The sequence below is a fragment of the Flavobacterium sp. CS20 genome, from assembly GCF_018080005.1.
Lineage (GTDB): Bacteria > Bacteroidota > Bacteroidia > Flavobacteriales > Flavobacteriaceae > Psychroflexus.
Genome location: NZ_CP073015.1, coordinates 1,903,160 through 2,010,000 on the forward strand (window position 1 = coordinate 1,903,160; position 106,841 = coordinate 2,010,000).

A 106,841-nucleotide genomic window follows, 5' to 3' on the forward strand; every position below is an offset into this window, starting at 1 on the left:
TCAACAATCATTTAAAATCAATTCGTGTTTTGTTGCTGGTAATGTTAGGCGAGCAATTAATGGACCAAAAGGCGACTATATTCCTATATTTTTAAGTGAGATAGATCAATTGTTTAGACGAAATATTCTACCGCTTGATGTTGCCTTTATTCATGTATCTCCGCCTGATAAACATGGCTATTGTTCATTAGGCACTTCTATTGATGTGACAATTGCCGCTATGGAAACGGCAAAAATAGTTGTAGCACAAATCAACCCACAAGTGCCGCGTTCACACGGTGATGGTATCATTCATATCAGTCAAATTGATGCTGCGGTGCAAGTTGATGAGCCTATTTTTGGGCATGATGCTGTTACACCAAACGAAATTGATGCCAGTATTGGTAAAAATATCGCCGAATTGGTTGAAGATGGTGCCACATTACAAATGGGAATTGGTGCTATTCCAAATGCAGTTTTAAATAATTTGACTCATCATAAACAGTTGGGTATTCATACTGAAATGTTTTCAGATGGCATTTTGCCCTTAGTTGAAAAAGGCATTATCACAGGCGAAAACAAACATATAAAACCAGGTAAAATTGTCACTTGTTTTGCAATGGGCTCTCAAAAACTTTACGACTTTATAGACGATAATCCCTTTGTGCATTTTAAAGAAGCCAGTTATACCAACGATACGGCTATAATTCGGTTAAATCCAAAAGTAACAGCCATTAATTCAGCTATTGAAATTGACATTACAGGTCAGGTTTGTGCTGATACTATTGGGCAATTTCAATTTTCTGGCGTAGGTGGTCAAATGGATTTTATTCGTGGTGTCGCTTTATCTGATGGTGGCAAAGCTATTATTGCTATGCCATCAGTAACCAAGAAAGGCGTTTCTAAGATTGTCCCTTTTCTTAATCAAGGTGCTGGTGTAACCACAACACGTGCCCACGTGCATTACGTTGCGACGGAATACGGCGTAGTTGATTTATTTGGAAAAAATATGAAACAACGTGCTCAAGCCTTAACTTCAATTGCACATCCCAATCATAGAGAAGCACTTGAAAAAGCGACTTATGAACGTTTTGGAGAGTTTTAAGATTAGATAATAACATTAAACTTTTAGAAATTATTTTAAAGGTGAAAGATAAGTAGCTTTTTCTTATCTATATCATGAAAATTATCTGTTTATTTCTCATAAATTTGATGTTTTTAAACTATATGATTTTTGACTTATTCTCGGTTGATTTGGTTTCACTATATTTATCATTATCCTTGTAGCCAAAACTTCTGAAAATTGAAAATAGCATTAAATAGGATTTCCTTAGAAAGTCAGAATTTAAAGTTATAGATTTCGGATTTGTTATAAATAGAATGGCTACAATCCAACCATTTAAAACCCTTGAAACGCTTAGGATTGTGCATTGGCTTTTCCATAGTTTGCAAATATTCGATTGTGAATGGATTTATCCATTTTCTATTATTTCAATTTCTTCCCTGTAAGTTCTAAGTTTTCCTGCCATACGGTCTCGTAGCACAGTGTAAAAACACGACACTAACTTTTCAATTTTAGCCGTTATGTTTTTTGAAATCTATTTTGAGTTCTTTTTCAAGACAGGTTTTTACATAAGGTTTTAATCCCTTGAAACTGAATAGTAGATTTTTAAACCCAAACTCACATAATATATCCTAAAACCTTTAGTTTTACCATTATGCAAAAGTATCTTGTGGTTTTAAGCTTATGGTTCAGTGCGTCACTTGTGGCACAAAACCAGCCTATAACTAAGGTGCTTCAAGTCTCGGATAGTATTCAAATTGATACCACAAGCATCAGTCCTTTTGACTTTAAAGCGGTTTCGCTCGACAATAAAACGATTGATAGCAGTTGGTATGATGTAAGTTTTAGAAAAGCAATGTTGTATCCCAAAGACTCGCTTAAAAATACTTTTGAAAAAATTAAAATCAACTATTATCCATTACCTGAATTTCTAACCCAAAACTACAGCCTTTACGATCCTAAAATCATTATCACCGCCCGTCAAAATAAAGACAGCTATTTTGACTTAATAAAAGAGAGAGACAAAGAGTTTATATCGCCATTTCAAGGTTTAAATACAAGCGGTAATATTTCAAGAGCGGTTGTGATTGGCAATAATCAAAATGCCGTTACGCAATCTGAATTGGACTTGCAAATTTCAGGACAAATTTCACCCAATGTAAGTTTACGAGCCTCTATTCAAGATGCTAATGTGCCAACTCAAGACAATGGATTTTCGCAACGTTTAGACGAATTTGACCAAATATTTATTGAATTGCAAGGCTCGAGTTGGGGTATTCGTGCAGGTGATATCGACTTGATAGAAGACCAATCGTTTTTTGCCAGTTTCACCAAACGTGTGCAAGGTCTAAAGGTTGATGCCGAATTTGGTGAAGATCAACAAACCCAAGCCGGTATTGCAGGTGCTTTAGTCAGAGGTGTTTTTGCGAGAACGCAATTGACGGCTCAAGAAGGCAATCAAGGTCCATATAAAATCAGAGGACCAAATGGAGAACTTTTTGTTTTAATAGTATCTGGTAGCGAAGCTGTTTTCGTGAACGGAAGACGACTGCAACGTGGCGAAAATTACGATTATATCATCAACTACAACGCAGGTGAAATCATATTTAATTCTACATTTCCGATTACTTCTGAAATGCGGATTATAGTCGAATACCAATTTACCGAGCAAAATTTCACACGGGTTGTCGCTCAAGCCAAAACCAGTCATCAAAGCGAAAACTGGGGCATCAATGGGATGTATTTCACAGAAAGTGACCTAAAAAATCAACCTCTGCAACAAAGTCTAAACGAGTTTCAAGTTCAAGCGTTAGCCGAAGCTGGTGATGACCAAGCTCAAATGTTTGTGCCAAGTGCCCAAGAAACAGAGTTTTCTGAAAACAGAATTTTATATAAAAAAGAAATTATCAATGGCATAGAAGCTTTTGTGTTTTCTAATGACCCTGAAGACACTTTGTTTAGCGTAACCTTTACAGAAGTCGGACAAAATCAAGGCAACTATATTTTAAGCAACACCACAACAGTTACAAGTATATATGAGTTTGTGCCACCAGAAAATGGTGTACCACAAGGAAATTTTGAACCTATTCAACAGCTTATTGCTCCACAAAATCTACAAGTGGCTATGGTGAATGGATACTATAATATTTCTAAAAAAACCGCTATTGATTATGAAATAGCTTTAAGCGACAACGATAAAAACTTATTTTCTGACCTTGATGACGACAACAACACAGGACTTGCAGCAAGGATGAATATCACGCAAAATTTAATACAAACCCAAGACAGCCTTAAGCTTGATGTAGGTTTAGATGTTAATTTTATTGAAGATAATTTTACATCCATTCAACGCCTGTTTAATGTAGAATTTACAAGAGACTGGAATATTGAAAATCCTTTGGGAAATCAACTGTTAACTGATGCTTACACAAGATTGAACTGGAAAGATCAAATTTTTTCAACTTATAGATTTAATCATTTAGAGTTTTCAGAAAATTTCAAAGGCGATAAACATCAACTGCAAACGCTAATGGATTGGAATCCTGTTCAACTTCAACTGAATGCCAGTGTTTTAAACTCAGATTCCAACCAGTTTGAATCTGAATTTATTCGGCTCAATGCTCAATCGACTTATAGTTTTGATAAATATTGGGTTGGAGCGAGCATCGATTTAGAAGACAATCAAGAATTAAATAAACAAACCGACAGCCTAACCGCCAAATCGCAACGTTTTACAGATTACGAAAGTTTTGTTGGCATAGGCGACAGCACAGCGGTTTTTGCTCAGTTGGGCTATCGGTATCGACAAACCGATAGTATAGCTCAAGGCATTTTAGCCAAAGCTTCTATCTCAAATGATATTTATTTGAAATCTACTTTAGTTCAAAATGAATCGACACAGTTGCGTTTTTTTGGAAATTACAGAAAAATTAAATTCAACAGGCCCAACGCTCAAGACAAAGAAAATGTGAATGTGCGTTTGCAATACAACCAGTTTTTATTTGATAGAAAACTGAATTTACGCACCACTTATGAAACCAATAGCGGAAGTATAGCCCGTCAAGATTTCACTTTTGTTCAAGTTGACCCAGGTCAAGGTCAATACACGTGGATTGATTTTAATGAAAATGGTGTTCAAGAACTCAATGAGTTTGAACTCGCCCAATTTCAAGATCAAGGCGAATACGTAAGAATTTTGTTGCCCAATCAAACCTTTGTTGGGGTGAATCAAAATCGATTTTCTGAACAATTAACCTTAAATTTAAGAGCTTGGGAAAGTGAAGAAGGATTGAAAAAAGTTTTATCTCACTTTTTTAACCAAAGTGCCTTTAACATTGACAGAAAACTGGCACGAGACGGTAATGCTATACAAATTAATCCTTTTAGCTCTGATGGAGCTGAAGAATTAGCTTTGGTCTCTAATTTTAGAAACACCTTGTTTTTTAATCGAGGCAGACAGCACTTTACCAATTCTTACACTTTTATTTCTAATACTAATAAAAACTTATTAAGCATTGGTTTACAGGAAAATAAACTAACAAATCACCAATGGGATGTTTTGCATAAATTTGGAGAATCGTGGCTCTTAAATACCAATTTGAGTTATGCTGAAAACGAAAGCATTTCTGAAAACTTTACCAATCGCAATTTCAAACTTCAAGCAGAAGAAGCCCAACTCAAGATATCATATTTATTTTCTGACCAAAAACGCTTTGATGCTTTTTATGAATTTAAGAATCAAGAAAATGTTTCAGGAAATGAAACCTTAACGCAACAAGCTTTAGGCACATCCTTTACTTTTATCAAAGGCAACAAGTATAATATTAACGGTGAATTCAAATACATCAAAAACGACTTTGAAGGCAACAGCTTTTCGCCAGTGGCTTTTCAAATGTTAGAAGGTTTACAACCTGATGATAATTTTACGTGGACACTTTTTGCACAGCGTAAAATCACGTCGTTTTTAGATTTAAATTTAAATTATTCAGGTCGAAAATCTTCAGACTCTAAAACAATTCACACTGGGAGTGTTCAGCTAAGAGCTTATTTTTAAATTTCCCCCATCAAATTTAGTTTTGCTTAAGATGCCGCTTTAAGCTTTTTTAGTGTAGATTTTTGCAAAGCATTTTCGACATAATTTTTAGTTACTTTTAGAGTTTTATCATCACCGTCAGGCATGTCAAACATAGCATCGGTAAGGACGGCTTCGCACAATGAACGCAGACCTCTTGCTCCGAGTTTATATTCAAGGGCTTTTTCTACAATCAAATCTAATGCACCATCTGTAAAAATGAGCTCGATATCGTCCATAGAAAATAGTCTTTCGTATTGCTTAACAATAGCATTTTTGGGCTCTGTCAAGATTCGTCTGAGCGTTTCTTTATCTAAAGGATTCATATAGCTTAAAACTGGTAAACGCCCAATAATTTCTGGTATTAGACCGTAATCTTTAAGATCTTTTGGAATGATGTATTGAAGTATGTTTTCTTTGTCAATGCCAGCACCGATTTTTGACGCACCGTAACCCACGGCTTGCATATTGAGGCGTTTAGAAATATGACGGTCAATGCCATCGAAAGCACCGCCTGCGATAAACAAAATGTTTTCGGTATCGATTTCAATAAAATTTTGGTCGGGATGTTTTCGACCGCCTTTTGGTGGTACGTTGACTGTAGTGCCTTCGAGGAGTTTCAGCAAGGCTTGTTGCACGCCTTCACCACTCACATCTCTTGTGATTGACGGGTTATCAGATTTGCGGGCAATTTTATCAATTTCGTCAATAAATACAATTCCATTTTGAGCTTTTTCAACATTGTAATCGGTCACCGCGAGAAGTTTAGTAAGTATGGTTTCAACGTCTTCGCCAACATAACCTGCTTCGGTAAGCACTGTTGCATCTACAATAGCAAGAGGTACATTGAGCATTCTGGCAATGGTTTTAGCGACTAAAGTTTTGCCAGTCCCAGTTTGTCCTACCATAACGATATTACTTTTTTGGATTTCAATATCGTCTTTTTTATTTTTAGGTTGAAGTAGTCTTTTGTAATGGTTGTAAACCGCTACGGACATCACTTTTTTGGTATAGTCTTGACCTATGACGTATTCATCCAAAAACGCTTTGATGGCTTTGGGTTTTTGAAGTTTGAAATCTTTATCAATATCGCTTTTATGGTGTGTGGTGATTTCTTCTAAAACAATGCCATGAGCTTGTTCAATACACTTGTCACAAATATGAGCATCCAATCCTGCAATCAGCAAGTTGGTTTCAGATTTTTTACGTCCACAAAATGAGCATTCAAGATTTTCTTTAGCCATTTATTCTCTTTTTAAAATTTCATCAATCATCTTATATTCTAAGGCTTCATCTGCATTCATCCAAAAATCTCTATCGCCATCTTCATAAACTTGATTGTAATCTTTACCCGTATGTTTTGAGATAATTTGATAGAGTTCTTCTTTGAGTTTTATAATTTGTTGAGCTGTAATTTGAATATCATCCGCTTGACCTTGAGCACCGCCCATAGGTTGGTGTATCATCACACGAGAATGTGGCAAACCAGAGCGTTTGTTTTCTGCACCAGCACAAAGCAAAACAGCTCCCATTGATGCCGCAATACCTGTGTTGATTGTGGCTACATCTGGCTTGATAAACTGCATTGTATCATAAATGCCAAGACCAGCATAGACGCTTCCACCTGGCGAGTTGATATAGATTTGAATATCTTTTGAGGCATCTGTAGATTCTAAAAATAAAAGTTGTGCTTGAATAATGTTAGCCACTTGATCATTGATTGGTGTGCCAAGAAAAATAATACGATCCATCATCAGTCTTGAAAACACATCCATTGCTACAGCATTCATCTGTCGTTCTTCAATGATGTTGGGCGTCATTCCCGTAGGAATCATACTCGTAATAATCTTGGAATAATAATTAGAGTTGATGCCTTGGTCTTTGGTGGCAAACTTTTCAAATTCTTTGTTTATATTCATATTGTCTTTTGTAACAGTCTATTTGTAAACTTCGTCAATAAATTTTTCATAAGTTACTTTTTTAACTTTTAGGTTAACATTTTCCTTGTAGAAATTAAGCAACTTTTGGTTTATCACTTGGTCTGAAATCTTTTTAGCTTCCTCATCTTTTTGAAGAATATTTTGTGCAATGCTGTCGAGTTGTTCTTCTGGCATATTGTCTTGGCTAAATTGTGCCAACTGCATTTTGATACGATCTTTGGTCGCATCTTTTATTTCATCAGAGGTTACTTGAAGGTCGTTGTCTTTAATAATTTTGCCTTCAATCAACTGAAATCTTAGACCTTTTTCACTTTTTTCAAATTCTTCTTTAGCTTCATCTACCGTCAATTCTTTTTCGCCAGACATCCTTAACCATTTTTGAAGAAATTCTGATGGCAAATCAAAACTTGTGTTGTCAATTAAATATTCTGAAACATCATTGAGCAATTGTTGGTCGCTTTGTTGTTCGAGTTGCTTTTCGGCATCAGATTTGATTTTTTTTCTAAGGTCTTCTTCTGTTTTAATCTCTTCGCCAGGATATATTTTTTCAAAGAATTCTTCATTGAGTTCAGCGAGGATTTCCTCATTGATTTCGCTGATATTAAAAGTTACCTCAACATTCAAGTCTTTAGCTTTTTCTTCCTCAATTCCTAAATGTTTAGCTAAGTCTGAAGTTTCTTTAAACAAACCCTTAGTTTTAAAACTTACGCTGTCATTGACTTTTGCTCCAACTAATAATTTTTGGTCTTTTTTGCTTTTAAGGTCTTCAACTTTCAAAGTGGTTTCGTGGTCAATTTCTTCGTCATCATTGACAAAAGTTCCTTGAACTAAAAATCCAGGTTGAACTTCGTTTTGAGAGACCAGCTTACCGTATTGTTTGCGAATAGATTTGATCTGATTGTCAATCATTTCTTTATCGGCTTCAATTTTAAAATGTCTTACCCCTTTTTTAGGTTTTAAGTCTATCTCAAAATCAGGTACTAAACCCAATTCAAACTCAAATTGGTAATTTTCCTTGTTCCAATCAAAATCATCTTGTTGTTTTGGAATAGGATTACCGAGAATATCAAGTTTTTCTTCAGTAATGTATTTGTTGAGTGCTTCTTGAAGCAATTTGTTAACTTCATCAACCAAAACGGCTTGACCATATTGCTTTTTGATAAGCCCTAAAGGCACGTGACCTTTTCTAAAACCAGGTATATTGGCTGATTTTTTATAGTCTTTTAAAATTTTATCGACTTTAGGTTGATAGTCATCTTTTTGAATATCAACTTTTACAACAGCGTTGAGTGAGTCTTTATTTTCGTGCTTAACATCCATAGGTTTTCTATTGAATTTTGAGTTTGCAAAAGTACAATTATTTTATGGCTTAGACAAAATCTGTTAAAGCTTTACTTTTTCTTAGATAATGCAAAAAGAAATGACTGAAAGATAGATAATAAAATACTAAAAAGCAATGCCGACCAAAACCCACTGACTTCAAAGCCACTCACCAATGCGTCGCATATCAGAATAATTAAAGCATTGATAACCAACAAGAAAAGACCAAATGTCACGATTGTGACTGGCAAAGTAAATATAACCAATATAGGTTTAACAAATAAATTAAGCAGGATTAACAGTGCAGCAACAACTGTTGCAATCAAAAAACTGGAAACATTAATCCCTGGTAGAATATTGGCTAAAACCACAACAGCAATAGCACTGAGCAGAATTTCAACAAGTGTGTTTAAAGACCTAGAGTTTCTCATAATGTGTGTAAAAATAAAAAAAACTGCTAAAGTATTGAATTTCTTTAGCAGTTTATAAAATATTTAATACGTTAAAATATGTTACAAATCAGTATTATCGCTAGTGGCAATAGTTCTGAAATCGCCTATATTAACAGTAGGAAGCGTTGAACCATAGGTTTGGTTGATGGCTTCAATACTTTTGTTAGCCACTAAAGCATAACCACGTGGCGTAAGGTGAACACCGTCAAGTGAAAACGCACCACCAGTTACAAATGTTGACGATAAAGTACCACCGTCATAAGGAATGCCAACTTCAGCTTCTTGCAACAAAGCATTGACATCCACAAAGGCTAAACCATTGGCTTGAGTCGCACTTTGAATGGTAGCGTTGTAAGCATTACGAGCGTTATTAATCATCATTTGCTCATCAACAGTTAAAACACTTTCATCGCCTAATGGAACTGTTACACCAGTAATTAAAGTGCCTTGTTCATCTAAAACATTTCCAATATTGCCAGAAGCAGTTAATGGTATCAAATCTTCGTTAGTAGCTTGACGCAATTGAGCAAGAAGGCCAGCCGTTTGAGGATCTAAATTAAAAGGCGGTGCTAACAAAAACTGACTGATATCGGTTAAACTTTCGTCGGTTAAGGTTACAAAATTTTGACCCGCTTGAAAATTGATTTGTCGTTGAGTCGCTTCTTCGGCTGAAATCAAACTAAACTGAACTAAACCAGGTAAGATTTGCTGATTATAAGTCGCAAATTGTTGGTTTAAAACATCAGCGGTTTGAGCATCAAGTGGAACTGCATTTCTGGGAACGGTAGTAAAAAAAGGAATAGAAGTAACATCAGGAATATTGTAAAGAACACCTCCAGAAGCATTAGCACTTAAGGCATTAACATAACCTGTATAAATTTGAGCAAAAACATTAGGATCGGTAATGTCAGTTGAGCCGTAAGTCGCTGGGTCAAGGTTTCCTGTTTGATCAACACCAACACCTCCAGAAGAAGCAAAGCCTAAGATATCGTTATTACCAATCCATAAGCTAAAAAAACTCGGGTTTTGAGCTACAGCATCTTCTATGACAGTAGCACTTGGCGATGAAGCAAATCTCACGAAATATGGATTAGCTATTGTGCCAACATTGCTAATGTCTCCATAGCCTGAAAGTCCAAGATGAAAGCTTTTTGCACCTGGCACGCCCATATTGTTAAAAGGCCCTTGTTGAACATTAGCAATATCTGTTTGCGGAGTCCCTGAAATATTGTCGGGAAGTGGTTGTCCAGACAGAGTAGATAAAACCAAACGCGTATCAAAACCTGGAATGGGGTTGCCATTTAGCAACAATCCACCTAAGTTATCAGCCATAAGCGGTTGATTAAATTCTCCACCACCAACTAAAGCAAATTGTTTTGCTAAAATGTTAGGAAAAGAATTCATTTGACCTTCGCGATACAGTGCGTTATCAGCAAAACCTGCTGTTAAAGAATTTCCAACGCTAACAAAATTAGAAAAGTCAGCTTCTCCAGTGTCATAAACTTCGTTGTCTTCAATAGCATTATCAAATTCAGCTTCACAGCTTATAAAAAAAACTGCTGAAAAAAGTAGTAGGTATAATTTAAATATTTTCATCATAATAATTTTAGAGTTTGTAAGAAATGCCTAATCCTGGAATAAACGTAGTACTTTTATATGTTCCACTAAATGGAACTGTTATTCCATCTTCAATATAACCATTATAAGATGCATCGACTTCGCTAAATCTTAAATATAAGAAAGATGCGTCTATAGAAAGTTTATCATTAACATCATAAGTGAATCCTGCAGTATATCCTTGAGAATCGTTTCTTGGGGTCTCAGGTGAAAAAAAGTCAGATTGGACGGGAGTTTCATCATAATAAAAACCACCTCTTAAAGTTAATTGATCCATCGCTTCGTATTGAACTCCAAATCTGTATGTACTTGCATTTTCATAATTTCTTGGATTAAATGAAGGTGAGATGTTTGGGTCATTAAAGTAAATGTCTAATGAATCGTAAGCTTCCCACATGGCTCTATTATAATCAAAAGCAAAGAGCAGTTTATCATTGAACTCGTAGGACAAACCTACGGTAAGTTCGGCAGGCATAGGCAAAGATGCATTAAAAGTAGTTTGACCGTTAGAAACTGGAACAAGCGAGGAATTAGGTATATTAGTAAAGGTAGCATCCGCGTCTTCAGCTTTAAATTCTATTTTTGATTTATAATTAAAACCGATTCTCAATTTTTCAGTTGGTGTAAACAGAAAGCTGGCATTCCATCCCCATTCGTCAACTCCACTAGCGTCAATCTCTACACTTGAACGCTCTCCATTTTCATCTGTCAAGGTTCTATTTATATTTCTTTTAAAATTAACATTGCCAATGGCATATATCGGACCTCCACCAATGCTAAAATGTTTGGATAACTTAATAGATAATATGGGTTGTATAAAAAATGCTTCTAAGTTTATGTCATTAATTAAGTGAGAACCTGGCCAATCTTTTTGCCATTCTACACGACTTCCAAAAGGTGTAGTTACAGACAGTCCAGCAGTTAGCCATTCATTGATTTTGTAACTTCCATAGAGGTAAAACGGTGTACTTACATTGTCTTCAAGTTCAGCAAATTGACCTGTATTTGTATTTTGCCATTTAGTTGAATTAAATACACCAAAACCACCAGCTGAAATGTTGAGTTTGTTCTCTAAATAAACTAATCCAGCAGGATTAAAAAAAGCAGATTCGGCGTTGTTAACTACAGCAACACCAGTATGTCCCATAGCCAAAGATCGATTGCCTTGTAAACTTACTCTATATCCACCAGCAAAAGCTTGGACAAAAGCAAAAGTTGCAAGCATAGAAATAAATAGTGATTTTTTCATAAATTGATTTTTAAGAGATAAAAATTGTATTAATCTTAATTTAACACTCCAAATTTAACATTAATTTAGAATTAACAAAGCTTTTTTTTAATTTATTATGCTTGCATAATAAAATTTATGATATAAATTTCAATGTTTCACTAAGAAAAGACTTAGGATTTTCGGCATGCACCCAATGACCAGTATTGCTTATGGTTTGGATTTTAAAGTTTCTAAAGTGCTTGTTGATCAAGTCTTTATCACCTTCTGAAATGTAATCTGAATGTTCTCCTTTTATAAATAATGTTTCCCCTTCATAGATAAAATGTTGTGGTAGAGCCTGACCGATATTTTCTTTGTTATTTATAAAGACGTCAATATTAGGTTTAAGATTTAATGTGTTGTCTTTTTCTCTTTTTAAATTTTTTAATAAAAACATCCTAACGCCATTATCATTGATTTTTTCTTTTAAAATTGCGTCGGCTTCTTTTCTCGAGGTAAGCTTGGTTTGTTGTAGGGTTTTTAAACGCTCTAAAATATCGTCGTGATGGGGTTTGTAATACCTTGGCGAAATATCTACAACAATCAAATGAGTCAGTAATTCTGGGTGTTGACATGCAAAATACATCGCCACTTTTCCTCCCATAGAATGCCCGATTAAAACTGCTTTTTTTATACCTTTATCTTTAAAATACTCATTGACATCTTTAGCCATAATTTCATAATTAAAATCTTGGCTGTGTGGACTTTTACCATGATTTCTCAAATCTAGTAAATGAACTTCAAAACCAGCTTTTGCATAAGCTTTAGATAAGGTTTTCCAGTTGTCTCCCATACCTAAAAATCCGTGAAGAATCACCATTGGCTGTCCTTTTCCTGAGATTTGTGAGTGTAGTTTCATTGTAATTTTTTTAAATAAGATTGGATAACGTTTTCTAATCCTTGGTATAAAGCTTCGCATATCAGAGCGTGACCTATTGACACTTCTTTTAAGTTTGGTATTTCTTGTGCAAAATAAGCGATGTTTTCTAAATTTAGGTCGTGTCCTGCATTAAGGTCAATATCCAATTCATTTGCTAATAGAGAAACTTGTACATAATCTTTGATAGCAGTAGCTTTGTTGTTTTTGAAATTTTTAGCATAAGCTTCTGTGTATAGCTCAACTCTATCAGTGTTTGTGGTTTTGGCATACTTTAGCATTTCTATGTCAGGGTCAACAAAAATAGACGTGCGAATGCCTGCATCTTTAAAGGTTTTAATAATATCTTTAAGGTAGTCTTGATGTTTTTTGGTATTCCAACCCGCATTTGAAGTGATAGCATCTACAGCATCTGGCACTAAGGTAACTTGAGCTGGTTTTGTTTCTAAAACCAAGTCGATAAACTTTAAGTTGGGGTTGCCTTCAATATTAAATTCAGTTTTGACTACTTTTGATAAGGCTCTGACATCTTCATAGCGAATATGTCTTTCATCAGGTCGCGGATGAACAGTGATTCCTTGAGCTCCAAAAGCCTCAATATCAATTGCTGACTGAATTACATCGGGCATATTGCCACCTCGTGCATTTCTTAAGGTTGCGATTTTATTAATATTTACGCTTAATCTTGTCATATCATAAAATTTTCTTAGCAATTACAAAAATACATTCTTATATGTTGCTATACTTATTATTTTAATTATTTTGCATTTAGTTATGAAGTTAAAAAATCACATACAAGCCACACCAACTTTAGAATTGAAAGATTCTATTCAAGACGCAAAACATTTGTTTGAACAAACAAAACGCACTTCTGTTGCTGTTTTAGACGATAAGCAATATAAAGGATTACTTTTTGATGATGATTTGGTTGATTATAAAAATGAATCACTTTTAAATCACATTAAAACTAAGCTTAAAGACATTTACCTCTTAGAAGATTTTACAATTTTTGATTGGCTAAACACAATGTCTTTATATCAAATTCAAGACATTCCTTTAATCAATTTGAATAATGAATATTTGGGAAGTTTGAATATTAATGATATCATTCTTAAATTTTCAAACACAGGTTTAAATGTAGATAAATCTAGTGTTCTTATTTTGTCTAAACCTTCAGATGAATTTAAATACAGTGAAGTTTTTCAAATTTTGGAAGCTAATGATGCAAAAGTATATGGCAGTTATATCAACCATACTGATAAAAATCAAACTGAAATAGTTGTAAACATACATCATCAAGGTCTTAACGAATTGCTTCAAAGTTTTAGACGTTACGGCTACAATATTATAAGCTTTCACCGAGAAGATCAGCATAGAGAAACATTAAAAAATAATTCTGAATATCTTTCAAAATATTTAACCGTTTAAACCTTATGAAAGTTGCAATTTTCGGTCAAGCTTTTTATCCAGATTCTGCCAAATATCTCAAACAGATCATCGCTGTTTTTCAAAAGAGAAAAATCAATTTTTTGTTTGAAAAACAGTATTTAAAACTCATTTTAAAAAACCATTATTTAGATGAAGCAAATGGGTTTAAAACTTTTGAAACCCTTGATTCTTCTTTTGATTTATTTTTCTCACTTGGTGGCGACGGCACAATTTTATCATCGGTAAAATTTGTAAAAGACATCGATATTCCTATAGTTGGCATTAATACAGGAAGACTTGGTTTTCTCGCCACAATACACAAAGATGAAGTCAGCTCGAGCATTAATGATATTTTAGATGGCGATTATAGCGTGTCTGAACGCTCACTGCTTAAAATAAAAAGCACTAACGCCCAATTTAATGCTCAAAAATTTAATTTCGCATTAAACGAAGTTACCGTCAGCAGAAAAGATACCACTTCAATGATAAGCATAGATACTTGGATAGACGACGAACACATAGGTGCTTATTGGTCTGATGGGCTTATCATAGCTACACCAACGGGGTCAACAGGATATTCACTCAGTTGCGGTGGTCCTATCATTAGCCCGCAAACCAAATCTTTTGTTCTATCGCCAATTGCACCTCACAATTTAAGTGCTCGCCCATTGGTTGTTCCAGACAAAACAAAAGTGAGACTAAAAATTGCAGGTCGAGAAGATAATTTTTTGTTATCTATGGACTCAAGGATAAATGTTCTACCACAAGATGATGAAATTATAATCAAAAAAGCTGACTTCAACATTAAATTGGTTTCCCACAAAGACAATAGCTTCTTAAAAACTTTAAGAACAAAACTGTTTTGGGGTAAAGATCATCGAAATTAAAGCAATATTTCTACTAATTATTAGTTGTATTCTACAAATTTAATTTTATGTATTCTTTGGATAACATAATTACTATATTTGCCCACTTTTTGAAAAGCCAACTAAAATATCTATAAATGAAGTTTTTAAGCTTCTTACTTTTTTTAATATTCGTATCTCATAATATAGTAGCTCAAACCTATGAAATTGGACCGATGTTGGGTAGCACAACATTTGTTGGAGATGTAGGGTCAACGCAAGTTTTAGGCTTTGATGAATATGCAAAAAAAGACAAAATATCATATGGCTTATTGTTTAGATGGAACAGAAGCAACAGGCATTCTTTTAGGTTTTCAGCTATGAGAATTCAAACATTTGGAATAGATAACGATTCAAACATCCCTGAAAGACAAGCAAGAAATTTAAGCTTTTTTACAGATATTAATGAAATATCAGTAGGTCTAGAATACACGTTTTGGGAGTGGGATTTGCACGCCCTCAAAAGACCTCAGCTTGTCCCATATTTATCAACAGGAATAGCTTATTTTTTTACAGATCAATTTGCTAGAGCTGGAGATGAATTGATCAAAGTCGATAACCTTAATAATTTTGCTCTACCGCTAACAATAGGAGTTAAAACAACATTAGGAAGAAAATTTGTGCTATCCGCTGAATTTTCAGCTCGATATACATTTTCAGACAACATAGACGGCAGTGCACCATCAGAATTAAACAACGAAAATGCTTTCCCTGCTTTTGGTAATTCTAATTCAAACGATTGGTATATATTTGCAGGGTTTTCAATAACCCGTACCTTTGGCAGAAAACCGTGTTACAATTGCAAATTTTAATATGACTGAACTCAAACTTGACAAATCCAAAATACCAAAACACGTTGCCATTATTATGGACGGCAATGGTCGATGGGCAAAAAACAAAGGATTTAAAAGAGTAATTGGTCATGAAAAAGGCACGACTACCGTCAATAAAATTGTAGAAGCTTGTGTAGAATTAGGAGTTGAATATCTTACACTATTTGCCTTTTCAACTGAAAATTGGCAAAGACCAAAATACGAAATCAATAGCTTGATGAAACTCTTATTATCGTCTTTAAGAAAAGAGCTCAATAATATGCATGACAAAAAAATTAAGCTATCAGCTATCGGCAACACAGCAAAACTTCCTGAAAAAGTCAAAAAACAACTCGAAGAAGTAAAAGATGCTACAAAAAACTATGATAAGCTAAAGTTAACCCTAGCTTTAAGCTATGGTTCAAGAGAAGAAATCATCAATGCCGTAAAAAAAATAAGTCAAAAAGTTAAAAATAATTTAATTGACATCAACACTATAGATGATTCAACCATAAATACACATCTTTACACCCATAATTTGCCAGATGTAGATTTGCTAATAAGAACAAGCGGAGAACAACGAATTAGCAATTTTATGTTATGGCAAATTGCATATGCAGAACTATATTTTTGTAAAGAGCTTTACTATGATTTCACAAAAGAACATCTTTTTGAAGCCATTAATAATTTTCAGAAAAGAGAAAGAAGATTTGGAAAAACAAGTGAACAACTTAAATAACAGCCTCAAAATATTTTTATTTTTTGCTTGTGTTGTTTTATTTACAACGCATTCAATGGCTCAAGACGTATCCCTGTCTGGTGGTAAAAAATACACCATCGGAAGCATAACTGTAACTGGAGCCAATTCCTACAATGAAAAAACAGTGATTGCTTTTACTGGATTAAAAAAAGGAGATGAAATATACATTCCAGGCAAAAAGCTAAGTGAAGTTTTAGAAAAACTATGGGATTTAGTACTGTTTAGCGATATTAATTTTTACTTGACCAAAGTAGAAGACAACGTCGCTCATTTAGAGTTAGAAATAAAAGAAGTTCCTAAGCTTGTAGATGTTAAAGTACGTGGTATAAAAAAGAAAAAAAGGAAAAAAATAATCACTGACAATCAACTGACCAAAGGGAAAAAAGTTACTGAAAATCTTATAGCCAACACAAAAAACAACATTGCAAAAAACCTCAGAAAAAAAGGCTTTCTCAATGCAGAAGCAAAAATAAATACAACTGAAGTTAAAGATTCATTAGATCAAACAATCGGTGTAAATATGAACATCAATGTTCTCAAAGGAGACAAAGTAAAAATTAAAAACATTAATATAAAAGGTAACGAAAAACTTTCTGATGGAAAAATCAGAAAATTTATGAAAAATACTAAGCAGAAATTTTTGCCTAGGTTTTGGAAACGCTCTAAACTGATTCCTGAAGATTTTGAAGCCGATAAAGATAATATCATAAAACAATACAACGAAAGAGGATATCGAGATGCCAGAATTGTTTATGATTCGGTAGTTAAAAAAAATGATAAAGAAATTGAAATCACTTTAAAAATTAACGAAGGAGACAGATACTACTTTGGAGATATCAGTTTTGTTGGAAATTCGGCCTATTCAGACGAAGAGCTATCTAGACTTATTGGTATCAAAAAAGGAGACCCTTATAATGGTGTGTTGTTTCAAGAAAAAATAGCAGATGGCTCAAAACCCGACGCTCAAGATTTAACCAATCTCTATCAAAACGATGGCTATCTTTTTTCTCGCATTGTACCAGTTGAAACTAAAATTTATAACGATACTATTGATTATGAAATCCGAATAAGAGAAGGAAAAATTGCTTACTTTGACGAAGTCTTGATTACAGGAAATGACAGAACCAACGACAATGTGATTTATAGAAATTTGCTAACTCGACCTGGTCAGCGATACAGCAGACAAGCCATTATGTCAACCATTAGAGAGTTGGGTCAATTAGGTTTTTTTGACGCTGAAAAGCTTCAGCCTAAGATTAAAAATCCAAACCCCAAAGAAGGAACCCTTGATATTGAATTTCCAGTTATAGAAACAGGTAGCGACCAAATAGAACTTCAAGGTGGTTATGGTGGTGGTGGTTTTATAGGAACTTTAGGTTTAAGATTTAACAATTTTTCTATCAAAAATATTTTTAATGGAGAAGCTTATAAGCCTGTACCAATGGGTGATGGACAATCTATATCTATTCGTGCTCAGACCAGTCAATCCTATAGGGTATATAGCTTATCATTTGTTGAACCCTGGTTAGGCGGCAGAAAACCTGTTCAGTTTTCAGTCTCACTTTCACAGACTACACAATTTTTATTCAATCCTTTTACTAGAAATGCTGATAAAGATAGAAAGTTTTCAATTACAGGAGTAAGCGTCGGCTTTGCTAAACGCCTTCAAGTCCCTGACCGATATTTTACATTTTCTTCAGCCGTTAGTTTTCAACACTTTAACTTAGATAATTTTAATGTGGGGTTATTTCGATTTCCTAATGGAAGTTCAAACAACTTAGCTTTCACATTAGGTCTAACTAGAGATAACACATTTTCAAACCCGATTTATCCCAAAGGTGGATCAAGATTTGGTGTTACTGCAAAATTCACCCTTCCATACTCAGCATTTGATGGAAGAGACTATGGAAAAATTCAAGAAGAGCGTGAAGTTGCCTTAGAAAATAATGATGAAGCCGAACTTGCAAGAATTGATCAATTACGCTTTGATTGGTTAGAATTTTACAAAATTAAATTCAATGCAGAATGGTTTAATAAACTCTATGACGATTTAGTGCTGAGAACCAATGTAGAATTTGGCTTTTTAGGAGCATACAACAATGACAGAGGCATTCCACCATTTGAAAGATTTTTTGTAGGTGGTGATGGCTTAGCTGGCGTTACACTTGATGGACGAGAAGTTATACGTTTAAGGGGTTATCCTAATCAATCTATCATACCAAAATCAAGGACTAACATCAGTGAAGAATCATTTAATGATGGTGCAACAATTTATAATAAATTTACGTTAGAGTTAAGGTATCCTATAACCTTAAACCCTAGTGCATCAATATATGGACTTACATTTTTAGAAGGTGGTGCGACATTCGATAATTTTAAAGACTTTTCACCTTTTGAGTTAAGTCGCTCTGCTGGCTTAGGATTGCGTATATTTATGCCTGCATTTGGACTTTTAGGCATTGATTTTGGATACGGATTTGACCCAATACCAGGAACTAACACAGGTCCAAATGGTTGGGAAACACATTTTATAATAGGACAACAATTCTAGACTTATGTTGATATTTGGATCTAATACTAAAACAATTTTAATAGCAATTTTTACAATTGTCGTTGCCCATTCTACCGTCAATGCTCAAAGAGGACTCAGGATAGGCTATGTAGATATGACATATATTCTTGATAATATTCCCGAATATCGCCAAGCCTCGCAAATGCTTGATCAAAAAATTCAAGAGTGGAAAAGTGAAATAGCACTAAAGCAGACTAAAATAGATAATCTTAAAGAACAACTCGAAAATGAAAGACCACTTCTCACTCCAGAGCTTATTGAAGAAAAAGAAGATGAAATAAATTTTTTGCAACAGCAACTTTTAGATTATCAAGAAACAAAATTTGGTGCGTCTGGTGAGTTTATCGTTCAAAAAAGACAACTCATACAACCTATTGAAGATCAGGTTTTTAATGCCGTTCAGGAAATCGGAAACATACGTGAGTATGACTTCATTTTTGAAAATTCTGCAGAAGCTTTATTGCTCTTTTCAGCAGAACGGCACGATATTAGCGACAGAGTATTGAAAATGATAAATAGAAGTGCTCGTGATAGTCGCAGAGAAAATAAACTCGACGAAAAAAAGAAGAACAAGAAAAAAACCCGCTTCAAGAAATTGCTAATGAACCCTATAAATCTGTAAAAGACGCCAAAGCAGATGAAGAAAAAGAAAAAGAAAGACAAAAGCAAATATCCGAACGCGAAAGACTTAGAGATTCTATTAGAGAAGCTAGAGAAAAAGTAAGAGACTCCATAAGAAATGCAAGACAAGAAGCATTTGAAAAAAGAAGACAAGAGGCACAACACAGAAGAGACTCCATAAGAAAAGCTAGAGAAAATAATAAATAATAATCTAAAATAAATTCTAACAATAAAGTAAACCATTAATTATGAAATCAATTAACACTATTTTTTTGACTTTAGCCATAGTTTTAGGACTAGTAGGCAATGTGAATGCGCAATCTAAAATTGCTCACATAAATACACAAGATTTTATTGAATCTATGCCAGCATACCAAGATGCGATGAAACAAATTAAGCAAGTAGAAGAAACTTATTCTGCCGAAATTGATGAACTCTTAAAAGAAGCTCAGAAGAAAAACGAACGCTATAAAGCTGAGGCTCCTACCAAGACAGACGAACAAAATCAGGCAAGGATGCAAGAGCTTCAAGAGATGCAAAACTCTATCAGGGAATACAACCAAACCGCTACTAGAGAAGTGCAAAAAAAGAGAGAAGAATTAATGAGACCAGTACTTGAAAAAGCGAGAAACATCATTCAAAAAGTTGCTCGTGACAAAGGCTTTGATTATGTTTTAGATTCATCTATAGGTTCAGGTGTACTTCTAGCTGATGGATACGATTTATTAGATGATGCAAAAGCAGAACTTTCAAAATAATAAACCGATAGATATTTGTTATTTTAAGCCTCAGTTAATTTGAGGCTTTTTTTTATTATGTCAAACCTAAATTCACCCATTGGAATATTCGATTCTGGACTAGGCGGTCTGTCTATTTTAAGTGAAATTCACAAGCAACTGCCCAATGAAAAATTAATTTATTTTGCTGATAGTGCTAATGCTCCTTATGGAGAAAAAACAGAACAGGAGATTGTAAACTTATCCATCAAAAACACCCAGTTTTTAATTAATAACTCCTGCAAGATAATTGTTATAGCCTGTAACACCGCAACGACTAACGCCATACATGTATTAAGAGAAAAATTTGATATCCCATTTGTAGGTATAGAGCCAGCTATTAAACCAGCGACTTTTCAAAGCTTATCCAAAAAAATTGGTGTTTTAGCGACCAAAGGTACACTATCGAGCAAGTTATTTTATAAAAATGCTTCATTGCTTAAACAAGAGACAGAAATTATTGAAGTTGTTGGACGAGGAATTGTTGAAGCTATAGAAAACAACTGCACCAACACAAAAGATTTTAATAATCTCTTAAAAAAACAACTAGAAATTTTTATAAAAAATGAGATTGATTATCTAGTCTTAGGATGTTCTCACTACTCTTTTATTACCAAAAATATTGAAAAAATTATGGGTGAAAACGTTAAGATAATAGACTCTGGTTTTGCCGTAGCTAAACAAACCAACAAAATTTTAGACCTCACTAATTTAAGAAAAAAAACAAACCATAATCTAAAAATTGATATCTACACCAACAAAACATCAATAGATGCTTTAAAAAATGTATTGCACTACCTTAACCTAAATATCAACGATATTAATGTCTATTAATAATTTACAGCTGGGCAATTACATTTATACTTTTCACTTCTCTTACCAAAATTATAGCCAAGTGTAAGTTGATGAAAACCAGAATTTGTCAAGACAATGTCATTAGTTTGATAAGTATATGTATAAGCTATCACAAATCTATTATTAAAAGTGAAACCTAAAAAAGGTGAAATATTACTTAATTTTTGACTGTCAACAGATGTACCATCTGAACTATATTCTGCACCATCAAAGCTTCCTCGATAAGACAAGCCACCCCAAACTCGATTATTGTTTTCTAACTCATAGAATACTTTTGCGTTGATATCGATATTGGCTTCTTCTGTAAATTCTTTATATTGGAACATAAAAGAAGGCTGTAAAGACCATTTTGGATTTCTTAAATAAAAATTATAACCTGATGAAATAAGGTATTGTCGCTGATTATCGTTTTCAAATCTCTCACTGAATATCTGTCTATCTTGATTAATTATGTTCTTGACTGTAGTATGGATGAAAAAATCTTGATAATTATAAGAAACTCCTATATCAACATTAAAAAAAGTTTCAGATTGTTCTACTCCATAAATTATAGGATCAGGATTATTAACAATATCTATATCTGTTTCATCTAAAGATTCTTCTATAACTCCAATGCTAGCACCAAATGATAATTGATTTAATACTGAATTTCTACCCGTTAACTGAAGATGATAAGCAAAAGTAAGATATCCTCCAACTTGAGAAAATCGACCGTTTGCATCATTAAAAAATATACCACCTAATCCAACATTTTCCCCAGCTCTAAAGTTTGCACTAATCGTTTGTAAATTAGGAGCATCATCAACATCAAACCATGCTTGACGCCCTGTTACTCTTATTTTATCGTAGTTTGAAGCTCCTGCCATAGACGGATGTATTAAATACCAATTATCGGTTAAATAATCCTTGTAAATTGGTAACCCTCTTTCTTGAGCATTAGATAAACTATAAAACCCTAATGCTATTAAAACTATAATTATTTTTTTCAATTTCATATTTTTTTTCTCTCTTATCGCTTCAACGTAAAATGTGATTTAAAAGTGCTTGGACTACCTGTTGTAGGTTCTATAAACTCTACTCTAAACCAATAATCCTGTGATGGCATGGCTTTGCCGTTAAATGTTCCGTCCCAACCTATTCCGCCAGGACTGAGTTGTTTGAGCAATTTGCCATAGCGGTCAAATATATAAATTTTTGCGTTAGGTTGATTAGATAATCCTGTGATATTCCATGTTTCGTTAAAACCATCTTGATTGGGTGTGAAAAATGGTGGGAAATCTATCGTTGCAAAACTCACTTGTTGCTCTCCACAACCGCCTTCTTCTCTGCCTCTTATTATATGTGTACCTGGGGTTACAGCGTTAAATACCAAGGTGGTTTGTCCTGGCTCTAAACTGATCCATTCTCCATCATCTAACTGGAATTCAAAATTGCCATTACCAACTATATTACTGACCTCTACCACATAACTTTGACTAAATGATGCCGATAACACTGTGACTTCAAAACTCGGTGGATTGCTCTCTATGATTTCTGCACTGCTTGTGCCTACACAACCTGTGGCGTTGTTGGTTACAGTCACGGTGTAAACGCCTGGCTGATCTGCTTCTATACTCGGTGTGGTATCTGGCAATGCTGTGCCTTCAAAAGTCCATTCAAAACTGAAGTTTGCACTGTCTAATCCTGTATCGATTATTGGTGGTGAGTCTGCATTCTCTATCAATTCACCGTCTTGTCCTATACAAACTATCGCACCATCAAATCCACTGATATCTACATTGGGTAAGGCATTAACTATGATATCAAAACTTAAAAAACGACTCGACTCACACAAGGTTTGCGTATTGACCACTTCGGCTATGATTGTCTGTGGCGTTTGACTGGTTTGATAATTCGTTGGGTCGTCTATTGGTGTGGCATTATTAAAGTTCATCATGCCTTCATAATACACTACCATTGTATTGGCTGGTGAACTTGGATTAACCGCTACATCTTGTTGGGTTAAATCTATCGTGGCTACACCAGATGCACCTACGGCATCGGCACAAACCACAATGTCATCTGGGTTAGTATTGGCTATAGCTGGTCTTGGCTGGATTTGCATTTCTACTTGACCGATTCCTGCCGTATTAAAACAGTCTGTTGTGGTGTTTTCTACTCGTATAAATAATATTTCTCCATCGCTAGCTTGATAGCCTGCTGATATTTCATTCACTCCATCTTCGGCATCTTGCTCCGTTAAGTGATAGCTCACTGTAAAATCTTCTATGCTTTGACCTGGCGTGATATTGGGGTCTAAAAGTGGGATGATGACATCACTGTCGCCATTCGTTAAATCCCAAAGGTTGTCCGTGATGTCCTGAGTCGAAAATATGGTTGCTACACCTGGATTGGTATCGTCGTCCTCACACAAAGTGTAAGCAAAAGGATTGCCATTTGGATTGAGCACTGGAGCACGATGCACCACAATCTCAAAGGGAACAATCACAAAACAGAAGTTACCCGCAACGGCATTGTCCACCCTCGCATAAATGATTTGTGTATTGGTCGGATTGCCATTGGCATCGGTTTCGTTTAAACTGGGATCATTCACGTAAGCATCGGGTGTGGTGATTAGGTCTCTTGCATCTTCATTTTCTGCACCACTTTCGTTGAGATAATAACTGATACTGACATTTTCTGATCCAGCTATCAGGTTTCCGCTTTGGGTTAAATCAAATGGTTCTGCGGCTACACCATCATTGTTATCATCGCAGGCTTCTAATCTCAGAGCATCGGGGTCGGTCTCACTTGGACTTGGCAATGGCAACACGCTGATGGTCATAATTACCGTATCAAAGCATTGATTTTCTGTAGCTGTATCAACGACTTTGATGAAAATACTTTGCGGTTGACTCGTGTTGGTATAGTCCGTCGGATCAGTTATCGGGTTGTCATTGTCTAAATCGGCTTGACTTTCATAATAGGTGAATTGTAAGTTGGCTGGAACTACCGGTTGTCCGACTATCTCTGCCTCTTTGACCGTTAAATCAAAACTAATCTGTGGAAATGGATTTTGATTAGCATCATCATCACAAACTTCTAACACACTTGGTGCGGTAATGGCTGGTAATGGTTCTACCGTTAGTGTAAAACTATTATTGGTATCATCTGTAAAGTCAAATAAGTCAACACAGCCTGTTGCCGTATTTTCTATACGCACATATATAATCTGTGGGTTGGTGATATTGGTGTAATTACTCGGTACGGCTATGGCATTGATGCCATCCTCGGCGTCTTGTTGGGTCTCGTGATAGGTGATTTGTATGTTTGTCGGGTCTTGATTGCCGAGAGCTTCTGGAGTGTTTTGGGTTAAATCAAAACTCGCAAAGCCATTTGCAGTCTCATCATCACAGCGTGTTAAGTCTTCTAAGTTTTGTATTTCTGGACTGGGGATTACTATTAAATCTAATGGACGTGTATCATAACAACCTGTACCATCATCGCCGTTTGGCCCTGTGTTTTCTGCTCTGACATAAAGGGTTTGTTGGTTGGGGTTGTTTGTTCCAAAAGGCTGTGTGGTATCAATAGGATTGACGCCTAAGTCGGCATCGGCTTGGGTCAGGTGAAAGGTGATAGTCACCTCGGGTTCATTATTGAGTATGTCTATAATCGCGACTTCTAAATCAAATTCTGCAAAGCCGTCATTGTCTGGATCACAAACCTCTAAAGGCTCTAGCGTTGGTGCCAAACTTGGAATAGGATCCACCACTAAAGTTAAACTGCTAAAGGATTCACAGCCCGTCGTCTGGCTGGTAACCCTCACCTCTATCGTTTGGGGGTTGGTCGTGTTGACATAGCTGTCTATTGGTGTTATCGGATTGTTATTCGCTAAATCTGTTGGGGTCTCAAAAAACTCGACATTGAGTTCGTTATTCCCTTGGGTGATTTCATCGATCTTATCATTTAAGTCAAAGGTCGCGATCTCATCGCTTAAATTCCCGCCGGTCTCATCATCACATACCGCTAGTGGTTCTGCATCTACAATAGCTGGCAATGGCAAAACCTCGATATCAAAAGATTCGATATTAAAGCAATTCTGGGCATTGCTCGTATCGGTGACTCGTATCCAGATCGTTTGAGGACTGCTCGTGTTTTGATAGTTCGTCGGTTGGGCTATCTCATTTTGATCAGTCTCGGCATCAGTTTCATTCAAGTGGTATGTGATATCTAAATTTGTGGGGGCTAAACTGCCTAAGACTTCTGGCTCGACTTGGGTTAAATCGAAAAATAAAAAGCCGTCTGTATTGTCGTCACATACCGATAGAGGATCTTCTATTGGTGTCAGTATTGGGCTATCGACTACTTGCAACTCAAAACTGCTGACCAAGCTACAACTGTTGTTGATGTCTTCGGTTCTAAAATAGATTGTTTGAACACTTTCTACCACATTAGAATAAGGCGAACTCAAGGCTCCAACGTTATTTTCGGCATCTGATTGGGTTAAGTGATAACTGACTAGTACATCTGGATTGCCAAGGCTAATAGTATCGTCTTGGTCGCTTAAATCAAAGTTGTTGAAAAACCCATCGTTGTCATCGTCGCATTCTACAATATTTGGTGGGTTTAAGTCCACTGGAGCCGAATCTGTGACCGATAGCTCAAAACTGGCCAGCTCAAAACAGGTCGGATCGGCTATGTTTTGGACTCTGACCCAGATTGGTTGTGGGTTGCTCGTGTTCTGGTAAGCCGTCGGGTCTGGTATGGGGTTTACGCCGCCGTTGGCGTCGGGTTGGGATTCGTGGTAACTCACCGAATGGGTTGATGGGTCTTGGTTGGAGCCTAATACCACAAAATTGTTTTCAGTGAGGTTGAAAGTGGCTGTACCTGTGCCACTACCGTCGTCGCATAAACCTAAATCGTCGGGTTGTAATATCTCGACTCTAAAAAATTCTACTGTAAAACTTGTTATGCTAAAGCATTCTGAATCGTCAGTGTTTTCTGCTCTTATAAAAATATTTATTTGTTCGTTAAGTGGCTGATAGTTAGCAGGATCTGGTATAGGATTATCTCCTGTATCAGCTTCGGCTTGGGTGTTGTGGTAAGTGAGTTGGGTCTCTGTGGGATTTAAAATACCTAAACTTACAATATCATTTTGGGTTAAATCAAATATTGGTGGTGTTGCAAAATCAAAACATTCTGACAAATCTTCTGGTGCATTGACAAATTCGGGTTGTTCGTTTACAATTAATTCAAAACTTGTTAACTCAAAACACTCCACAGGGTTGTCGTTGTTTTGAACTCTGACCCAGATGGTTTGAGGATTACTTGTATTGGTATAATTGTCTGGATTAGGAATAGGACTACTGCCACCATCAGCATCAGCTTGGCTAATATAATAGCTGATACTGTGTGTTGTAGCGTCTTGATTAGGACCAAAAGTTTCAGCATTTTGCTCCGTTAAATCAAATTCGGCTTGTCCTGTGCTTCCTGTCATCTCACATTTTTCCATATCAGGGACTGGATTGGCTTCTACATCTAATATTTCTATAGTAAAACTATCGGTTGAAAAACAGGTTGTATCGTTTATATTTTCTGCACGGATGAATATCTCTTGCATTTCTACGCCTGGCTCATAAGCTGTCGGGTTGCTTATAGGGTTATCTCCTGAATCTGCATCGCCTTGACTGGTGTGGTAGGTCAATTGTGTGTCTGCTGGGTTTGATATGCCTAAACTACTCACATTGTTTTCGGTTAAATCAAAAGTTTGGGTTAGGGTGAAATCGCCACATTCTGTTAAGTCTTCGGGTGGAATGGTGATTTCGGGGATTTGAAAAACTTCTATTTGGAAAGAACCGATATCAAAACAAGCTACACTTTCAAGATTGTCCTGCAAAGCCCATATAGTTTGAGGGTTAGATAAGTTTTGGTAAGCAGATGGATCAGGAATAGGATTAATCCCGTCAATAGCATCTTGCTGAGACTCATAATAAGAAACTTCAAAATTATTAGGGTCTTCTCCATTGAGCACATTAGTGTCGTTTTGTGTTAAATCAAATGTGGCAATATCTGTTCCTGGAACATCACTACATTGATCTAAATCTTCTAAAGTACCAACATTAGAAGTTGTTACATCTAACTCAAAAGTTCCTGTATCTAAACAATCTGATATAATAGCACTATTAACCGAATAATGAACTGTAAAAGGAATGCTTGGTGGCGTATAACTTTGTGGATTTGGTATAGCATTCGTTCCATCGATTGCATCTTGAGCCGTTTCGTAAAAGGTTACATTATAAGGCTCTGAATTAGGATTGACTATTGCATAATCAGGGAATTCATCAAAGAAAGTCTGCCTGATGTTTTCTAAAATTGGTTCTAAATTAACATTGAGATTATACTCAGGAATACCGTTAAACGGTAAACATAATATTAAATCTAAATTTTGAGTTATGTCTTCATTTTCATCAAATCTTGGTATAAACTCTATATTTGCACAATCTTCAGCACCTCCACAATCTTCAAGGGAATACGTGGGAATCACACAATACTACTTTGTTTCTGTAACATTGAGAGTTGCTCCTGTTTCTCCAGGTATAGGCACGCCATCTTGTGTCCATTGAAAAGTGAAGCCCGTTGGAGGTTGACCATTAAAAACTTCTAGTGTAACCACATCATCTTCACAAGCGACAGTATTGTCTAATACAAGTCTATCATCACCAACATTCGCCCCTAACTCAAAGCTACCTCCTTCTAAAAAAACTGCTGAATTCAAAATTGAGTCCGAAAAATCTGATATGGCTAATTTAATATGGTAAACCTGCCCAGGAATAACATCAGCTTGTGCAGTGAGCACTCTCATTTGACCATCATATTTGTGATAATTTGGTGGTACATTTGCACCATCAAAAAACTGAGGAAAAGCAAATTCTCCAAGAGAACCCGCACCACAACTATCATTAGTATGAACATTTACGGCACTAACAGGTACATTAGTTTCAGGAACTAAAGCGATATTTAATCCTCCTAAATCAAGCGTTAAATCTGGTGTAGAAGGATTGGCGTCGTGATCATAATCATTAGTATTTGAAATACCTGGACCACTTAAAATGAATGCGAATGTATCTGCGTAGGTACATACAAAGCTTAAACTAGGAAAGTTATATTCATCAGATGCAAACAAATAATTAAAAGATATTTGATCCACAAATGGTGTAAAATCAAATTCTATGACCGTAGCATCATTGGTAACACCACCACCAAGCGCACTTAAATCAGGATCACCTGGTCCAAAAGGATTTTCGGAAGGGATACCAGTAGGTATACCACTGACCCCTTCCGAAGCTAAAACTATTCCATCTTCAAAAGGAAAGTTAGAACAGCCTCTATTAAAATATCCGTAGCTGTCAAATCCCGCACTGGATGCTTCTGCACTTAAAGGGGAAATTATATTTTCAACAATAGAACAAGCGCCTTCAATTAAAACACCATTGACAAGCTGGTCTAAAGTAAACTGTGTGTCATCAACTAAAATTAAGTTCTCACCAACAGTTATTGTAAAGGTTAAAGTCTCAAAACAACCAAAACTATCCGTTACTGTTAACTCAATATCAACATCACCAGAGTTTGTGAAAATTTGATCTACGCTCTGACCAGTTAAAACAGCACCTTGAAAATTCCATTCATAAGTTAAGTCGTCAGTAATTCCACTTGAAGTAGTGGCATCTCCTACAAAAGTTATGGGTTGATTGATATTAACAAACTCTTGACCACTATTATCAGTAGAACAAATTGGGCTAATATTGGCGACTTCAGGCGTAATGGTTTGACAAGGTGGACGACAAGAAATGGCCGCTTCCCAACCTGGTGCATTGAAAAATGTGTTAGACGTAAAAACAACCGTTAAACATCCACTTGGGTTAGCATTGGTTGCGACAATTAAATTTAGTTCTGGATTTCCTGCTAGTGTACCAGAAAAAGTTCCTAAAACAGCATTAGGATCTGCAGTATCAGCGTCGTATATAGTCATTTCGTCTACGCCGTCATTGGCTAAGGTAAATGCTGTAAACTCTAAAATGGTTTGCAGGTTTGGACCATCAGGGCAAATGGTGTAAACAAAATTTTCACCTGCTGTATAATTCCCATCTTGCCCACCACTATCAAAGAAATTTCCACTACAGGTGTTTACTACTGGTCCATCACTAATCAAAAAACGCTCTTTACAGGAAATATAGGCACTCCAACCTAAATCAGTGGTAGTGCCGTCTGATATAAACTCAACTGTCAAACAACCCGAAGGACTGCTCTCATTAGCAATGATGGATTGAAGTTCAGGGTTGTTTGCTAAATCGCCTGTAAAAGTTCCGATTTCAAAAGCGGGATCATTAGTATCGGAATCATAAATAATCATCGTATCAACCCCGTCTTGAAGCTGAAACTCTTCAAACTCTAAAACTGAAATATAATCAGGATCATCGGAACAAATGGTATAAACCAAGTTTTCATTGTTAGTATATTCAGCATTTGCACCACCGCTATCGGTAAATAGTCCATCGCAGGTATTCACGGTGTTGTTGCTTATAGGAAATGTGTTTTCTTGGCAATTAATTTCGGCTACCCAACCTAAATCAGTTGTTGAACCATCTGAAATAAATTCAATGGTCAGACATCGCGTGGGATTATTTGCGGTTGCTGCAATCAGTTGAAGTTCAGGATTGTCAGCTAAATTTCCAGTAAACGTTCCAATTTCTGCAAGAGGGTCATTGGTATCAGAGTCGTAAATTATCATTGTATCAGTACCGTTTTGAAGTTGAAACTCCTGAAATTCCAAAATGGTAAATAAATTAGAGGCATCAGGACAAATAGTGTAAATCTGATTTTCGTCATTAGAATAGTTCCCATCTTGCCCACCACTATCAAAGAAATTTCCACTACAGGTGTTTACTACTGGTCCATCACTAATCAAAAAACGCTCTTTACAAGAAATGTAAGCACTCCAACCTATATCTGTAACGCTACCATCTGATATAAATTCAATGGTCAAACAACCCGAAGGACTGTCTTCTGTTGCAATAATGGATTGAAGTTGTGGGTTGTTTGCTAAATCACCCGTAAACGTTCCAATTTCAAAAGCAGGGTCATTGGTATCAGAATCGTAGATAATCATTGTATCAACTCCATCTTGAAGTTGAAACTCTTGAAATTCTAAAACAGAAATAAAATCAGGATCATCAGAGCAAATGGTATAAACAAAGTTTTCGTTGTTGGCATATTCATCATTTGCACCACCAGTATCGGTAAAAAGACCTTCGCAAGTATTGACAGTGCCATTACTTATAGGAAACATATTTTCTTGACACTTAATTTCAGCTACCCAACCCAGGTCGGTTATTGAACCATCTGAGATAAATTCAAAGGTTAGACATCGAGTTGGGTTATTTTCGGATCTTGCAATAAGCTGGAGTTCAGGGTTATCGGCTAAATTACCTGTAAACGTTCCAATTTCAGCAGAGGGTCATTGGTATCAGAATCATAAACAATCAGGGTGTCAAAGCCGTCTTGAAGTTGAAACTCCTTAAATTCTAAAATGGTAAATAAATTAGAGACATCAGGACAAATGGTATAAATAAAATTTTCATTATCAGCGTAAGATCCATTTGTGCCACCAGAATCTGTAAATAAACCTACACATGTATTATCTGTTGTTCCATCTTCAATTGTAAATACATCTCCTTCTCGACAGGATATGCTCGTCGCCCAACCTGTACTGACCGTAGAAGCATTTGAAATAAATTCAATAGTCAAACATCCAATAAAAACATCATTATTTGCGGTGATATATTGCGACTCAGGGTTATCTGCCAAGCCTCCAGTAAAGGTTCCTATCTCTGCAGAGGGTCATTGGTGTCTGAATTATAAATAATCATTGTATCTCCATCGTCTCCAATATCAAATTCAGAAAACTCTAAAACAGAAAATCCAAACTCCTCAGGGCAAATCGTAAATACAAAACTCTCATTATTGTCATAGTCACCATTCAGTCCGCCCGTATCAAAAAAGTTGCCGCTACAAATATCAAACGAAGCATTTTGGATATTGAAATTTTGAGCGTAAGAACTAAAATAACTTAAACAAATGATAAATATGGTGTATATGTATTTCATTCAATTAATTTTGGTTCGTAAATATATATAATTCGTTAATTTTGTGTTATCAAATTCAAAGAAAATTTAAAATATCATGTCCAACCAAATAAAAACTGTTAAAACTTCTGATGAAAGTATCTTAAAATTTGAAGCTAACGACTTCTTAGTTAAGCATAATAGCTTTGAATTCCACAATATAGAAGAAGCTAAAGACTCTGTTTTAGCCCAACAACTCTTTCATTTACCTTTTGTTAAAACGGTTTATATCGCTCAAAATTTTGTTGCGATTCAAAAATACAATATTATAGAATGGGAAGATGTGCAACAAGAGCTCGCTGAACAAATTCAAAATTTTATCAACTCTGATCAAAATATTGTTGTAGAAAAGTCAGAACAACCCAAAAAAATTCCCGTTACAGTTTATGCAGAGAGCACACCAAACCCACATGTAATGAAATTTGTGGCTAACAAAAAATTGGTTTTAAAACCTTTAGAGTTTAAAAGTATTGATGATACTTCAGAAGTGGAACTAGCCCAAAAATTATTTCACTTTCCCTTTGTGAAAGAAGTTTATATGGATGAAAATTTCATTTCTGTTCAAAAATACGATATGGCAGAATGGGATGATATTACCATGAAGTTAAGAGAATTTATTAGATCTTATTTAGAAAAAAATGCAGAGATAGTAAAATCTATTAAATCTAAAAACGTTCAACCTAATGAAAATATTTCAACTCAAACCAATACAACGACAAAAAATCTCCAAGGGATTTCTAAGCAAATTTCAGAAATTTTAGAAGAATATGTCAAACCTGCTGTAGCGAGTGATGGCGGCAATATTGTGTTTCAATCTTATGACGAAGACACCCAAGCCGTCCATGTTATTTTACAAGGTGCTTGTAGTGGTTGCCCTTCTTCAACTATGACTTTGAAAAATGGCATTGAAACCTTGCTTAAAGACATCTTGCCACAACAAGTGAATGAAGTGGTGGCAATAAATGGATAAAGCTGAGCATATTCATTTGCATGCCTTTACAATCTACAAGGGTTTGGTTGTATTGAGTGTTATCAGGTTTAGCACCACTCATCAAAGACAAGTGCCTGCCAAGCAGATAATCAAACACTTATGTTTAACTCAAGTCTTTTGGTGAATGCAAGAATAAACATTCACATCTCAATAAAGTTTATCCTGAAGTATTAAAAGACTCGATGTTTAAACACATAAGACATCATATCTAATGAAATTGGAAATTATATCAAAGAGAAGAAATTTGCTTACGTGTTAAACTTAGTGATTTTAGTTTAAGAAAAAGAAATTGGTTTTTTTAATAAATCAAAGTATTTTTAAGCTTCCTTAACTTCAAATTAAACAAAAGAATATTTAATTTTACCCCAATAATTATCAAACTTAAGCGTTAAATCATAAAACACTCTCATTTTGAACAAACAATATTTGATCATTTCTATTTGCTTTTTAATTACTAATTTTATTAATGCCCAAGACCAAAACATAAATTTTACCAATTCAAAACTTGATAAGGTCGTTTTAAAAGAAATGCAAATCGATACTTTGGTCTGGTATTTTGAAGATTTTAAAGAAAGTATTGTCATTGACTCCTCGTGGCAAAAATTACTATCAAATCAACAATTATTCAAACATCAACAAGACCTTTATGCAAATGAAAACTATATAGAAACTGTTGACTATGAGTTATCAACCGATACTTTGAAGCATCGCTTAAGCTTATTAAATGCCAAAACGCCTTTAGATATTTCTTACAGTAAAGATTTAGAAAGTGTCATTCAATATTATCTCAAACGAGAAAAAGAAAAGACTGAAAAACTGATGCGTTTAAGTCAGTATTATTTTCCGATGTTTGAAAGTGTTTTTGATAAATATAATATTCCTTTAGAAATCAAACACTTAGCTTTAGTAGAATCGGCTTTAAACCCGAGAGCAAAATCTTGGGTAGGTGCAACTGGTTTGTGGCAATTTATGTATTCTACTGGAAAAATGTATAACTTAGAAGTAAGCAGTTATGTTGATGAACGTATGGATCCTGTTAGGTCAACTGAAGCCGCGGCAAAATATCTCAATCACTTATACAATATTTTTGAAGATTGGGATTTGGTACTAGCCGCTTATAATTCTGGTCCTGGCAATGTCAATAAAGCCATTAGACGCAGTGGAGGACAAAAAGATTATTGGTCAATCAGACCTTATTTGCCCAGAGAAACAGCTGGTTATGTGCCTTCTTTTCTGGCGATGCTATATATTTTTGAATATGCTGATGCTCATGACTTTCAGCCTCAATCTTCGCCTATGCCATATTTGGCAACGGATACCATTCAAACTAAAAATTTAATTAAACTCGAACAAGTTGCTGAAATCACCAACACCGATATTGAATTTTTAAAGTTCCTCAACCCAAGTTATAAGTTGGGGATTATACCTTATGAACCTGAGAAAAATTACACCTTAAGATTACCCTATAAAGTCGCTGGCTTGTTTGTCGCCAATGAAGATAAATTTTACGATTATGCTCAAAAAGATATTGCTGCATCAGAAGAAACTTTACCTCAATATTATAAAGTCAGTGACAAAATTAGATACCGTGTCAAACGCGGAGATTATCTCGGCAAAATCGCCAGTCGATATGGTGTGCGAGTAAGCGAAATTAGACGATGGAATGGTATGCGAAACAACAGAATAAATATTGGTGATAGACTCACCATTTATCCTCGAAAGGCTAACTATACACAATCACCTAAACGTAAAATAAAAAACGATAAAAAAGACCATCAATTATCGAAAAATCAAAAAATTTATGTGGTCAAACCAGGAGATTCTTTGTGGAGTATCTCCAAAAAATTTGAAGGTTTGAGTGTTGAAGATCTCAAAAAAATAAATAATATCAATAATACAACTTTAAAACCTGGAATGACTTTAAAGCTGAAGTCTTAGTTCTAACTAAAAATGGTTTTTTGCCACAAATGAACTGATAATTTCAACACACATTTGTACTTCTGCTACCTAAAAAACGAAAGCAACTACAAATCATTCAAATTTTAAAAAATTCCTTTCAATTCTTCTAATACAATTTCCCCATTAGAAATATTAAGTCCTTTTTTTAGACGTGAATCTTTTTCAATTGCCTTTTCCCACCCCAAATCGGCTATAGATTTCACATATGGAAAAGTGACGTTTGTTAATGCCAAAGTAGAAGTATAAGGTACAGCACCAGGCATATTGGTCACACAATAATGCAAAACTTCATCGACGATATAAGTAGGGTTTTCATGGGTTGTAGGTTTTGTCGTTTCAAAACAACCTCCTTGGTCAACAGCCACATCTACCATAACTGTTCCGTGTTGCATGTCTTTAAGCATATCCCTTTTAATGAGTTTTGGGGCTTTGGCACCTGCTATCAGCACCGCTCCAATAATCAAGTCTGCATCTTTGATGTGTTTTCTGATATTGTATTCATTAGAAAATTCGGTAATGACGTGTGGTGGCATAATATCATTAACATATCTTAAGCGTTTCATATTAATGTCCATCATCACCACACTGGCACCAAGACCTCTTGCCATTTTTGCGACTTGAACGCCAACAACGCCTGCACCGATAACTAAAACTTTTCCAGGTGGAACTCCAGGTACACCACCCAATAAAATTCCCCTACCTTTAATGGGTTTTTCTAAAAATTTTGCACCTTGTTGAGTTGCCATCCGTCCTGCAATTTCTGACATTGGCGTTAGCAATGGTAAGTCGCCATCGTCGTCTTGAACCGTTTCATAAGCTAAACAAACCGCTTTAGATTTTAGCATTGCTTTGGTTAGTGACTGACTTGAAGCAAAATGGAAATACGTAAATACAATTTGATTGCACTTTACCAAATCGTATTCTTTTTCAATAGGTTCTTTCACTTTGACAATCATTTCAGCGATGTCATAAACAGATTCAATGGAATCTAAAATTTGAGCACCAGCATTTTTATAATCGTTGTTGGTAAAACCGCTTGCTAAACCTGCATGAGATTGCACATAAACCATGTGCTTAGCTTTGACGAGTTCAAAAACACCAGCTGGTGTGACGGAAACTCGACTTTCATTGTTTTTAATTTCAGTAGGAACGCCTATAATCATAGTGGGTAGTTTTTAGTTGATAGTTAGTAGTAAGCATTTGTTAATTTAAAAAAATTAGTATTGATTTTGTGAGGGTAAATATATTTAAAACATATTTATAATTGAATAAACCCTATATAATTTTAGGGGGAAAATTAATTAATAAGATAAATAGGGTTGACTCCTTTTTTAAAATGGTGTTATGTGTTTTAATAGTCTTGATTTCAAAACCATTCACAACTTAAATTCAAAAGACTGCCTGCCTAGCCGAAGTGACAGGCTTAATTTTCCTGTCGTTTGATTCTCAGTGACGTGTTTTCACCGTCATGGCGAGGAAGCATCACGAAGCCATCTCATGTATCTTACCCGTAATGGTTTTCAAATCCCAAAACACTTCTACAAGGCTCAGTGCAATGCCTTTCAACTTTCAACTTCCAACTCATAAACTCATATCGGAGATCCCGAGAGGCTTTGCCGATTCGGGAAACTAAAAACACCTACTTCACAATCAATTTCAACACCTGTGATTTGGCTTGGGCGTTGGTGACTTTTATTAAATATAGTCCTGTGGAGAGTTGGTTGATATCTATGCGGTTGTTTTCTAATTTAGCTTGTTTGAGTTTTTGACCTTGTAGGTTGTAAATGGTATAAGCCATAAGCGGGGTTTGACTTTGCAGAAACACCTTATCGCTTGCGGGTTGTGGGTAGAGTTTGATGTCTAAAGGATTATCTTGCTCTACGACGCTCAAGGTGCAATTGCCTGTGCCGTATTGGGCGATAAAAAAATCCGTGTCGCTGCCAGTTTTGGTTATGGAGCCATTAGGATTGCCAGACAGCAAGGTGCCGCCAAAATGCCCACCGACCACGATATTACCTTGGCTATCAATGTCCATAGCCATGATCATGTCAAAAGCTATGGATGCCGATGGCATAGGGATAACTTCCTGTAGTGCCCCAGTGGTTTTATTGAACCTTAACACCGCATTATCGGTAGCGAGTAAACCTACGCCACCGACTCCTGTGCCAAAGGGCATGCCATCCCACTCGTTGTTTAAGCTCCCGAGACCGAGATACACATCATTGCCATTAATGGCAATGCTACGACCGGGGAAGCGACTATCTTTTATGGCATTAGTGCCCCAAATTAAATTACCGCCAGAGTCTAACTTTATTAGAAAGGGACTCTCTGGTGTTGATTCATTGGGATCGGATATGAAATTATAACCCGCAAAACTATCCAATTCATTAGAAATATTACTGTTAGCGTACTTCCCTGTAAGATAAATATCTCCATTATCATCAAGGGCTAAATCACCGAGGGTCCAAGAATTTTTTTTTACATTTTCATGATACCAAACCACTTGCCCTTGGTTATCTAAAGTCGCCAGATAAAAAGCTTTATCTTCTCCACTCGCTACTCCAAAACCATTAATACTCAAAGAGCCATCTTGACGCCTTGTATCCGCAATATAATACTGCTGTAAATTGGGGTCGTAAGCGAGTTGGTAATCATACCAATCTAAACCGGGTTGCATATCTAAAGGAATAAAGTTTTCCAAGTTTCCATTGGTATCATAAACTATTATAGCCGATTCACCTAAAGGATTTGTAACTGTAAGTTGACCTTCTAAGTGATTCCCAGGAAATAAACGAATTAAAGAATGGGTTTTTCCATTTGATTCAACCATCGTTTTTTGCATAAATCCTGAAAACTGGTCTATCGGGCCTTCTGGTTCGCGTAACCATTGAAACACCCCTTGATCATTATATTTAATGATAAATATCCCTTTTCTGCCTTCTTCTAAGCTACCATCAAATAAGACTGGATTTTTTATAGAATCATTATCAAAATGGGTTGGAGTGGAACAATTACAATTACCAGTTATACCTGTAACATATACATTATTATTACTATCTATACCTATACTCGTCGCCCAATTAATATTAAAAGAACCAATGGTTTTAGACCATCTAAAATTGCCTTGACAATCCGTTGAAAACACAAATATATCTTTACTAGCCCCATTCGAGCTATAGGTGGTTATCAAAGTTCCATCATAATCGGTCTGCGAGGCTCCGATCTCGGCAAGAAAATAATAGTTATCGTTTTGGTCTATGGCAAGGTCTAACACCCGTTCAACGCCCGTACTAAATACTACAGAACCTTGCGCGAGACTCACTAACCCACCTCCCCGCTTCGCCCATTGCCAATCAGGGGTTTGGGCTAAGGTTAAATTCAAGCTAAATACGGTTAATATTATAATTATATATCTGTAATTCATCATGTTATTCTTTTATTAAAATTAATTGTTAAGCCCCTTAGATTCCCCAAAGGGGGACTTTTTGTTGTGGGTTTTATGTTGATTAGTTTTGTCATTATTTTAGTTTTTTATTAAAATGTTTTACCTACTCCACAATCAATTTCAACACCTGTGATTTGGCTTGGGCGTTGGTGACTTTTATTAAATATAGTCCTGTGGAGAGTTGGTTGATATCTATGCGGTTGTTTTCTAATTTAGCTTGTTTGAGTTTTTGCCCTTGTAGGTTATAAATGGTATAAGCCATAAGCGGGGTTTGACTTTGCAGAAACACCTTATCGCTCGCGGGTTGTGGGTAGAGTTTAATCTCTAAGGGATTATTTTGCTCTGCGACGTTCAAGGTGCAATTGCCTGTGCCGTATTGGGCGATAAAAAAATCCGTGTCGCCGCCAGTTTTGGTTATGGAACCATTAGGATTGCCAGACAACAAGGTGCCGCCAAAATGCCCACCGACCACAATATTGCCTTGACTATCAATGTCCATAGCCATGATCATGTCAAAAGCTATGGATGCCGATGGCATAGGGATAACTTCCTGTAGCGCCCCAGTGGTTTTATTGAACCTTAACACCGCATTATCGGTAGCCAGTAAGCCGACGCCACTGACTCCTGTGCCAAAGGGCATGCCATCCCACTCATTGTTTAAGCTCCCGAGACCAAGATAGACATCATTGCCATTAATGGCAAGACTACGACCGGGGAAGCGGCTAAAAAGTTTTGCATTTGTACCCCAAATTAGATTACCTGAAGAGTCAAACTTCATTAAAAATGGGCTTCTTTTGTCGAACTCATTTGCATCTGCAACAAAAGTATAGCCTGCAAAACTATCTTGCACACTATCTCCTCCTTGACTATAGTAGCCAGTAAAATAAATATCCCCATTATTATCTATGGCAATATCGCCCAAAGACCAACCCCCGTTAGAAGTATTTTCATGATACCATAAGACCTGGCCTTGATTATCGAGAGCGGCTAAGTAAAACGCTTTATCATCTCCGGTAGTCGCACCAAACCCATTAATACTGAGTTCAGGTTCGGTGCCTCTTACGGTATCTGCAATATAATACCGGTCTAAATTGGGGTCGTAAGCGAGTTGGTAGTCGTATCTATCGGTACCAGGTTTTAAGTCTAGAAGTATAAAATTTTCTAAGTTACCATCAGCATCGTAAATGATAATAGCGTTTTGTCCTTCTTGGTCTGTGACAGTAAGCTGACCATCTAAGTGAGTTCCTGTAAAAAACCAAACCAAAGAATGGCTTCTCCCGCTGGGTTCTATTATTGTTTTTTGCATAGAACCTCCTAAATGATCTATTGGACCTTCAGGTTCGCGTAACCATTGAAAATTGCCTTGGTCATCATATTTAATAATAAAAATGGATTTTAATTCATCTTGTAATGTACCATCAAATACAGCTGGAGCTTTAATTGTGTCATTAGCAAAATGTGGCGGTGTAGGTGGTCCAAAATTTCTTGTATTCCCAGTCACGTAAACGCTATTATTATTATCTAATCCAATAGAATTAACACTATCACCACCTCCACCACCAATACTTTTACCCCATCTAAAGTTACCCTGACAATCTGTTGAGAACATATAGATATCTTTTGTATTATTATTGTTATAAGTTGTAATAGGCATACCTTCATAATCGGTTTGAGCACCACTTACTTCTGCCAAATAATAATAATTGTTATTAGAATCTATTTTTAAATCTAAGACACGTTCTACACCTGTACTCGTAGTTTCATTACCTTGTAAATTAATTGTTCCCCCACCACGTTTAGCCCATTGCCAGTCCGGGGTTTGGGCATAGGATATCAATGATCCGAAAAATAAAAAAATAAGGGTGAAAGCTAAGCCCCTAAATCCCCCAAAGGGGGACTTTTTGTTGTGGTTTTTATGTTGATTGATTTTGTCATTATTTTAGTTTTTTATTAAAATGTTTTACCTACTCCACAATCAATTTCAACACCTGTGATTTGGCTTGGGCGCTGGTGACTTTTATTAAATATAGCCCTGTGGAGAGTTGGTTGATATCTATGCGATTGTTTTCTAATTTAGCTTGTTTGAGTTTTTGCCCTTGTAGGTTATAAATGGTATAAGCCATAAGCGGGATTTGACTTTGCAGAAACACCTTATCGCTCGCGGGTTGTGGGTAGAGTTTAATCTCTAAAGGATTATTTTGCTCTGCGACGTTCAAGGTGCAATTGCCCATGCCGTATTGGGCGATAAAAAAATCCGTGTCGATGCCAGTTTTAAATATGGAGCTATTAGGATCGCCAGACAGCAAGCTACCGCCAAAATGCCCACCGACCACGATATTACCTTGGCTATCAATGTCCATGACTATGATCATGTCAAAGGCTATGGATGCCGATGGCATAGGGATAACTTCCTGTAGCGCTCCAGTGGTTTTATTGAACCTTAACACCGCATTATCGGTAGCCAGTAAGCCGACGCCACTGACTCCTGTGCCAAAGGGCATGCCATCCCACTCATTGTTTAAGCTCCCGAGACCAAGATAGACATCATTACCAGTAATGGCGATGCTACGACCGGGGAAGCGACTATCTTTTATGGCATTAGTACCCCAGATTAAATTACCGCCAGAGTCTAACTTTATTAGAAAGGGTACTTTAGGTGCTGTCATAGCAGGATCTGTGATAAATGTATAACCTGCAAAACTATCAACTTCATTATTTAAACCCTCATTGAACTCACTTGTAAAATAAACATCACCATTATTATCTAGAGCAATATCACCTAATGTCCAACTATTTGTTCTCGTACTTTCGTGATGCCACAAAACTTGCCCCTGGTTATCTAGGGTAGCTAGGTATAGGGCATTTTCATTTCCATTTGCTACACCAAAACCATTTAAGCTAAGCTCTTCACTACCTTGACGTTTGGTATCCGCAATATAATACCGGTCTAAATTGGGGTCGTAAGCCAATTGGTAATCGTAGCGGTCTAAGCCAGGTTGCATATCTAATAAGATAAAGTTTTCCAAGTTTCCATTGGCATCATAAACTATAATAGACGATTGCCCTAAGGAGTCTGTAACTGTGAGTTGTCCTTCAAGATGAGTACCTGAACCAAAGCGTACTAAAGAATGTGTTCTGCCATTTGGTTCTACTACTGTTTTGTGCATAAAACCAAAAGAATCAAAGATAGGCCCTTCAGGTTCTCGTAGCCATTGAAAATTGCCTTGATTATCGTATTTTATAATGAAAAGAGACTTAAGCTCATCTTGTAAGCTACCGTCAAAAACGGCAGGTGCTTTTATAGTATCATTTGCAAAACTAACACCCTCTGTACCAAGATTAAATGTCCCACCTGAAATATAGACATTATTGCTAATATCTATATTAATAGAATTTGCAAAATCGCTAGCACTACCCCTATACTCTTAGACCATCTAAAGTTACCCTGACAATCTGTTGAGAACATATAGATATCTTTTGTATTATTATTGTTATAAGTTGTAATAGGCATACCATCATAATCGGTTTGAGCACCACTTACTTCTGCCAAATAATAATAATTGTTATTAGAATCTATTTTTAAATCTAAGACACGTTCTACACCTGTACTCGTAGTTTCATTACCTTGTAAATTAATTGTTCCCCCACCTCGCTTAGCCCATTGCCAGTCGGGGGTTTGGGCTAAGGTTAAATTCAAGCTAAATACTGTTAATATTATAATTATATATCTATAATTCATCATGTTATTCTTTAATTAAAATTAATTGTTAAGCCCCTTAGATTCCCCAAAGGGGGACTTTTTGTTGTGGGTTTTATGTTGATTAGTTTTGTCATTATTTTAGTTTTTTATTAAAATGTTTTACCTACTCCACAATCAATTTCAACACCTGTGATTTGGCTTGGGCGTTGGTGACTTTTATTAAATATAGTCCTGTTGAGAGTTGTTGGATGTCTATGCGGTTGTTATCTAATTTAGCTTGTTTGATTTTTTGACCTTGTAGGTTGTAAATGGTATAAGCCATAATCGGGATTTGACTTTGCAGAAACACCTTATCGCTCGCGGGTTGTGGATAGAGTTTGATATCAAATGAGTTGCTAAACTCTTCCGTGCTTAATGTGCAATTACCTGTGCCGTATTGGGCGATAAAAAAATCCGTGTCGCCGCCGGTTTTAAATATGGATTTATTAGGATCGGCAGTCAACAAGGAGCCGCCAAAATGCCCACCGACTACAATATTCCCATTGCTATCGATGTCCATAGCTATGATCATGTCAAAGGCTATGGATGCCGATGGCATAGGGATAACTTCTTGCAATGCTCCTGTGGTTTTATTGAACCTTAACACCGCATTATCGGTAGCCAGTAAGCCGACGCCACTGACTCCTGTGCCAAACGGCATGCCATCCCACTCGTTGTTTAAGCTCCCGAGACCGAGATACACATCATTACCATTGATGGCAATGCTACGACCGGGGAAAGGACTAAATCTTAAAGCGTTAGTGCCCCAAATTAGATTCCCATTTGAATCTAGTTTGATAAGAAAAGGATGTTGGTTATCATTTTCAATAGGGTCAATTTCAAATGTGTAACCCGCAAAACTATCTACAGCAGTACTACTATTGCTAAAATTATTATTTTGATAACCTGTAAAATAAATATCACCATTATCATCCACAGCAATATCACCTAATGACCAGCCACCAACATTATTGTTCTCATGATACCAAACCACTTGTCCTTGGTTATCGAGAGCGGCCAAGTAAAAGGCTTTATCATCTCCGGTAGTCGCACCAAACCCATTTATACTGAGTTCAGGTTCGGTGCCTCTTACCGTATCCGCAATATAATACCGGTCTAAATTGGGGTCGTAAGCGAGTTGGTAGTCGTATATATCTAAACCAGGTTGCATATCTAAAGGAATAAAGTTTTCCAAGTTTCCATTGGTATCATAAACTATTATAGCCGATTGACCTAAAGAGTCTGTAACAGTAAGCTGACCATCTAGATGTGTTCCAGGACCAAAACGAACTAAAGAATGTGTTCTGCCACTAGGTTCTATTACTGTCTTTTGTAGGGGAGCTCCAAAATAATTTACAGGACCTTCAGGCTCTTGCAACCACTGAAAATTGCCTTGGTCATCATATTTAATGATAAACATAGACTTTCTGGCCTCTTCCATACTCCCGTCTAGCATTGCAGGTGTTTTTATAGTATCATTTGAAAAATGTGGTGCTGGTGAACCAAAATTTCTCGTAATTCCTGAAATATAAATATTATCATTGGCATCGACTACAATTGAATTAGCTCTATCAATAGATCTTCCGCCTATACTTTTAGACCATCTGAAGTTACCTTGACAATCTGTTGAGAACATGTAGATATCTTGATAAGCACCATTCGAGCTATAGGTAGTTATCAACGTTCCATCATAATCGGTCTGCGAGGCTCCAACTTCGGCTAGAAAATAGTAGTTATCGTTTTGGTCTATGGCAAGGTCTAATATCCGTTCAACACCCGTACTAAATACTTCAGAGCCTTGTAAATTTACAGTACCTCCACCCCGCTTCGCCCATTGCCAGTCTGGAGTTTGAGCATAGGAAACATTTATATGTAAAGCACATATAAAAATAATTAAAGTTATATTTATGATTTTCATTATTTTAGGTTTTGAATTAAACATTCTTATTCTTTGATTAGTATCAATTGATTTAAAATTTTACCACCATGTTTTAGAACTACAATGTATTGTCCTGAATTATAGACTGATAAGTCTAACAATACCTCATCTTTTAGGTTGTTGATTTTTCTTTGGTCTTTGAGGTAACCTAAAATAGTATAGATTTCTATTTCGGCGTTTTCTACTTTATCTATGTTTAATAATTCATAAAACAATGTTGTTATATGGGTTACAGGATTTGGTGAAGCTTTGAGTTTGGCATCTATTCTGGGTTGAGAATTATTATAAATGATTTCAATTTCATGTATACAGAAAGCATCTCCTGCTTGTTGCCCCATAACTTGCACAAAATCAGAACCTCCAGTAAAGCCAGCATCTGGAATAAAAGTCAAGAGATTAGAGCTATTAAAACTAACCGATGAATTTGCCGGAATGGTTATTGGATTAGGGCTATAAACGCCATTATAGGAGGTAAGGCTTAAGGTTATTGCAAAGCTGTTATTGTTGTTAATAGACCCGATGATATCATAGGATATGAAATTGTTATTAGAATTAGCAATGGACTCTAGATTGTATTCAATATTACAGCTTGCTTCACAACCTCCATCTATATCTATGTCTAAATCTGCTGATGTCGAAACACATCCCAAATCATTTGTAAGGCTGAGATTTAAAAATCCATCAGAGGGAATTATCACATAATCTGAAACAACACCATTTTGACTGACACTGTTGTCGTTAAAATTCCATGAATAAGGATGAAATTCAGGAATAGGACCAATGATATAAGGAACTGGTTCAGACCTTATAGTTTCAGTACAAAAATCGATACAACCCTCAGGAAAAATCCATAAAAATTCATCAGGCGATTTGGGGACAAACACGTTGGCAGTGGTAGAGCGACCTGATTGGGGTTGATAGGTTACACTATAAGCGCCACCTGTATTTACGTTAATATATGTACCTTGCATACCGTTACTCCATGTATATAAAGCGTTAGGTTGCGGGTTAGTAATCTTAAGCGTTACAGAATAGGCTTCACACTGGTTTAATTGGATATCAATTTGAGGTTCAATACTCGGTAAAACGTTAACAGCAATAGTCTCACTTGTCTGACAATTAGTGGTATTGTCTTTAGCTTCTATCAAATACTCAAAAACACCAGCAGTTTGCATGGTTTCAGTATAAGAAATGTCTGGTCCAGACGTCCAAGCTTGAACGATATTAGGTTGCCCATTTTGTACTATAGATATTTGATATTCAGCATTACTTGGTGAAACTGTTCCCGAAAACTCGAGTTCTTCACCTTCGCAAAGTAATGTATTCCCATCAATATTAAGGCTAGGATTTGGGAAATTGTTAACATACACGCCAGCCAATTCTTCATATAAACAACCGTTGGCATCAGTTAACTTTAGGCTATAAAGTCCTTCGGTTGAAGCGTTAAAAGTCGAGTTGGTTGCACCGTTTATGTTTTGACCGCCTAAAACCCATTGATATCCAGAAGGTGTTTCTCCTCCAAAGGGTGGTTCATAAAATAGGTTTACATTTTCACCTTGACATAATAAAGGATTATCAGGTTTTATTTCCCCTCCAAACTCCGCCTTCAGCACCTCAAGACTTTCAATGCTAAACGTCTTGCTACAACCATAGGGGTTGGTGGCAATGAGAGTTATCTGATTAGTAGGATTTGCATCCATTTGAATGACAATATCTTGAAGTGTATTGGTGGCGCCTTGAAATTCCCATTGATAAGTGACATTAGGGTCGGGATTTGTGGGGCTTAGCACCACTTGTTCTTCCGTGCAAAAAGGAGAACTATTAGAAATACTAAATGTAGCATCGGGCAAGCTTAAATCTACGTTTTCTACTTTTATATTGCAAGGCGGAAAACCTTGTTGTTCAATATATAAAGTAAATTCGTAATTGCCAGGTGGTAAAGTGGCTGTAGCTTGGTTAAAATCTTGATTGCTTGGGTCGATGACTATAGATTGCCCAGTATCAGTATTAGTTATGTCATAATTAGCCTCTAAATTATTAAAGCTAGGCAAAAATGTAGAGTCATTGTGTAGGATAACATCATACCCATTACCATTACTATTACAGGTTATTTCAGTATTTAATATAGGATGATAGCCAACATCTACACTTGCAAGGCTATCTGTAAAACAATCATTATAATTAGCTTGTGCTTTAAATTTAAAACTTCCACTTGTATTAACATTAAATATATAGGTAACTTGACCAGGGCTAGACTGAGCGCTATCAAAAGTTGCATTGGCATCAGAAAAACTATCTGAAGTTTCTATAACCACAGAAACAGGATTATTAGAAAACGTTGCAGTGACTTCAACTTGATTGCAATTAATCCAATTTGCGTCAACACTAATGGTTTCGTCTTCACATTCTAGTTTGTCTTCACAGTTCTTAAAAATTTCATAAACACTTGTTGTGGTTATACATCCATTAGTTCCAGTAACTTGAACAGTATAGGTTCCAAAGCCGTTATTATTATTGCTTAAGTCTATGGTATTAGAGGTTTCGCCCTGTATAATAGTACCATTAAATAGCCACTGAAAAGACTGATTGCCATTGGGGTCTTGAACATTGACTTGTAACACAGCATCTATATCTTCTGCTTGGCAAAACGTATTACCTCCAGAAAATAATGATATATCAGCTTCAGGAGCAGGTTTTACTGTTATTGTACCGCTTGCAGTAGCATCATTACAAATATCACTCTGAATAGAAATATTGTAACCAATGGCTATATCGCTATCAACATTGTTTAAAACAATATCTTGAATGGTATATGAAGTTGTAGAATTTATTGTTGTGTTATTAAAATTATTAAAGTTATTTTCAAAGTTGATATTGACATCTTGAGGACTTAAACCCGGTAATTCTATGTCGCTTGTAATGTCTACGTCAAATGGTGTTCCTGCACAAATTTCTGCAGGCATATTTACCGTAAGTGTAGGCGATTCAATCAGCGAAAAATCAAACCTATCAATTTCCTGCATTTGACCGCAGACCTTAGCATTTACTATAATTTGTCCTGTGTTAATATAGTTACCACTACTATCTGTAAAAGGTTCATTAAATAATATGATAGGATTATTGGTTCCAATTCCATCAGACACTGTTGCTAATTGTGGTGGATCGAATGTCCAAACATAAGTATCAGAATCTTGATAGTCCAGCGAAAATTCTGCCAAACTACTGGCACAATAACTTTCAGGTCCAGCAGATGGTGGGGTAGAATTATCTACGATTTGTTCGTCAACTTGAAAAAGATTAATATCTTTAGTCAAAATACTTGACAAGCAATTTTCTGCATTTGGGTCAAACAATTGGGCTGAAACTTGATAGTTTGTAAATCCCTCGTCAAAAATTACAGAGACTTCATCTCCTTGATGAGGCCCAATGATTTGACCATTGCTTACAGACCAAATAATATTTCCTTCATTGATAACATTAGATAAACTATAACTTAACAATTGGTTAGGACATACGTAATCCTCACCTAAAATTTCAGTATTGCTAGGGAAACTTGGATTGTCAACAATTTCAATAGAAGAAGATGTTTCACAAAAGCCATCAGCATTTACTGTTATTGTATGTAATCCTGTCTGAGTAAAAGCATAATCAAAACTATTCCCTATTCCAGTGGCAACAGTATTGTTTAAGTGTTTAATTGACCATTGTGCATTAGTTGCATTAGTATTTACAAGCTGAAAATTAACTACGTTTTCTATACAACTTACAACTGGATGCTGGTCTATTTCTAAGTTTTCTAAAACTTTTATATCAATTTCAGCCGTGCCGCCACAGCTAATTAAGGTGTTGGTGTAGTTGGCTTTAAGCGTGTAGATACCTGAATCAAGTCCATCGGTATCAACGGCTATTTCGTTTCTTTGGTCAACAAGAATTGTGCTGTTGGGGTATGCTGTACCAAATTCATCGATTAGTGTCCATTGGAAATCTGTAGTTGGCTATTGGGGTAGCGAAAAAACGCTTTGTTCACCTTCGCATAATTCGGTATTCCCACCTTGAATTGTGCCTTGTTCTAATACCACAGGAATTCTAGCGACAAGCACAGCATTGCATTCTACTTCACAATGGCTTTGATCAAAATAAACAGTGCCGAAACCCGACGCATCAACTTCATTCCAAATTACACTTACCCAATTGCTATCTTGTTCAATTATATTGCCGCCATCAATACTCCAACTGAACCGACTGCAGTTAACTTCTTCCAATTGTGATTCTGGGTTAATTTCAATAAAATAGGTTTCTATAGCTCCTTCACATGTTACTGTTGGGCACTCTATTTGATAAGCTGGTGAGGCGATATTAATGGTTTGGGTATATTGATTTGTACAATTACATTCGTCTCTAACCGTTAGTGTAACCTCATATTCTCCAGCTTCGTTATAGCTGTAAACAGGATTTTCTTCATTTGAAAAATCGCCGTTTCCAAAATCCCAGATATGAGAGACTATATTAGACCCATCCGTAGTTGTAGAAAGACTGTTAAAATACAAGTCGGTATCTTCACAAAAAAAATCATTATCTAGACCAGCAACTTCAAACAAAGCTTCTGGTTTTGGTTTTGTTTCAACACATAAAGTAGCTTGTATGACTTCGCCATCTGCCATGATTATTTCTACACTAACTTCAGCATCTTCACCTGCAACTGGCCATTCGACTTGTAATGAATTTTGATTGCTAAATAAGATGTCGCCACCCTGCACATCCCAATTTATTTGATCAACAAACTGTTCTTCTTCATCATAAAATAAGGTATATCTTACCACACTGCCTTCGCATACTTTTAAACATTTGCCTTCTTCTATATTTTCTAAAGGTGTCCGCTTTTCTACATCATCATACTCCAGGCAGGCTACCTGAGAATCCCAAGTTAATACAAATCCATTTTGAGCAGATAAATTGGAAGAAAACATCAATAAAAAGCTTAGTAATAAAATCCACTTAGCCGTGTGTGTGTGTGTGTGTGTGTGGTAGAATTTTTCATAACAAATGGTTTTTTAAAAAATTAAAATGATGGATAAACTTAATAAAATTTTATGAAAAAATATTTGGAGGTTGGTATTTTAACAGTTTTTACTTTCAACATAAATGAATAACTTTTATTAAATTATACGTAACTAATCAGTCCGCAAATTAGCAATAATATTTAGTGTAGATAAAACTGATTGCTGATTTTTTAAACAAGAATCTGTTACAGATCTAAGTATGGCAAAGTTATCACAGCCCTGTTCTGATCTAAATTGTCCAGAGATTTTCTGTTTTACTTTTATATTTCTTATTGCTCTTTCAGAGGCGTTGTTATCTGGAGGTACATCCAGATGATAGAGGAATGTAAAGATATAGTTCCTGTATTTTATAAGTCTTTTTTTAAAAGTTATTAATTCTTTATGTTCTTTTGGCGGATCATGATTTAAGATGATATCCATTCTTTTTTCTATACTTTTCTTTATTGGACAATCCTTGTTAAAGGCTATATCTTTTATATTTTTCTTAAAGTTGATGGCTTTTAAAAATAAGTTTTTGCAAGCTCTACTCCATTTATGATCGTGCTTTTTCAGTTAGATAGTTTAAATCCCGAAGTAAATGTGCCATGCAAATTTGGTGTGATTGAGCGTTGGTATTGAAATGACTCTTCCAACAATCGTGCACTAACACAGCATTTTCAAAACCATTTTCAAAGGTTTGTTCTATACTTTTTTGTCCTCTATTATCAGTTATGGTAATAAAGGTTGCTTTTTCATTTTGCCATGTCCACGCCCAGTTTTTGTCTCCTGATACTTTTACTCTGTTTCATCGCTACCGATAGGTGATTTTGAGTTTGCTATTTCTTGTTTTATCAGATTATATGCAGGTTCAGCTTTAGTGACAAGTTTGTTTAATAAATAGTGTATTCCTCCTTCACTTATAGGAATATTAAAAACCGTATTGAACATTTCTTGCATTCTCTTAAAAGGCAAGTATTGTCTGGTATGAAAATATCCTATTAAACTTTCAATATTATTCCCATAGCTTACGGGTGCATTTGCTTGTGATGGATAGTCGCTTTTTGTTTCACAACCGCAAGGACAAACTTTTTATAAACCTTGTGGTTCTGTGACTTTTATTTTTATTTCAGGGATGTCAAATACCTGTCGACTTCCTGCATATTGATGTGGAAGTGATGAAAGGTCGTTTCCACAACAGTTACAATAATCTGGTATGTGTTCTTCTGTAACATCAGGTATCTCAACCATCTTCAAAGTATTGCCTTTTCTTCTGTTTGCCCACCTGGCTTACGCCCTGTCTTTATTCTTAGGCTTTTCCTCTTTGGTCTATTTTCATCCTTTGAGGGTGGTATGGAGCTATTATTACTGTTTTTTGGAGTTTCATATTTGGTAAGTCGTGCTTTAAGTTGACTATTTTCTAATTCTAAAGCAATTAGCTTTTTAGAAAGTTCTTCTACCTTCTGCAAGAGTGATTCTATAAGCTTATCCTTTTCCAACTTTTTTTCTTACAAATGTAGGGTGGTATGTTTGTAACAAACAAATTATTAACCAATTAGTTATCAATCCAAAAAGTTAAAAATGTTGATAAAGGTCTGATTTTTAAAATCAAGCTCTAATGAGTGGCTTATTTGAAATTTTTTTTAAAAAATTGAAATAAGCACAAAGAAAATATATGCTCAGTTTGTATTATCCAAAATTTATAGTCTTATTTTTGACACTGATTAGTTACAATTATACATTTAAAGTTTGAAAAATCTGTATTATTTATTCAATTGTTATCTTAAGAATATCTTGCTTTTCATCTATTATTTAGAGTTTAATTCTCTCATCTTCCTTATTTTTGCAAAAGTTTTAAAAAATCAATCCAAATGTATAGAACGCATAACAACGGCGAATTAAATATCAATCACCTTAACCAAAAGGTCAAACTTTCGGGTTGGGTTCAGAAAATTAGAGACAAAGGTTTTATCGTTTGGGTAGATTTGAGAGACCGCTACGGCATCACGCAATTGGTTTTTGATACTGAAAGAACGCCAAAATCTATTCTTGATAAAGCCACTGAATTGTCGCGTGAATGTGTGATTCAAATTGAAGGTCAAGTTATTGAACGCGAATCGAAAAATAAAGACATTTCAACCGGTGAAATCGAGATTTTAGTTCAAGATTTAGTGGTTTTAAATACGTCTAAATTACCACCATTTACCATAGAAGACAAAACCGATGGCGGTGAAGAGTTGCGTATGAAATATCGCTATCTCGACATCAGACGAAATCCCGTCAAACAAAAATTGATTTTTAGAAGTCAAGTCAGTATGGCGGTAAGAAATTATTTAGCACAACAAGACTTTATAGAAGTGGAAACTCCGTATTTAATTAAATCTACTCCTGAAGGCGCGAGAGATTTTGTGGTGCCAAGTCGAATGAACCAAGGACAGTTTTACGCCCTTCCGCAATCGCCCCAAACTTTTAAACAATTGCTGATGGTTGGTGGTTTAGAAAAGTATTTTCAAATCGTAAAGTGCTTTCGCGATGAAGATTTAAGAGCAGATAGACAGCCTGAATTTACACAAATAGACTGCGAAATGTCTTTTGTTACACAAGAAGATATTCTCAATACATTTGAAGGTTTGACCAAACATCTCATCAAAACTACACATGGCATTACAGTTGAAAACTTCCCACGGCTAACTTATGATGAAGCTATGTCAACCTATGGTAATGACAAGCCAGACATCAGATTTGGAATGAAATTTGGTGAACTCAACGCGATAGCTCAACACAAAGATTTTAAAATTTTTAACGAAGCAGAATTGGTTGTTGGCATAGCTATTCCCGGTGGGGCAAGCTATTCCAGAAAAGAGATTGACAAACTCATCGATTGGGTCAAACGCCCTCAAGTTGGGGCAAAGGGAATGGTTTATGTCAAATGTAATGAAGACGGTAGTTTTAAATCATCAGTTGATAAATTTTATGATAATGACGATTTTAAACAATGGGCTGAAAAAACCAATGCTCAACCTGGAGATTTGATAGCGGTTTTATCTGGAGATATCAACCCAACACGCACTCAACTCAGTGCTTTACGCATGGAAATGGGTAATCGATTAGGCCTGAGAAAACCTGATGAATTTGCTCCGCTTTGGGTTGTTGATTTTCCGCTATTAGAATGGGATGAAGATACTCAAGCTTATCACGCGATGCACCATCCCTTTACTTCGCCTAAAGCAGAAGATGTAGAATTACTGGAAACATCTCCAGGCGAAGTTCGTGCCAATGCTTATGATTTGGTCTTAAATGGTAATGAAATTGGTGGTGGCTCTATAAGAATTCACGATAAAAACTTGCAAAGCAAAATGTTTAACGTGCTTGGTTTTACCAAAGAAGAAGCTCAAAAACAATTTGGGTTTTTAATGGATGCTTTTGAATACGGTGCACCTCCACACGGTGGCATTGCTTTTGGCCTTGACCGTTTAGTCGCTATTCTTGGCGGACAGGAAAGTATTAGAGATTTTATTGCTTTCCCAAAAAACAATATGGGCTGAGATGTGATGATTGATGCCCCAGCAACCTTGGATCAAGAACAATTGAAAGAATTAGGCATAGAATTGAATAAGAGTAAAAAATAATTGACTTGATAAATCAAAGTGGTTATGGCTGATTTGTATAGTTGATTTATTTGAAACATTAAGACTTAATAAAAACAAAGACGACCATAATAATGATTTAAATAAATACGGCTAAAAATTAAAATGATTACAGCTTTTTGAAAAAACTGCTCTTTAAAGTGTCAGCAATTTCTTTTACACTCATTTTTGAAACATCTAAAGTTTGCTTGGCTTGTCTATAAAAATACTCTCTTTCAAACAAATGCTTTCTAATAAAATCTTTAAGTTGATTTACATCATCAATCTGAGCAATTAAAGGTCTTTGCTGTCTTTGTTCAAAAAGTCTATAGGTTAAAGTCAGGAGGTCAACTTTCAGATAAATGCTAGTTATTTCTTTTTTTGCATTAATCATCTCCATATTATCTGCATAACAAGGTGTTCCTCCGCCAAGAGACACAACATCAAATTGATTTTGCTTTAAAATAGATTTCAGATATTGATGTTCAATTTTCCTAAAATAAATTTCGCCTTTTATATCAAAAATTCTTTTAATACTTAAACGCTCTTTTTTTTCGATATAAGCATCTAAGTCACAATATTCTAACTTATATTTCTCACTCAAATAACGACCAACTGAAGATTTGCCACAACCCATATAACCTAATAAAACAATCATTCTTTTCTATTTAGAATGACAAAATTAAAATTCCTTTAAAATAAAGAACCCTTAAACTTGATAAATAAATTATAGATAGTATATTTGCACCCTGAAAATTTTAAGGCTGTTATAAGTTTTTAAATTAAAGATCTGGTAGCTCAGTTGGTAGAGCATCTCCCTTTTAAGGAGAGGGTCATGGGTTCGAGCCCCATCCAGATCACATAGTGAGCTGGATGTGGTGAGAAGTTTATGCTGAGCTTGTCGAAGTAAGCCCCATCCAGATCACATAGTGAGCTGGATGGTGTGAGAAGTTTATGCTGAGCTTGTCGAAGTAAGCCCCATCCAGATCACATAGTGAGCTGGATGGTGTGAGAAGTTTATGCTGAGCTTGTCGAAGTAAGCCCCATCCAGATCACATAGTGAGCTGGATTTAGTGAGAAGTTTATGCTGAGCAGTGCTGAAATATTTAAGTTGGATTTATCAAATGTTAAGATTGTTTTGAAAGGAGTTAAAGAGTTTTAAATTCAACTAATACTAATTAATTAGTTAACGTTCTCTGTTGTTATTATAAAATTTTATTTATTCAGATCTGGTAGCTCAGTTGGTAGAGCATCTCCCTTTTAAGGAGAGGGTCATGGGTTCGAGCCCCATCCAGATCACATAGTGAGCTGGATGGTGTGAGAAGTTTATGCTGAGCTTGTCGAAGTAAGCCCCATCCAGATCACATAGTGAGCTGGATGGTGTGAGAAGTTTATGCTGAGCTTGTCGAAGTAAGCCCCATCCAGATCACATAGTGAGCTGAATGGGGTGAGAAGTTTATGCTGAGCTTGTCGAAGTAAGCCCCATCCAGATCACATAGTGAGCTGGATGGTGTGAGAAGTTTATGCTGAGCTTTATCTCTGCTCAAGACAGGCTTGTGGAAACTTCACCAAGCATAAAGTATGTTATGAAGTGGAGACAAATTAGACTGAACAGTTATGTGCTAAACTCAATCCAATTTCATTAAGATTTCCAGTTATGTTTTAAATGTATTGCCCAGGTGCTGGAACTGGTAGACAGGCATGGTTGAGGGCCATGTGTCCGTTAGGGCGTGCGGGTTCGACTCCCGCTCTGGGCACTTTTAGGTTATGGTTACTTGCGGTTCATTTATAAATTTCATTTTTATTTGATATCTTTCTTTGATGAACACCGTTTTTAAATTTTTATTAAATCTATTTCCTAGAACTTTTCTGATTAAAATAAGTTTTTGTTTCAAACCCATATTAAAATACATTTATAAGGGATCAAAATATCAAGATCCAATTGATGGTTCTACTTTTAGAAAATTTTTATCCTACGGTTACCAAAAACAAAGACCCAATGTGCTTTCACCTTCTACTCTGTCTCTAGAACGACATCGGTTATTATGGTTGTTTCTAAAGCATGAAACTGATTTGTTTAGTAAACCTCAAAAATTACTTCACTTTGCTCCTGAACAAGCCTTTTATAAACGTTTTAAAAGTTTAAACAACTTAGATTATACAACAACTGACCTAAATTCGCCACTTGCAGATGTTAGAGCTGATATTTGTAACTTACCATTCGATGACGAAAGTTTTGATGTTGTGCTTTGTAATCATGTTTTGGAACACATTAAAGATGATACCAAAGCTATGACGGAGATTTATCGTATTCTTAAAAAAGGAGGTTGGACCATTTTGCAAATTCCTCAGGACTTAAATAGAGAAAAAACTTTTGAGGATAACAGCATCACCGACCCCAAAGAGCGTAGTAAAATTTTTGGGCAATACGACCATGTGCGGATTTATGGTCTTGATTATTTTGACAAACTCAAATCTATTGGCTTTGAAGTTCATCCCATAGAATATACAAATTCTTTTTCTGAACAAGATAAAGATTATTATCGCTTAGCTCAACGTGAGATAATTCCTTATGTTATAAAGCCAAAAACTTAATTTTCAAATTTATTGAGTATTTCCAAAAACGCTTCATGCATTTCGTCTGAATAGTCTAAATGCGTAACAATACGCCACTTACCTTCACCCATATTACTAATTTTCACATTTTTTTCTGCTAAATACTTTTCAAAGTGTGAAGGCTTTATCTCATCGTTTAAATAAAATATAACAATATTGGTTTCTGTAGGCTCAACTTTTTTAATGTGATCTAATTTTTCTAATGTATTACTGATTTCCTTTGCTTTATCATGGTCAACCTGAAGTCTGTTGACATTATTTTTTAAGGCAAAAAGACCACAGCCCGCCATATATCCAATTTGACGCATACCACCACCAAGCACTTTTCTGACTCGCATAGCTTTTTGCATGAGTTTTTGTTTTCCAACTAAAACAGTTCCCATCGGTGCACCTAATCCTTTGGATAGACATATGCTGATGCTATCAAATATTTGACCTAAATCTCTTGGTGTATAATCTTGAGCAGTAAAAGCATTAAACACTCTTGCTCCATCTAAGTGCAAACCCAAATCCTGATCATCACAAACTGTTTTAATGGCTTTCATGGTTTCAAAATCATAACAAGCACCACCGCCTTTGTTGGTAGTATTTTCTAAGCAAACCAAACTCGTTAAAGGACTGTGATAAAAATCAGGTGGATTTATAGCATTCTTTACTTGTGTTGCTGTTATCATACCTTTGTCACCGTCAATCAACTTGCAAGAGACACCAGAATTAAATGATGCTCCACCACCTTCGTAATTATAAACATGTGCCCATTTATCACATATCAATTGTTCACCTGGTTGGGTATGTAGTTTTATTGCGGCTTGATTAGCCATACTTCCCGTTGGGAAATATAATGCCGAGTCCATTCCAAACAGGTCTGACACATATTTTTCTAAAGCATTTACCGTTGGATCTTCTTTATACACATCATCACCAACCGCACAACTCAACATAAAGTCAAGCATTTCTTTTGTTGGTTGGGTTACAGTATCACTTCTTAAATCTATCATACTACAATATTTAGGAGCTAAAATTTAATAACAAATGATTAGGCTAAAATAATTTGTTCTAACAAAGATATGAACTCTTGAGATGATATTATATTTATTGATGTTTTTAATCAACTTTCATCAATATGACATCAAATGTGCTACATAAAAAAATTAGGGTATGTAGCCGTCAGATTAATATCGTTTTCATGAATAGAATTTTTAAGGATTTATTTAAGACTTAAAGACTTTCTATTGCTTACGTTAAGCTTTAAATTTAAGCACAGGTGAACGACCTTTTTTAAAAATTTTATTGCTATTTTTTTTACCAGCTCTAAGTCGCTTTTGCTCTTCGTAAGGTAATTTTATAACATTTTGACAATTTTCAGAACAACAATTATCCATTTTTTGAGCACAAGCTTCACACTGTATAAATAAAAGATGACAGGCTTCATTAGCACAATTAACATGTGTATCACATGGCTCACCACATTGATGACAACGTGCTATAATTTTATTTGAAATTTGCTCACTCCTGCGGTGGTCAAATACAAAATTTTTACCTAAAAACTTATTATCAAGACCTTGTGCTTTTACTTGTCTCGCGTATTCAATAATTCCACCTTCTAATTGGTAAACTTGTTTAAATCCTTTGTGTTTATAGTAAGCACTGGCTTTTTCACAGCGAATTCCGCCTGTGCAATACATGACTAACTTTTTATTGTCTTTATAATCTTTCAGATCTTTTTCTATAATGTCTAAAGAATCTCTAAAAGTATCTACATCTGGTGTTATGGCATTTTTAAAATGACCTATTTCACTTTCGTAGTGATTACGCATATCAACCAAAACTGTATTTGGGTCTTCTATAAGCTGATTAAATTCCTCTGCATTTACGTGTTTACCTTTGTTGGTAACGTCAAAAGTTTTATCATTCAAGCCATCGGCTAAAATTTTTGGACGGACTTTGATTTTAAGTTTTAAAAATGATTTATTGTCTTGTTCAATGGCAATGTTTAGCCTGACATTTTTCAAAAAATAAATCTCATCTATAAACGTCTTAAACTCAGTAAACTGTTTGGCTGGAATAGATAGTTGAGCATTTATGCCTTCATGTGCGACGTAGATTCTGCCAAGAACATCCATTGCATCCCAAGCCACAAATAAATGGTTCCTAAACAATTCGGGGTTGCCAATGTGGGCGTATTTGTAAAAGGAAAGCGTAAGCCGTTCTTCTCCAGCTTGTTCAATTAGTGCTTCTCTTTCCTTTGCGCTTAAAGTGTTGTACAGTTGCATGCTATACGTGTTTTTGAGTTAAAAGAAATGAATGACAAAAGTAAATTAAAAAAATCAATTTAATTTAGTCATTTTTGTAAATCTAAATAATGCTTTAAAATGGTTCTTGAAATCTTATTATTATCATTAGGAATTTTATGTTGTCTATCTGGAATTATTGGTAGCATACTTCCTGTGTTGCCTGGTCCACCTATCAGTTGGTTGGGTTTGCTAATGCTTTATTTGATACCTGATGTTGCCATAGATTATTGGTTTTTGGGCATAACTTTGGGTATTGCGGTTTTTATTTTTGTTATGGATTATATTATCCCAATTGTTGGAACCAAATACTTTGGTGGAACACGAGCTGGGGCAATTGGATCAACTATTGGTCTTGTAGTAGGTTTGTTTTTTCCGCCTTTTGGCGTTTTGCTTGGACCATTTATCGGTGCTTTTTTAGGAGAAATATTGTTTAATATCAACAGCAATTCAAAGCATGCTTTCAAATCTGCATTAGGTTCTTTTGTTGGATTTTTGGCTTCAACATTTATGAAACTCTTGGTTTCAACAATTTATTTAGGTCTTTTTGTTTACAAGCTCATTGAGAATTGGAGTTTGATATTTTCAAGTTAAACCGTTTCAGCCAGCAACTTTTCTCTCTGGGTTTTTACGGTTGGGTCGCTCATATATTCTTCAAAAGTGGCATACTTATCAATCACACCGTTGGGTGTTAATTCAATCACACGATTAGCTACGGTTTGTGCAAATTGGTGGTCGTGAGTGGTAAAAATCACATTGCCTTTATAGTTGACCAACGCGTTATTGAAAGCTGTAATAGATTCTAAATCTAAGTGATTTGTAGGTTCATCAATAATCAAGACATTGGCACGAATCATCATCATTCGGCTGAGCATGCATCTTACCTTTTCGCCACCAGAAAGCACATCAGCAGTTTTTAAGGCTTCATCGCCGCTAAAAAGCATTTTACCTAAAAACCCTCTGATGTAAACCTCTTCTCGCTCTTCATCTGTTTTTGCCCATTGTCTTAACCAATCCACCAAAGAAAGCTTATTGTCAAAAAATTCAGAATTATCGTTAGGTAAATAGCTCTGCGATGTGGTAATACCCCATTCAAAATTTCCAGATTTAGGCTCTTGCTTGCCATTGATGATTTCATAAAAAGCTGTAGTTGCTCTTGAATCTCGAGAATAAATAAAGGTTTTATCGCCTTTAGCCAAATTGATATTGATTTTACTGAACAGTATTTCTCCATCCAATTCAGCACTTAAATCATTAACGTTTAAAATTTGGTTACCTGCTTCGCGTTCGCGTTCAAAAATTATGGCTGGATATCTTCGGCTTGAAGGTTTAATGCTTTCAATATTTAATTTTTCTATCATCTTTTTACGTGAAGTGGCTTGTTTAGATTTAGCTACATTGGCACTAAAACGCTCTATGAATTGTTGTAATTCTTTTTTCTTTTCTTCAGCTTTTTTGTTTTGTTGTGCACGTTGACGAGCGACAAGTTGCGAAGACTCATACCAAAACGTATAGTTGCCACTGTAGTGTGTGATTTTTCCAAAATCAATATCAGAAATATGTGTATACACCTCATCTAAAAAATGTCTGTCGTGAGAAACCACAATAACACAGTTGTCATAATTGGCTAGGAAATTTTCTAACCAGCTTATGGTTTCGTAATCCAAATCATTGGTTGGCTCGTCCATAATTAACACATCAGGATTGCCAAACAAAGCCTTTGCGAGCAACACTCTTACTTTTTGTGTACCGTCTAAATCTTTAACTTTATTGTAATGCAATTCTGGAGCAATACCAAGATTGGATAGCAAAGAGGCGGCATTACTTTCAGCATTCCAACCGTCCATTTCTTCAAATTCTACTTGTAAAACGCCGACGCGTTCGCCATCAGCTTCACTAAAATCTTCTTTGGCATAAATCTCATCCATTTCTTTTTTGATTTTATAAAGCGGTTGATTGCCCATCAAAACCGTTTCTAAAACAGGTGAATCATCATAAGCAACGTGGTCTTGCTCCAATACCGACATCCTTTTACCAGGTTCAAGACTGACATGACCTGAAGTAGGCTCCATTTGACCTGAAATGATTTTCAAAAAAGTAGATTTCCCTGCACCATTAGCACCGATAATGCCGTAACAATTCCCACTGGTAAATGTTGTGTTGACTTCATCAAAAAGCACGCGTTTGCCAAATTGAACCGATAAATTAGAAACTGAAAGCATAATTGAAAATTTTTGCAAAAGTATGAATATTCTGTTATTGTGTAAAGCAAATCATAAAGATATAAGCTTTTAACGATGACTTAACAACGAGCTAAAAATCATCACTCTATATTTGTTTTAAATACAGTGTATGAAAAGTGCAGTAATTTGTTTCATTAGTGTTTTATGCTTGGCTTGTTCACGAAACCAAAACGACTTAACCTATTTTGGCGGTGGCATTGTCAATCCAAAAGATGATTATGTTATACTGATGAAACAAAACGACATTATAGATAGTATTCCATTGGATAAAAATGGACACTTTTCAGCAAAATTAAATATTGACAAACCTGGGCTGTTTACTTTTAAGCATGCATTTGAGTATCAGTTGGTTTACATCGAACCCAAAGATAGTATAAAGTTAAGATTAAACACTTTAGATTTTGATGAATCCTTAGTTTTTGGGGGTTCAAGTGCAATAGAAAATAATTTTTTAATTGAAAACTATTTACTCAACGAAAAAAATTCTGAATTGATTTTTTCATATTATAAAATTTCGCCACAAGATTTCCAATACAAAACAGATTCGATAAGAACTTCAAGAGAAAACAAACTGCAACAAATAAAAGAAAAACATAATTTAAGTGAAGCTTTTGTGGACATCGCTCAAAAAAGCATTGACTTTGAATTTTATGATATGCGTGAACGCTATGCCTTTTTGATGAACAAATACAATCAAAAAAAAGCCAAAAACATCAATGCAGATTTTTACAGTTATAGAAACAAAATTGATTTAAAAGACGATAACATTCCTAATCTTTTTGGATACTTTAGATTTTTAGATAATTACTTAAAAAATTTATCAATCGAGATATGTCAAAAAGAACATTCTTACAAAGACTGTTTTGACTTAAACACTTACAATAATTTAGATCACAGAATAAGCCTTGTAGATAGTTTAATCAAAAACAAACATTTAAGAAAACGGTTTTTAGAGCGTTTTATTCAAGAAGAAATTATTTATGCCCAAAACACAAAACACTTAAAACATACAACATCTCTGATAGACAAATTCAACTTTTCTGAAGTAGAGAAAAAACGTTTAAAATCGTTAGTTGATTTTCAAAGCTCAATGATTGTTGGTGCTAATTTAAACGATATAAAAATCAAGTCACAAGATTTTATAAATCACAAGTTAGAAGATGTAATAAAGAAAGACTTAAGTGTGATTTATTTTTGGTCTGTACAATCGCCAAGTCATCATAAATTAAGAATCAAAAAAATAAAAGAGCTGAAATTAAAATATCCAGAAATTCAATTCATCGGCATAAATATTGATTATAAATTTCCTGACGTATGGCTTGATGCTGTTAAAAACTACAACTATAATTCAAAAAATGAATTTATGATTATAGCTGAAGAGCATTCACCTTTTTATCGCAACTATCTCAACAAAGTTTTTTTTATCAGTAAAGATTGCGTCATTAAAAAAAGTGAAATTATTCTCTCAAATGTTGATTTTGATAAACACATTAAAGATTTCATTGCCACAAAAAATCTTTAGTTTCTTAACTCATTTCAATTTTACAAATCTCAAATACCGATTCCGCCCAAAAGTTATGAAGTATAAAAAATACAGTCCAAAAGGTAAAATGGCAAAAAAGTAAAATTGGTAAGTTAGACCTAATTCTTCATCGAAAGCATAATATAAAGCTGTGATTAACAAGACCATTGGAAAAAGCCAGTTTGAATACATAAAACTTGATAACTTTACTTCATAAGTTTCATTATCTTCAATTTCAAAATTTATATTTTCACTACTACACCAGTCAATTTTAGCTTGAAGTTTATGAGAACCTGGTTCAATTTCAATGACTTCAGTTTCACCATTACCAATTTTACCAATTTTTTTATCGTTTAAATAAAGGCGATAGTTTCTTGCTCCATTTGCCCATTCTTTTGCTCTTTTGATAACTAATTTCGACATTGTTTTATTTTTTAGAATCAATCATTTTTTCTAATGTGCCTCCAACCAATTAGCTCCTACGCCAACCTCAACATCCAAAGGCACTTTTAGCTCATAAGCACTTTCCATTTCGGATTTAATCAGTGGTTGAAGTTCATCTAATTCAGACTTGTGGATATCAAAAATCAGTTCGTCATGAATTTGAAGTAACATCTTAGACTTATATTGACCTTCCTCTAACTTTTTGTGAATATTGATCATCGCGACTTTGATGATGTCTGCCGCACTGCCTTGAATTGGGGCGTTAACAGCGTTGCGTTCTGCACCACTGCGTACCATACGGTTTGAAGCATTGATATCTTTAAGGTAACGTCGTCTGCCCATTACGGTTTTGACATACTCATTTTCTCGTGCAAATTCAACTTGTTTATCTATATAATCTCTCAGCTTAGGATAGGTTTTATAATAGGTTTCAATCAACTCTTTAGACTCTGAACGGCTCAAATTGGTCTGATTGCTCAAGCCAAAAGCCGAAACACCGTAAATAATTCCAAAATTCACGGTTTTAGCTTGGCTTCGCTGCTCGCGAGTAACTTCATCAAGTTTGACATTGAATATTTTTGCGACAGTTGATGCGTGAATATCTTCGCCATCTAGAAAAGCTTTTATCATTGTTTCTTCTTGGCTCAAGGTAGCAATAATCCGCAACTCTATTTGAGAATAGTCTCTTGCTAACAAAGTGTAATTATCATCTCTTGGCACAAAAGCCTTTCTAACCATTCGTCCACGCTCTGTTCTAATCGGGATGTTTTGAAGATTAGGATTAGTAGAACTCAAACGACCTGTTGCTGCCACGGTTTGCATAAATTCAGTATGAACACGACCTGTTTTCTTATGAATTTGTTTGGGCAGTGCATCAACATAGGTGTTTTTTAATTTTGTTAAACCACGCCAATCTAAAACATCTTGTACAATTTTATGCTCTTTGGCGTGATAAGACAACACATCTTCTGCCGTTGAGTATTGACCTGATTTTGTTTTCTTAGGTTTTTTGGAGATTTTTAGTTTTCCAAATAAAATTTCACTGAGTTGTTTTGGCGAACCAATATTAAATTCTTCGTCGGCTTGTTTGTAAATACTTTGTTCTAATTCTTTAATATCTTTATCTAATGACTTTGAAATATCTTTCAACACATTTTTATCTACCTTGATGCCTTCAATTTCCATATCAGCTAACACACGTACTAATGGAATTTCTAATTTATGAAATAAAGGTTCGTTGTGAGCTTCTTTGAGTTCTTCTTCAAAAAACTGTTTGAGTTGTAAAGTAATATCGGCATCTTCAACGGCGTATTCTGTGATTTTTTCGAGTTCTACATCACGCATTGAACCTTGGTTTTTACCTTTCTTACCTATTAAGTCTTCTATAGGTCTGGGAGAATAATTCAAGTAAGTTTCTGCCAAAACATCCATATTATGTCGCATATCAGGGTTGATGATATAATGTGCCAACATCGTGTCAAATAATTTACCCTTGACTTCTGTGCCGTGATTTTTTAGAACCTTTAAATCGTATTTTAAATTTTGACCAACTTTTTCAATCTTTTCATTTTCAAAAAATGCTTTAAGTTTTTCTAAGCGATTGTCTTTTTCGGTTTCGTCTTCTGGAATTGGGACATAAAATCCGGTGTGGCTTTGCCAAGAAAATGCAATACCAACCAATTTGGCATCTAAGGTGTTGAGACTTGTGGTTTCGGTATCAAAACAAACCGAATCTTGTTGGCACATTTTTTCAATCAAAAGATCAATCGCTTTGTCAGTATCTGCATATTGGTAATGGTGATCCGTATTGTCTAAGGATTGATAGCCTTGAAAATCTTCTGCTTTCACGTCTTTTTTATCCGTATCATTGCCAAACAACGAGTATTGACCTGAACCTGGCGTTTGTTTAACATCTTTGTCAGTTGAAGTTGTTTTGGTTTTTTCTTCAACACCTTCATTGAACATTTTTAAAAACTGCTCCGTCAATCGGCGAAATTCTAAACCTTTAAATATGTCGATAACTTTTTCAACATCGGGTTTGCTCAGCTCGTATTGTTCAGCATTAAATTGCACATCACAATCCGTAAAAATAGTCGCTAACTTTTTAGACATTCGTCCTTGCTCGGCGTGTTCTTCTACTTTTTCTTTCATTTTGCCTTTCAGTTGATCGGTGTTATCCAAGAGTGCTTCCATACTGCCAAATTGTTTGATAAACTTCTTGGCCGTCTTGTCGCCCACACCTGGCAAACCTGGAATGTTATCTGACGCATCGCCCATCATACCGAGATAGTCAATGACTTGTTCAGGTCGTTCAACGCCGAAGCGTTTTTGCACTTCGGGAATTCCCCAAATTTCAATCGCGTTGCCCATTCTGGCGGGACGATACATAAAAATATTTTCGCTGACCAATTGTCCAAAATCTTTATCGGGTGTAACCATATAGGTTTTGTAATTTTCTTTTTCGGCTTGTTTGGCCAACGTGCCAATGATATCATCAGCTTCCATTCCTGAAATTTCAATTATTGGAATGTGCATAGCCTTAAGAATATCCTTTATAATTGGTATAGATTGTCTGATAACATCTGGCGTTTCATCGCGGTTGGCTTTATAATCTTCGTAAATCTCTTTGCGTTCTGCACTGCCATCTTTATCAAAACAAACGGCCAAATGATCTGGGTTTTCACGCTTAATCACGTCAAACAGGGAATTAGTAAACCCCATAATAGCTGAAGTATCTTGACCTTTAGAATTGATTCGTGGGTTTTTGATTAAAGCGTAATAACCTCTGAAAATTAAAGCATAAGCATCGAGAAGGAAAAGTCGTTTTTGATCAGGCATGTTTTTGATTTATAATTTTTGATTTATGAAATTTTATTGAGTATTTTTTTAACGGTTTTTGAGCTTGAAACAAAAATAGCGACTAACTCATTGGCTTCTTGGATTAATTTTTTGACTTCAAAATTTTTATCTAAAAGATGAAATCCATCATATATTTTGTTGTTTTGAAAATTTAAAAGCTTGATTGACAAAATATTAAATTTAAAATGTTTCAACATTAGGTAAAATTCAATATGTTTTAACATTGGGTGAAATTCAATATGTTTTAACATCGAGCGAAATTCAATATGTTTTAACATCGAGCGAAGTCGAGATGTTTTAACATTAGGTAAAATTCAATATGTTTTAACATCGAGCGAAATTCAATATGTTTTAACATCGAGCGAAGTCGAGATGTGACTGGTTCTCGACTACGCTCGAACCTAAAACAAAAATAAAAATCGCCATTATGTTAAATAAAACCCATAGTCTTGACAAATAATAACTGTCATCTCCTTTATCATCAACTATTATGTACATTTTTTATCCAAAACCACAATTAAAATCAGGAGTAAAAATACAAAAATGAAGTTAACTTAAAGTTGATAAATTCCTATAAAACTGACTTAGGTAAAATTAAAAAATTCAATTTTTTATTGACAAATATTCTTTTGCACTTAAAACAGGCAACCTTGAATTTTTAAAATCCTTTTTATTTCTTGTTATGATTATATCTATTTCATTTTCAATAGCTGTATAATATTGAAAACCATCTTCAAAATCATTAAAACTCTCATCACTTAAAGCAAGTTCAGTAATTTTATCATTTAGCTCCAAAAGTACTACCATAACTTTAAATTTTATCAGTTTTGATAAGCTTGTATTACTTTGTTTTGAGTATTTTTTTGCCTTTTCAATAACATCCTCATTTAAACTTAATGTGAGTTTTTTATCCATAATTATATTTTTACGTGTAACTATATTATTTTTTCACGTAATCAAAAATAGTCTTTTAATAAATTTTCATTTAGATTTTTTTATGTCAGTTGTCATCTTAATTTGATATTTTTAAACTTTTTAAAATTCATATATGAGAGAAGCTTATTTCAAACCTTACAATCTAATTTTCAAACAAGCCAGTGGCACTTCTCGTGGCGTTTTAAGAGAGAAAAAAACTTATTTTTTAATTCTTGAAGACGGTCAAAACAAAGGCATCGGCGAATGCGGGCTTTTTAAAGGCTTGAGCTTCGACGACCGACCGGATTATGAAAACCAACTGCAATGGGTTTGTGAGCATATTGATTTAGGTTTGGATGAATTGCTAAAAAAAACCATTGACTTCCCCTCTATTCAGTTTGGCTTAGAAATGGCGTTTTTATCACTTGAAGCTGATGATGGTTTTGATTTATTCCCGTCAAAATTTACGCAAGGTCAAGACAAAATACCTATCAACGGTCTGATTTGGATGGGCGAAAAATCTTTTATGAAATCGCAGATTGAAGACAAAATCAAACAAGGTTTTCATTGTGTAAAACTCAAAATTGGTGCTATTGATTTTGAAGAAGAACTCAACTTGCTAAAATACATTCGACAAGAGTTTTCGGCTAAAGATATCGAACTTCGAGTTGATGCCAACGGTGCTTTTGAACCGCATCAAGCCTTAGAAAAACTCAAACGCCTGAGTGAATATGAGTTGCATAGCATTGAACAGCCCATTAAACAAGGTCATTGGGAAGTTATGGCAAAGCTATGCGAAAAAACACCTTTAGATATTGCTCTGGACGAAGAATTAATTGGCATACAAGATGTAACAAAACGGCAAAACCTCTTACAAACTATACAGCCACAATATATCATTTTAAAACCCAGTTTGGTTGGCGGTTTTGAACATTGTAAAACGTGGATGAAAATAGCAGACCAACATCAAATTGGTTATTGGATAACCAGTGCTTTAGAAAGTAATGTCGGGCTTAATGCCATAGCACAGTTCACTTATAGCTTAAGTATAAAACGTCCACAAGGCTTAGGTACAGGTAGTTTATTTACCAATAACATTAAAAGCCCTTTAGAAGTTAAAGGCGAATATTTAACATACAATCCCAACAAAAAATGGGACAATTTTAATGAAATTATAACCGTCTAATAGCTCGTAACTAAAGACAAAAAACTAAAAAATGAAAGGATTTATAGAGCAAGCGTATAAAGGCTACACCGATTGGTGGCGGTATCTTGTGGGATTTTTTATCATTTTTATCATTTGGCAACTCGGCTCAACTATTCAAGTGTTTTTTGTGTTTTTAAAACTGCTTAATGATGGCCTGTCTGCTGAGGAAATCCTGATGAAACTCTCAGATGTTAGTGTTTTGATGGGCACATTAGAGTCAAATTTTAATTTTTTCCTCTTATTACTCGGGTTTGTATTTGGTTTTGCTGGTATTATTTTAGTCATCAAACTTTTGCATCATCTGAAACTAAAACAACTCATCACCTCGAGAGAAAAAATAGATTGGAATCGTATTGGATTGAGTTTTGGGGTGATTGCTGTGCTGATTTCAGGCTCGATTTTATTAGACTATCAACTATCACCAGAAGATTATCAATACAATTTTGAGCTCAATCGATTTTTAATTTTAGCTTTAATTGGCATTACAATGGTGCCTATTCAAACCACTTTTGAAGAACTGTTGTTTCGCGGCTATTTGCTACAAGGTTTTGGCAGTGTTTTTAAAAGTCGTGCTGTGGCTTTAATCTTAACTTCTGTTTTATTTGGTGGTCTGCACATTGCTAATCCTGAAGTTGCCAAATTGGGTTATCAAACTTTAATTGTTTATATCGGCACAGGATTTTTCTTAGGCATTATGACTTTAATGGATGAAGGATTAGAGTTGTCCATTGGATTCCACGCTGGCAACAATCTTTTAACCGCTTTACTTTTAACCGCTGATTGGACGGCTTTTCAAACCCATTCGGTTTTTAGGTATCTTGGCGAGCCCTCTTTGGTCAGCGATGTTTATATTCCTGTTTTGGTGTTCTATCCCGCTTTGATTTTGATGTATTCTAAGATTTACAAATGGAAAAACTGGAAACAAAAACTATTTGGAAAAGTAAAATACGAACCATCAAGTGAAGTTTAACCCAAATTTAATAAGGGATTTAAGATTTTGGTGAATTAGATATAAGATTTTTATTAAATTTACATTATGAAACTTTAAAATATCATAACACAAATAATATTTTAGTCAACACATTAAAAATATGGCAAAGCATAAATTTGAAATTCATCCCAGCTTCAAATTAAATGGCACACACTTTTCAAGAATGCATCTGCATAAAGTTGCATACAGCTTTATCAAAGAAGGTCAACCTTTTGAAGAACGTGTAGGCAATTTCCTTTTAGATTGGCTAAATGAAGACTACGACGATATCAAAGTAAGGACTTCAGGCTCTACTGGCGAACCTAAAGAGTTTTTTATCGATAAGCAAAAAATGGTCAATTCAGCCTTAGCTACAGGTAAACATTTTAAGGTCAAAGAAGAAACCAAAGCCTTGATGTGTTTACCACCTAAACATATTGGTGGCATGATGATGTTAGTCCGTGCTATGACTTTGGGTTGGCATATCGATGTGGTTAAGCCAAGTTCAAACCCATTAGATCAGCTCTACAAAACGTATGATTTTTGTTCTATGACACCTTTTCAGCTCGACAATTCTTTAAATCGATTACATTTGATAAAAAAACTGATTGTTGGTGGTGGACATATTTCAGAAAACCTGAAACAAATGGTTCAAGGCATTCCAACCAAAGTTTACGAAACTTTTGGTATGACCGAAACCATCTCGCATTTTGCCTTAGCCAGAAAAGTCAACAGCAAAAAATCAAACATAAATGAACCAAAACCGTTTAAAACACTTCCTAATATCTCTGTAGCTTCAGATGAAAACGATAGATTGATCATAAAAGCACCAAAAATATTAGATGAACCTTTATTAACCAATGATATTGTTGAGATAGTAACTTATAAAAAATTCTATTGGAAAGGTCGAGCAGACAATGTTATCAATTCAGGTGGTATTAAAATTCATCCCGAAGAAGTCGAAAAAAAACTTCAAAAAATCATCACTCAACGTTTTTTTCTTAGTTCAATGCCAGATGACGCACTTGGCGAAAAAGTTGTTCTTTTTGTAGAACTACCATTTTCTGAGGAAGCCATTAGTGATTTAAGCAAAGCCATTGATAATATGTCAGAATTGACCAAATATGAAAAACCCAAGAAGATTTATTTAGTCGAAAAATTTGAAGAAACCCCAAATGGCAAAGTCAATAGAAAACGTACGGTTAGTGCTAAGATGAAATGATTTTAGATTTTAGAAAGGTTATTTTAGTCAACAAACTTGATATCAATATAAAATTGTTTATCGTCAATTTCAACAACTTGCTCAGGTTTGATTTTTAAAGTTTTCCAAGTTTCAGATTTAGGGTAAATCCATTTTGAAGTTTTACCCATTATAAGTTTTACTGGCATATCAAAACCTTCTACATCAACATTCCATTTATACTGAATTTTATTTTTGGATTGATTGGATTTAAAAACCAATTCAGGAATATTTTTGTGATATAAATATTGTTTAAAAAACGCGGTCAAATCTTTATTAACTGATCGGTTAAAAAAATTGATGACTTCTTTAGTCGATGTTGTTTTGTAAGCAAATTCTTCGTTAAAATCTCTTAGCGTTTCCCACCATAATTCATCGTCATCTACAAGCGTTCTTAATGTATTGATAATATTACCACCTTTGGCATACATATCTGATGAGCCTTCAGAATTAACGCCATAATCACCTATTATTGGGCGATTATTACTTATTCTTTGTCGTTGACCAAAAAGATAATCTAATGCGGCTTGTTTGCCATATTGGCATTCTACAAAAATAGACTCGGCATAAGTCGTAAAACCTTCATGAATCCACAAATCTGCAATGTCTTTTGCTGTAATATTGTTGCCAAACCATTCGTGAGCCGATTCGTGGATGATGATGAAATCAAATTTAAGTCCATAGCCCGTACCAGATAAATCTCCACCGAGATAACCATTAAGATATTTGTTTCCATAAGCCACTGCACTTTGGTGTTCCATACCGAGATATGGCGTTTCCACCAATTTAAAACTGTCATTTTTAAAAGGATATTCACCTAATTTGTCATAAAAACAAGCCATCATAGGTTTCACTTGTTTGAAATGTTTTTTAGCTTTATCAAGATTTTCTCGCAGTACATAATAGTCTAAATCTAAATCTTGAAACTGGTCTGAAAAATGTATATAATCGCCAATATTTAAAGTGATGTTGTAATTGTTGATTGGATTAGTTACTTGCCAGTGGTAGGTTTTTAGATGATTATTTTTTTCTATTTCTCGGATTAATCTTCCATTTGAAACAGCCACCAAATCTTTTGGTACAGTGATATTAATTTCGGCTTCATCGGGCTCATCGCTTAAATGGTCTTTGTTGGGAAACCACAAGCTTGCACCCGTACCTTGCACGGCAACAGCTATCCACGGGTTACCGTTACTATCTTTATCAAATACAAATCCGCCGTCCCAAGGTGGTCTTTTGGCTATGATAGGTTTGCCGTGATAATAAAACGTTAATTGATGTTGCGAGCCTTTTTTTAATTCTTTTTCAAAATCAATAAAAACGGCATTGAATTCTCTTTTGTATTTCAGTTTTTTATGTTGAAAAACAATGGAATCTATTATCATATTTTCAAATAAATCCAATTGTATGATATCTTGATTGTCAAGCGCTTCAAAGTTGATTGTATTATAACCTGAAATTGACTTTGACTCTGGGTTGACGCTGATATTGAGATTGTATTTCAGCATATCAAAAGCAGTGCGTTCAGGTCTTAAACTACCACGTAGCGAATCTGCTCTTGTATAGTTTGATTTGTCAGATAACAATTGTGCGTAAGCAGAAAACCCTATCAATAGGTTAAAAAAGATGATAATTGATTTCATAGCAATATATTTGAAAGTCTAAATTTAATAGAATGCGTTTAATTCAAATAAGTCTTTGCTGTTTTTTTCTGTTTTTAGCATCTTGTCAAGATACTAATTTAGTTAGTGGAAAAATTTATGACAATCAGAATCAGCCTTTAGACAGTGTAAAAGTACTAGTTAATGGCACAGATATTTACACATATTCAGATGAAAAAGGTGATTTTAAAATTAACACCAATGGTTTAGGTGATGAATTGTTGTTTGATAAATCGGGATATGAATTGAAGTTTGAAGAATTAAATGACAACTTATCAGATTTAAAAATTCTACTCAAGCAGAAGCAGTAAAAATTCAATAAAAATAAGATTGAGTGCTATTATAAATTTATCTTATCAGGCAATTATTCTTATAAATTTAAGGCTAAAATTTCAACAAATGATTTGCAAGATGTCTATCTTGTGGCATCACTAATTCTCTTATATTTGCGACCAATTGCAATAGACTATGAAGCACATTAGAAATTTCTGTATTATCGCCCACATCGACCACGGCAAAAGCACCTTGGCCGACAGGCTTTTAGATTCTACAAACTCGGTAACAGCTCGTGAAAAACAAGAACAGTTACTTGATAATATGGACTTAGAACGCGAACGCGGCATTACTATAAAAAGTCACGCCATTCAAATGGTTTATACATACGAAGGACAAGAATATGTGCTCAACTTGATTGATACACCAGGTCACGTCGATTTTTCTTATGAAGTGTCGCGTTCTATCGGCGCTTGCGAAGGTGCTTTATTGGTTGTAGATGCGGCTCAAAGCATTCAAGCACAGACCATTTCTAATTTATATTTGGCCTTAGAAAATGATTTGGAAATTATTCCTGTGCTCAATAAAATTGATTTACCATCGGCCAATCCAGAAGAAGTAACCGATGATATTGTCGATTTAATTGGTTGTAGTCCAGACGAAATTATTCCAGCCAGTGCCAAAAATGGTATAGGCATCAAAGAAATATTAGAAGCTATAATCAAAAGAGTTCCATCTCCAAAAGGCGATGAAAATGCACCGCTAAGAGCTTTGGTTTTTGACTCTGTTTATAACCCGTTTCGTGGTGTTGAAACTTACTTTAGAGTTTTTGATGGCAGTATTAAAAAAAACCAAAAGATAAAATTTGTGGCTACCAATAAAGCTTATAGCGCAGATGAAATTGGCACTTTAAAGTTAGTTCAATTTCCAAAAAATGAAATTAAAGCAGGCGATGTAGGCTATTTAATTACAGGTATTAAAGACGCCAAAGAAGTCAAAGTTGGTGATACTATAACCGATGCTGAAAATCCTACACAAAAAGCTGTTTCAGGTTTTGAAGATGTCAAACCTATGGTTTTTGCGGGCATCTATCCAGTTGATACCGAAGAATATGAAGACTTGAGAGCCGCTATGGAAAAGTCGCAACTCAACGATGCCTCGCTGATCTTTACACCCGAAAGTTCAGCAACACTTGGGTTCGGCTTTAGATGCGGATTTCTTGGAATGCTGCACCTTGAAATCATCCAAGAACGACTTGAACGCGAATTTGAAATGACGGTAATCACCACAGTGCCAAACGTTTCATATCACGCATACACTACTAAAAAACCAGATGAAGCCATCATCGTAAGTAATCCGTCAGATTTGCCTGAGCCATCTACATTAGATCATGTTGAAGAACCTTACATCAAAGCCAGTATCATCACCAAAGCTGATTTTGTTGGACCCGTAATGTCGCTATGTATTGAAAAACGCGGAGAAATCACTAATCAAACCTATCTCACTACAGAACGCGTAGAATTAACGTTTGATATGCCGTTAGCAGAAATTGTATTTGACTTTTACGACCGATTGAAAACCGTCTCTAAAGGTTATGCATCATTTGACTACTCGCCTATTGGCATGCGGACTTCAAAATTAGTCAAAGTTGATGTTTTGCTCAATGGAAATATTGTTGATGCTTTATCTGCACTCATTCATTTTGATAATGCTTACGATATTGGAAAGAAAATGTGTTTAAAACTAAAAGAACTGATTCCGAGGCAACAATTCGACATTCCTATTCAGGCGGCAATTGGTGCAAAAATCATTGCTCGTGAAACCGTAAAAGCTTTAAGAAAAGACGTTACAGCCAAATGTTATGGCGGTGATATTTCAAGAAAAAGAAAACTATTAGAAAAGCAGAAAAAAGGGAAAAAACGTATGCGTGCCGTCGGAAATGTAGAAATACCACAAGAAGCCTTTATGGCAGTATTGAAGTTGAATGATTAAATTTTCTCTATTTCAAAATAAACATCAAACTCAATGGTAATGGTTTCATCAACTTTAACTAATCCAAGCATTTTAGTTGGTGGTTTCAGGTCGAAGTCACAAATATTTAAATCTAAAGATCCTTTGTAAGATCCATTTTTTGAAGCGTTTACAGTAAATTTATATTGCTTTTGGTGTCCAGAGATTGAAATGTTTGAAGTTATAGAAATACAATCTTTTTCTGGCATAATACTAAGCACTTGAATTTTGATGTTTTCATATTTATCAGCATTTAAAAGCGATTTAAAATCTCTATTCATACCTTTATTACCACAGTCAAATGCTTTTGTATTTAATAAAAGCTCAGTATCTTTTAATTTAATTTGATTATCGTCTAAGCTGTAATTTATAATATCGTTAGACAAGTTTATGACATTTTCATATTCACAAATAAATTTATTAACATTTGATGATCCATGAATTGCAATTTTGCTATTTTTTAGAATATTAACTTTTACAGACTTGTAAGATGAAGAGTATAATACAAGGGCAACAAATATAAACTGTAAATAAACTAAAGATTTCATGATATTGATATTTATTTAAAAGGGTTTGCTTAAATAATTAAGCAAACCCAATATAATTAAAACTCAAATTTTAGAAACTTATTACAGCCTCAAGCATAATTCCGTCAAACTCAGCATCGCCAAATATACTTGTAGGGTCAAAATCATTGTAGTTTTGATCAACATATTCTATCTTAGCGAGGATATTTTTGGTCATAAACCATCCTGCACCAAGTTGAAGTCTGTCAACACTAACATCTAAATTACCAGGTTGTTCGCCATCAACATAGCTGTAACGAGTGCCTAAGTAAAAATTATTAGTTTTACCAAATCTGTAAATCAACTCACCAGCAAAGTGATTGTAAGTTCTATCTGAAGTTTCACCAAAATTTCTACCATTAGAATTTTCATAAATTCCAAAGAATTCAAAATCTTTGTAATTTAAAAAGGTATTAAACATAATTGAAGTCACTTCAGTTGCAAATTGAGGATTGACACGTCCAGATCTGAAATTAGATTCTGTGCTTGCACCAACTTCTTCGACAACTAAATAGTATCTTGAGCCAGCTCTATCACCGTCGTATAAAAAGTTTTTAGATGATTTTGCAGTATGATACACAGATCCTGTAGCTCTAAATCTAAAATCTTCAGTGATTTGGTCATCGTAACCGAATTTTGCTAAAAATACAGGATCAGTATCTGTTTTTTCTACATCTTGGTTAAGTTTTCCGTTGGTGATACCAAGCATACCTATCCATCCATCTCGTCTATAATAAGCTTCAAAGCCAACTTCTGTTATAAATGCATCCATTAAGTAATTACCTATAAACGGATTATATATAGTGGAAGCATTATCACTTCTTCTAAAGTGAGCATCACCATAGTTGATTTCCATGTGCCCAATTTTAAATGTTAGGTATTGCATCCAATCTTCTAAGAAACCTTCTTCTATAAAATCCAGTTTATCTACTTGAAAGTAACCACCTTTAACATAAGGTTCTGGGTGGTGTCTAGAAGATAAATAAGTTCTAAGGTGCATTCTAACACCGTCATAAAGTTCAACATCAAGATCTAAATTTGCAGTAGCCAAGTTAAAGTTATCTCCAATTTCAATAAGTTCTACATTACCATTATTAGAGTGGTTAATAGCTTGAAATTGTAGTGTAGAAGCTCCGCCAATTCTTACGTGTACATCTTCAAAAGTGGTTGCAGTGTCTTTAGGAGCCTCAAAGGTTTGAATTCCTCTTTTGTCTGGAAATCTATAGTTGTCAAGGTCTCTTTTTTGTTTTTGACCTAAAACGCTATGCGAAATCATTATGCTTAAAATTAAAAACAGGCTTATTCTCATCGTTTTCATGATATTAAATTTTATTGGTTTCTATATATTAAATTAACTTTTACGGTAACTGTTTCTCCAGTTTTAATAGAGCCAAATAAAGCTGTTGGTGGCTCTACACCATAATCAACCATATTTATAGTATATTCAGCTTTAATGGTTTTGTTGCCTTCAGTTCCGGTAAATTGTATTGGAATAGACACATTTTCTGTATGTCCCGCAATACTTAACTTGCCTAAAGCCACATCGTTATTATCTTTTTTTTCTAGTTTATCTAGTTTAAAAAAGATATTGGGATGTTCTTCTTCTTTAAGGGCTTCATAAGTATTTTTATTCATGCTTTTTTTGCCACTTTCTAATCCTTTTACAGGGATGTTTAAACTTAAACTTTTGATGTTTTGGTTTTCATCGAGAAGCATTTTGCCTTCAAGGGTATTAACTTCTATTGTCCAATCATGCAAATTTGAAGTTCCATCAACCAAAATTTCACTGGCTTCTTTATCAATCTCATAATTAGATTGTGCTTCAGCATAAAAGAAACCTAAAAAAAATAGGCTTAAAAGGATTATCCTTGGTGTTTTGTAAGTTTTCATATTGACTTTTTTTTTGATTTAACTTTCACTTTATTCACACTACAAATATCAGCATAGAATTAGCCTTAAATTATGACTAATGTCATATCGAAGCATAATTATCAGAATCTTTATTTTTTCGAAGATAATAAAAAGTTTTATTTTATTGATTTTTTTTGTTATGTTTTTTTTAATTTACTGTTTCTAAATGCTACATTTAATAACATCAATTTGAATGAATAATATCGTTAATAAAAAAGATGAGGATAATAAGACTTCTTTATAAAGAAAAAAATATCTACAAAAAGCCTTTAAAGCTTAGGATGAATGTGTTAAAATTTATTCCAATGACTTATAGGGAAGAAATTGAAATCATAGAAAATGGATAAATCCATTCACAATCGAATATATGCAAACCATAGTCCACGGTTTAAACCGTGGGCTATGGAAAAGCCAATACACAAACCTAAGCGTTTCAACGGTTTTAAATAGTTGGATTGGAGCCATTCTATTTATAACAAATCCGAAATCTATAACTTTAAATTCTGACTTTCTGAGAAACCCTACTTAAAATCTTTATACCTTTGTGGTTTGGTGTCCTATAGAATAGTGCAACAAAAACCAATCAAATGAAACCCATCAAAAACATCCTTTTCGATTTTGGCGATGTCTTTCTCAATCTTGATAAGTCAGCCACACAACAACATCTTCAAAATTTTGGCATTTCTGAATTTGACCACGAAACTATTGCCGTCAACAAAAAATACGAAAAAGGCTTAGTGTCAACCGAAGCGTTTATTCAATTTTACACCCAAAAATTTCAATCATTAACCAAAGAGAATTTCACTAAAGCGTGGAACAGCATCCTCAAAGATTTTCCGCAACACCGATTAGATTTTCTCAAATCGCTTAAATCACAAAATCAATACCGTTTATTTTTATTGAGCAACACCAACGCCCTTCATATTGAATGGGTTAAAAACAATGTTTTATTTTATAAAGATTTTAAATCCTGTTTTGAAGGATTTTATCTTTCTCACGAAATTCATCTCAGAAAACCAGACGCGTCGGTGTTTGAATTTATTCTTAAACAACAGCATCTAAAAACCGATGAAACCCTATTTATTGATGACACTAAATCACATATAGAAACTGCAAATTGCTTAAATTTGCAAACTTGGCATCTCAGTCCAAAAACCGATGATGTTACTCAACTTTTTGAACAAAAACACCTGAACCTGTGATAGAACTTATCTTTAGCGTCATTTCATCAACCTTGATTTACGTGGCGTTCAAATTTTTCTCAAAATTTAATATCAATACTTTAAATGCACTTATTGTTAATTATTTTACAGCCTTTATTCTCGGTTTTAGTATTCAAAGCACATCCATAAAACTAACCGAAATACATCATTTTGAATGGTTTTGGCCAGCCGCATTTCTCGGCACATTTTTTATTTTGATTTTTTATCTCATGGTAATGACCACTCAAAAACACGGTATGTCCGTGGTGTCCGTTGCCAGTAAAATGAGTTTGAGCATTACAGTTATTTTTGTGATTTTATACTATGGCGAAAGTTTATCTATACTCAAAATTTCGGGCATCATCTTGGCATTAGTTTCAGTATATTTGGTATCAGCCAAAACCAAAGACGGTTTAAAAGTTAACAAATCGGCTTTGATTTTACCCTTTGCCGTTTTTATAGGTAGCGGTATCATCGAGTCCAGTTTAAAAGTCTTGCAAAACGATTTTGTGCCATCTATTGAAACACCAGTATTTTCTGCTTCAATATTTCTATTTGCGGCTTTAATGGGAATCGTCATATTCGGCATTAGATATTTTAAACATAAAATTTCATTTAAAACTAAAGACCTCATCGGTGGAATAGCACTTGGCGTACCTAACTATTTTTCTATTTATTTTATCATCCAAGCCTTGCGAAATCTTAATCTGGACAGTTCCCTTGTGTTTGTTATCAACAATGTTTCTATCGTAGTGTTATCGACCATTGTTGGCATTTTACTCTTTAAAGAACACTTGTTCAGAAAAAACAAAATCGGTATTGGTTTAGCCCTTTTGAGTATAATTTTAGTAGCTTTGGCTAACTACAATTTAAACTAATTTGCTTAAAAAAGACGAATACAAAAGCCTATCTCAACCTTCAAAAGAAGTCTTATTTAAGGACAAAGGCGACAAGTTTTTCGGTTATGCCCTTCCCGTTCAAAACGAAACCGAAATAGAAAACGCCTTAGAACAACTCAAAACTCAGCACCACAAAGCCCGTCATTTTTGCTACGCCTGGCAACTCGGCAAAACCTACGACACCTACAAAGCCAACGACGACGGCGAGCCCAATAATTCTGCAGGAATGCCCATTTTCGGTCAGCTACAATCTTTTGAAATCACCAACTGTCTCGTCGTGGTGGTGCGGTATTTTGGCGGCACCAAACTCGGTGTCGGCGGTCTGATTTCTGCCTACAAAACCACGGCCAAAATGGCTTTAGAAAACGCCAACATTCAAACCCATACCATAGATACATCATTGCAAGTGACCTGCGAATACGATATGATGAACGAGGTGATGCGTTTGGTCAAGGAATTAAACCTCAACATTATAGAACAAGACCTGAAAATCCGTTGTAAATTTATTATCAGTATTCGGCAACAGGATTTCAATAAAGTCAAATCTCGTTTTGAACAGGTTTACGGTTTAGAACTCAAAACTTTAGAATAATATAATTTGATCTTGTCCTGACAACGCTCTGCCGTTCGTCTGTTGGGCATGTCCTGACAACGCTCTGCCGTTCGTCTGTTGGGCTTGTCCTGACAACGCTCTGCCGTTCATCTGTTGGGCATGTCCTGACAACGCTCTGCCGTTCGTCTTTTGGGCTTGTCCTGACAACGCTCTGCCGTTCGTCTGTTGGGCATGTCCTGACAACGCTCTGCGTTCGTCTTTTGGGCATGTCCTGACAACGCTCTGCCGTTCGTCTTTTGGGCTTGTCCTGACAACGCTCTGCGTTCGTCTGTTGGGCATGTCCTGACAACGCTCTGCCGTTCGTCTGTTGGGCATGTCCTGACAACGCTCTGCCGTTCGTCTGTTAGGCATGTCCTGACAACGCTCTGCCGTTCGTCTTTTGGTCTTGTCCTGACAACGCTCTGCCGTTCGTCTGTTGGGCTTGTCCTGACAACGCTCTGCGTTCGTCAGGGCTTTCCACTTGCTATCTCTCACGCAAAAAAAAATACAAACACAAAAAACCAAATAGTAATTTTTAAATTGCAAACTCAAAGGAACAACAAAAATATTTTAAGAAACCTCAACATATTTTAGCGGTTAAAAGAAAATGAAAGAACCAACAAAATCATACACTGTAAAAGAAGCATTTCAAGCTTTGTGCAAATACTGCGTTTATCAAGACAGGTGTCATCAAGAAGTGGAGCAAAAACTCATCAAGATGAACATGATTCCTGATGCCAGAGCACAAATTATTTCAGATTTAATTCAACACGATTTCTTAAATGAAGAACGCTTTGCTATGAATTACGCTTTAGGAAAATTCAATCAAAAAGGTTGGGGAAAAATCAGGATACGACAAGAACTCAAAAGGCGAAATATTTCAGACTATTTGCTCAACAAAGCTTTAAACCAAATAGAAGACAAAACGTATCTCAACACCCTAAACGAATTAGCACAAAAAAAATTTAATCAACTCGGTAAAGATACCAGTTGGAAAAGCAAAACAAAACTCAAAAACTACTTGATTTACAAAGGTTACGAAACAAATTTAGTCTTTGAAACCATTAACCGTTTAACAAAATTTTAAAATATTAAAAAAAATTACTAATTTACACGCTCTAAATCTAAAACTTAAAAATCATGGAAGAGACCAATCAAGTTCAACAGCCAAAGCCTAATAATCATATGGTGATGGCGATTATATCTACCATTTTACCGCTCATCACTTGCACTTTTTACGGCATAATCCCTGGAATTGTCAGTATTGTATTTGCTTCTCAAGTCAACTCTAAATACAATAACAAAGATTTTGAAAGTGCCCAAAAAAATTCTAAATATGCAAAAATAGCTTGGATTATTGCTATAATAATTACGATTATTACCTTAGCTTACTACGCCTATATGTTTACAGTCCATGGTGAAGAATTTATGGAAGTATTCAAAAGAGAAATGGAAAAACACCAAAGTATGCAGTAACCGATTAATAATTATAGAGACTTAAAAATGGGCATATTTTCTTCACTTATAGGTAATGCAGGATCAGTTGAAAAGGTCAAATTAGAAAAAGATTATGGACAACTTTTAACAGATAATGAGCAAATAGAAATTGGTTTTAAACTGATTAGAGATACTTTTATATTCACAAACAAAAGATTGATCCTTATCAACAAACAAGGCATTACAGGTAAAAAAATTGAAATTTTGTCTGTAACCTATAAAAGTGTTTCAAGATTTAGTATAGAAACAGCAGGCAATTTTGATTTAGATGCTGAATTAAAGATATGGGTCTCAAGTGAATTAAAACCCAGCATAGAAAAAAAGTTTAACAAAAGCGTTAATGTATATGATGTTCAAAAGGTTCTTGCTAAGTATGTATTAAAATAACAGGTAAAACAAAATGACAAATACTATAAATCAACTAATTCAAGCTTAAAAGTTAAAATAAACATTATTGAAAAGTGGAGTTCAGATACCACAAAAAAAAACGAGGCGAAACCGAAAAGCCAGACGAGTAGGAAATTTAAATAATAAAATAATGAATTGGTATGTAAAAGTTTTAAAACAGTATGCTGATTTCAGCGGAAGAGCAAGAAGAAAAGAGTATTGGATGTTTTTCTTATTCAATATGATATTTGCAACAATAGCAGTTTTAATAGACAACTTAATTGGGACAGCTAGTCCAGAGCTAGGATACGGGGTTTTCTACGGAATTTACATCCTTGGCATTTTAATTCCTAGTATAGCAGTTGGTGCGAGAAGACTACACGACATTGGTAAAAGCGGATGGATGTTATTAGTTGGTTTGATTCCTATAATTGGGACAATTTGGCTTTTGGTTTTATTTGTAACAGACAGTCAACAAGGTTCAAACAAATGGGGTAATAATCCGAAAGAATTATCAGCCTAAATTTGTAACAAAAAAATCCACGAATAAGAACTTATGAATGTATTTTAAATGGAAAAATAATGAAATTTATATGAATAAAAAGATATGGAAAACAAACCTAAACCACCACAAAATTATTTAGCTCTATCTATAATTTCAACTCTATTTTGTTGTCAAATTTTTGGAATCATCGCTATCATATATGCTTCTCAAGTCAATTCAAAATATATTGCAGGAGATTATCAAGGAGCACAAAGCGCTTCAAATAATGCTAAAATATGGAGTTTTTTATCTGTGGGTATTGGATTACTTATGATTATTTTATTTTTTATATTTTACGGTACTATTGCATTAACAGCTCTCTCTGAAGCGGAATTTTAATTACAACTCATGAACCTAACCAAACCCATTAAAATATTGATGATTTCCGTCGGTATTTTAGTGGGTTTGTTCTTATTATGGCTATATTATAATATCAATCCAAGTGGACAATCATTTATACCGCAATGCCCGTTTCATAGCATTACAGGATTGCATTGTCCTGGCTGTGGCAGTCAACGGGCTTTACACGATTTTCTTCACGGTAGAATTCTTGAGGGTTTTCAACACAACTTCCTGATTGGCTTAGGTTTGTTGGTGATGCTTTATAAAATCTTTTTATGGATTCAATCTTATTTTTATCCTAAAAAGACCAAAAATTTACTTTACAATCCAAAAACAGCTTGGATTATTCTTATCTTGGTTATAGGCTTTTGGATCTTGCGAAATATTCCTGTTTTTCCTTTTAATATTTTAGCACCCTAAGGGTTTATAACTTTAAGATTTCTTAGCTTTGGGCTAAAATTAAAACCATGTTACAAAATATAGAACCAAAAATTATTTGGAAACATTTTAGTCAACTCAATGCCGTTCCTCGACCGTCTAAAAAAGAAGAACGCGTCATTCAATTTATGATGGATTTTGGTCAAGATTTGGGCTTAGAAACCTTAAAAGACAAGGCTGGAAACGTTATTATCAAAAAGCCAGCAACAAAAGGTCATGAAAATAAAAAAGCTGTTGTTCTTCAGTCACATCTCGATATGGTGCATCAAAAAAATGAAGATACTGACTTTGACTTTAGCACACAAGGCATTGAAATGTATGTCGATGGCGATTGGGTCAAAGCCAAAGGCACAACACTTGGGGCTGACAATGGTCTTGGCGTAGCCGCTATTATGTCCATTCTTGCTTCAGACGACATTGAACATCCAGCACTTGAAGCCCTATTTACCATAGATGAAGAAACGGGAATGACAGGTGCTAAAAATCTTGACCCTAATATATTAAACGGCGAAATTTTACTCAACCTCGATACTGAAGAAGATGACGAAATTGGCATTGGTTGTGCAGGTGGCGTGGATATCACGGCTACACGATTTTATATAGAAGAATCTATTCCTGACAACACTTCTGCTTTTCAAATTGTTGTCAAAGGCTTGCAAGGTGGACATTCTGGTATGGATATTATCAAAGGTTTAGCTAATGCTAATAAGATTTTAACACGTTTATTATTTCATACCCATAAAAATTATAATATGCGTTTATCAACTTTTGTTGGTGGTGGTTTACGCAATGCTATTCCTCGTGAAAGCAAAGCCACATTTGTGATTTTAAACCAGGATGTTGACGCCTTAAAAACTTCGTTTCAAAACTTGGTCAAAGACATTCAATCAGAATATCAATCGCTTGAGCCGCAAATGTCAATTCAGCTTGAAAGTTGTGATAAACCAAAATCCGTTTTGAGTAGCGATGTGCAAGACTTGATCATCAAATCACTACAAACGGCTCATAATGGCGTTTACAGAATGAGCCCAGATATTGAGGGATTAGTTGAAACTTCTAATAATCTTGCTAAAGTTCATATTGAAAAAGGAAAGATAGAAATTTCTTGTCTCACCCGTTCTTCTGTTGATTCTGGCAAATGGGATTTGGCACACAGCCTTGAAAGTGCATTTGATTTGGCAGGTTGTCAAGTGAAGTTTTCTGGAGATTATCCAGGTTGGACACCAAACCCAAATTCTGAAATTTTGAAAGTCATTGATAAATTATACCAAAAACAATTTGGCAACAAAGCCAATATTGCGACTTGCCACGCAGGTTTAGAATGTGGTATTCTGGGAAGTCATTATCCTGAAATGGATATGGTATCTTTTGGACCAACCATCAAAGGTGCACATTCGCCAGATGAACGTGCCAGCATTTCATCAACACAAAAGTTTTGGGCATTTTTAAAAGATATTCTTAAAAATATTCCTGAGAAGAGTTGATTTTATTAACAGATTCAAGACCTCACAGCCCCGAAGTTTCGGGACTGTGAGGTCTAAAAATTCTTAAACCCAAATTTAAATGACAATTTTATCTTACAACGTCAATGGTATTCGTGCAGCTATGCGAAAAGGTTTGACTAATTGGCTAAAAACTACTGATGCTGATATCGTTTGTTTTCAGGAAACCAAGGCAAAAGGAAAACAAATTGAAGAAGAAGCGTTTAAACAGTTAGGCTATGAATATTGCTATTGGTTTTCTGCTCAAAAAAAAGGCTATAGTGGTGTTGGCATTATTTCAAAAGTAAAACCTCAGCATGTTGAAATGGGCTGTGGTATTGATTATATGGACAATGAAGGGCGAATCTTAAGAGTTGATTTTGAGAATTTTTCTCTGATGAGTTTATATCTGCCTTCAGGAACCAACGACGCCAGACTTAATCTGAAATTTGATTTTATGGCTGATTTTTATAACTATATCGACAAGCTAAAAGCCGAAAAACCTAACTTAGTGATTTGTGGCGATTACAATATTTGTCATGAACCTATTGATATTCACGACCCGGTAAGACTTAAAACGGTATCAGGATTTTTGCCCGAAGAACGCGATTGGCTGAGTCAATTTTTAAATAATGGTTTTATCGACTCGTTTAGATTTAAAAATCCCGAAGTTGAGCAATATTCTTGGTGGAGTTATCGTGCCAACGCCAGAACAAATAACAAAGGTTGGCGATTGGATTACCATTTGGTTTCTGAACCCCTAAAACAAAACATCAAAAGAGCCGTTATATTATCAGAAGCAAAACACAGCGACCATTGTCCTGTTTTACTTCAATTGGAATTTTAAAGAAAAAATCATGAAAACTAAATATTTGCTTTTACTTCTTTCAGTTGGTTTACTCGGGGCTTGCGTGCCTAAAAAAGATTTCGTCAACCTCCAAACCCGTTATGACAATTTGCAGTCACAAAACGACTTATTAACCGAAAAATTAAAAGCTTGCCAAAAAAGTAAAAGCGAATTGACTTCCGATTTTGAAAAAAGTCAGAATAGATTAGAAGCTTTGCAAAAGGATTATGATGCTTTATCTGATGACTACGATAAACAAAGTTCAAAACTCAAAAATCTTGAAACCTCTTATGAAGCTTTAGAACAAAACAGCAGTGAATTGCTTCAAGCTAACGCCAAACGAAATCGAGATTTACTCAAACAACTTGAAGATAAAGAAAAAGCCCTCGCCGAAGAGCAAAAACGGCTTGAACAACTGCAAAAAGACTTGGGCAAACGTTCCTACAGAATTGAGCAGTTAGAAAATTTAATTGCTTCAAAAGATGCCAAGCTCAACAATCTTAAAAACAAACTCAGCGAAGCTTTAGTCGATTTTGAAGGACGTGGTTTAAGTGTGGAGCAACGCGATGGCAAAGTTTATGTTTCTATGGAAAATAAGCTCCTTTTCGCTTCTGGAAGTTGGAATGTCGGAACAGAAGGTAAAAAGGCTATTAAGGAATTGGCTAATGTATTAGCTCAAAATCCTGATATTTCAGTGTTAATTGAAGGTCATACCGACAATGTGCCTTATGGCGGTAATGGACCGCTTAAAGACAATTGGGATTTATCGACAAAACGTGCTACAGAAGTTTTAAAACTTTTACTAAAAAACAACAACATCAATCCGAAAAATCTAACCGCTGCTGGTCGTGGCAAATATGCACCCGTCGCAAGCAACGAGACTCCAGCTGGAAAAGCCAAAAACCGAAGAATAGAAGTTGTTTTAGAACCACAACTCGACCAAATCAATAAGCTTCTGGAAGAGTAAAAAGTTTTTGCTCCCTTGCCTTTGCGTTTTTGCGTTTTAGCGAGATACATTTTTTAGCCTAGTTTCTTTTAAAACCTAAGCCTAAATATCACATTAGGTGTAAAACATCATTGGTTTTGTTAACTTTATTAAAAGAAAGATAGACATATTTTAACCAACACTAAGCAATAGTTAATATTTTTAACATATTTTACTTTTAGATGTTCCAGTGCGAAAGTCAGAAAAAATTTAAAAAAGAAATGTTCTATCAGCCACGAATACATGAATGAATGCAAAATGATTAGTGCATTAGTGGCAATAAAAAGGAATGTTATATCAGCCACGAATACATGAATGAATGCAAAATGATTAGTGCATTAGTGGCAATAAAAAGGAATGTTATATCAGCCACGAATGCACGAATGAATGCAAAATGATTAGTGCATTAGTGGCAAAAAAAAAGTATTTTATAATGATTAAAAAAACTTAACGTCTTTGCACCTGAGCGAGAAACATAAACCTTAAATTTGCGTTCAAAACTTCTCAATTGGCCAGTATCTACATTCATATTCCGTTTTGCAAACAAGCCTGCCATTATTGTGATTTTCATTTTTCAACTTCACTTAAACATAAAGACCAACTCATCAATGCCATTGGTCAAGAATTAATACTTAGAAAAGAAGAATTAAAGCAACCTGTTGAAAATATATATTTTGGTGGTGGAACACCGAGTTTATTGTCCGAACAAGATTTAGACTCTATTTTTAATACGATTTACAAACATTTTAAAGTCGATAAGCATCCAGAAATTACCTTAGAAGCTAATCCCGATGACATTTCAATACAACTTTTAAAAACTTTAAAACAACAAGGTATCAACCGATTGAGTTTGGGCGTGCAATCTTTTTTTGAAAAAGACCTTAAACAGATGAATCGTGCTCATAATGCCAATGAAGCTAAAACAAGTATCAAATTGATGAAAGATTATTTTGACAACTATTCCATCGATTTGATTTACGGCATGCCAGAAATGAGTTTACAAAATTGGCAAGCAAACCTACAAACTGCTTTAGATTTTGATGTGCCACATTTATCTTGTTATGCCTTGACAGTTGAGCCTGACACCGCTTTACAAAAATTTATTGAAAAAAAAATCATTCCACCCGTAGATGATGAGCAATCAGCAACGCATTTTGATGAACTTTATCAAACCTTAACTTCTCGTGGCTACGAACATTACGAATTTTCAAATTTCGGAAAACCTGGTTATTTTTCACAAAATAATTTAGCTTATTGGACAGGCAAAGCTTATCTCGGAGTTGGTCCATCAGCTCACAGTTATAACGGTTACGACAAGCGATTTTGGAACATCAAAAACAACATTAAATACATCAAAGCTATTGAAAAAGGTGAATTACCTATCACTTCAGAACACTTGAGTAAGACCGACCGATATAACGAATACATCATGACGAGATTACGCACACAATCAGGTGTTGATTTAGATGAAATTCAATCTTTTTTTGGGCTAAATTATTTGGACTATTTAATGCTTCAAGCACAACCACATCTCATTGAAAATAATATAGATATTTTTGATAACAAACTCAAAATCACCTCAAAAGCCAAATTCCTTTCCGATGGCATTGTCGCAGATTTGTTTAAAATTGAATTTGAAAAAACTTAGAGATTATTCAAGGTAAAAAACCTAAGCTTAAGTCTATGATTTATAAGTTTCAAGGCTATGATTTAATAAGATAATTAGTTTTAGACTATTTTTATAGACAAATTCAAAGTCATGAAATACCTAATGTATTTGCTATTTCTTATAAGCATTTCAACCATTAATGGTCAGGAGATAAAATCGTCGATCTATTTTCCTCCAAATAATTCTGATGATTGGACGAAAACAAATTTTGAAGCAGAAAGATGGAAAGTCAATTTAAAAGATAGTCTATCTAACTTTCTTAAACAAGGGAATACAAGAGCTTTTATAGTTTTAAAAGACGGTAAGATTTTAATAGAAAAATATTGGGGAAAAAATTTAAGAGGTCGCGATTTTGATAAAGGTTCTTATTGGTATTGGGCTTCAGCTGGTAAAACACTAACTGCCTGCTTAGTCGGTATAGCTCAAGAGCAAGGCTTTTTAAATATTGAAAACTCTACTAATCAATATTTAGGGTCATGGACATCAATGCCAAAGAAACAGGAAGATGCAATTAAGATCAAGCACCAATTAACAATGACTACGGGTCTTGATTATACAGTAAAAAATAAAAATTGTATAAAACCAAAATGTTTAACCTATAAAGCTAAACCTGGCGAGCAATGGTATTATCACAATGCACCTTATACTTTACTCAGTCAGGTTATAGAAAATGCTACTGGTCAAAAATTTAATCAATTTACCCGACGCCATTTAGCGTCCAAAATTGGGATGAAAGGCAGGTGGATATCATTTAAAGAGAATATCAATTTATACCTTAGCACACCTCGAAGTGCGACTCGACTTGGGTTACTTATTTTAAATCAAGGCGTTTGGAATAATCAAATAATTTTGAAAGACAAAACATATTTTGAAAACATGACAACAAGCTCTCAAACTCTAAATCCATCTTATGGCTATTTGTGGTGGCTCAATGGGAAAGACAAAGTGATATTACCAACAATGTCAAGCTCAATTCAACAGAGCCTTGTGCCTTCTGCACCAGAAGATATGATTTCAGCCCTTGGTAAAAACGGTCAAATTATTGATGTTGTGCCAAGCAAAAAACTCGTTATTGTTAGGATGGGCAAAAAACCAGATGATGGTATGTTGTCTTTAAATTTTCATGAAAAATTTTGGAATATTTTAAATGAAATGATGCCAAATTAAGCTTTTTGAAAAAGACATTAATTGTATATTTGAGCCATGTCTCAAGTAAAACTAATCGAATGCCCAAGAGATGCCATGCAAGGCATCAAGCCTTTTATCTCAACAAAAGATAAAGTTAAATACATTCAGAGTCTTTTAGCCTGTGGATTTGACACGATAGATTTTGGCAGTTTTGTCTCGCCAAAAGCTATTCCACAAATGAAAGATACCGCTGAAGTGTTACAACATCTTGACTTATCAGAAACGCAATCCAAACTTTTGGCTATTGTAGCTAATTTGAGAGGAGCTCAAGATGCTTGTCAATTTAATGAAATTGATTATTTAGGTTATCCATTTTCTATTTCAGAGAATTTTCAAATGCGAAACACCCACAAAACCATTGCAGAATCTATAGATATTCTAAAATCAATAATCGATTTGGCCAACAAATATAACAAAGAGGTTGTGGCTTATTTGTCTATGGGCTTTGGCAATCCTTACGGCGATCCTTATAATTCAGATATTGTTGCCGAGTGGACAGAAAAACTTTCTGGTTTTGGAATTAAAATACTTTCATTATCCGATACAATTGGCGACTCAAACCAAAAAATTATTAATCAATTATTTTCAGAGCTTATCCCAAAATACCCTAACATAGAGTTTGGTGCACATTTGCATACCACACCCAATTCATGGCATGAAAAAGTAGATGCCGCCTACCAATCAGGTTGCAAAAGATTTGACGGTGCAATTCAAGGTTTTGGCGGTTGCCCTATGGCTAAAGATGATTTAACAGGTAATATGCCCACAGAAAAACTTTTATCATATTTCAATACTCATAAAGTTAGTCACGGTGTAAAAATGACACGTTTTGAAACGGCTTACAATAAAGCTTTAGATGTTTTCAGTGATATTTAAGTATTTTTTATTGTTAAAATGGTTAAGGATTTAAGAATATTTCGACGTATTTAAGAATAATTTTTAACTTAGGGTTTTAAAATAACATAATTATGAAAAAATTCCTTTTACCATTACGTTTTGGAATTGCTATAAGTGGTTCATTAATAGGCTATTTTTTATTGTTATCATTATTTGGTTTACACACCAATCCGTTTTATAGTTTTTTTAATGCAGTCATTCTTGGTTTTGGTATTTTTGAAGCTATTCGTATCAAACGTTTAGAACACGGACCAAACTACACTTACTCTACTGGTTTTTCTTGTGGTCTAATAGCTGGATTTATCGCTACAATAATTTTTTCCATATTTATGGCTATTTATGCCACAGAATTAAATCCTGATTTTATCAATAGCTTATTGACCAGTTGGGATAATCATTTTAAAGTCACTATCGGAACTTTTATTTTTGTAGTAGCACTTATGGGATTTGCCACTTCAGTAGTGTCAACACTTACTATTATGCAATTGTATAAAAACCCTAAAAAATAAGTTTGTATATTTTAAAAACTTACTCTACATTTGCAATCCTTAAAAATTGAACAAAATCATTAAGCTATGTATGCAATTGTAGAGATAGCAGGGCAGCAATTTAAAGTTGCAAAAGACCAAAAAGTTTTTGTTCATCGTTTACAAGACAAAGAAGGTGCAAAGGTTGACTTTGATAACGTTCTTCTCTTAGACAACGATGGTCAAGTTCAAGTTGGCGCCCCAGCTATAGAAGGTGCTCAAGTCAGTGCTAAAATTTTAAGACACCTTAAAGGTGACAAAGTCATTGTCTTTAAAAAGAAAAGACGAAAAGGCTACAAAAAGAAAAACGGACACCGACAATATTTGTCTGAAATCCAAATTGAAAGTATTGTAGCTTCAGGAGCTAAAAAAGCGGAGAAAAAAACTGAAGCCAAAACTGAGACTAAATCAGTAAAGAAAACTGAAGCCAAATCAGCAACAAAAAAAGAACAAACCACTAAACCTGCTGAAAGTGATGTTAAACTTTCAGATATGACCGTAGCCGAATTAAAAGCTATGGCTAAAGACAAAGGTTTAGAAGGTTACTCAAGCCTTAAGAAAGCAGAATTAATCGAAGCAATAGAAAACTTTAAATCATAAAACCATGGCACACAAGAAAGGCGTTGGAAGTTCAAAGAACGGAAGAGAGTCAGAATCAAAACGACTCGGTGTAAAAATATTTGGTGGTCAACCTGCTGTTGCTGGTAACATTATTGTTAGACAACGTGGCACAGCTCACAGACCTGGTGAAAATGTTTACGCCAGTAAAGATCATACACTACATGCCAAAGTTGATGGCATTGTAAAGTTTCAAAAATCTAAAGGTGATAAATCTTATGTTTCAATAGAACCTTTTGAAGCATAAATGACTTTTTAATCTTAATAATTAGAAAAGGATATTCAATGCGAATATCCTTTTTTTTTATATAAAATAAATTCTTATACCAATTTAAATTAATGATGTCGATAATAAAAAGATGAAGGTGTAATACCGACGTGTCCAAGTATTTTTCGGTATTATTTTCTGGTGCTGGTTGACTTTCAATTGTAATAATATTTGAATCCAATAAAGTAATATCAAAATTGGTTAGGTTGTTAAAAGTGCCAAAATTTTCAATTTAATTAACTTCCATAAACTTCATAATTATATCATTTTTTATATATTCGACTATAAATCAAAATATTTTAATATGTATAAATTATTCATCATTTTAGCTGGTTTTTGTTTTCTCACACCATCACAAGCACAGATTAGTGAAATGATGGGGTTTAGAGATTATAGAGATATTTCAGATGCCTATTTCATGCGGTTTAAAGAAAATTCAAAGTTTGACATCAATGATATTGAAGGTTCTCCATTTTTAACAGAAGATTTTCAGTTTGGATATATCATCGATAGCAAATCTAAAAATAAAGCCCAAGCATATCTTAGATACGATGTCTATAATGACGTTTTTGAAATAAAGTTAGAGCCAAATTCAAAATCTTTAAAAACTTTGAAAAGGACTCCAAGGTATAAATACAATTTGGGTGGTGAAACTTTTGTTTTGATTAAATCACCTCAAGTTATTAATGAGGAACACTATAATTCTGGAAATGGATATGTTGTTGAATTGACATCACCAAAAGCTGAAGCAGTGCTTTATAAACGATATTTTAAAGAACTCATCCCTGGTTCAAAAGCTTTAACATCTTATCAGCAAGATATTCCTCCAAGCATTAAAAGTGATACCAGATACATCATCAAGTTTGGAGATACTTATGTAAGAGCCGAAGATCATAAAAAGAAAATCTTAGATGCTTTTTCTGATCATAAAAAAGACATTAAAAATTACATAAAAGATAAAGGTTTTAAATTTAGAGGAGACGATAAAGAAATCCAAAACCAAATGATACAAGTTGTTCGTTATTATAACAGCTTGAAAAACTAACCACCAACAAAATCTTTTAAATAGTAAGGTTCAAAATAAGCCACATCTTCAAAGTTTTTATTCAGAAACAGTTCATCAGCCAACTTACACATCTGCTTTGCTGAGGGGTTTTTGTTTTCTATAAAAAATCCTTTTTTGACATTGTCACAAATTTCTTTAAACTTGCTTACACCATTGCCAATAAAATATATTTTTTCATTTACATCAAAATAATCCTGAAAGCTATCAGATTTTAAAATTTTAGCTTCAACTTTTGACAAAGTTTTGAATTTAGAATTAAAAACGGAGGTGTAAACTTCCATCCGCCGTGCATCAATCATAGGAATGATAGGGAATTGAGTTTGATGTTGTTCAACTTGTTTAGCTAATATTTTTAAAGTTGAGATACTAATTAAAGGAATCTCAAGTGCATAGCAAAGACCTTTGGCTGTTGAAACTCCAATTCTTAATCCAGTGTAAGACCCTGGACCTTTACTGATAGCAATTGCATTAAGGTCAGTGATTTTAAGGTCAGATTGCTTAATCACTTTGTCAATAAACAGATGAAGTTGTTCGCCGTGAGAATATTGCTTTTTGTCATCTTCTTCCATAGCAATCAGCTGTCCATTCTTTGCTAAAGCTACTGAACAGTTGGTTGTAGAAGTTTCAATGGATAAAATATAAGCCAAAATAAAAATGATTTAATTAATCAACTGGGCGTTCTCCAAAAAATAATTCTAAGACTTTAATTCTAAAAATATAATCGTATTTGGCTTGAATCATTTGGTTTTGAGCATTGGTTAGTCTTGTTTTAGATTGGCTTAAATCAAAAGCATTGCTCATGCCAACATCAAAACGTTCCTTGGCAAAATCGTAGGCATTTTGCTGAGCTTCAACAGACTTCATGGTCGCTTCATAAGCTTTGGCGACACCTTGAGCATCTACGTAGGCTTGATATACATCAGCTTCAAGATCAAGCTCTGTTTGTTGAAGTTGATTTTTAGACCGTTCTAAATTAATTTGACTTCGTTTAACATTATTACGGGTAGCAAAGCCATTAAAAACAGGAATATTAAGCTGAATTCCATAAGAAATACCATCGTTTCTCCACAACTGATCTATAAAATCTCTTGGTCCAATGGCTTCGATCAAAAAGTTAGGAGCAACAACAGTAGCACCAGTATCTTCTACAAAACCTATTTGTTGAGTAGGATTATCTGGATCTATTCCACCTGAGGCAAATCTATCTCTATTTGATTCACGTGTGTTGTAGTTAAAAAAACCACGTAAAGTTGGATAGTAAGCACTTTTGGCAATTTCAATGTTTTTTTGGGCAATTTCCACGTTTTTTTCAGCAATTTTCACTTCATAACGCTCTTGTTTGGCTTCTTCTATAATGTCGTTAACATTTCGGTTTATAATATCTGTTATAGGAATATCATATGACTCGTCAGCAATATCAAAGTTTTCATAATCATCTATTAGAAGTGATTGAGCAAGACTGATAAGGGAGATTTTAATATCATTTTCTGCCACTATAATTTGTTGTTGCTCATTAGCATTGGTAGCTTGTAGTTCTAAAATATCGCCTTGCGGTACTGTTCCTGCTTTAATTAAAGCATTGGTTTGCTCAATTTGTTGTTGGGTGATTCGATTTTGTTCTTCTAAAACAGCTAGGGTTTGTTTACTCACTAAAACTTGCAGGTAAGCATTGGCTATAAACAAAGCGATATCATCTTCCATTTGCTCTAAGGAATATTGACTGGCTAATTGAGACAGCTTTGCACGTTGTAGAGTTCGCCAATTTTGCAGTCCACTAAAAATATTAATGCCAACAGTTGCTCCTGCAGAGAAGTTTCTTGTAACTTGATTTTCAAGGACACCAGTTGTAACGTTTTGAGTAAGACCTGAGTTCCAACTATTACTCGCATTGAGATTTAAAGAAGGTAGAAAATTACCAACAGCGTCACTTTTATTGATATCAGCATCCTCAATATCGAGTTGAGATTGTTTGATACTTATATTGTTGTCAAATGCGTATTTAATACAAGCCTCTAAGGTCCATTTGGTTTTGGCTTCATTCTCTTGGCTAAAGCCTTGAGCAAAGTAAAAACAAAATATTATTAAAACTAATTTTTTCATAAACTGTATTATTTTTTTAAAGATGTTTGAAATCGTTTTGAAATGTATGTGTATAAAAAATTATCCACCGAAACCACTTGGTTTTTTCTCTTTTACTTTATTCCAAACTTTTATTTTGTCATCCTTAGATAGCCCTTTTTTAATTTCAACATTAATACCATCACTAATGCCAAGTTCAATATCTCGTCGTTCAAATTTTTGATTGCCAACCATAACTTCTACGTATGGTTTTTTGGTTTCTTTATCAAATTGTATCAAAGCTTCTTTAATGGCTAAAACATCTTCAGCTTTTTCTAAAATAATAGAAGCATTAGCACTGAGTCCAGCTCTTATAAAAACATCGTCTTTCAGCTCAGATAAAGTTCCTTCAATTTCAAATTGAACAGCACCATTTTCTTCAACACCTTGAGGTGCGATATAATCTAAAGTTGCATTAAACACGACATCTTCAAGGGCTCCGATTGTAATTTCAAGAGGTAAACCTTCTTTGATTTTACCGACTTCAGACTCATCAACTTTTCCTTTAAAAATCATATCGTTGGTATTTGCAATAGTTGCAATTGTAGTTCCTTCATTAAAGTTGTTAGCTTCTATAACTTGGTTACCGACTTTGACAGGTACATCTAAAACCATCCCAGAAATCGTCGCTTTTATTTCTGTTGTAGTTGCATCACCAATACCTGCAGTAGTTCCTGTATTGATAATTTCAAAAGTTTCTTTTGCTGATTCTAAATTTTGCTTAGCAATATCAAAAGAACGCTGTGCTTGGTCAAAATCATTGGCTGAAATTACGCCTTTCTCAAAGAGTTCTTTTTGACGGTTATATATTTTTCTTTCGTTATCTAAATTAATTCTCGCTGTCATGATCTGATTTTTAGCGTTGTTTAAATTAGATACATTTGGCACAACCTTTAGTTTGGCTATTAGTTCTCCAGCCTGTACAGTATCGCCAGGTTTAACCAATATTTTTTCAATAATACCAGATATATTAGGTTTTACAGGTACTTCTTCTCTTGGTGTAATGGTGCCTGTAGCAATAGTTTCTCTAACTATAGTTTCAGTTGTTGGTGTTTCTGTTTGGTAAGTCACTGGTGGTTCTTGGTCTTTTTGATACAAATAGTACACAGCGCCTACAAAAAGAAAAGCAAGAAGGACTAAAACGATAATGGTGATTGCTTTTTTCATTTATTTTTGGTTTGATTTTATTTTTTTATTCATTTCTTAAAGCTTCAACGGGTTTTACACGAATGGCATTTTGTGCAGGTATAAATCCTGCTAATAGCCCAGAAAAGATTAATATTCCTAATGCAACGAGCACAGTAACATAATCTACGCTTGGATTGACAAACATACTATCAGGAGAGGCTGAAGCCCCAAAGAAAAATTTATTTAAAATAAATATGACAAAAGTTGCGAATATAATTCCTGCCATTCCTGCGATAATGGTTAAGAATACAGATTCAGATAAAATCTGACCTCTAATCTGCCATGGTGTAGCTCCGAGTGCACGTCTCACTCCGATTTCTTTTGTGCGTTCTTTGACGACGATAAGCATGATATTACTAATTCCGATAACTCCAGAAAATAGCACTAAAATACCAACTAAATAAGCCACAGCATTAAGTGCTAAAAACAATCCGCTTATTTTAGAAAATTGCTCATATAAGTCAAAATTTCCAACGGCACTTTCATCTTCGGGATTGATACGATGTCTTTTTTTTATCACATCAATTATCTCTGATTTTAAATTAGTAATTGAGTAGCCATCTTTAGCAGTAATAGCCATCCAGCCGACAACATTGCCCATATTGAAAGCTTGTGAATAGGCAGAAAACGGAACAAATATTTGTTTTTGAGCCTCTTCTAAATCTCCACGGGTTGAACTGGTTTTTTCGTATATACCAATTACCATAAAGTTGACGCCTTGTATTTTTATGTAACTGCCTAAAATTTCTTCTCCAATATCATACAAACCTTTTTGAACACCTGTGCCAATTACTGCAACTTTACGTTTTTGCTCAATATCATTTTGGTTGATAAATCGACCTTTAACAATATCCATTGGCTCTTGTTTGATGATTTCAGGATAGTCGCCGTAAACATTGTAAGCTCCAGATTTCAGACCTTTTGTAACATTATTGCCACCTCCAAAACCGCCAAGTTGATTGCGTGGAGAGATGTATTCTAAACCATCAACATTATTTTTTAAGGCTTCAACATCTCCAATTTTAAAGTTAAATCGTCTGCCTTTTGGAAAGCTATCATAAGCTTTTGTTGTTGGCATAGTCCACATAAACATGGAGTTTGTAGCTATACCCGAGAATGCTTGTCTTACACCATTTTCAAGCCCGTTACTGGCGGCTAATAATACGACGAGAATAAAAATTCCCCAAAACACACCAAAGACCGTCAATAATGTCCGAAAGACATTTGATGTCAGTGATTCTAATATTTCGTTCCATTTGTCTTTACTAAACATACTATTCTTCTCTTAGAGCATTAATAGGTTTGATTTTAGCACCTCGCCATGCGGGAAAAAATCCAGCTATAGCACCAGCAAGAACTAATACAATAACCGTAGATATAGCGATGTTAAAACTCACTTCAGGGTTTGAAATAAACTCAGTATTAATCATAGGACCAACAAATTCAAGCAAAACTAAACCAACAATAAGCCCCATAAAGCCTGAAACGGCGGTAACAAAAATAGATTCATGTAAAACCATACCGACAATACTTATAGGTTTTGCTCCAAGGGCTTTTCTAATGCCAATTTCTTTTGTGCGTTCTTTAACAATGATAAGCATAATGTTGCTCACTCCAATAATTCCAGCAAGCAGACTTGCTAAACCAATCAACCAAAAAAACAATTTTATATTGGCTGTTAACTCGTAAATGCGTTTTGAGGTTTCAATAGAATTACTGATATTAATGGCAGAGTTATCCAACGGTGAAACTGTATGCTTAGCTTTGAGAATAGCTTCAAGTTGGCTTATCAGTTGATTAGATTTTTCTAAAGCCACATCAAAAGACTTTTCTTTTGGCATAGTAAAGCTCATATTACGAATATCTTGACCAGCACCAAACACTTTTTGCATAGTTGATATTGCCATATATACTCTGGACTCTTCTCTATCGCCACCAGGGTCTTGAAAAACCCCAACCACTTTAAAGTTGATATCTTTAATTTCAATCAGCTTACCTAATGGATTTTTGTCTTCAAAAAGTTCGTCTCTGACTTTTTTTCCAATGACTACTTCTTTGGTAGATGTTGATTGGTCTTTATGATTAATAAACCGTCCTTGTATAATCTCAGCGTTTTCTAAAAATTGATAATCAGGCAAAACCCCTTCAATTCTATAGCTCCCTGATTTATCTTTGTAGCTTGTCAGCCCGATCCATATTCTGTAAACTGAAGATTTATATTCTAACTCATCTCCAAAATTTTTGACTAACAGATCATAATCATTATTCTTAAATTGAATTCTTCGTCCAGGATTTAGACCTTTGTATTCAACTCCAGTAACACCAGTATAAACAGAAATCTGATTTGTAGCGTCTCTTTGAAATTGCTCTTCTACGCCATTTTTCATACCTTCACCTATACCAAGAAGTAGCACCAAAATCAAAATACCTGTTGCCACAGAAAATCCAGTTAAAAACGTGCGTAGTTTATTTTTGCTGATAGCTTCAAAAACTTCTAACCAGCGCTCGAGACTAAGCATTAGCAAGGGCTTTAACTTGTTCTATTTTTCGGTCATCTATAATTATACCATCTTTTAGATTGACAATACGTTTAGTCATATGAGCAATATCTTCTTCGTGGGTTACTACAAGTATGGTTTTCCCCTCGTCATTAATTTCTTGAATAAGATGCATAATTTCATAAGATGTTTTAGAATCTAATGCACCTGTGAGCTCATCGGCTAAAATAACTTTAGGTTGACCTGCTAAGGCTCTCGCAATAGCCACACGTTGTTTTTGACCACCAGATAATTCATTGGGTAAATGATTTGCCCAATCGGCAAGACCTACTTTTTCTAAGTATGACATTGCTTTTTCCATACGTATTGTACGTTTAATATTTTGGTAATATAAAGGTAAAGCTACATTATCTAATGCGGATTTATAATTAATCAAATTAAAAGATTGAAAAATGAAGCCGAGAAATTTATTGCGATAATGAGTCGCTGTTTTTTCGGTAAGATTTTTGATTTCAACGCCGTCGAGATGATAAGAACCTGAATCTGCTTCATCAAGCATACCAAGGATATTGAGTAAAGTAGATTTTCCAGAACCTGAAGATCCCATGATTGAAACGAGCTCGCCTTCTTCAACTGAGAAGTTAATACCTTTTAAAACATGTAAAGAGTTTTTGCCGATTTTGTAAGATTTGTGTAAATCTTTAATTTCAATCATTTTTATGACTTTAATAATTAGACTACTAACTAAAAGAAATGTTACAAATTAGTTTGTTAGGACATTGTTAAAATAATCTAATTTATTTAGAATGAGTATAATGAAGCGACACCCGATTCATCCTAAAATGGGTATAACTTGATTAATTTGCATCATTGAGTTTTAATTTATAAGGCATAAAAATTATTTTAAACAAAAAAGCTTAATTTTGCCCTATGGAAACACAAAGACAACAAAAAATAAGTCAAATTATTCAAAAAGATTTGGCAGAAATCATTCAAGATAGTTTGAGAAAGTATGGTCAAAAAAATCTCATTGTAAGCGTAACTAAATTAAAAGTAACAGCAGACTTGTTAGAAGCTAAGGCATACTTAAGTGTGTTCCCAGAAGATAAAACACAGGCTGTATTAAAGGAAATTAAACAAATTTCAAATAGCATAAAACATCAACTTGCTTTGCGGACAAAAAACCAATTGCGTCGAGTTCCGGAAGTGAAATTTTTTAACGACGACACAATAGCCTATGTGAATGAATTGAAAGAGGCTTTTAAAGGGAAAAACAACCCTATTAAAGATCCAGATTTATTAGACAAACGACGAAAATCTTGAATTTTTCACTTTACATTGCCAAACGTTATTTACTAAGCAAAAGCAAAAATAATGCTGTCAATATTATAAGTTATCTTGCGTTATTTGGAATATTTGGCACTTCTTTAGCTTTATTTGTTGTCTTGTCAGCATTTAGTGGTTTAAAAGATTTTAGCTTAAGTTTTGCAAACAAGTATGACCCAGATTTAAAAGTCTTACCCGTTGAAAGCAAACGCCTGAATGTAAACAAAGACATCAAAGATGCTATTCTAGCTCTTGAAGGAGTAAATCAAATTTCAAGTATAATTGAAGAAAAGACCTTATTAAATTATAAAGACAAAAATATTCCTGCCATTTTAAAGTCAGTAGATAGTAATTTTGTTAAAGTTAACAACATAAAATCATCTGTATTTTTAGGGCAATGGCTCAATTCTAATTATCCTTACCAAGTCGTAATCGGCAATGGATTAAGTCAAAAACTGTCTGTAGGTATTTTAGACCAATCAGCTTTTTTAAATTTTATAGTTCCTAAGCCTGGCAAAGGGCAGGTTGTCGATCCAAATGATGCATTTAAAAAGGTTAATACTTTTGTGAGAGGTATTTTTGGAGTATCAGAAGAATATAATAATACTTATGTTTTTGGATCGCTAAAATTAGGGAGAGATTTACTAGGGTATGAACCTAATGAATACTCTGCAATAGAAATTTCGATAAATGAAAATGCCAATGTTCCTGATTTAAAAACTCAAATAAAAAATATTTTTGAACAAAATGTAAATGTCAAAACACGAATTCAACTCAATGACCAGCTGTATAAAATGCTAAATACGGAAAACTTGATGGTTTACCTTATCAGTACATTGGTTCTTATTATAGCACTATTCAACCTTATAGGTTCAGTGATAATGGCTATAATAGATAAAAATGATGATATAAAAACATTTTCTCATTTAGGTGCTTATAAATCTCAAATCAATACAATTTTTTTCTTTCAAGGATTCCTAACAACGCTAATCGGCTCAATGTTGGGTATAGCCTGTGGTGTAGTTATTGTTTTACTTCAATTAGAATATAGCTTAGTAAATATAACAACTTCTCTACCCTATCCAGTAAAACTCAATTTTGGTAATATACTTATTGTGCTGTTAACTACAATTTTACTGGGATATGTAGCTTCAAAAATAGCCTCATCTAGAGCCAATAATAAGTTATTGTAAATCAACATTAGCTATAAAAGAATTTAAAAAACCTTCAAAATATCAGGTATCTTGAAGGTTTTTACTTTATTGAAAGATATTGAAAATTAAGCCAACATCGTGACTGGATTTTCAATATAGGTTTTTAAAGTCTGTAAAAACTTGGCTCCTGTAGCACCGTCAACTGTTCTGTGATCGCAGGCCAAAGTTAGTTTCATGGTATGTCCCACAACAATTTCTCCGTTTTTAACCACAGGTTTTTCAACTATTGCACCAACTGATAAAATAGCTGAGTTGGGCTGATTGATAATACTTGTAAATTCGATGATGCCAAACATACCTAAATTAGAGACAGTAAAAGTTGAGCCTTCCATTTCGTCTGGTTGCAACTTTTTATCTCTAGCTTTGGTGGCGAGAGATTTTACATTTTGCCCAATTTGTGTGAGTGATTGTTGGTCAGTAAATTTTAAAACAGGCACGACCAAACCTTCGTCAACCGCCACAGCTACACCTATGTGGATGTGCTTAGCAATTTTAGTCACATCGCCTTGCCATTGTGAGTTGACTCGTGGATGCTTTCTCAACGCCATTGCTGAAGCTTTGATAACTAAATCGTTGAATGATATTTTGGTATCTGGTATTTCGTTGATTTGCTTACGTGAAGCTATGGCATTATCCATATCGACTTCAATGTCAAGATAGTAATGCGGTGCGTTAAACTTAGATTCAGCCAATCGCTTGGCAATGGTTTTACGCATTTGAGAGTTTTTAACTTCTTCAAATTGCTCTTCGCCAACTGGTTTATAGACTTCTATTGGTTTAGACTCTGCTTTTGTTTCCGCAGATTTTGATGCTTCAGCAGTTGCAGAATCTTGTGGTTTATAATTTTCAATATCTTTTTTAACCACTCGACCATTTTCGCCACTGCCTTTGATTTGAGCTAAATTGTAGCCTTTTTCTTCAGCCATTTTACGAGCTAATGGCGACGCAAATATACGTTTGCCATCAGCCGTTTGTGAAGCTTCACTTGGAGTTGTTTCGGTTTTATCACTTGAGGATGAATCTTCTGATGTTTTTTGTGATTTTTTAGAAGATTTATCTGAAGAGGAAGAACCACCGCTTTTTATACTTTTAAGCACAGCATCAACGTCTGTGCCTTCAGGACCAATAATGGCAAAACATAATCAACTGGGGCAGAGTCGCCTTCTTCAATACCTATATATAATAACGTTCCTTCATAAAACATCAAATTCTGGGCAGAGTTTGTCGGTTTCAATTTCTATATATAATAACGGCCTTCATAAAACGGATTCAAATTCCATTGCCTTCTTTGTCGGTTTCAACTTTGTCTCCTTTCTTTTTGAGCCAAGTTGCGCCTTCTTCAACTTTGTCTCCTTTCTTTTTGAGCGGTTTCAATTTCGGCAAGGATTTCGCCTTCTTCAGCTTGTTTGATTAAATCAGAAATATCTTCACCTTCTTCGCCAATAATAGCAAGAAGTGAATCTACGGGAGCACCATCGCCTTCTTCAACACCAATATGCAAAAGAGTTCCTTCATAAAAAGATTCAAACTCCATGGTGGCTTTATCGGTTTCTATTTCGGCAAGGATATCACCTTCTTCAACTTTATCACCTTTCTTTTTGAGCCACTTAGCAACAACACCTTCTTCCATAGTGTCGCTTAGTCGTGGCATATTAACTACTTCTGCCATAATATTTTATAATTTGTGAGGTATAAATGGATAATCATCTTGCTCGTAAACGACATCATACATAACATTTTTGTCAGGAAAATCTGACTCGTCAGCAAACTTTTCACACTCTTTAACTTTTTCTTTTACACGTTTATCAATGTCTTTGATGTCGTCTTCGCTAGCGTATTTTTTATCTAAAATAATATCCTTAACATAATTGATAGGGTCAATTTTTTGGTATTCTTCAACCTCTTCTTTTGTTCTATATTTTTGAGCATCGCTCATAGAGTGTCCTCTATATCTGTATGTTTTTAAATCTAAAAAAGTTGGTCCATCTCCAGAACGGGCACGATGAATGGCTTCATCTAAAGCTTCGGCTACTTTTTCGGGCTTCATGGCATCAACAGGAGCACAAGGCATTTCGTAGCCTAGACCAAGTTTCCAAATGTCTTCTTGATTAGAAGCTCTTTTTACGGATGTTCCCATAGCATAGCCGTTGTTTTCTACACAAAAGACTACAGGCAATTTCATTGTCATTGCTATATTGAGAGTTTCGTGTAAAGAGCCTTGTCTTACTGCTCCATCGCCAAGGAATGTTAAAACAACACCACCACGATTGAAATATTTTTCTGAAAATGCTAGACCAGCACCAAGTGGAATTTGACCACCAACAATACCATGTCCGCCGTAAAAGTTGTGCTCTGGCGAAAAAATATGCATCGATCCACCTAGACCTTGAGATGTTCCCGTAGCTTTTCCATACAATTCGGCCATTACTCTTTTTGGATCAACACCCAAACCAATAGGTTGAACATGGTTGCGATATGCAGTAATCATTTTGTCTTTTTCATGATCCATCACATGTAAAGCACCAGCCAATATAGCTTCTTGTCCATTATATAAATGTAAAAATCCTCTTACTTTTTGTTGGATATAGACTTGTGCTAATTTGTCTTCAAACTTTCTCCAAAACATCATGTTTTCATACCAATCAAGATATGTACTTTTGGTTATTTTTTTCATAGGATTAAAAATATAAATCTATTAGATATGAATACAAAAATAGAATAATAATCATGAAATGAAAACACTTTAAGTTTATTTAAAATTTTTTAAATTTTTGTTGAAAGAGATAATTTTCTAAAAAATTAGTATTGAGGAAATGCTTTTTTTTATCATTAATAAAGCAGAAAGACAAAACTTTTAGTTTGATATCAAATTATTAAACATAATGCTATAACTAATTTTAAAAAAAATGCAGAATTACTCTTTCATTATTTAGTTTTGTTGCTTACCAAGATTTTTAACCCGATAATGCAGTAAACATCTCAATTAAAATGAATTTTAAACGTTACTATTACCTGATTAGTTTGCAATACTTAGGGTTTCGATTTCACGGTTGGCAAATTCAACCCAATGTGCCTACTGTTGAGTTGATGATTAAAAAAACTTTGAGATTTATATTGCCTGATGCCAAAACCAAAATCATGGCTTGTGGTAGAACAGATGCTATGGTGTCTGCAGAGCAAACTTATGTAGAGTTATTTTCAGATCAAAAATTACCAAATTTAGATGTTTTTTTAGGCACTTTCAATTACAATCTACCTGCTGATATCAAAGCTCTAAATATAAAAGAAGTCGATAACACTTTTAACATCATTCAAGATTCAAAAGTTAAGGAATACCATTATTATTTTGCTTTTGGCGGTAAATTTCATCCGTTTAGTGCGACTTTAATGTGTCACGTTAAAGCAAATTTAGATATAGAAATTATGACCAAAGCGACAAAGGCATTTAAGGGCAAAAAAGATTTTTACTCTTATACATTTAGACCCAAAACCCAAACCCAAACCACAGCTGAAATTCTATCTTGCCAACTTAGGTTAAACAATGAATTGACAGCGAGTTTTTTTCCAAAACAATCTTATGTATTAAAAGTCAAAGGCACAGGATTTAAACGCAACCAAATTCGATTGATGATGGGAATGTTGTTTGATTTGGGTCAACATAAAGTCAACTATGACTTCTTTTTAAAAACCCTTGACGGTTATAATAAAATAAAGCTGGAACATATTGCTCCAGCTTCAGGTCTAATTTTACACAAAGTTGAATTTTAATTTTGTGCTGTCGTATCTTCTTCAACAGGTATATTTAACCGCTTCATCACTTTAATAGTAATATCGTATTCAGGTGCAATATATATTAATGAATTGGTTTCATTAAAAATATGAGTAAAACCATCTTCTTTAACAATTTTGTCAACTTGATCACCAATTTTATTATACAACGGTCTTAATAATTCATCTTGTCTAACTTGAAGTAGTTTACTTGAATTGGTTCTTAATTTTTGGATATCTTCTTCAAGTTTTATAATGTCTTTTTGTTTTAATTTTTTTAAAGCTTCGGTGTAAGTTGCTTCTTTTTCGGTATAGTTTTTGACTTTCTCTTGATATTCATCATACTTGGTTTTTAAACCGTCATCTAAAGTTTTACCGTAAGTTTCTAATTTTTTTTGAACATCTTTAAATTCTGGCATTTTTGAAATAATGTACTCAGTGTTTATCGTTCCTACCTTGGTTTGTGCAAACGACATTGATGTTAAAATAAAAGTCGCAATTAAAAATTTAATTTTCATAATGATATGTTTTTTACAAATAAAAAACAAAAATACAGCTTATATCTTATTTTAGTATTTTTTTAAATTTTAGTTTTGAATATGGACATCAAACAAAAGATAGAAACCTTACGAACTGAGCTACACCAACATAATTATCAATATTATGTCTTGGATAAACCCGTAATCACTGACTACGAATTTGACCAAAAGCTAAAAATCCTCGAAAAATTAGAGGAAGAACACCCTGAATATTTTGATAAAAACTCACCTACTCAACGTGTTGGCGGACAGGTTACAAAAAATTTTAAAACCGTAAAACATCGAGAAAGGATGTATTCGCTATCTAATTCTTATTCTAAAACAGATTTAGAAGATTGGGTAAAACGCATAAAAAAAAGCATATCAGAAGATGTCATTTTCACTTGTGAACTAAAATATGATGGAGCATCTATCAATTTAAGCTACGAAAATGGAGAATTTATACGTGCAACAACAAGAGGCGATGGCTATGAAGGTGACGATGTTACGCATAATGTAAGGACAATAAAAAGTATTCCTTTAAAAATAAAAAACGACATTCTTCCTGAAATATTTGACGTTAGAGGTGAAATTGTTTTACCGTTTGAGGGTTTCACAAAATTAAATGCAGAACGTGTTGAACAAGGATTAGAACCCTATGCAAATCCAAGAAATACCGCTTCTGGTTCACTAAAACTTCAAGACAGTGCTGAGGTAGCCAAACGACCTTTAGATTGTTTAGTCTATAGTATTCACGCAGAAAATTTAGGGTTTAATTCTCAATACGAAGCCTTAGAAGAGTTAAGAAAAATAGGATTCAATGTCCCAAAGGAAGTTAGATTATGTCAAAATTTAAATGAAGTTTTTAGCTTTATTAATTTTTGGGATAAAGAACGTTATAAACTACCTTACGAAACTGATGGTGTTGTGGTAAAAGTCAATTCTTTTACACATCAAAAAACACTAGGACATACGTCAAAATCGCCACGTTGGGCAATGGCTTACAAGTTTAAAGCCGAAGAAGTGAAAACAAAACTCAACAAAATCACTTATCAAGTCGGTCGAACTGGAGCTATCACACCAGTTGCCAATTTAGAGCCTGTTCAAATCAGTGGTACTACTGTGAAAAGAGCTTCTTTGTATAATGCCGATCAGATCAAAAAGTTGGATGTTAGAGAAGGTGATACTGTTTATGTTGAAAAAGGTGGAGAAATTATCCCAAAAATCACAAAAGTTGATTTCTCTAAGCGTGATCCAAACTCTAAACCCACAACCTATATCAAAAAATGTCCTGAATGCAACACAGCTTTAAAGCGAGATGAAGGCGAAGCCATACACTATTGCCCAAATCACAACAGTTGTCCACCACAAGTTATAGGTAAAATACAACATTTTATTTCTCGTAAAGCTATGGATATTGAAGGTTTAGGTGGCGAAACTGTTACGCTTTTGGTCGAAAATGGACTCATTAATAATTATGCCGATTTATATGAACTCAAAAAAGAGGATATCATAAAGTTAGAACGCATGGCTGAGAAATCTGCTCAAAATATAATTGATGGTATAGAGCAATCAAAACAACGTCCATTTGAAAAAGTTTTATTTGCCCTCGGAATAAGATTTGTAGGTGAAACAGTAGCCAAAACTTTGGTAAAAGCCTTTAAAAATATTGATAAAATAGAGGCGGCAAAGATGGAAGATTTAACCCAAATAAATGAAATTGGTGATAGAATTGCAGAAAGTGTGATAGAATTTTTTAGTGAGCCAACAAACATTAATCTTATAGAAAGACTTAAAAGTTATGGGTTAAAATTTGAAATTGAAGAAGAAGTGCAATCATCTTCAAAATTTGAAGGTTTAAAATTTGTAGTTTCTGGTGTTTTTGAAAATTACGAACGAAAAGAATTAAAATCGATTATTGAAAACAACGGCGGTAAAGTAGTAAGTAGTATTTCTAAAAACACTAGTTACATCGTTGCAGGTAATAATATGGGACCTTCAAAAAAGGCTAAAGCTGAACAATTAAATATTCCTATCATAGATGAGATAGATTTTAAAAATATGATAGACGATGAGTAAGCCAAATCTTTCTAAACCTATTGTCCTTAAAACATCTGCAAAATTATTTAGGCATCAAAGTTTTGCACAGGTAAGTATGCGAGATATTGCGAATGCTTTAAATGTAAAAGCCTCAAGTCTATACAATCATATCTTATCAAAAGATGAAATCTTAGAAGAGCTAATCTTTGAGTTAGTCGATAAGTTTATGACAAAAATCAACGAAACACAAAACAAAACTATTGACACTAAGTTTAAGCTTGAAGACATTATTCACACACACATTGACATAGCCATTAACACACCGAATCAGTTTGCTACATTTAATAGTGATTGGAAGTATTTGAAGTCTGATAAAAAGAAATATTTTTTAACTCAAAGGAAAATCTATGAGCAAATATTAAAATCTATAGTTGAAAAAGGAATTGATGATCAAGATATAAAAAAATGTAATCCTGAAATTATCATATATCAAATGTTGTCTTCACTTCGCACGCTCCATTTATTGTATGAAAAAAAAGATATAAGCACTCATACTTTTAAAAAAGAAATTCCAAAATTGATTTTGGAAGGAATCATAAAATAAAAAAGCCTCCCAAACGGAAAGCTTCTCTTCGGCTTTACAAACCTGACACAACTATGTGTCTCAACACAACTTCTTTTTCAACTTATTACCTATTTACTCATTTAGGCTACTGAAATAAGTCGAAGTAGCGGTCTGAACGATCCCGAAGTTTCGGGAGAACTCGCGACCCTCCCGCACGTGCGGGACAAGTATTCTAACCAACTATATTGAATTTAGGGTTATTAAAGAATTTTTCATAAAATAAAAAAGCCTCCCAAACGGAAAGCTTCTCTTCGGCTTTACAAACCTGACACAACTATGTGTCTCAACACAACTTCTTTTTCAACTTATTACCTATTTACTCATTTAGGCTACTGAAATAAGTCGAAGTAGCGGTCTGGACAATCCCGAAGTTTCGGGAGAACTCGCGACCCTCCCGCACGTGCGGGACAAGTATTCTAACCAACTATATTGAATTTAGGGTTATTAAAGAATTTTTCATAAAATAAAAAAGCCTCCCAAACGGAAAGCTTCTCTTCGGCTTTACAAACCTGACACAACTATGTGTCTCAACACAACTTCTTTTTCAACTTATTACCTATTTACTCATTTAGGCTACTGAACTAAGTCGAAGTAGCGGTCTGGACGAGACTCGAACTCGCGACCCCCTGCGTGACAGGCAGGTATTCTAACCAACTGAACTACCAGACCAAAATTTTATTTATAAAGAACTTTATTATAAATGCTAATTACCAAATCATAATAAACTCCCAACGCTCCCACACGTGCAGAACAAGTGTTCTAACTACCTAAACAATTAGCGGATGCAAATATAAACTGAAATTTAATTCTAACAAGTAAAAACAAAAAAATATTAATCAAAAGTTTTGCTTTTCTAATAGGTAGGTCAAAATTACTTTTTCAAAGCCTTTATTGATATCAGCATCAACATATTTTATTTGATATTGCCTACACTTTTGCAATAATTCCGACTTAAAAGATTTGGCTAAACTTTGATAATCTTCTTTAACTTGTTCAGGATACAAGTCGATTTTTCTTTGACTTTCTACATCTACAAATCGCCTTGGAATCTCTGAAAAATCAAAATCAATTTCTTTATTAAAATCAGTTGTATGAAACAATATAACTTGGTGTTTATTATATTTTAAATGTCTTAATGCCTCAAAAACATTTTTTGA

90 protein-coding genes, 4 tRNA genes and 4 pseudogenes (2 of these 98 running past the window's edge) are annotated in these 106,841 nt (G+C 34.6%); 49 read left to right on the top strand and 49 right to left on the bottom strand.

Going from position 1 to position 106,841, the window contains the following annotated elements; all coding sequences use genetic code 11:
* On the top strand, window positions 1–1,084 hold the 3' portion of the coding sequence (locus IGB25_RS09005) for an acetyl-CoA hydrolase/transferase family protein (protein WP_211064720.1). Its footprint begins 194 nt before the window's first position; 1,084 of the gene's 1,278 nt are visible here — the last part of the coding sequence; the start codon falls outside the window, past its left edge; the stop codon is at window positions 1,082–1,084.
* Window positions 1,085–1,697: 613 nt separating this feature from the next.
* Window positions 1,698–5,096: a hypothetical protein gene (locus IGB25_RS09010; protein WP_211064721.1), complete on the top strand. Its 3,399-nt coding sequence runs from the start codon at window positions 1,698–1,700 to the stop codon at window positions 5,094–5,096.
* Window positions 5,097–5,122: 26 nt separating this feature from the next.
* Here the strand turns inward: IGB25_RS09010 and clpX are convergent, their stop codons facing one another.
* From clpX to IGB25_RS09030, 4 genes are all read right to left on the bottom strand, one after another.
* Window positions 5,123–6,358 (bottom strand): ATP-dependent Clp protease ATP-binding subunit ClpX, encoded by a 1,236-nt coding sequence (gene clpX / locus IGB25_RS09015; protein ID WP_211064722.1) that lies wholly within the window; start codon window positions 6,356–6,358, stop codon window positions 5,123–5,125.
* On the bottom strand, window positions 6,359–7,033 hold the full coding sequence (locus tag IGB25_RS09020; RefSeq protein ID WP_211064723.1) for a ClpP family protease: 675 nt from the start codon (window positions 7,031–7,033) through the stop codon (window positions 6,359–6,361).
* Between the two features lie 18 nt (window positions 7,034–7,051).
* Entirely contained in the window at window positions 7,052–8,374 is a 1,323-nt protein-coding gene (gene tig / locus IGB25_RS09025) for a trigger factor (protein WP_211064724.1), read from the bottom strand.
* Window positions 8,375–8,445: 71 nt separating this feature from the next.
* Window positions 8,446–8,730: a phage holin family protein gene (locus tag IGB25_RS09030; protein ID WP_247653744.1), complete on the bottom strand. Its 285-nt coding sequence runs from the start codon at window positions 8,728–8,730 to the stop codon at window positions 8,446–8,448.
* On the opposite strand from IGB25_RS09030, the gene IGB25_RS14925 reads away from it, so the two are divergent.
* On the top strand, window positions 8,615–8,863 hold the full coding sequence (locus IGB25_RS14925; RefSeq protein WP_247653777.1) for a hypothetical protein: 249 nt from the start codon (window positions 8,615–8,617) through the stop codon (window positions 8,861–8,863). The two genes, IGB25_RS09030 and IGB25_RS14925, sit on opposite strands and share 116 nt — an antisense overlap.
* Before the next feature lie 23 nt (window positions 8,864–8,886).
* Here IGB25_RS14925 and IGB25_RS09035 read toward each other — a convergent pair whose 3' ends face one another.
* The 4 genes from IGB25_RS09035 to IGB25_RS09050 form a co-directional block, all read right to left on the bottom strand.
* The gene (locus IGB25_RS09035; RefSeq protein ID WP_211064726.1) at window positions 8,887–10,422 is read right to left on the bottom strand and encodes a G-D-S-L family lipolytic protein; all 1,536 of its coding nucleotides are present in this window, start codon (window positions 10,420–10,422) and stop codon (window positions 8,887–8,889) included.
* Between the two features lie 10 nt (window positions 10,423–10,432).
* A complete protein-coding gene (locus IGB25_RS09040) occupies window positions 10,433–11,692 on the bottom strand; it encodes an OmpP1/FadL family transporter (RefSeq protein WP_211064727.1) in 1,260 nt (419 codons plus the stop codon).
* 115 nt (window positions 11,693–11,807) lie between these two features.
* Window positions 11,808–12,572: an alpha/beta fold hydrolase gene (locus IGB25_RS09045; RefSeq protein ID WP_211064728.1), complete on the bottom strand. Its 765-nt coding sequence runs from the start codon at window positions 12,570–12,572 to the stop codon at window positions 11,808–11,810.
* On the bottom strand, window positions 12,569–13,282 hold the full coding sequence (locus IGB25_RS09050; RefSeq protein ID WP_211064729.1) for a pyridoxine 5'-phosphate synthase: 714 nt from the start codon (window positions 13,280–13,282) through the stop codon (window positions 12,569–12,571). The genes IGB25_RS09045 and IGB25_RS09050 overlap by 4 nt, the downstream gene beginning before the upstream one ends.
* An 82-nt stretch (window positions 13,283–13,364) precedes the next feature.
* On the opposite strand from IGB25_RS09050, the gene IGB25_RS09055 reads away from it, so the two are divergent.
* The 8 genes from IGB25_RS09055 to murI all read left to right on the top strand — a co-directional run bounded on the left by IGB25_RS09055 (window position 13,365) and on the right by murI (window position 21,298).
* Window positions 13,365–14,018, top strand: coding sequence for a hypothetical protein (locus tag IGB25_RS09055; protein ID WP_211064730.1), 654 nt, complete (start codon window positions 13,365–13,367; stop codon window positions 14,016–14,018).
* Between the two features lie 5 nt (window positions 14,019–14,023).
* The gene (locus tag IGB25_RS09060; protein WP_211064731.1) at window positions 14,024–14,905 is read left to right on the top strand and encodes an NAD kinase; all 882 of its coding nucleotides are present in this window, start codon (window positions 14,024–14,026) and stop codon (window positions 14,903–14,905) included.
* A 116-nt stretch (window positions 14,906–15,021) separates the two neighbouring features.
* Window positions 15,022–15,735 carry a DUF6089 family protein gene (locus IGB25_RS09065; RefSeq protein ID WP_211064732.1) on the top strand — a complete coding sequence of 238 codons (714 nt, stop codon included), beginning with the start codon at window positions 15,022–15,024 and terminating at the stop codon, window positions 15,733–15,735.
* Window position 15,736: 1 nt separating this feature from the next.
* Window positions 15,737–16,474 (top strand): isoprenyl transferase, encoded by a 738-nt coding sequence (locus IGB25_RS09070; protein ID WP_211064733.1) that lies wholly within the window; start codon window positions 15,737–15,739, stop codon window positions 16,472–16,474.
* A complete protein-coding gene (locus tag IGB25_RS09075; protein ID WP_371815888.1) occupies window positions 16,407–19,046 on the top strand; it encodes an outer membrane protein assembly factor in 2,640 nt (879 codons plus the stop codon). The genes IGB25_RS09070 and IGB25_RS09075 overlap by 68 nt, the downstream gene beginning before the upstream one ends.
* Window positions 19,047–19,050: 4 nt before the next feature.
* Complete coding sequence (locus tag IGB25_RS09080; RefSeq protein ID WP_247653468.1) at window positions 19,051–19,689, top strand: OmpH family outer membrane protein; 639 nt, start codon at window positions 19,051–19,053, stop codon at window positions 19,687–19,689.
* Window positions 19,690–19,936: 247 nt separating this feature from the next.
* Window positions 19,937–20,446, top strand: coding sequence for an OmpH family outer membrane protein (locus IGB25_RS09085; protein WP_211064735.1), 510 nt, complete (start codon window positions 19,937–19,939; stop codon window positions 20,444–20,446).
* A 57-nt stretch (window positions 20,447–20,503) separates the two neighbouring features.
* Complete coding sequence (murI, locus tag IGB25_RS09090) at window positions 20,504–21,298, top strand: glutamate racemase (protein WP_211064736.1); 795 nt, start codon at window positions 20,504–20,506, stop codon at window positions 21,296–21,298.
* On the opposite strand, the gene IGB25_RS09095 is transcribed toward murI, so the two are convergent.
* The 5 genes from IGB25_RS09095 to IGB25_RS09115 all read right to left on the bottom strand — a co-directional run bounded on the left by IGB25_RS09095 (window position 21,295) and on the right by IGB25_RS09115 (window position 31,461).
* Window positions 21,295–22,314 carry a type IX secretion system membrane protein PorP/SprF gene (locus tag IGB25_RS09095; RefSeq protein ID WP_211064737.1) on the bottom strand — a complete coding sequence of 340 codons (1,020 nt, stop codon included), beginning with the start codon at window positions 22,312–22,314 and terminating at the stop codon, window positions 21,295–21,297. The genes murI and IGB25_RS09095 overlap by 4 nt on opposite strands.
* Window positions 22,315–22,328: 14 nt before the next feature.
* The gene (locus IGB25_RS09100; RefSeq protein WP_211064738.1) at window positions 22,329–27,842 is read right to left on the bottom strand and encodes a T9SS type B sorting domain-containing protein; all 5,514 of its coding nucleotides are present in this window, start codon (window positions 27,840–27,842) and stop codon (window positions 22,329–22,331) included.
* Window positions 27,843–27,848: 6 nt separating this feature from the next.
* The gene (locus IGB25_RS09105) at window positions 27,849–30,644 is read right to left on the bottom strand and encodes a choice-of-anchor L domain-containing protein (protein ID WP_211064739.1); all 2,796 of its coding nucleotides are present in this window, start codon (window positions 30,642–30,644) and stop codon (window positions 27,849–27,851) included.
* A gap of 131 nt (window positions 30,645–30,775) precedes the next feature.
* On the bottom strand, window positions 30,776–31,162 hold the full coding sequence (locus IGB25_RS09110; RefSeq protein ID WP_211064740.1) for a hypothetical protein: 387 nt from the start codon (window positions 31,160–31,162) through the stop codon (window positions 30,776–30,778).
* Window positions 31,163–31,179: 17 nt separating this feature from the next.
* A complete protein-coding gene (locus tag IGB25_RS09115; protein ID WP_211064741.1) occupies window positions 31,180–31,461 on the bottom strand; it encodes a hypothetical protein in 282 nt (93 codons plus the stop codon).
* 76 nt (window positions 31,462–31,537) lie between these two features.
* Between IGB25_RS09115 and IGB25_RS09120 the strand changes: the two genes are divergently transcribed.
* Together IGB25_RS09120 and IGB25_RS09125 are read left to right on the top strand one after the other, a co-directional pair.
* Window positions 31,538–32,449, top strand: a complete 912-nt coding sequence (locus IGB25_RS09120) for a NifU family protein (RefSeq protein ID WP_211064742.1) — start codon at window positions 31,538–31,540, stop codon at window positions 32,447–32,449.
* Window positions 32,450–32,881: 432 nt separating this feature from the next.
* On the top strand, window positions 32,882–34,408 hold the full coding sequence (locus tag IGB25_RS09125; protein ID WP_247653469.1) for a lytic transglycosylase domain-containing protein: 1,527 nt from the start codon (window positions 32,882–32,884) through the stop codon (window positions 34,406–34,408).
* A gap of 104 nt (window positions 34,409–34,512) precedes the next feature.
* On the opposite strand, the gene ald is transcribed toward IGB25_RS09125, so the two are convergent.
* The 13 genes and pseudogenes from ald to IGB25_RS09190 form a co-directional block, all read right to left on the bottom strand.
* Window positions 34,513–35,592: an alanine dehydrogenase gene (gene ald / locus IGB25_RS09130; RefSeq protein ID WP_211064743.1), complete on the bottom strand. Its 1,080-nt coding sequence runs from the start codon at window positions 35,590–35,592 to the stop codon at window positions 34,513–34,515.
* Between the two features lie 476 nt (window positions 35,593–36,068).
* Window positions 36,069–37,856, bottom strand: coding sequence for a T9SS type A sorting domain-containing protein (locus IGB25_RS09135; RefSeq protein WP_211064744.1), 1,788 nt, complete (start codon window positions 37,854–37,856; stop codon window positions 36,069–36,071).
* 121 nt (window positions 37,857–37,977) lie between these two features.
* Complete coding sequence (locus tag IGB25_RS09140; protein ID WP_211064745.1) at window positions 37,978–39,711, bottom strand: T9SS type A sorting domain-containing protein; 1,734 nt, start codon at window positions 39,709–39,711, stop codon at window positions 37,978–37,980.
* 127 nt (window positions 39,712–39,838) lie between these two features.
* Entirely contained in the window at window positions 39,839–41,041 is a 1,203-nt protein-coding gene (locus IGB25_RS09145) for a T9SS type A sorting domain-containing protein (RefSeq protein WP_211064746.1), read from the bottom strand.
* A gap of 212 nt (window positions 41,042–41,253) precedes the next feature.
* On the bottom strand, window positions 41,254–41,616 hold the full coding sequence (locus tag IGB25_RS09150; protein ID WP_211064747.1) for a hypothetical protein: 363 nt from the start codon (window positions 41,614–41,616) through the stop codon (window positions 41,254–41,256).
* Between the two features lie 121 nt (window positions 41,617–41,737).
* Window positions 41,738–43,531, bottom strand: coding sequence for a T9SS type A sorting domain-containing protein (locus tag IGB25_RS09155; protein WP_211064748.1), 1,794 nt, complete (start codon window positions 43,529–43,531; stop codon window positions 41,738–41,740).
* A gap of 26 nt (window positions 43,532–43,557) precedes the next feature.
* The gene (locus IGB25_RS09160) at window positions 43,558–47,052 is read right to left on the bottom strand and encodes a T9SS type A sorting domain-containing protein (protein WP_211064749.1); all 3,495 of its coding nucleotides are present in this window, start codon (window positions 47,050–47,052) and stop codon (window positions 43,558–43,560) included.
* Between the two features lie 495 nt (window positions 47,053–47,547).
* On the bottom strand, window positions 47,548–48,519 hold the full coding sequence (locus IGB25_RS09165; RefSeq protein ID WP_211064750.1) for a PKD domain-containing protein: 972 nt from the start codon (window positions 48,517–48,519) through the stop codon (window positions 47,548–47,550).
* 204 nt (window positions 48,520–48,723) lie between these two features.
* Window positions 48,724–49,164 (bottom strand): transposase, encoded by a 441-nt coding sequence (locus IGB25_RS15175; RefSeq protein ID WP_211066877.1) that lies wholly within the window; start codon window positions 49,162–49,164, stop codon window positions 48,724–48,726.
* Window positions 49,145–49,372 (bottom strand): annotated as a pseudogene (locus tag IGB25_RS15630) (transposase); the annotation flags it as partial. The pseudogene IGB25_RS15630 and the gene IGB25_RS15175, both read right to left, overlap by 20 nt.
* Before the next feature lie 14 nt (window positions 49,373–49,386).
* Window positions 49,387–49,605: pseudogene (locus IGB25_RS15180) on the bottom strand (transposase); the annotation flags it as partial.
* Between the two features lie 75 nt (window positions 49,606–49,680).
* Window positions 49,681–49,839, bottom strand: a complete 159-nt coding sequence (locus tag IGB25_RS09185) for a hypothetical protein (RefSeq protein WP_211064751.1) — start codon at window positions 49,837–49,839, stop codon at window positions 49,681–49,683.
* A 2-nt stretch (window positions 49,840–49,841) separates the two neighbouring features.
* The gene (locus IGB25_RS09190) at window positions 49,842–50,087 is read right to left on the bottom strand and encodes a DUF6444 domain-containing protein (protein WP_211064596.1); all 246 of its coding nucleotides are present in this window, start codon (window positions 50,085–50,087) and stop codon (window positions 49,842–49,844) included.
* 372 nt (window positions 50,088–50,459) lie between these two features.
* On the opposite strand from IGB25_RS09190, the pseudogene aspS reads away from it, so the two are divergent.
* A pseudogene (gene aspS / locus IGB25_RS09195) lies at window positions 50,460–52,217 on the top strand (aspartate--tRNA ligase).
* Between the two features lie 127 nt (window positions 52,218–52,344).
* Here aspS and IGB25_RS09200 read toward each other — a convergent pair.
* Window positions 52,345–52,872 carry a shikimate kinase gene (locus IGB25_RS09200; protein WP_211064752.1) on the bottom strand — a complete coding sequence of 176 codons (528 nt, stop codon included), beginning with the start codon at window positions 52,870–52,872 and terminating at the stop codon, window positions 52,345–52,347.
* A 129-nt stretch (window positions 52,873–53,001) separates the two neighbouring features.
* Between IGB25_RS09200 and IGB25_RS09205 the strand changes: the two genes are divergently transcribed.
* The 4 genes from IGB25_RS09205 to IGB25_RS09220 all read left to right on the top strand — a co-directional run bounded on the left by IGB25_RS09205 (window position 53,002) and on the right by IGB25_RS09220 (window position 54,809).
* Window positions 53,002–53,074 (top strand) — tRNA-Lys (locus tag IGB25_RS09205).
* 366 nt (window positions 53,075–53,440) lie between these two features.
* Window positions 53,441–53,513: transfer RNA gene (locus IGB25_RS09210), tRNA-Lys, on the top strand.
* Window positions 53,514–53,887: 374 nt separating this feature from the next.
* Window positions 53,888–53,971, top strand: a tRNA-Leu gene (locus IGB25_RS09215).
* 64 nt (window positions 53,972–54,035) lie between these two features.
* On the top strand, window positions 54,036–54,809 hold the full coding sequence (locus IGB25_RS09220; protein WP_211064753.1) for a class I SAM-dependent methyltransferase: 774 nt from the start codon (window positions 54,036–54,038) through the stop codon (window positions 54,807–54,809).
* Here IGB25_RS09220 and IGB25_RS09225 read toward each other — a convergent pair.
* Together IGB25_RS09225 and IGB25_RS09230 are read right to left on the bottom strand one after the other, a co-directional pair.
* Complete coding sequence (locus IGB25_RS09225; RefSeq protein WP_211064754.1) at window positions 54,806–55,828, bottom strand: low specificity L-threonine aldolase; 1,023 nt, start codon at window positions 55,826–55,828, stop codon at window positions 54,806–54,808. The two genes, IGB25_RS09220 and IGB25_RS09225, sit on opposite strands and share 4 nt — an antisense overlap.
* Before the next feature lie 243 nt (window positions 55,829–56,071).
* The gene (locus IGB25_RS09230) at window positions 56,072–57,103 is read right to left on the bottom strand and encodes a rhodanese-related sulfurtransferase (protein WP_211064755.1); all 1,032 of its coding nucleotides are present in this window, start codon (window positions 57,101–57,103) and stop codon (window positions 56,072–56,074) included.
* 99 nt (window positions 57,104–57,202) lie between these two features.
* On the opposite strand from IGB25_RS09230, the gene IGB25_RS09235 reads away from it, so the two are divergent.
* Complete coding sequence (locus IGB25_RS09235; RefSeq protein WP_211064756.1) at window positions 57,203–57,715, top strand: DUF456 domain-containing protein; 513 nt, start codon at window positions 57,203–57,205, stop codon at window positions 57,713–57,715.
* On the opposite strand, the gene IGB25_RS09240 is transcribed toward IGB25_RS09235, so the two are convergent.
* Window positions 57,712–59,343 carry an ABC-F family ATP-binding cassette domain-containing protein gene (locus IGB25_RS09240; protein WP_211064757.1) on the bottom strand — a complete coding sequence of 544 codons (1,632 nt, stop codon included), beginning with the start codon at window positions 59,341–59,343 and terminating at the stop codon, window positions 57,712–57,714. The genes IGB25_RS09235 and IGB25_RS09240 overlap by 4 nt on opposite strands.
* Window positions 59,344–59,473: 130 nt before the next feature.
* On the opposite strand from IGB25_RS09240, the gene IGB25_RS09245 reads away from it, so the two are divergent.
* Complete coding sequence (locus IGB25_RS09245; RefSeq protein ID WP_211064758.1) at window positions 59,474–60,886, top strand: hypothetical protein; 1,413 nt, start codon at window positions 59,474–59,476, stop codon at window positions 60,884–60,886.
* A gap of 9 nt (window positions 60,887–60,895) precedes the next feature.
* On the opposite strand, the gene IGB25_RS09250 is transcribed toward IGB25_RS09245, so the two are convergent.
* From IGB25_RS09250 to IGB25_RS09265, 4 genes are all read right to left on the bottom strand, one after another.
* Entirely contained in the window at window positions 60,896–61,309 is a 414-nt protein-coding gene (locus tag IGB25_RS09250) for a hypothetical protein (protein ID WP_211064759.1), read from the bottom strand.
* A gap of 30 nt (window positions 61,310–61,339) precedes the next feature.
* Complete coding sequence (gene polA, locus IGB25_RS09255; protein WP_211064760.1) at window positions 61,340–64,168, bottom strand: DNA polymerase I; 2,829 nt, start codon at window positions 64,166–64,168, stop codon at window positions 61,340–61,342.
* A 23-nt stretch (window positions 64,169–64,191) separates the two neighbouring features.
* A complete protein-coding gene (locus IGB25_RS09260) occupies window positions 64,192–64,359 on the bottom strand; it encodes a hypothetical protein (protein WP_211064761.1) in 168 nt (55 codons plus the stop codon).
* Between the two features lie 433 nt (window positions 64,360–64,792).
* Window positions 64,793–65,104 (bottom strand): DUF6364 family protein, encoded by a 312-nt coding sequence (locus IGB25_RS09265; protein WP_247653470.1) that lies wholly within the window; start codon window positions 65,102–65,104, stop codon window positions 64,793–64,795.
* Between the two features lie 133 nt (window positions 65,105–65,237).
* Between IGB25_RS09265 and IGB25_RS09270 the strand changes: the two genes are divergently transcribed.
* The 3 genes from IGB25_RS09270 to IGB25_RS09280 all read left to right on the top strand — a co-directional run bounded on the left by IGB25_RS09270 (window position 65,238) and on the right by IGB25_RS09280 (window position 68,503).
* Complete coding sequence (locus IGB25_RS09270) at window positions 65,238–66,290, top strand: o-succinylbenzoate synthase (RefSeq protein ID WP_211064762.1); 1,053 nt, start codon at window positions 65,238–65,240, stop codon at window positions 66,288–66,290.
* Window positions 66,291–66,321: 31 nt separating this feature from the next.
* Window positions 66,322–67,281 carry a CPBP family intramembrane glutamic endopeptidase gene (locus tag IGB25_RS09275; protein ID WP_211064763.1) on the top strand — a complete coding sequence of 320 codons (960 nt, stop codon included), beginning with the start codon at window positions 66,322–66,324 and terminating at the stop codon, window positions 67,279–67,281.
* Between the two features lie 121 nt (window positions 67,282–67,402).
* Window positions 67,403–68,503: an AMP-binding protein gene (locus IGB25_RS09280; protein WP_211064764.1), complete on the top strand. Its 1,101-nt coding sequence runs from the start codon at window positions 67,403–67,405 to the stop codon at window positions 68,501–68,503.
* A gap of 23 nt (window positions 68,504–68,526) precedes the next feature.
* Here the strand turns inward: IGB25_RS09280 and IGB25_RS09285 are convergent, their stop codons facing one another.
* On the bottom strand, window positions 68,527–70,164 hold the full coding sequence (locus IGB25_RS09285) for a M1 family metallopeptidase (protein ID WP_211064765.1): 1,638 nt from the start codon (window positions 70,162–70,164) through the stop codon (window positions 68,527–68,529).
* A gap of 32 nt (window positions 70,165–70,196) precedes the next feature.
* On the opposite strand from IGB25_RS09285, the gene IGB25_RS09290 reads away from it, so the two are divergent.
* A complete protein-coding gene (locus IGB25_RS09290) occupies window positions 70,197–70,493 on the top strand; it encodes a carboxypeptidase-like regulatory domain-containing protein (protein WP_211064766.1) in 297 nt (98 codons plus the stop codon).
* A gap of 157 nt (window positions 70,494–70,650) precedes the next feature.
* Entirely contained in the window at window positions 70,651–72,447 is a 1,797-nt protein-coding gene (lepA, locus tag IGB25_RS09295; RefSeq protein ID WP_211064767.1) for a translation elongation factor 4, read from the top strand.
* Here the strand turns inward: lepA and IGB25_RS09300 are convergent.
* From IGB25_RS09300 to IGB25_RS09310, 3 genes are all read right to left on the bottom strand, one after another.
* The gene (locus IGB25_RS09300) at window positions 72,444–73,013 is read right to left on the bottom strand and encodes a YceI family protein (RefSeq protein ID WP_211064768.1); all 570 of its coding nucleotides are present in this window, start codon (window positions 73,011–73,013) and stop codon (window positions 72,444–72,446) included. The two genes, lepA and IGB25_RS09300, sit on opposite strands and share 4 nt — an antisense overlap.
* 70 nt (window positions 73,014–73,083) lie before the next feature.
* Window positions 73,084–74,349, bottom strand: a complete 1,266-nt coding sequence (locus IGB25_RS09305) for a hypothetical protein (RefSeq protein ID WP_211064769.1) — start codon at window positions 74,347–74,349, stop codon at window positions 73,084–73,086.
* 11 nt (window positions 74,350–74,360) lie between these two features.
* Window positions 74,361–74,921, bottom strand: a complete 561-nt coding sequence (locus tag IGB25_RS09310) for a YceI family protein (RefSeq protein ID WP_211064770.1) — start codon at window positions 74,919–74,921, stop codon at window positions 74,361–74,363.
* 608 nt (window positions 74,922–75,529) lie between these two features.
* On the opposite strand from IGB25_RS09310, the gene IGB25_RS09315 reads away from it, so the two are divergent.
* The 19 genes from IGB25_RS09315 to IGB25_RS09405 all read left to right on the top strand — a co-directional run bounded on the left by IGB25_RS09315 (window position 75,530) and on the right by IGB25_RS09405 (window position 90,368).
* Complete coding sequence (locus tag IGB25_RS09315; protein ID WP_211064771.1) at window positions 75,530–76,144, top strand: HAD family phosphatase; 615 nt, start codon at window positions 75,530–75,532, stop codon at window positions 76,142–76,144.
* Window positions 76,141–77,022 (top strand): EamA family transporter, encoded by an 882-nt coding sequence (locus tag IGB25_RS09320; RefSeq protein WP_211064772.1) that lies wholly within the window; start codon window positions 76,141–76,143, stop codon window positions 77,020–77,022. Before IGB25_RS09315 ends, IGB25_RS09320 begins: the two co-directional genes overlap by 4 nt.
* A 1-nt stretch (window position 77,023) precedes the next feature.
* Window positions 77,024–77,635 (top strand): YigZ family protein, encoded by a 612-nt coding sequence (locus tag IGB25_RS09325; protein WP_211064773.1) that lies wholly within the window; start codon window positions 77,024–77,026, stop codon window positions 77,633–77,635.
* 607 nt (window positions 77,636–78,242) lie between these two features.
* On the top strand, window positions 78,243–78,722 hold the full coding sequence (locus tag IGB25_RS09330) for a regulatory protein RecX (protein ID WP_211064774.1): 480 nt from the start codon (window positions 78,243–78,245) through the stop codon (window positions 78,720–78,722).
* Between the two features lie 53 nt (window positions 78,723–78,775).
* The gene (locus IGB25_RS09335) at window positions 78,776–79,111 is read left to right on the top strand and encodes a CD225/dispanin family protein (RefSeq protein WP_211064775.1); all 336 of its coding nucleotides are present in this window, start codon (window positions 78,776–78,778) and stop codon (window positions 79,109–79,111) included.
* Window positions 79,112–79,138: 27 nt separating this feature from the next.
* A complete protein-coding gene (locus tag IGB25_RS09340; protein WP_211064776.1) occupies window positions 79,139–79,519 on the top strand; it encodes a PH domain-containing protein in 381 nt (126 codons plus the stop codon).
* A gap of 151 nt (window positions 79,520–79,670) precedes the next feature.
* Window positions 79,671–80,042, top strand: a complete 372-nt coding sequence (locus IGB25_RS09345; RefSeq protein WP_211064777.1) for a DUF805 domain-containing protein — start codon at window positions 79,671–79,673, stop codon at window positions 80,040–80,042.
* Window positions 80,043–80,126: 84 nt separating this feature from the next.
* On the top strand, window positions 80,127–80,402 hold the full coding sequence (locus IGB25_RS09350; RefSeq protein ID WP_211064778.1) for a CD225/dispanin family protein: 276 nt from the start codon (window positions 80,127–80,129) through the stop codon (window positions 80,400–80,402).
* A gap of 9 nt (window positions 80,403–80,411) precedes the next feature.
* Entirely contained in the window at window positions 80,412–80,825 is a 414-nt protein-coding gene (locus tag IGB25_RS09355; protein WP_211064779.1) for a DUF2752 domain-containing protein, read from the top strand.
* A gap of 38 nt (window positions 80,826–80,863) precedes the next feature.
* Window positions 80,864–82,327, top strand: coding sequence for an aminoacyl-histidine dipeptidase (locus tag IGB25_RS09360; protein WP_211066893.1), 1,464 nt, complete (start codon window positions 80,864–80,866; stop codon window positions 82,325–82,327).
* Window positions 82,328–82,406: 79 nt separating this feature from the next.
* On the top strand, window positions 82,407–83,171 hold the full coding sequence (locus IGB25_RS09365) for an exodeoxyribonuclease III (RefSeq protein ID WP_211064780.1): 765 nt from the start codon (window positions 82,407–82,409) through the stop codon (window positions 83,169–83,171).
* A gap of 10 nt (window positions 83,172–83,181) precedes the next feature.
* Entirely contained in the window at window positions 83,182–84,138 is a 957-nt protein-coding gene (locus tag IGB25_RS09370; protein ID WP_211064781.1) for an OmpA family protein, read from the top strand.
* A gap of 526 nt (window positions 84,139–84,664) precedes the next feature.
* On the top strand, window positions 84,665–85,804 hold the full coding sequence (hemW, locus tag IGB25_RS09375) for a radical SAM family heme chaperone HemW (protein WP_211064782.1): 1,140 nt from the start codon (window positions 84,665–84,667) through the stop codon (window positions 85,802–85,804).
* 111 nt (window positions 85,805–85,915) lie between these two features.
* Complete coding sequence (locus tag IGB25_RS09380) at window positions 85,916–86,992, top strand: serine hydrolase (protein ID WP_211064783.1); 1,077 nt, start codon at window positions 85,916–85,918, stop codon at window positions 86,990–86,992.
* 36 nt (window positions 86,993–87,028) lie between these two features.
* Entirely contained in the window at window positions 87,029–87,889 is an 861-nt protein-coding gene (locus tag IGB25_RS09385; RefSeq protein WP_211064784.1) for a hydroxymethylglutaryl-CoA lyase, read from the top strand.
* Window positions 87,890–87,981: 92 nt separating this feature from the next.
* Window positions 87,982–88,419 (top strand): DUF4199 domain-containing protein, encoded by a 438-nt coding sequence (locus tag IGB25_RS09390; protein ID WP_211064785.1) that lies wholly within the window; start codon window positions 87,982–87,984, stop codon window positions 88,417–88,419.
* Between the two features lie 66 nt (window positions 88,420–88,485).
* Window positions 88,486–89,037 (top strand): 50S ribosomal protein L21, encoded by a 552-nt coding sequence (rplU, locus tag IGB25_RS09395; RefSeq protein ID WP_211064786.1) that lies wholly within the window; start codon window positions 88,486–88,488, stop codon window positions 89,035–89,037.
* A gap of 4 nt (window positions 89,038–89,041) precedes the next feature.
* The gene (rpmA, locus tag IGB25_RS09400; RefSeq protein WP_125087157.1) at window positions 89,042–89,302 is read left to right on the top strand and encodes a 50S ribosomal protein L27; all 261 of its coding nucleotides are present in this window, start codon (window positions 89,042–89,044) and stop codon (window positions 89,300–89,302) included.
* A 325-nt stretch (window positions 89,303–89,627) separates the two neighbouring features.
* The gene (locus IGB25_RS09405) at window positions 89,628–90,368 is read left to right on the top strand and encodes a hypothetical protein (RefSeq protein ID WP_211064787.1); all 741 of its coding nucleotides are present in this window, start codon (window positions 89,628–89,630) and stop codon (window positions 90,366–90,368) included.
* Here IGB25_RS09405 and tsaB read toward each other — a convergent pair.
* The 6 genes from tsaB to IGB25_RS09435 are packed head-to-tail and all read right to left on the bottom strand — an operon-like array spanning window position 90,365 to window position 96,908.
* Complete coding sequence (tsaB, locus tag IGB25_RS09410) at window positions 90,365–91,036, bottom strand: tRNA (adenosine(37)-N6)-threonylcarbamoyltransferase complex dimerization subunit type 1 TsaB (protein WP_211064788.1); 672 nt, start codon at window positions 91,034–91,036, stop codon at window positions 90,365–90,367. The genes IGB25_RS09405 and tsaB overlap by 4 nt on opposite strands.
* 16 nt (window positions 91,037–91,052) lie before the next feature.
* A complete protein-coding gene (locus IGB25_RS09415) occupies window positions 91,053–92,489 on the bottom strand; it encodes a TolC family protein (RefSeq protein WP_211064789.1) in 1,437 nt (478 codons plus the stop codon).
* Window positions 92,490–92,549: 60 nt separating this feature from the next.
* The gene (locus IGB25_RS09420; RefSeq protein WP_211064790.1) at window positions 92,550–93,674 is read right to left on the bottom strand and encodes an efflux RND transporter periplasmic adaptor subunit; all 1,125 of its coding nucleotides are present in this window, start codon (window positions 93,672–93,674) and stop codon (window positions 92,550–92,552) included.
* Between the two features lie 25 nt (window positions 93,675–93,699).
* Window positions 93,700–94,968 (bottom strand): ABC transporter permease, encoded by a 1,269-nt coding sequence (locus IGB25_RS09425; protein ID WP_211064791.1) that lies wholly within the window; start codon window positions 94,966–94,968, stop codon window positions 93,700–93,702.
* 1 nt (window position 94,969) lies between these two features.
* Window positions 94,970–96,214, bottom strand: coding sequence for an ABC transporter permease (locus IGB25_RS09430; protein WP_211064792.1), 1,245 nt, complete (start codon window positions 96,212–96,214; stop codon window positions 94,970–94,972).
* Window positions 96,207–96,908 (bottom strand): ABC transporter ATP-binding protein, encoded by a 702-nt coding sequence (locus IGB25_RS09435; protein WP_211064793.1) that lies wholly within the window; start codon window positions 96,906–96,908, stop codon window positions 96,207–96,209. Before IGB25_RS09435 ends, IGB25_RS09430 begins: the two co-directional genes overlap by 8 nt.
* 215 nt (window positions 96,909–97,123) lie before the next feature.
* Here IGB25_RS09435 and rbfA point away from each other — a divergent pair, with 215 nt between their 5' ends.
* Both rbfA and IGB25_RS09445 read left to right on the top strand, forming a co-directional pair.
* Window positions 97,124–97,516, top strand: coding sequence for a 30S ribosome-binding factor RbfA (rbfA, locus tag IGB25_RS09440; protein WP_211064794.1), 393 nt, complete (start codon window positions 97,124–97,126; stop codon window positions 97,514–97,516).
* On the top strand, window positions 97,513–98,712 hold the full coding sequence (locus IGB25_RS09445) for an ABC transporter permease (RefSeq protein ID WP_211064795.1): 1,200 nt from the start codon (window positions 97,513–97,515) through the stop codon (window positions 98,710–98,712). The genes rbfA and IGB25_RS09445 overlap by 4 nt, the downstream gene beginning before the upstream one ends.
* Before the next feature lie 86 nt (window positions 98,713–98,798).
* Here the strand turns inward: IGB25_RS09445 and IGB25_RS09450 are convergent.
* Window positions 98,799–100,402 (bottom strand): annotated as a pseudogene (locus tag IGB25_RS09450) (2-oxo acid dehydrogenase subunit E2).
* A gap of 6 nt (window positions 100,403–100,408) precedes the next feature.
* Complete coding sequence (gene pdhA / locus IGB25_RS09455) at window positions 100,409–101,407, bottom strand: pyruvate dehydrogenase (acetyl-transferring) E1 component subunit alpha (protein ID WP_211064796.1); 999 nt, start codon at window positions 101,405–101,407, stop codon at window positions 100,409–100,411.
* A 314-nt stretch (window positions 101,408–101,721) separates the two neighbouring features.
* Here pdhA and IGB25_RS09460 point away from each other — a divergent pair, with 314 nt between their 5' ends.
* Window positions 101,722–102,501, top strand: coding sequence for a tRNA pseudouridine(38-40) synthase TruA (locus tag IGB25_RS09460; protein WP_211064797.1), 780 nt, complete (start codon window positions 101,722–101,724; stop codon window positions 102,499–102,501).
* On the opposite strand, the gene IGB25_RS09465 is transcribed toward IGB25_RS09460, so the two are convergent.
* Complete coding sequence (locus tag IGB25_RS09465; protein ID WP_211064798.1) at window positions 102,498–103,019, bottom strand: OmpH family outer membrane protein; 522 nt, start codon at window positions 103,017–103,019, stop codon at window positions 102,498–102,500. The genes IGB25_RS09460 and IGB25_RS09465 overlap by 4 nt on opposite strands.
* A gap of 81 nt (window positions 103,020–103,100) precedes the next feature.
* Here IGB25_RS09465 and ligA point away from each other — a divergent pair, with 81 nt between their 5' ends.
* Together ligA and IGB25_RS09475 are read left to right on the top strand one after the other, a co-directional pair.
* Complete coding sequence (gene ligA / locus IGB25_RS09470) at window positions 103,101–105,098, top strand: NAD-dependent DNA ligase LigA (RefSeq protein ID WP_211064799.1); 1,998 nt, start codon at window positions 103,101–103,103, stop codon at window positions 105,096–105,098.
* Entirely contained in the window at window positions 105,091–105,663 is a 573-nt protein-coding gene (locus tag IGB25_RS09475) for a TetR/AcrR family transcriptional regulator (RefSeq protein WP_211064800.1), read from the top strand. Before ligA ends, IGB25_RS09475 begins: the two co-directional genes overlap by 8 nt.
* Window positions 105,664–106,279: 616 nt before the next feature.
* Here the strand turns inward: IGB25_RS09475 and IGB25_RS09480 are convergent.
* Both IGB25_RS09480 and IGB25_RS09485 read right to left on the bottom strand, forming a co-directional pair.
* Window positions 106,280–106,353, bottom strand: a tRNA-Asp gene (locus tag IGB25_RS09480).
* 167 nt (window positions 106,354–106,520) lie between these two features.
* Window positions 106,521–106,841: the final stretch of a DUF58 domain-containing protein gene (locus tag IGB25_RS09485; protein WP_371815889.1), read on the bottom strand. It continues 591 nt past the right edge of the window; the window shows 321 of its 912 coding nt (coding positions 592–912); its start codon lies beyond the right edge, outside the window — the gene reads right to left on this strand; it ends in the stop codon at window positions 106,521–106,523.

Bases quoted from the DNA above. Each gene is read 5' to 3' on its own strand.
- pdhA (WP_211064796.1), bottom strand. From the start codon at position 101,407: ATGAAAAAAATAACCAAAAGTACATATCTTGATTGGTATGAAAACATG.
- IGB25_RS09105 (WP_211064739.1), bottom strand. From the start codon at position 30,644: ATGTTTCCTATAAGTAATGGCACTGTCAATACTTGCGAAGGTCTTTTT.
- ligA (WP_211064799.1), top strand. From the start codon at position 103,101: ATGGACATCAAACAAAAGATAGAAACCTTACGAACTGAGCTACACCAA.
- IGB25_RS09080 (WP_247653468.1), top strand. From the start codon at position 19,051: ATGTTGATATTTGGATCTAATACTAAAACAATTTTAATAGCAATTTTT.
- rplU (WP_211064786.1), top strand. From the start codon at position 88,486: ATGTATGCAATTGTAGAGATAGCAGGGCAGCAATTTAAAGTTGCAAAA.
- IGB25_RS09185 (WP_211064751.1), bottom strand. From the start codon at position 49,839: ATGGTTGAGATACCTGATGTTACAGAAGAACACATACCAGATTATTGT.
- IGB25_RS09425 (WP_211064791.1), bottom strand. From the start codon at position 94,968: ATGTTTAGTAAAGACAAATGGAACGAAATATTAGAATCACTGACATCA.
- IGB25_RS09200 (WP_211064752.1), bottom strand. From the start codon at position 52,872: ATGATTGTTTTATTAGGTTATATGGGTTGTGGCAAATCTTCAGTTGGT.
- IGB25_RS09150 (WP_211064747.1), bottom strand. From the start codon at position 41,616: ATGATGAATTATAGATATATAATTATAATATTAACAGTATTTAGCTTG.
- IGB25_RS09350 (WP_211064778.1), top strand. From the start codon at position 80,127: ATGGAAAACAAACCTAAACCACCACAAAATTATTTAGCTCTATCTATA.
- IGB25_RS09145 (WP_211064746.1), bottom strand. From the start codon at position 41,041: ATGCACAAAACAGTAGTAGAACCAAATGGCAGAACACATTCTTTAGTA.
- rpmA (WP_125087157.1), top strand. From the start codon at position 89,042: ATGGCACACAAGAAAGGCGTTGGAAGTTCAAAGAACGGAAGAGAGTCA.
- IGB25_RS09390 (WP_211064785.1), top strand. From the start codon at position 87,982: ATGAAAAAATTCCTTTTACCATTACGTTTTGGAATTGCTATAAGTGGT.
- IGB25_RS09135 (WP_211064744.1), bottom strand. From the start codon at position 37,856: ATGATGAATTACAGATATATAATTATAATATTAACCGTATTTAGCTTG.
- IGB25_RS09290 (WP_211064766.1), top strand. From the start codon at position 70,197: ATGCGTTTAATTCAAATAAGTCTTTGCTGTTTTTTTCTGTTTTTAGCA.
- IGB25_RS09045 (WP_211064728.1), bottom strand. From the start codon at position 12,572: ATGAAACTACACTCACAAATCTCAGGAAAAGGACAGCCAATGGTGATT.
- IGB25_RS09475 (WP_211064800.1), top strand. From the start codon at position 105,091: ATGAGTAAGCCAAATCTTTCTAAACCTATTGTCCTTAAAACATCTGCA.
- IGB25_RS09460 (WP_211064797.1), top strand. From the start codon at position 101,722: ATGAATTTTAAACGTTACTATTACCTGATTAGTTTGCAATACTTAGGG.
- IGB25_RS09385 (WP_211064784.1), top strand. From the start codon at position 87,029: ATGTCTCAAGTAAAACTAATCGAATGCCCAAGAGATGCCATGCAAGGC.
- IGB25_RS09435 (WP_211064793.1), bottom strand. From the start codon at position 96,908: ATGATTGAAATTAAAGATTTACACAAATCTTACAAAATCGGCAAAAAC.
- IGB25_RS09245 (WP_211064758.1), top strand. From the start codon at position 59,474: ATGAAAAGTGCAGTAATTTGTTTCATTAGTGTTTTATGCTTGGCTTGT.
- IGB25_RS09220 (WP_211064753.1), top strand. From the start codon at position 54,036: ATGAACACCGTTTTTAAATTTTTATTAAATCTATTTCCTAGAACTTTT.
- IGB25_RS09335 (WP_211064775.1), top strand. From the start codon at position 78,776: ATGGAAGAGACCAATCAAGTTCAACAGCCAAAGCCTAATAATCATATG.
- lepA (WP_211064767.1), top strand. From the start codon at position 70,651: ATGAAGCACATTAGAAATTTCTGTATTATCGCCCACATCGACCACGGC.
- IGB25_RS09235 (WP_211064756.1), top strand. From the start codon at position 57,203: ATGGTTCTTGAAATCTTATTATTATCATTAGGAATTTTATGTTGTCTA.
- IGB25_RS09035 (WP_211064726.1), bottom strand. From the start codon at position 10,422: ATGAAAATATTTAAATTATACCTACTACTTTTTTCAGCAGTTTTTTTT.
- IGB25_RS09050 (WP_211064729.1), bottom strand. From the start codon at position 13,282: ATGACAAGATTAAGCGTAAATATTAATAAAATCGCAACCTTAAGAAAT.
- IGB25_RS09300 (WP_211064768.1), bottom strand. From the start codon at position 73,013: ATGAAATCTTTAGTTTATTTACAGTTTATATTTGTTGCCCTTGTATTA.
- IGB25_RS09285 (WP_211064765.1), bottom strand. From the start codon at position 70,164: ATGAAATCAATTATCATCTTTTTTAACCTATTGATAGGGTTTTCTGCT.
- IGB25_RS09315 (WP_211064771.1), top strand. From the start codon at position 75,530: ATGAAACCCATCAAAAACATCCTTTTCGATTTTGGCGATGTCTTTCTC.
- IGB25_RS09165 (WP_211064750.1), bottom strand. From the start codon at position 48,519: ATGTTTTCTTCCAATTTATCTGCTCAAAATGGATTTGTATTAACTTGG.
- IGB25_RS09240 (WP_211064757.1), bottom strand. From the start codon at position 59,343: ATGCTTTCAGTTTCTAATTTATCGGTTCAATTTGGCAAACGCGTGCTT.
- ald (WP_211064743.1), bottom strand. From the start codon at position 35,592: ATGATTATAGGCGTTCCTACTGAAATTAAAAACAATGAAAGTCGAGTT.
- IGB25_RS09070 (WP_211064733.1), top strand. From the start codon at position 15,737: ATGACTGAACTCAAACTTGACAAATCCAAAATACCAAAACACGTTGCC.
- IGB25_RS09010 (WP_211064721.1), top strand. From the start codon at position 1,698: ATGCAAAAGTATCTTGTGGTTTTAAGCTTATGGTTCAGTGCGTCACTT.
- tig (WP_211064724.1), bottom strand. From the start codon at position 8,374: ATGGATGTTAAGCACGAAAATAAAGACTCACTCAACGCTGTTGTAAAA.
- IGB25_RS09365 (WP_211064780.1), top strand. From the start codon at position 82,407: ATGACAATTTTATCTTACAACGTCAATGGTATTCGTGCAGCTATGCGA.
- IGB25_RS09020 (WP_211064723.1), bottom strand. From the start codon at position 7,033: ATGAATATAAACAAAGAATTTGAAAAGTTTGCCACCAAAGACCAAGGC.
- murI (WP_211064736.1), top strand. From the start codon at position 20,504: ATGTCAAACCTAAATTCACCCATTGGAATATTCGATTCTGGACTAGGC.
- IGB25_RS09225 (WP_211064754.1), bottom strand. From the start codon at position 55,828: ATGATAGATTTAAGAAGTGATACTGTAACCCAACCAACAAAAGAAATG.
- IGB25_RS09370 (WP_211064781.1), top strand. From the start codon at position 83,182: ATGAAAACTAAATATTTGCTTTTACTTCTTTCAGTTGGTTTACTCGGG.
- IGB25_RS09055 (WP_211064730.1), top strand. From the start codon at position 13,365: ATGAAGTTAAAAAATCACATACAAGCCACACCAACTTTAGAATTGAAA.
- IGB25_RS09310 (WP_211064770.1), bottom strand. From the start codon at position 74,921: ATGAAAACTTACAAAACACCAAGGATAATCCTTTTAAGCCTATTTTTT.
- IGB25_RS09405 (WP_211064787.1), top strand. From the start codon at position 89,628: ATGTATAAATTATTCATCATTTTAGCTGGTTTTTGTTTTCTCACACCA.
- IGB25_RS09040 (WP_211064727.1), bottom strand. From the start codon at position 11,692: ATGAAAAAATCACTATTTATTTCTATGCTTGCAACTTTTGCTTTTGTC.
- IGB25_RS09265 (WP_247653470.1), bottom strand. From the start codon at position 65,104: ATGGATAAAAAACTCACATTAAGTTTAAATGAGGATGTTATTGAAAAG.
- IGB25_RS09355 (WP_211064779.1), top strand. From the start codon at position 80,412: ATGAACCTAACCAAACCCATTAAAATATTGATGATTTCCGTCGGTATT.
- IGB25_RS09065 (WP_211064732.1), top strand. From the start codon at position 15,022: ATGAAGTTTTTAAGCTTCTTACTTTTTTTAATATTCGTATCTCATAAT.
- IGB25_RS09230 (WP_211064755.1), bottom strand. From the start codon at position 57,103: ATGCAACTGTACAACACTTTAAGCGCAAAGGAAAGAGAAGCACTAATT.
- clpX (WP_211064722.1), bottom strand. From the start codon at position 6,358: ATGGCTAAAGAAAATCTTGAATGCTCATTTTGTGGACGTAAAAAATCT.
- IGB25_RS09275 (WP_211064763.1), top strand. From the start codon at position 66,322: ATGAAAGGATTTATAGAGCAAGCGTATAAAGGCTACACCGATTGGTGG.
- IGB25_RS09280 (WP_211064764.1), top strand. From the start codon at position 67,403: ATGGCAAAGCATAAATTTGAAATTCATCCCAGCTTCAAATTAAATGGC.
- IGB25_RS09115 (WP_211064741.1), bottom strand. From the start codon at position 31,461: ATGAAATACATATACACCATATTTATCATTTGTTTAAGTTATTTTAGT.
- IGB25_RS09250 (WP_211064759.1), bottom strand. From the start codon at position 61,309: ATGTCGAAATTAGTTATCAAAAGAGCAAAAGAATGGGCAAATGGAGCA.
- IGB25_RS09380 (WP_211064783.1), top strand. From the start codon at position 85,916: ATGAAATACCTAATGTATTTGCTATTTCTTATAAGCATTTCAACCATT.
- IGB25_RS09420 (WP_211064790.1), bottom strand. From the start codon at position 93,674: ATGAAAAAAGCAATCACCATTATCGTTTTAGTCCTTCTTGCTTTTCTT.
- IGB25_RS09155 (WP_211064748.1), bottom strand. From the start codon at position 43,531: ATGAAAATCATAAATATAACTTTAATTATTTTTATATGTGCTTTACAT.
- rbfA (WP_211064794.1), top strand. From the start codon at position 97,124: ATGGAAACACAAAGACAACAAAAAATAAGTCAAATTATTCAAAAAGAT.
- IGB25_RS09430 (WP_211064792.1), bottom strand. From the start codon at position 96,214: ATGCTTAGTCTCGAGCGCTGGTTAGAAGTTTTTGAAGCTATCAGCAAA.
- IGB25_RS09345 (WP_211064777.1), top strand. From the start codon at position 79,671: ATGAATTGGTATGTAAAAGTTTTAAAACAGTATGCTGATTTCAGCGGA.
- IGB25_RS09270 (WP_211064762.1), top strand. From the start codon at position 65,238: ATGAGAGAAGCTTATTTCAAACCTTACAATCTAATTTTCAAACAAGCC.
- IGB25_RS09340 (WP_211064776.1), top strand. From the start codon at position 79,139: ATGGGCATATTTTCTTCACTTATAGGTAATGCAGGATCAGTTGAAAAG.
- IGB25_RS09120 (WP_211064742.1), top strand. From the start codon at position 31,538: ATGTCCAACCAAATAAAAACTGTTAAAACTTCTGATGAAAGTATCTTA.
- IGB25_RS09095 (WP_211064737.1), bottom strand. From the start codon at position 22,314: ATGAAATTGAAAAAAATAATTATAGTTTTAATAGCATTAGGGTTTTAT.
- IGB25_RS09085 (WP_211064735.1), top strand. From the start codon at position 19,937: ATGAAATCAATTAACACTATTTTTTTGACTTTAGCCATAGTTTTAGGA.
- IGB25_RS09415 (WP_211064789.1), bottom strand. From the start codon at position 92,489: ATGAAAAAATTAGTTTTAATAATATTTTGTTTTTACTTTGCTCAAGGC.
- IGB25_RS09465 (WP_211064798.1), bottom strand. From the start codon at position 103,019: ATGAAAATTAAATTTTTAATTGCGACTTTTATTTTAACATCAATGTCG.
- polA (WP_211064760.1), bottom strand. From the start codon at position 64,168: ATGCCTGATCAAAAACGACTTTTCCTTCTCGATGCTTATGCTTTAATT.
- IGB25_RS09330 (WP_211064774.1), top strand. From the start codon at position 78,243: ATGAAAGAACCAACAAAATCATACACTGTAAAAGAAGCATTTCAAGCT.
- IGB25_RS09305 (WP_211064769.1), bottom strand. From the start codon at position 74,349: ATGAAAACGATGAGAATAAGCCTGTTTTTAATTTTAAGCATAATGATT.
- IGB25_RS09060 (WP_211064731.1), top strand. From the start codon at position 14,024: ATGAAAGTTGCAATTTTCGGTCAAGCTTTTTATCCAGATTCTGCCAAA.